Below are 115343 nucleotides of genomic sequence, written 5' to 3'. Positions count from 1 at the left end.
CGAATTTACAGAAAGGGGAAATATGAGATCTTCCCGATTTTGGAAGAGCTCATATTTCAGGCGGAAAACTTTTGGTGGGTTTACAAAAGCTTGGAGCCGTTCCCACAGCAGTTTCCCAGTTCCCACCACAAATTTAGCCGGAACCACAAAAAAATTTAGCAAACAAATAAGACCTCCGACTGATTTGACAGCTCACTACTAGATGTTACTATGTACCAGTACTAAGTAACAAAAAGTAGCTGAAAGAAGGTAAGCTAGTGACGATCACAACGGAGTTATTAAAAGGCGTGCTCGAAGGCATCGTCCTGCAACGCATCAGCGTGGGTGAAACGTATGGCTACGAAATCACCCGTGATTTAAATCGGATCGGCTTCGCAGATTTGGTGGAAGGAACCGTCTACACCATTCTCGTTCGTTTGGAAAAGCAACAATTAGTCACCGTCACAAAACGAAAATCAACTTTGGGGCCGATGCGAAAATTTTATCAGTTAAATGCGGCGGGTCAATTACGATTAAGAGATTTTTGGCAGCAGTGGACCTTTTTGGAGACGTTAATGGCTAAAATTGGGGAGGATCGACATGAATAATTGGATGAAAAAATTAATCGGCGATAAGCAAGAATGGCGGGCGTATCGGGCGCGAGTGGCGAAACTACCGCCAGATTTTCAGCAGAAAATGAATGCCTTACAAACTTATCTGTATTCGTGGGCGGCGGGTGATGGCATGACGCACGTGATTTATCAGGTGCTCGAAATGTTTGAAGAGGCGGCGCTTGAAGGTCAGCCAGTCGAGTCGGTGATTGGGGATGACATCGTTGCGTTTGCGGACGGTATACTGCAGGAATATCCCGAAGAAACGTGGATCAACAAACAACGCCGTAAACTGCGACAAGATGCTGGGGAGGATCACGAATGAGTTCGATTATCAAAGTGACACAGGTCAAGAAAAATTTTGGAAAACAAACGGTCTTGAAAAATGTTTCGTTGACCGTTGAACCGGGCACCATTTATGGGCTGTTGGGTGCCAATGGTGCTGGGAAAAGTACCTTGCTCAAAATTATCACTGGGTTATTAAAGGCAGATGCGGGACAGGTCAACTTCGGTGAAATGATAATGCCTAAAGCTCAAATTGAAATTCAACGCCGCTTTTCATTTAGTGGGCAGCAGTCTTCGGTCGATGATGTTTTGACTGGCTTTGAAAACTTGACCTTGATTGCGAAACTTCGGCATTTAGCCCACCCACAAAAAATTGCGCAAGATTTGTTGACGCGGTTCGATTTGACCGATGCAGCTAATAAGGCCGCGGGTTCATATTCGGGTGGAATGGTGCGTCGATTGGATTTAGCAATGAGTTTAGTGGGTGATCCGGAAATTATTTTTCTCAATGAGCCGACGACGGGCTTAGATCCGGCCAGCCGTAACGATTTGTGGAAAATGATTCGCGAACTCAAGGCAAAAGGTAAAACAATATTTTTGACGACCCAGTACTTAGAAGAGGCTGATCAACTTACCGATCAAATTGGATTTTTGCGAGATGGCGAAATCGTGGCAACGGGGACGCCGACGGAAATGAAACGATTAGCTGGCTCAGCCAAACTACAATTAACGTTTGCAGATGAGGCCACGGCAACACAGGCAGCGGCAACTTTAGCAACTTATCGCGTGACGGCAATTGATCCAGAGGCACTGGCGGTCGACTTGCCCGATGGAAACATGTCATCTCTGACTATCCTCAAACAGTTGGACGATGCCGGAATGACGGTGGTTAATTTCGGCTTAGTGGCGCCAACGCTGGATGATGTGTTCATGAAATTAACGAAAGGGGTCGATTGAGATGAAAAATTATTTAAGCGATACGATGACGCTGGCTAATCGATTGATCAAGCATAATCTGCGCTCGATGGACACGATTATTACCGTTGTGGCGATGCCGGTGGCAATGTTGCTGATGTTTATTTATATTCTCGGTGGCTCCATGCAGCTTCCTGGCGTGAGTCATGGCGAGTACGTGAATTATATTTTACCCGCGATTTTATTCATGACGCTAGCAACTGGTTCTGCCTATACGGCATTGCGCGTCTTCATGGATAAATCGAGTGGCATGTTCGACCGCTTTAAATCGATGCCGATCGCCAAAAGTGCCGTGTTAAACGGACAAGTGGTTTCTTCAGTGTTGTTTCTGATGTTTTCGACCGTTATCGTGCTGTTGATCAGCTTCCTGACCGGATTTCGTGCGCAAGCAAATTTAGGTCAGTGGCTCTTAACCTTTATTTTGGTGATCGGTTTTGCAATTATGGTGACTTGGTTGTCTGTGCCATTTGGCCTAGCCGCAAAATCGATCGACAGTGCGAGTGCGTTTTCGTATTTATTATTGTTGTTACTGTTCGTCAGCTCTGGCTTTTCTTCGGTTGAAGGCATGCCGACACCCGTTCGAGTTTTTGCGGAGCATCAACCCATGACCACGATGATCACAGCCGTTCGTCAATTACTAGCCGGTCAAAATCCGACCGCTGATTTTTGGCAGTCGATTGTCTGGATCATTGGGATCACACTAGTGTCATTCTTTTTCAGCAAACGTTTGTATCATCAAATTTAATTTACCAGGAATATAAAACAGCCACCAATTCAGTTAGAGTTGGTGGCTATTTTTGAAAATAAAAAAGCATCCAGAAAAATTCTAGATGCAACAACCCATTTATGGACCTGGTCGGACTTGAACCGATGACCTCCTACATGCGAAGCAGGCGCTCTCCCAACTGAGCTACAGGCCCGTGAATAATACTAGTTTAGCGCAAAAGAGCGTGCTTGACTAGTACCAAATTAAAATATTCATTCTGAATTCGGGATAAGTGTTTAATCTTGCTCATCATCCTCGATCAATTCAGAAATTTCTGGTGTGACAATCTTAGTGACGCTAAACCAGTTCATGAAACCATGCTCAATTTCAGTCAGGGTGAATTTAAATCCGCCTAATTCCAATGACTGCCCGACTTTTAGCGTGGGATGATTTTCCATGAAGTAACCGCCGATCGTAATAATGTCTGAGTCTTGAAATTCAGGTACCTTGAAGCGGAAGAAGCGTTCGAAATCATATAACGTCGTTTTACCACTGACTTTAACAGAATCGTCGGGTTGCTTAATAATATATTCGTCGGAAACGTCGTCGATTTCATCGTGCACAGAACCGAACAGTTCCTCGTAGATATCTTTGTCGGTGACGATCCCGCTTGTGCCACCGTATTCATCGACAACGACGACCACGGGTGTTTGCTTACTGATCATCAAGCTTAAAATTTCATGAATCGACATGCTTTCGGGAACGTTGATCAACGCGCGTAAAATATGACTGATTGCTAATTTTCCGTTACCTTGTTGAGCTTGCTGAACAATATCATACGAATAAATATAACCAACTAAATTATCCTTATTATTATTTTTCGTGACCGGAATGCGGCTGTAGCCTTCGTTCAAATAAACGCCGAGCGCTTCGTCGACTGACTGCGAGACGTCGATGACGGTTAGCTGCGTGCGATCGGTCATAATATCCTTCGCGTCACGATCGTTTAAATCAAAGGCGCGTTCCATGTACATCAAGTCGTTTTTATCGAGGCTACCACCAGAGACGGCAATTTTCGACAAGCGCAGAATTTCCGACTGTGAGAAAACTTCATTCTCTTCATCCGCGACGGGCATGCCCATCAAACGAACGATGAGTGAAGCCGAACTGTTCAGTAACCAGACGAATGGATAAAAAATTGTGTGGAACCAGTAAAGCGGCGTTACGACGCTCATCAAAACCTTGAGTGGGAAATCAATACTGATATTTTTCGGCACGATTTCTGTGAGTACAACTTCCAAATACGTTAAAATAAAGACACCAAGCACTGCACCAAGTACATTCAGGGTATTCCCGGTGGCAAAATGAGTCCAGCCGAAAAAGTCGACGAGCAGTTGTTCGATCGTTGTTTCACCGATCCAACCTAAAATGATCCCAGTCAAACTCGTCCCCACTTGAGTCGTGGATAAATATTCGTTGAGGTTCTGCACCATTTTGAGTGCGCGGGTTAATTTAGCTCGATTACCATCGCCTTGTTCGAGTTTATCTTCGATTTGGCTAGTACGTGTTTGAACAAGCGCAAATTCGGCAGCCACGAAGAAGTAGGCGACGATAAAGGTAATCAAAATGATCAATAAATTTGTTATTAAATCGTTGTTAGTCACTAAGAAGTCTCCAATTGTTTTCTAATACTCCCATTCTAGCATTCTTCGGGTTAAATGAGTGAGAATAATTAGAAATATCTGGAGAAGTCGCAAATGTTTGTTGCACGACGTTATAACGGTGCTTATAATATAAAGTGAACCGTTATGGGCTTGGGAATTATGTGTGAAAAAACCGTCGGTGCTGATAACTGAATTGTGTTCGTAAGCACTGTCTTTTCCGCTTAACTTGCTACACACTAGAATCCAAAAGCAGGATTCTGGTGTGTAGCAGGTTAATGCTCAAAGCCAACCCGTGCTTACTCACAACATAAACGTGTTCGTAGCCATTGAAATTTCCGCTTAACTTGAGGAAACACTAAATCTAAAACCAGATTTAATGTTTCCTCAGAGTTAATGCTCAATTTCAACCCGTGATGGCTCACAACTTACAAAATAGGAGTGTTTTTATGGATACAGATACGCAATATACGCCTTCACAATTGGCTGAGAAGTTACATATTAGTGTGCCTACTTTACGGAAATATTCGCTTTTGATTGAAGAGGCTGCTAATGATCCGCATTATTTTCCACGCAATCATCAAAATGTTCGCGCCTATAGTGAGCAAAATTTGACGGATATTCAGAATTTAGTTGAGTACAGTAAAGAACATAATTTAACTTTGCAAAAAGCGGCTGTGAAAATCTTTAGTGATCATAAACCTTCCAGCACAACGAATCTGGATCCGCAAACTGATCAGGTTCCTGTTCCCGAGTTAGTTGATCAGATGAATCAATTGCAGGGTGTTTTGAGCAAGGTGCAGGCACAAATTGGTCAATTATTTGCCCGTATCGATCAGTTAGAACAGGGTGAAAATACTGAGGCCGCGTCAGTTGATCCTGAATTAATTCCAGTTGAAGAACGAGATGATTCAGAAGCCGACCAGCAGACTAAGCCTGAGGTGATTTCTGATGAAGCTGCCGAAGACGCGGAGATTGAAGATTCGGATGAAGTTGATCAAGCGGATGAAATCGAAGGGGATACTTTTGACAGTGAATCTGAGCAGGACTCAGAGGAAGTGGATTCAGAAAAAGTAGACGAAATCGAATCTGATGCCCCAGAAACCGGTGATGATGAAATCGTAGAAAATTCAGAAGCAGCAGAAACTGAATCTGAAACTCCGGTTGACTCTGAAAACACCACAAGTGCAGAAAAAGCTGACGCAGACAACGACGCCGAAGAGCCGGTCGCAAGTGAATCAGAGCCCGTAGAATCCGAATCGGCTTTGAAATTTACAGAGCCAACTGTCGGAAATGATTCGGCTTCAACGGCAGAAGAAACGCATCACTTGGTTTTCGAAGATGAAAAAGTTGCGGATTCAGATGAAAAAGAATCAGAAACAGTTACGGTTGATTCAGAAGAGACCGATTCAGAAAAGCCCGATGATAAGAAAAGGTCTTGGTGGAAAAAGATGCTGAGCAAGTAGTTAGAAAGCGGGTGAAGGTCGATGTTTAAACTTACAACTGAACCCGCATGGCTGGGCGTTTCGATCACAGCAATCAATTTGCATGAGTTGACAGAGCAAATCGTGGCAATTCAACAACTAACTTTGCGACATCCGCTTCTGATCGAGTGGCGCCTAGATTATTGGCAGGATTGGCGGCAATTAACTTTAAAACAAGCAAATCAACGGTTACGACGTGCTTTTCCGCAGCAACCTTTGCTGCTCACGCTACGAACGAGTGCTGAAGGTGGTCACATGTCGTTGAATCGGGTAAACTATTGGCAGCACCTCTTGCAAATCGGCGCAGAATTAGAGGGTGATTTGTTGGATATCATGCCAGCACAACTGCCTGAAAATATAGCGGTCGCGCAGATCCATCGGTATTTTCAATCGCGACTCATCTTTAGTCGACACGTGTTAGGCCCACAAGATTATGCGACCGATTTGGCAGACTTACTTCACTTGGGAGCGGGTGCGGCACCAGCTGATTTGCTTAAACTCGCGATTTTACCGAATAGTCCTGACGAGGTTCTGGATTTATTGCAAGCCACTTGGCAAGTGAGCCAACGTGTCGAGCAACCCATTATTTCGATGAGCATGGGAGATGTGGGGCGAGTTTCTCGCGTGATCGGACCGTTGTTTGGTTCAGTCTTGAGTTTTGGCTCAGTCGGGGCAACTTCAGCACCAGGGCAATTTGCACTCAAACAATTGGATGATTTATTAGTGGATCACGCAATAGGGGGACCTGATCATGAAACACAGAATTAGTTTTGCTGTCGGTATTTTTATGGCACTTTTATTATTGGTCGGCTGTGGTGAGCAAAGTGATGCGACGAAGCAGTCATCGAAATCGAGCCAGGCTGAGTCTAGTGCGAAAAGCTCAAGCCAGGCGAAAAAAACCGATATTTCGACGCTTCCGTTGATCGGTAAATGGAAAAGTACGAATGGCATGACTTTTACTTTCGGCAATGATGGTAAATGGACTTATCAAGCAACGAGTGGCTCGACTGCAAACGGGACTTTCCAATTGGCAGGTGCTTATCAACAACAACTTTTGCTAAAGCTCCATGGATTGGATCAGGAAATTGGCGGCATCGGGAATTATTTGGGTATGAAATTGACTCAAAAAAATAAGAAATTATATATTGTCGGCTTTGGTCAGTTTGAATTAGAGGGTGTCGCAAAAAATATGACGCAATCTGCGCAAACAGAAATGACGGGTATTTTCAATTCACAGCCTAAAACAACTGCACGATTGTTGGTGGGTACCTGGATGGATACGGATGAAAATTCGGTAACACAATTAACAACGAATTTCGATCCGGACGGAAGTTATCAACGTTATAACGGACAAACGCGGACTGTTGAAACCGGGAAATTTACGGTTAGCAAATCTAACGATGATGCGAATCAGCTAGTCGTGAAATTAACGAGTGCAAGTGGCACCACCACCACGGAAAATTATCAGGTCAACTCGGCGTATACGCAGTTGACGCGTTCCGAAAACAAGATCAATACGGTTTACGTTAAAAATCAAATGCCCGATAATATTAATTAATGGGTCATTATAGATCGACTTGAAGTTAAAAATACCGCTATCCGATGTTGATCAAAGGATAGCGGTATTTTTTACACTTAATTTTGGTTGGGCAATTCCGGCATGCTGGCCAGTTTATCGATTGCATTTTGATATTCATGGTTGATTTCTGGTTGGTCGCTGGCTTCTTTACTTTTTGCAGTAATCAGAAAGTCTAGCAGGTCTTTATTTTTCAAATCGGATAATTCAACCACTGCCCACGCGGCGGTTGCGCGAATGATCGGGCGAGGATCATGATCGATGACTTCGAGTAGCTTGGGAATTGCTGATCGATCTTTGAGATTGACTAGCGCAATGATGGCATTGCGTTGTAGTGGCTTTTTGCCACGCCAAGAACCAGACATCGGCCCAAATTTTAACTTGAATTCTTTATTCGTCATCGTTAACATCGGCACCAATTCCGGCATCACGGCTTCGGGATCGGGTTCCATATCCGCATGAAAATGGAAATTTTTACCTTTATTAAATGGGCAAACGATCTGGCAAATATCGCAGCCGTAAATCACATTGCGGATCATGGGTCGAAATTCGGGATCCATCAAGCCCTTCGTCTGAGTTTGATAAGATAAACAACGTTGCCCATTTAATCGGCCATCGCCTAAAAGGGCATCGGGTGGACAAGCGGCAATACAACGTCTGCAAGTGCCACATTGATTGGCAATCGGTTCGTCAGGCGTAAATTCAAGGTTAGTGATAATTTCGCCCAGATAAACGTAGGAGCCGAATTCTTGGGTGATCAGCAACCCGTTAAGTCCGATGAAACCAAGGCCCGCACGTTGCGCCACGACCACATCGATCAGCTCTCCAGTATCGACCATCGGTTTAAAATCAATGGTTTGATCGGCACCGGCGAGTTTTCGAATCGCCACGATCAATGCGTCCATTTTTTCGTCGAGAATATGGTGGTAGTCAACTCCCCAAGAGGCGCGTGCAAATTGTCCACGTTTAAATTCAGTCCGTTGTGGACGTTCAGAAATTTTCGTCGGATAAGCCAACGCAATGGCGATAATTGATCGAGGTTGGTCGAAAATTTGGTCAGGATTCAGTCGCTCGTCTAAATTTTGATGTTCGAATCCAGTTGTGTGACCAGCGGCTTTCTGCTTCACTAGACTGGGCCGCATATACTCGAAATTAGCGGCGGTGGTAAAACCGATTTTGTCGATCCCGATTTCTTTACTGGCCGCAATAATTTGTTGCTTGAGTTGTTCGTTCTTCATCATCAAGACCTCCGCTTGGCAATTTCCGGCACTTTTTTGAATAAGATTGGAAGTAAATAACGTTGAAATAGCCAGTAGAAAATTCCCGTCGCAACACAGAGTGACAGGTCAAAATAAACGCCTTGCAAATAATACACTAGAAAATTAGGAAGATGATAAAAGGCGACGTTCATGATGGCATTCCAGAATCCAAAACTGAATCCTAGAGCTGCTGCGATTAAAACTTGGATCCAAGTTTTCTGGCTGATTTTTGTCATGCGGAATAATTGCCACAATAACAAAATGAGGAGGTAGCTCCAAATTTGAAATAAAGTCCAGGGTCCAAGCCCGCCAGTGCGAAAATTTGAGATCAGGATCGTAATGATCATCACGGAGCCGCCGTATTTGTAACCCGCAAAGGTGGTGATCAATAAGAAAAACGCCAGCACCATTGAAAAATTAGGTAGAAAAATTGTTAGCAGGCTGCCTAAACTTGCTAGTGCTGCCATGAGTGCAATAAAGGTGAGTCGTTTTGCGGTTGAATTTGCCAAGATAAACCTCACTTGAATTCTAGTAAAACGTTTTATTAGGGCAATAATATCATATTTTCGAGCCTAAATTAAATGATTTATGTAAATGGACCGGAAACTCTCCCGCAAGACCAGTATTTTTTGTACAGGGTTAATAAAAAGCTGGTGGATAAAATTAAATTCATAAAAAAGTCACTGAAAATTCATGAATTCTTCACATTTACGTGAATTTAAAAATGACTTTGGCAAACGTACATATTTTCTGATCAGTTCATTAAACTAGATACAAAAAGTTGGAAATTAAAGATAGTAATGTCGGCATCATGGATTGCTTGACGCCGCCGCAGAACTACCACACAAATACATAAGCAAGCCGAACTGCTGGCGGGGATAACCTTGGTCTAGAAAAAAAGAGCACAAAAATAGCGGCTCCATACAGCCGCTACCTTGTGTTCAGCATGAACGTGTTCTTTTCCAAATCTTGGGGGGATGATGAAAAAGAATTGTGCTTCAAAATTATTGGAGAAGTCACTCACATGACTCTTTAAACATCATAACAGATTAACGTGAAAAAAATGTGACTAAAAATAAATAATTAAAAGAATCTCGCGAGGAATTACGCCGTCAAACAAATCTTCTTCAAATCGTTTAAGTCAGATGTGCCCAAATTAAGAACTTCATGAAGATAATTATCCACTGTCCCAGTCATTAATTTAATATCGGCGATGGCTTGGCCTAAATAAGCTTCATCAACGGACATTAGTGCGGTGACATTATCGATCAATGTTTGGTCGGTGGTGTGCAGATCCGCAATATTACCCTGAATTGCCGTCTGTGTGACTTCATTCGTTAATAAATAATCTTGTTTTGCGGTTGCCGAATCCACGCCTAGTGCCCGCAAGAATAAGTAGGCGCCAATTCCGGTTCGATCTTTTCCAGCAGTGCAGTGAAACAGAACCGATTGATTGTCTTGCGTATTTGTTAAGAGTCGTTCAAAAAATTGTTGGTAGGCTTTTTGTGGGTGCGTGTCCGTGATAAGATTGTGGTAGGCACTAATCATTCGTTGCCGGCCGAGATCTGGTCCTTGAGACATTTCTTGATTTTGCTCTTCTTCGGAACGCGTACTTTCAGTTTCGTCCACACGAAAAACAGGATCGAAAATATAAGTCATGCCTTTTGCAAGACGATCGGGTTCAGCTTTTGCTTCTTTTGGCGAACGAAAATCAATGCTTGAAATTACGCCATAGTCTGCCAAGTAATCGAGATCTTGTGGCGTGAGATCGGCTAATTTGCCTGAACGAATAATTTTGTGAAACTTGATGTGTTGCCCGGTTTCAGTTTGGTAGCCACCGAGTTCGCGGAAATTGTGCCCACTCTGAATTTGTAAGAGTCTCGCATTCATTGTTTGATAATTCCTTTCTAATACTAGATACTTTAATCATAACAGAAAAATATAAAACGTAGGTGTCATTATGAAAATACTTTTAGCAAGTCAGGATCTCTCTGCAGATCTTTCAGCTCAAGCTGGACGCGAATTAATGCAACAGGGGTTAGTCGAAAAAACGGGAACTGAATTTATTTCGTTGCCATTTGATGGTCAACAAGAAGATTTAATTAGTGCTCTGCAACAATGGAATGACGGTAAGCTGGTCAATTTCACTTACTACGGTCCTAATTGGGAGAGCACGCAAATCACTTATTTATTAACGCAACTCGATGGTAAGTTGACGGCAATTATTGATACGTCAACTTTTGCTAACCGTAAATCTGTTAGTTCATACGACGAACACGACTTGTTTCACGCTTCAAGTTATGGACTGGGCCAGCTGATTTTGGATGCAGTGACTAATGAAGCGCAAGACGTCGTACTTTTGATCGACGATACTTGTTTGATCGATGGTGGATTGGGCATGTTGCAGGCCTTGGGAACGCTGGTCGCTGACGAAAGTGGCGATCCAATTCCGGTCGGTGAGAATCCGTTGATCAATTTCGGTCAAATCGATTTTTCCAAACCGGACGAATTACTCAAGGGTGTGACCTTGACGGTGCTTGCGCGGGAAACGACTACTTATACTGGCGTAGATAGTCAGCTGGTTTCCGTTGGTAAAGACATTGGCATTTTACCGGCGCATCTTGTCCGCCTAGATTTACGGAGTGCGGCCTTTAACCGCCTAATGAAAAAAGAACGAGAAATCGATCTGACTACGATTGTTGGTTCAGGCGCTGGTGGCGGTGTTGCCGGTGCATTGGCTTGTTTAGGCGCGACGATTTCTAACGGAACTTACGCGTGGCTATTTGAAAAGCTGCATTTTGCAGATCTTTTAGCGGATGTGGATGCTACTTTTTTGGCAACGGACCAAGTTAATCAAACTCGTTTTCCAACTTCGTTTGTTGGCGAGCTGGCACGTTTTTGTGATCAACAGAAGATTCGGACAATCTTGTTCACGTTGATTCGGATCACGCCGGCCGAACAGTGGAATTTACCATTTGTTAGCACATTGGTCATTCCTAAAATCATGGGTATCAAATTGCCAGTTGCCAACGAAATGGTCACAACGGCTAAACGTGAATTGGAACAAAGCTTGATTGCGACGACTCACGAAGTTGCCAAGCTGATTTAATTTCAACCCGTGGCTACTCTCACAACCAATTGTGTTCGAGGCCATTGAAATTTCCGCTTAACTTGAGTCATCCTGAAATCTAAAAAACGGATTTTAGGATGGCTCAGAGTTAATGCTCGATTTCAACCCATGGCCTCTCACAACTTGAAAAATAAATCCTGCCAAACTACCTTAATTCTTGAATTACGTGAATTTAAAAGTTATGATTTGTATAGAGAGAAGAAAGTAGGTGTTAACTGTGTCAGAACAAGAATATAAACGGATCTTGGTCCCAGTTGATGGTTCACCGGAAGCCGAGTTAGCCTTTACCAAAGCTAAGCGAGTTGCCAAAACCAACAATGCCCATCTCGATATGCTCACAATTTTGGATACGAAACAATTTGTCGGTAATTACGGTGGCGGATTGACTGGCGATGCGATTTATCAAATTTCCGAGGATGCGCAAAGCTACTTGGAAAATTTGAAGGCTGCCACAATACAGAACGAGGGCTTTAAAGACGACGACATCGATATTCACGTTCGTTTCGGTAATCCGAAGCTGGTCATTTCTCGTGATTTCCCCGAGGATCATCACAACGACTTGATTATGATCGGTGCCACTGGACTGAATGCGATCGAACGTGTGCTTGTGGGTTCTGTAACTGAATATGTGAATCGCCACGCGCCATGCGACGTCTTGATCGTACGCACAGATTTAGAGAACGAATATCATAAAGAAAAATAATTATTTCTCCATCAAAAGCAGAGGCTGAACTGGTCTCTCTTTTTTATTCTGATGAATTTAAACTATTAAGAAAAAAATACGACGGTTTTCGGGTATTTAATAATTGGGAGTGCAAATATTGTGCTTAAATTTTCGCGTAAATCGTTAGTTTTGCTAAAATAGCATTATTGAAACTGGGGGATCATCATGGCCGATTGTAGTTGGGGTCAAGCAACACCAGAGTTAAAAGAATATCACGATCACGAGTGGGGAAAGCCGCAGCATGACCCGCAGAAATTATTCGAATTATTATGTTTGGAAACTTATCAAGCGGGCTTAAGTTGGCAGACGGTGCTGAAAAAACGCGCTGCTTTCCGCGAAGATTTTTTACAGTTCGATCCTGAACTAGTTGCCCAAATGACTGAGCCAGATTTACAAAAGCTGATGCAAGATCCGCGGATCATTCGCAATCGACTCAAGCTGACGGACACCGTGATCAATGCGCGGGCGTTTCTGACAATTGAGCAGACGGAAGGTTTCGATCATTATCTTTGGCAGTTTGTCGAGGGGCAACCAATTATTAATCGGCCGATAGTTGAGTCGGAAATTCCGGCGCAGTCACCATTGTCGCAGCTGATTTCAAAGGATCTGAAAAAACGTGGCTTCAAGTTTGTCGGGCCAACAATTATTTATTCCTATTTGCAAGGCGCTGGCCTGATCGATGATCACTTGGTTGGCTGTTCTGCTAAATCAGCGATCAATAACTAGAAGTATCGACGAAAAGGTGATCAGATGTTTTTATTTAGACGTTGGTTCAAGAAGAAAATTAAAAATCAATCGGTGATTCAACAACGTACGAGTTATGGAATCGTCGCTGGCTTAGTTGGTTTAATTTCCAACCTGGCCCTTTTTGTGATCAAAGTGATCGTTGGGCTTATTTCTGGTAGTATCTCAATTATTACCGACGCCATCAACAACTTGTCGGATACTTTTTCGTCTGCGCTTACGGTGATCGGCTTCAAGATGGCAGGTAAAAAGCCTGACCACGATCATCCTTATGGTCACGAACGTTCTGAATCGATCTCAGGATTATTGATTTCAATTGTGATCACTTTTGTCGGCTTGCAATTCGTGAAGTCTTCGTTTGATAAAATTGTCGATCCCAATGTTGTCCACATGAGCTGGCAGATTTATTTGGTCTTGCTGATTTCGATTGTGCTAAAACTAGCTCAGGTTTATTTTTATAAACAAATTGCAGGAGACATTGATTCCGAAACGTTGCTGGCGACGGCCAAAGATAGTTTGAACGATGTTTATACGACGGTTGCAGTGCTGATTTCTGCGGTGATCCAGGCACAAACCGGTTGGGCGCTGGATGGCTGGGTCGGTCTCGGCGTTGCGATTTATATTTTGATCAGCGCGGTTGGCTTGATCCGTACATTTATCAGCGAGCTGTTAGGTCATCAACCGTCAGAACAACTGGTTGAGAAAATGACTGAACGTCTGGCAAGTTACGGTGATATTCTTGGCTTTCATGATTTATTGATCCATCAATATGGACCCAATACGATTTTTGCATCGGTTCATATTGAAATCGATAGTCGGTGGGAACTCGATCAAGCACATCAAGTGACGGATCAGATCGAGCATGATTTCTGGCATCAGCTGAGAATTCATTTGGTTTGTCATTTGGACCCGATCGATATCGATAATCAGAAGTATGCTAAAATTTATGAGGCGGTTCAAGCGGTCGTGAAGCATTATAACTTAGGATTGACTACTCATGATTTTCACGTGGAAGAATTAGTTAACGAGGATGAATTAATTCAGTTTGATGTGGTCGTGCCCGAAGAAATTAAGACCAGTGACGATGAGTTGCTAGTGTCGATCAACCATGATCTACGCAAGATCCTAGGCGATGTGACCGCGGAAGTGACGTTTGATCACAATTATATTGGCGATGATCACAGCTTGATTTAAGTGGGCAAAATGTTCTTTTTTAGGAAAGACCTTGTTTAGCAATCGCCGGACTTGTAAAATAAAAGAGAAACAACGAGGAGGATACTCATGGAACGCGATGTAATTAAACAATATGCGGATTGGCTGGAACAAAACGGCGGCGATATTATCGCGCGGCGAGTTGCATTCGATGCTCAGCAAGTCTTCAACATTGTGCAACAGTTGCAGATTTTCGACCGTCCAGTTGCTGACTATCTGACAATGAGTCAAGATGAATATTATCGAACGATTTCTGATCACAAGTTGACGTTGCAAGGTGAAGATGAACCAATGAGCCAGTTGCAAGATCGAGTTCTGATCAATCATGTCGATGGATCATTGACTGATAATAATTTGAATTTTGCCTACAATCACGAAGATAACTTTACGGGTGGTTATTCTGCACGCAAAGATTTGAATTTGATCACTTATGGACTCGAAGTTGTCGGTGCGGTTGCCGCAATCAGTAACCCAGAATTCGTTAAGGAACATCTTTCTCAAGATGCCGCGGTAAGCTTGATCCTTGCGGCTAATTCGTTGAAAGATTGGCAAGCCAAAAATTAAACACGTTTTAAAGGTGAAGACCAGCAGAAATGCTGGCTTTTTTAGTTGCCGGAATATGATTTTCCCGGTCTGGAAGTCTTTGCACATGCAGAACTAATGCCACCAACTTCATGAGCCGTTGATTCCAGTTACCACAATCACCGTAACAAGCTACAAAAAAAGCCACAAATTCGTGGCTGTTGAATCATTATAAGTCAGTTGAATTGGTGTCTTGATGATTTGTGCTGAGTTCATAAATGGCGCGGACAGCTGGGTCGGCTTGTGCGACGTGAACACCGATCATCAAACTGATCCGTGAAGCCCCTTCGTTGATCATCATTGGGACAATGTTGATGTCGGCTAGACAGGTCATGATTTTAGCGAGCAGGTCGTGTTGCGCATATAAGCCTTCACCGACGACCATCATCACGGCGAAATCATCGAACCATTCGAGCTGATCAGGATGGACTTCGGCTTTGATATCGGTCAAAATACTATCTTTCTTGTGCCCAGTGAGTTGATCTTTGTTGATCACAATTGTGAGATCATCGATTCCAGAGGGTAAATATTCGTAGCTGACAGAATATTTACGGAGAATTTTGAGTAAGCGAAAGGTAAAACCAACTTCGGTATTCATCAGATAGCGATGCAAATACAGCCCAATATAATTTTTGTTGACGGCAATGCCGGTAATGTGGTGATGGTGGTTGACATCTTTGGTTGGCGCAATGAAGGTGCCTCGTGCTGCCGGGTCGTTGGTATTCTTGATGTTGACGCGGATGCCAGCATTGATGACTGGTAAAATCGCCTCATGATTGAACACGGAAAATCCGGAGTAGGCTAGCTCGCGCATTTCTCGATAAGTTAATGTGCGAATGGCGCGTGGATGGGCGACAATATGTGGATCGACGGCGTAAACGGAAGAAACGTCGGTAAAGTTTTCGTAGAGGTCAACGTTGAATCCGCGCGCTAAAATCGAACCCGTAATATCGGAACCGCCGCGTGCAAACGTCGTGATGTTTCCCTTTTGATCATAGGCGAAAAATCCCGGGACGACGATGATTTCCTTTGGATCTAACTGAAAGTCAGCGATATGATCGTAACTTTCTTCTAAAATAGTGGTCGCCTGCGGTTTCCCTTCTACAACCATGCCCAGATCGCGCGGACTAACGAATTGGGCGTTGATTCCTTGATGTTGCATGATTTTTGCAATTAGCTGCGCATTCATGAATTCACCTTGAGCCATGAATGCGGCATATAGATATTCACTATTAATGTAATTACGATGGATGATCAGCTGCAGATGTTTGTGTAAATAACCAATGATGGTGTGATCAAGGCCAAAATATTCAGCAATTTCTAGATAACGACCAATAATTTCTGTGGTTATTTTTTCAGTGTTGAGCCCATCGACGACGGTATCTGCTAATTTTTGCAATAAATCCGTGACTTTAATGTCTGTCGCATTTCGCTTACCCGGCGCGGAGACCACCACGACCCGGCGTTGTGGATCGGCGGTAATAATATCGAGCGCTTGTTTGACCTTAGAGCCAGTTGCTAGGGAAGTGCCCCCGAATTTAATGACTTTCATGACAATACCAACTTTCTTTTTAGAAAAATATGTATGTGATCGTGATCAAAATGGTGCAAAAAATTCCTACTGAAACTTCATCCTAGCTTAAAAATAAGAACATATCAAGAAATAATCTTGATAAAATCGCTATGATTCCGTCAAGATAGGCCTATATTTTCTTCACAATATTTCGTTATAATGACAGACAGAATGTGACTTAAACAATTCAAGACGGATTATTCCACAGAACTAAGTGGCCAGCCCTTAATTTGCGAATTCAGATTGAACAGACTATACTTTTTTTAAACACCAATTTTGGAGGAATCAGCTAGATGACACAAAAATTTCAACCCGAACAGATTATTGAGTACATTGCGAACGCACCGAAGACAACGCCGATGCATGTTGTTTTTGCAGGGGAAATCGATCAATTAACGCCAACACCCGATTCAGTTGAAAGCTTCTTGGAGACTAAAACGGGGCAGTTATTTGGCGACGCCGGCGTTATTCAACCTTGGTTGCAGGAAAACAAATCCGTGATCACTCAGATCCATTGTGAAATTCAAGGACGCAATACTGGCGTGCCATTATTAAATATTCAAAATATTAATGCACGGATCGAGCCGGGCGCAATCATTCGCGAGCACGTGACGATCGACGATAACGCCGTGATCATGATGGGTGCAGTCATCAATATTGGTTCAGTGATCGGCAAAGGAACGATGATCGATATGGGTGCAGTGCTCGGCGGCCGCGCGACTGTTGGTCAACATTGTCATATTGGTGCTGGCGCTGTTTTGGCTGGTGTCGTTGAACCTGCGTCCGCAACACCCGTAATTATTGAAGATGACGTGCTGGTCGGTGCAAATGCGGTTGTTTTGGAAGGCATTCACGTTGGGAAGGGTGCGGTGATTGCTGCCGGTGCCATTGTCATCGAGGATGTGCCTGCGAATGCTGTTGTTGCCGGTGTTCCTGCGAAAATCATCAAGATGAAAGATGAGAAGACTTGGCATAAAACCGAATTAATTGACGCACTACGAAAACTATAAATCGCCAGTTTAATCAAACAAGCAGTCGATTCGTTAGATATGCAAAGACGTTTGATTATTTTGAAAGGAAGTCATTCGATGAGCGACTTGGACAACGAGGAACTGATTAAAATTCGCCGTGACCTTCATCAGATACCTGAATTAGCCTTGCATGAAGTACAAACCCATGATTATTTGTTGAGTTTGATGAAGTTGTGGTCAACAGATTGGTTAGAAATCAAGTCAGTTCCGAGTGTTCCCACCGCAATTCTGGTGCGATTGCAAGGCACTGATCCGCATAAAACGATCGGTTATCGTACCGATATTGACGCCTTACCGGTGACCGAACAGACGGGCTTAGCTTTCAGTTCGACTATTCCTGGTCAGATGCATGCTTGTGGACACGATATTCATATGACAGTTGCGCTCGGTATTTTGCAGCATTTCGCTGAGCATCAACCAAAAGACAATCTGATTTTCTTTTTTCAGCCAGCGGAAGAAGCCGAATATGGCGGTTATCGCGTTTATGAGGCGGGCGCTTTTACCGGCAAGTGGCGTCCCGATGAATTCTTTGCGATTCATGATAATCCAAGTTTACCAGCTGGACAAATTGCTACGCGCTTGGGCACTCTGTTCGCTGGAACGACCGAGATCCATTTAACCTTCACTGGTGAAAGTGGGCACGCAGCTTATCCTCAACGCGCTAAAGATGCGTTGGTAGCTGCGGCCGCATTTGTGATGCAAGTGCAGACGATCGTTTCTCGAAATGTGGATCCAATCCGCGGGGGCGTTGTGACTATCGGTAGTTTTCATGCGGGTCAAGTTATGAACGTGATTGCTGGAGAAGCTAAACTTGAAGGGACGATCCGTGCGTTTCTGCAATCAGATATTTTAATGATGCAACAGCGTGTGCGTGAGATTGCGGATGGCGTGGCTCAAACTTATGGTGTCAAGGCTGATCTTAACCTGATTCAAGGCGGCTATATGCCCGTTGAAAACGCAATTGAACAAACAACCGACTTGATCGAGTTCATGACGGCTGATCCAACTATCGATTTTGCCGAATCGGAGCCAGCAATGACCGGCGAAGATTTTGGCTTCTTAACTCAGAAGTTTCCGGGCACGATGGTTTGGCTCGGCGTCAACGATCCTGAACATTCGCTACATAGCGACCACTTGAATCCTGAAGAGCGCGCAATTAAGCCCGGGGTTGAGGCGTGGATCAAGTTTTTAGAACACCGAATGCAATGAATTAATAATAATCATATTTTGTGAGGAGTAATCACTTGTTAGAAAATAAAAAAATTTTGACCGCCTTGATCACACCGTTCAACGACGACGATCAGATCGATTATCCGGCACTGGACGCGTTGGCTGATCGGTTGATCCATGAACATAGCGACGGCTTCGTGATCGGCGCAACCACTGGTGAATCACCAACCTTAACGCATGATGAAAAAATTGAGCTGTTCAATCACTTTACTCAGCATGTTCAAGATAAAGCGGTCGTTGTTGCGAACGTTGGTAATAATAGCACTGCAGCTTCAGTCGCACTTGCCAAAGAAGCGAGTGCAATTCACGGGATCACGGCTGTTTTGGCCGTAAATCCTTATTACAATAAACCTAGCCAAGCAGGAATGGTGGCTCATTTCAAGGCCATTGCGGATGCGTCTGCAGTGCCAGTGATCCTATACAATATTCCGGGACGTACCGTTGTGAAGCTGGATAACGAGACCGTGGTTGAGTTATCGAAATATCCAAATATCGGTGGCGTTAAACAGTGTACCAGCGTCAGTGATCTTAAATATCTTGTTGAAAATACATCGCCTGATTTTGCCGTTTATACGGGTGAGGATACGCAAACGCTTGGCGCAATCGGCGCCGGCGCACGCGGTGTGATCTCAGTCACTTCTCATTTGTATGGGAATGAAATGCATGATATGATCACCGCTTTTGAGACCGGAAAACTGCAAGCTGCCCAAGAGAAAATGCGCTGGTTGGCACCGAGAATGGATGCCTTATTTGCTTATCCTTCACCAGAACCAGTCAAGATGGTGTTGGCGGCTCGCGGTGAAATTGCGAATAATTTGCGATTACCAATGATTCCCTTAACAACAGAAGAAGCACAAGCAGTCAATGCGGTTTTGGAGGCAAATTAATATGACAACGGTATTTATCGGTGGTGTCGCAGGGAATATGGGCCAACGTGTTGCTAAAACAATTGCAGCGACTGACGGTGTAACGATAGCCGGCGGGCTAGATATTCATGGCCAATCAAATTCAGATTTTCCAGTTTTTACAAGTGTCGACCAAATTAATGTTCAGGCAGATGTTTGGTTAGATTTTACGATTGCTGCGGCTGCTAAGGCTAATGCAAATTGGGCGCTGCAACATGGTTTTGATGTTGTTATTGGCACCAGTGGCCTAGATAATGGCGAGTTTAATGAGTTAGGCCAGCTGGCCACGAAGAATCATCAACATTTATTGATCGTTCCGAATTTTGCGATTTCTGCCGTTTTAATGATGCAATTTGCACAAAAAGCGGCTCAATATTTTCCTGATGCTGAAGTCGTTGAAGCGCATCATGCGGATAAAGTTGACTCACCATCAGGAACGGCAAGAGCGACGGCACAACTTATTAGTGAAGCACGCCAAAATAGCCCAATTGCGCCGAAAGAAACCGACCAACCCGCTCGCGGTGAATGGATCGACGACGTTCCAGTTCATGCCTTGCGTTTGCCAGGCTATGTTGCGCAAGAAGAGGTTCTTTTTGGCGCGGCTGGCGAGAGCTTGAGTATTAAACAAGTTTCATTTGATCGTTCTTCGTTCATGCAAGGAGTTGTCCTAGCTGCGCAAAAAGTTGGAACATTGCCAGAAGGACTGACAGTTGGGTTGGATGCTTTACTGTAAACGTGTTGCACAACACTGAAATCTAGCATCTAAGAGATCAAGCCACGAAAAATAAAATACAATTTTTGTGTCTTGACGTCTTAGCTGTAGATTTCAACCCGTGTTGTTCCGCACTCTAAACGTGTTCCAAGCAACTGAAATTAATGTCTAAGCCGCCAACAACTTGAAATCCAAAAGCGGGATTTTTAAGTTGTTGGCGGCTTAGCCAATAATTTCAACCCGTTGCTTTCCACACTCTATGAATTAGAAGGGGAAATTTCATGCCAGAACTTAAATTAGGTTTGTCAAAATTAGGTAATCGAAATTTAGACACTGTTCCGCCATCCGCAATACGTGAATTTGACAACGAAATTTCGTTGATTCCTGGGATGATCAAGTTGACTTTGGGGGAACCCGATTTTGCGGTGCCTGATCACGTTAAGCAGGCGACAAAAGTGGCGATCGATCAAAACTTTTCTCACTATGCACCGTCGTTTGGATTCATGGAACTGCGAGAATTGATCAGTCAATATCTTGCCGATAAGTTTGATACACATTATGTAGCCACGCAAGAGGTGGTGGTGACGGTTGGAGCAACAGAAGGGATTTATGCTGCCATTAGTGGTCTGTTCAATCCTGGAGACACGATTATCGTGCCAACACCCACATTTCCACTTTACGAAACGGTCGCCAAGGTCAATGGCATTCATGTGATCAATGTTAATACGGCACCGGATTTTGTTTTGACGGCTGCAAAGCTGACCGAAGTTTTAGCCGAGCACCCAGAAGCAACTGGGTTAGTGTTGAATTATCCTAATAATCCGACCGGCGCCACTTATACACATGCTCAATTACATGAATTAGCAGATGTAATCAAACAAACCGACTTGGTCGTTCTGTCGGACGAAATTTATGCCGAGTTGTCTTATCGTGAACCCCATCTCAGCATGGGCAAGCTTTTGCCAGAGCAAACCGTATTGATCAGCGGTTTTTCTAAGTCGCACGCCATGACGGGTTATCGGATCGGCTATCTCGCAGGTCCACATGCGTTGATTGCCCTAATCGGAAAAATGCATCAATTCTTGGTGACGACAGCAGCATCGCCAATGATGAAAGCCGCAGAAGAGGCTTTGAAAAACGGTCAAGATGATGCCCAGCAGATGCGTGACGTTTATCGTGAACGTCAGGGTTTAATTTTACATGATCTTCAACAAGCTGGATTCACGGCGCCGACGCCAGCGGGTGCATTTTATATTTTTGCAAAAATTCCACCAACGTTGATTCAAGACGATGTGAAATTTGCTTACGATCTCGCGAAGAAAGCAAAAGTTGGTGTGACTCCTGGATCAGTCTTTGGTCCTGGTGGAGAAGGACATGTGCGGCTGTCTTATGCAGCATCAACGCAAAACTTGCAAGAAGCTGGACGACGAATTCAAAAATACGTCGCAGCGTTTCGAATCAATGATGAAAAGTAGGCATGTATGATGGTAAAAAAACAATATAAAGTTGCAATTTTAGGTGCGACCGGCGCCGTTGGGACACGGATGATCCAACAGTTAGCCGCATCGACTATTCCAGTCTCAGAAGTTCATTTGTTAGCCTCTGCTCGTTCTGCAGGTAAGACGATGACTTTTAAAGGTGAATCTGTGACTGTTGAGGAAGCTAAGCCTGAATCCTTTGATGGTATTGATTTAGTGTTAGCTTCTGCCGGCGGGTCTGTTTCTGGCCGTTTGTTACCGGAAGCAGTTAAACGTGGCGCAGTCTGTGTGGATAACACGTCATTTTTCCGGATGAACGATCAAGTGCCTCTCGTTGTGCCAGAAGTAAATGAAAAAGATCTCGCTTGGCATCATGGCATCATTGCCAATCCCAATTGTTCGACGATTCAGATGGTCATGGCGCTGGAACCAGTTCGGCAAAAGTATGGACTAAATCGGATCGTGGTTTCAACTTATCAAGCTGCTGGTGGGGCCGGTCAATCTGCAATCGATGAGATGAATGCTGAGGCACAGGCTGATTTGAACGGGGAAGAATTCACGCCACAAATTTTACCTGTGAAAGGTGACCAGAAACATTATCCGCTGGCATTTAATCTGTTACCACAAATCGATGTCTTCGAAGATGAAGGCTATACTCACGAAGAATGGAAAATGATTCATGAGACTAAAAAAATCATGTTAGGTGATAAAAATTCACCGGATATTAAAGTGACTGCAACGTGTGTGCGCGTTCCGGTTCCAGTTGGTCATGGTGAATCCGTTTGGTTTGAAGTCGGTACAGATCAACGACCAACAGTTGCACAATTACATGAAGTGATGGCTGATTTTCCTGGCTTAGTTGTGCAAGATGATCCCAGTCAACAACTTTATCCACAACCCAAGACAGCTGAAGGACGTCGCGAAACTTTTGTCGGCCGTGTTCGGCGCGATTTAGAAACACCTGGCGCTTATAATCTCTGGGTAGTTGCCGATAACTTGCTCAAGGGTGCTGCTTGGAATTCTGTTCAGATTGCAGAGCGATTAGTCGCAGACGATTTAGTACGTGTTCCTGAGCATAATGCAGAGTTATTTCTGTAGCTTGTTAAGTAGCTTGGCAGTATAGGTACAGTCCGCTTTAAATAAACGTCTCATTCGTTTGGATTGCGTTAGTTCAGGGAGATCATAGACCCACTTTATGATTTGATGAGAATGATGAAAATAAGTAAAAAATAAGCACAGATCAACCGACTAGGTTGATTTGTGCTTATTTTTTACTTGAACTAATTTGTTTCGTGGCTATATTTTTCAGCGTCTGCCTGGTACGCGGTGATTTCATCGTCGGCAGCTAGTACGAAATGTCCGGGCACAATTTATTTTAGTGTGCGGGGCTTGCCATCGAATTCGATACTGGAATCGTAGTCTTTTCTGCGGCGTGAACGTTCGTACATTGGATCCGGTAGTGGCACCGCTGAGAGCAGGCTCTTCGTGTAAGGATGCAGGGGATGATTGTAAACTTCGTCGGCCGTTGAGAGTTCCATCAAGCGGCCATTATGCATGACGGCAATGCGATCGCTGATATATTTGACCATCGATAAATCATGGGCAATAAATAAATAGGTCAAATTTTGTTCCTGTTGGATCTCGCGCAACAAGTTGACGACTTGTGCTTGAATGGAAACGTCCAATGCCGAAATCGGTTCGTCGGCGATAATAAATCGCGGTTGGACGGCGAGTGCGCGGGCAATCCCGATCCGTTGACGTTGCCCACCAGAAAATTCATGAGGATAACGGGTGGCGTGATCGTGACTTAATCCAACCAGATTGAGTAATTCATTCACACGTGCGTCGCGTTCTTGATCGTTTTTGACCAGGTGATGGACATCGAGCCCTTCGGCGATAATGTCTTTAACTTTCATTCGTGGATTCAACGAAGCATAGGGATCTTGGAAAATCATTTGCATTTCGCGGCGGAATTCAAGCATGTCACGATGTTTGATCTTGCTGATGTCTTTGCCGTTGAACAAAATTTCACCACTAGTTGGTTTGTACAGCCGAATGATACTGCGGCCGGTTGTACTTTTACCTGAACCAGATTCACCGACTAGTCCGAAAGTTTCACCTTCGTAAATATCGAAACTGATATCGTCGATGGCTTTGACTTCGTTTGGCTTGCCAGGGTTGAAATATTGTTTGAGATGTTTCACTTGTACTAATTTTTTACGTGGTTGCGCATCGATCGTCTCGTTATCTTTAGGCATTTTGATCGACCTCCTTGGCTTTGTGACTGCCAATCTGACCACTTGCTAATAATTCTCGGTATTCTGCTTGGCGCTTCTTAATTGCCAGCGGTGGATCGACCTGAGGCGCGTCTGGATGCAATAGCCAAGTTGCGGCGTAGTGAGTGTCAGTCACTTTGAAAAATGGCGGCATCGCTTCGTGATCGATCTCCATGGTATAAGGATTTCGCGGCGCAAAAGCATCACCTGCAGGAGGGTCTAATAAATTGGGGGGTGTCCCTGGAATCGCATATAGCCGTTTAGAGCTCGTATCGAGCGTTGGCATCGAGTTTAACAGTCCCCAGGTATAAGGATGCTTGGGGTCATAGAAAATCTCGTCAACGGTCCCGTATTCGATTATTTTGCCAGCATACATCACGGCAACTCGATCAGCAATTCCGGCGACGACACCTAAGTCATGGGTGATAAAAATAATCGAGGTTCCGATCTTGTGTTGTAAGTCTTTCATCAAGTCGATGATCTGGGCCTGAATCGTTACGTCTAGTGCTGTCGTTGGTTCATCTGCTAATAAAATTTCAGGATAATTGACGATGGCAATGGCGATGACGATCCGTTGACGTTGCCCACCAGAAAATTGGTGGGGATAATCCTTCATGCGATTTTTTGCATTATCGATCCCAACTAATTTCAATACTTCTTCTGCACGGGCCATGGCGTTAGCGTGGTTCATGCTCCCATGAATCAGAAGTGGTTCGGCGACTTGCTTGCCAATTGGCATCGTTGGATCGAGTGAGGTCATCGGATCTTGGAAGATCATCGAAATATCGTTGCCACGAATTTTTTCGATTTCGCGGGGACTCATTTTAAGAATGTCTTGTCCCTTGAAATCAATCTCACCGCCATCAATATGGGCGTTATTGGCTAATAACGCCATGATACTGCGGACGGTTACGGATTTACCGGAACCAGACTCACCAACAATCGCTAAAGTTTCGCCTTTATTCAGGTGAAAACTCACATCACGAATGGCCTGAACTTGGCCGGCGAAGGTTGAAAAATTGATTTTTAAATTTTTAACGTCTAGAATTTTTTCCACGAGTGCTACCTCCTTTCGTTATTCTGATGCTTTTGGATCAAAGGCATCGCGTAAACCATCGGCCAACAAATTGAAGGCAATCATGATAATACTGATGGCAGCAGCAGGATACCACATTTGATAAGGCAAGAACCGGAAAGTTTTCTGACCATCAGATAGCAGCGTCCCAAGTGAGGCGTTTGGTGCGGGGATACCAATGCCGATGAAGCTTAAGAACGCTTCGAAGAAAATTGCGGTTGGAATCGAGAACATCGTTTGAATAATAATTGTTGAGGAAAGATTAGGGATTAAATGTTTGATGGCAATTTTGAAAGACGATTCACCGAGGGTTCGTGCTGCTAAAACATATTCTTGAGATTTCAAGGTCAATGTTTCGGCGCGAACCAATCTGGCCATGGTGATCCAGCCGGTGATCCCCATGGCGACGACGATCGATCCCAGACCAGGTGTGAACAGCAGTAACATTAAAATCACGACAACTAAATTCGGGATCGAGGAAATGATCTCGATGATTCGCTGCATGATCGTATCCGTGCGACCGCCTTTCCAACCAGAAATAATCCCATATGGAATCCCGATCACGAGATCAAATAAAGTTGCTAACATCCCGATCAGTAATGACAAGGCAACACCCTTCATCAGGCGTGAAAATAAATCGCGGCCCAGATAATCAGTGCCTAAAACATAATAGGTACCCTTGGGAACATTAGCCTGGGCATATTTGTCGACGATTTCGCCACCAACGCTAGCCTTACCGGTGAATCCGGGAATCCCATTGGCAATTTTTGGCGGTAAGTTTGCGTAGGCTACGTGTTGGGCGTTAGGATCACTGGGCGTCCACCAGATCGAAATGATCGAGATCATAATGATGATCACCAATAACCAAAGTGAGATGATGGCGGCTTTATTTTTTTTCAAGCGGCGAATCGCATCTTGCAGGAAGGTTAGGGATGGTGCGGAAATCTTTTCTTGTTCATCAACGTCGTTGGCGCCGACTTTATTGAAACTATTCTTGTTAAGTTTAATCTGATTTGTTTGCTCAGCCATTAGTTCGAACCCTCGCTTCCGCTCAGTCTAATTCGTGGATCGATCAAGCCGTAAAGAATATCGACGATCAAAATCACGACGACTAACATAAATGAGTAGAGCAATGTTAACCCCATAATTGTGGGGTAGTCGTTAGTGGTGATCGATTTGACGAATTGATCGCCGATCCCAGGAATGGAGAAAATATTTTCGACGACCATCGAGCCGACCATTAAATCGACTGCCATTGGGCCAATGATCGTGACTACAGGGATCAATGAATTCCGTAACGCATGTTTAGCAACGGTCTGCCAAGGTGTATTCCCCTTCGCGCGTGCGAGTTCAATGTAGTCGGAGTTTAAAACGTCGACCATTTCCGTGCGCATGAATCGTGCAGTCGTGGCTAAAGGTGCCATGGCAAGCGCAATCGTCGGTAGGATACTGGACGAGAAACCTTCCCATAAGGCAATTGGAAAAATTCGCAGTTTGAATGCCAAGAAGAACTGTAGTAAAACTGCAAAAACGAAGTTAGGAATTGAGCGGCCGATGATCGCAAAGAAAGTTGCGACTGTGTCGACCCAAGTATTTTTGCGGATGGCCGCAATTGCACCTAGCAAAATTCCTAATAAAGTTCCGAGAATAATTGCCTGTACACCGATTTGCATTGAGGGGCCGATGCGGCTAGCAATCAAATAAGAAACGGGCTGATTATTAAATTGAAATGAAGTACCGAAATCACCGTGCAACAGCCCGACAAGATAAATCCAATATTGCTGGTATGCCGGTTTATCTAAACCATATTGATGATTCATGATATTGATTTGTTCCGTCGTCATTTTAGCCTGGTTGGCATAAGGCGAGCCAGGCATTAATTTCATCAAGAAGAAAGTTGCTGTGGCGATGATAAACATTGTCAGTACCATGTACCCAACACGCTTGAGAATATATTTTCCCATTTTTTTTACACTTCCTCGTTTAAATTGGGACGCTGGAAATTATTTGGCAATATAGGTGTGAACGAAATTATACTGATTCGAAGGCGAGTAGGCTAACCCTTTAACCTTGGCGTTAATCAAGTGAGCTTCAGCGCGTTGATAAATCGGGATGACGCCTTGATCATCCGTGAGAATTTCTTGTGCCTGCAATAAATCATTAAATCTTGCTTGTGGGTTCGTGGCGTGCGTCGTCTTGCTGGCTTGAATCAGTTGATCATATTTGGTGTTTGACCAGCCCCCGTTATTTTGGCTATTGTTGCTAGTGAAGAGGTCGAGATAAGTGATCGGGTCTGGAAAATCAGCACCCCATGCACTCATCACGAGATCGAAGTCACCGGCTTGCGAGCGAGTTAAGCGAGTTTTGAAGGGTAAGCTGGTAATCTTTATTTTTAATCCAGGCAGGATCGATTCTAATTGGCTTTGGAAATATTCTGCAGACTTTTTGGCGTTTTCGGAATCGTCCGTCATGAATTCAACGTTTAAGTTGCTGATGCCGACTTCTTTGAGCCCTTGTTGCCAGAGTTGCTTGGCCTCTTTCTTGCTGAAGTTGGTGGCATACTTCGTATCTTTAGCCGCTGCCTCAGAAAAATCTGTGTCATCTGGCATCTTGGCTAGATTCTCGGGAGTCACGTTTCTCGCGGGAATCGAAGAGTTACCTAAAACTTGTTCAACATATTCCTTGCGATTGATGGCTTTTGAAAGTGCTAAGCGAATATTTTTATTTTTAAAGGCTGGAATTTTCTTTTCGTTTAATTCCAAGTAGAAAACGGAAGACTGTGGTCGTGGTGTGAACGAGGGATCATTCTTCATTTGTCGCGCCGCCTCGCCACTAAGTACGGCGTCATCCAGGCCATTACTTTCGAATAAATTCAGGGCGGTGGATGGTTCTTTGATAACTTGAACTTTAATTTTATTTAATCTAACTTCTTGATTGTTCCAGTAGAATTTATTTTTAACTTCTGTCCAACTATTATTTGTGCCCGTCCAGTCGGTCAGCTTGAATGGGCCATTATAGACTAACTTTTTGGCAGTCGTTCCATATTCACTGCCATATTTTTTAACGATTTTTTCGTTCTGGGGGAAGAAAACCGGATTGGTCAACATGGTCGCAAAATACGGAATGGCGTGATCGAGCTCAACTTGCAAAGTGTGCGCGTTGATGGCCTTGACGGCTAATTTAGTTGGTTTCATTTTGCCATTCATAATTGCCGTAGCATTTTTAATACCGGCAAATAAATAAGCATATTGCGATTTTGTCGCTGGATCAACGGCGCGTTGCCAGGCAAAAACAAAATCTTTTGCCGTCACGTCATCACCGTTGCTCCATTTAGCATTTTTGCGCAGCGTATAAGTATAGATTTTACCACCATTGCTTGGATTGGCTATTTTAGTCGCGATAGCGGGCTGCAACTCCGAACCGTTGTAACGATACAAACCGTCCATCGTATCGACGAGAGCCTGCCCAGAAATCGCATCAGTGACCGTTGCAGAATCCATACTGCCGATCACATCGCCCTCCATGCGCGTCAACACCTGATCCTTGCTGCTGTTAGTCGTCGACTGATCGCCGCGACAACCTGCCAAAAAGAACAAGGAAGCAAGAGAAACTAAGCCCGCCTTCCCAAAACTAGAAAACTTCATGTAAAACATCCTCCTAAAAACAAGTTGTGAGCTACCACGGTTGAAATTGAGCATCAAATGTATTAATCACTTTGATTTGGTTTTAAATCAAACTGATTAATCAGTTGAGCGGAAATTTCAGTGGGAGCGAACACAATTCAAAACAAGTTGTGAGCTGCCACAGTTTGAAATCAAGCATCAAATGTCGCGGCCACAATTAAAATCACTCATTTAAAATTTTACCCGTTTGCCCAGAGTTTGTAAAATTGAAGTGATTTTTATTGAAGTCGTTATTTTAAAGAGTATTCATTTATTGCTGAATTAAATTTCACAGCAAATCACACAAGCGCTCGGCTAAAAATATGTATAAATATAGCCTATGTCGTCTTTAAGCGCGCAGAACTAACGCTACCAACCAAATGAGCAGTTGATTCCAGTTCAACGCGATCCCAACTAACAAGCTACAAAAAAACCAACAGACGGGCATCTGTTGGCTTGGAGGAAGAATAAAAATGTGATTCAAATTAAAGCGGGCACTTCAATTTGAATGTTTCAACAATAGCGGGCACTACTGTTGATTTAAGGGGTTCATTTTAAAAGGGAGGAATAAAATGAAGAAAATTAGCAATTATTTTGGATTGGAGCAGTCATACCTAGAAAGCAGTTTTACGAAGCAAGTACGAATGAATCGGGCAAATCCGTTCGTATTTGTTTCCCGCTTTCTATATTGATAACTATACAGCTGGGGTATGAAAGAAGTGTGCGACAAAATTGAGTCTTCCTTGATAAATTTGTGACGAAAATGTGACGATGGCCTTATTTTCCCGATACAAAAACAGATCAGCGTGAAAAACTGCTGTTCTGTTAGCGCGCATCAAATTCAATTAAACTGCGCAAACTGTATAACGTTGCTGTTGATGTTCGGGTCCTTCAATCTCATCGAGCATGGCGATCGCATAATCAGCCATACTGATTTCACTCTTACCATATTTATCGAGCATCAATTGTTCTTGCCCAACTTTATATTTACCAGTCCGTGAACCATTAACTAAAAAGTCGGCAGAAGGACTCAGGTAAGTCCAGCGCACATCTTTAGATTCGCGCAGATAATCCAAGGCCTTACCCATATTGATCGAAGTTGGTTTGAACGCATCCGGAAATGCATCCGTATCATACATATGTGTGGTGAGTTTGTCATCCACATATAAACTACCGGCGCCACCAACAACTAGCAAGCGAACGGAAGTATCCTTCAAAATCTCGATTAAATGTTTCATCGCCTTAACGTGCTGCACTTCTTCGCCTTCAGGAGCGTTGTACGCACTGATCAGAACGTCGAAGTCCTTCACATCTTCGTTGGTTAGAACGAAGATATCTTTATTTAAGAAAGTTAAATTTGATTCTCTGATTGTTTTAGGGACGTGACGGACGATCCCGATAACTTCGTGCCCACGCTTAAGGGCTTCTGCTGTCAAAAATGAGCCAACATGACCAGTTGCACCAATTATTCCAATTTTCATTATTAATTAATCTCCTTTGAGGGTAGGATATGCAAAATGTAATTTAAAACCATGATTGACAGCGGTTTCAAACTAACTTAATCATAGGCGATTTCTCTTTTTTTTACAAGTAATATCTTAGTTTACCGCCATAAATTATTTCTAGGTTTTTGCAAAAAGTTCGTCGATCGAGTTGCAACCGCGAAAAGACAAGCCTATGATTATTTCAAGCAAATAAACCGGAGGCAATTATGGAACATCAACCAGAAACTGCCATGTTTTTGAACATGGTCATGATCGAAAAAGGGGAACAAGTCCTCGTTGAAAATCGGCGCAAGCAAGATTGGCCAGGGATCACATTTCCAGGCGGTCATGTTGAATCGCATGAATCCTTCGTCGATTCTGCGGTGCGAGAAATCCGTGAAGAGACTGGCTTAAAAATTGCCCATTTGAAACTAGCCGGGATGGCCCAATACAACGACATCACTGCCGATAATGTTTATTTCAGGCGGGTGATTTATTTCTATCGGACGAATGACTTCAGTGGTGAATTAAAAGCCAGTCGTGAGGGTGAAGTTTATTGGTTAGATAAAACCAAGTTGGCAGACCAAAAACTTTCAGGATCCATGGCGGACTTTTTACCTGTCATCCAGAATCCAGAGCTGTCGGAAGTTTTCTATCTTGGAGACGGCGACGATTATCAAACCTTTTTCAAATAAATACTTTGGAGATTGACCGAGATCAATTTTCCAATACAAAAAATGTGCTAAAACTTATTCTATTGTCGAATAAGCTTGGGCACATTTTTTTAATGGTCGTCTTCGATCAAAAATCCTTGTTGATGAAGGATCGTTAGGAGTTGCGCGCGTTTTTCTGGCACGTTAAGCAGACTGCGTTTCACTTGATTCGTGAACGTATCGACCCGCCGATTGGCTTCGCGCAGATCATAATAGTCGTGCACTTCAGCGTCGTAAGCCTTTAATTGGGGCACGATGGGTTCAGGCAATTGATAGCCATTCTCGAAATGCATGAATTTTTTCGGCAGACGGGGTTTGTATTGCGGCTCCTGGTCAGGATAGCCGATTGCTAGACCGAGAACTGGAAAAGTTAGCTCCGGCAAATGTAAGAGGTCGATTATTTGTTGCGCGTCATTTAAAATGCTACCCAACACAACGGCGCCTAATCCCATGCTCTCTGCGGCAACCACGGTGTTTTGCACGGCTAAGGTTGCATCCGCCAGAGCGGCGAGAAACTTGTTGGCACCCCCGACTTTATTTTCAGGCTGATTCATTTCGGCACCGATTATGGCGTTGCGGTGTTGATCCGCGATGAAAATAAATAGGTGTCCATTATTAGCAACATAGGGTTGTTTAGAAATCTGGGCAATCGCAGTTTTTAATTGCGGGTCGGTAATACTGATGACGCTGAAAGCTTGTAGGAATTCCGAAGTGGCGGTGTGGCGGGCGACGTCGACTAAAGTGTCGATGGTTGTGGCGGGAATTTCCTGGGTGGTAAAGGCGCGAATGGTGCGGTGGTGTAATTGACGATCGATTTCTGCGTTCATAATATATCGTGACTCCTTTTTGACTGAATACTTCAAGTATACGCCATTGATAAAAAGTAAGTTAGAAAAAGTTTGGAGCGAGTGTATTAGTCTACCTTCGGCAGAAGTTGCTCCAGAAAATAGTGGGAAGTTGCTGTGGAGACGGCTACAGGATTTCCAAAAACCGGAAATTCTTCCGCCTAAAATGTGAGCCCCGGAAAACCGCCGGATCTCACATTTTCTCTTTCTGTAAACTCACAAAAACCGTTCGTTAACAGAAATACCACTGCAATCCCACTATTTTCTTCCGCAACTTCTGCCTAAACTTATTTCGTTTAGGCTAGGATTGGAATAACAGGGTCCTCAAGCTTGATTGACATTGTTGCCTTTACTCAGAATAGTTCTTCAATAAAGTTTGAGTGATAATCCAGTCTGTATTTCGTCTTCTACAAAAAATAGTTGCGGTACAAATCAGTCGCACAGGACTAGACGTTGGCTAGAGCCAGCACAATAAAGCCGCCGAGATGAGTCAGAACGCGGAAGAAAAAGTTGCGACTCGCAGTGAAATTGTTCTTGCGGGACCAAATTATTTATCAAACAGTCTCGGATGAGTTGACCAATAATTCAGTTACCACTTAAACCCAGGTCCCGCTAGAACAAGGGTGATCTTCAAGACTTTTGTGGGCTTCAAAAGGCTTGAAGTCATCCCCACAGCGAGTCGCAACTATTTTCTGGAGCGTTCTGACGGAACCAAACTAAATCCTACCTCCTGCAAACAAAGCCTTCATGAATCGGTCAGTCATTATTCCACCACAAATTCCAAAAGAACCAAACGAAAAAATTTTCGTAGAAAAATAAAAATATTTCAAATATTTTTCAATAATCTACAACTTGTAGATTGACAACTGCAATTGGTAGGTATATTATTTGTAAATGTAAATTAACTAGGGGAGGAAAACATGATGACCCAACGACGCATTTTAGATAAGAACAAGGTTGCGGATGCCGCTCGCGAAATTGTTAAAGAATCGGGCATGCCGGCGTTAACTTTCGGGAATCTTGCCAAAAGGTTAGGCATTAAATCGCAGTCCGTTTATAATTACTTCCATAATTCCGACGAACTCTTAGAATATTTAGGCGCAGATTTGATGCATTGTTTATATGATGAGTTGACTGCGGGGTTGATCGGACTTTCAGGCCGTGAAGCTTTGTTGAAATACGGTGAAATTGCGCATCAATTCTTTCTGAAACAAGGAAAGCTAGTCAGCACCATTCACACCGTGCAAAATTATCCGAAAGATTCTGATTTCGTTCAGGCGATGGAACAAGTTTTACAAATCATTTCGCAGATCATCGATGGTCAAAAGAATATCAAGATCGACCGGATTGCTTTTTTACAAGCGTTCATTAGTCAGGTCCTTGGTTTCACCTTGGTGGAATCGATGGGGTTGTTTGATACTTACGATGTGCCCCACAACACGGAGAGTTTCCGTAAGACATTAGAAATTACGACAGATGCATTCGTTTAAAAAAACTGATTCATTTATTTTTGGGATTAAGGGAGATATCAAGTTATGCAGAAATTTTTTAAGAATCATTACGGTGCACTGATCGGTTGGGTAATCGCCGTGATCGCGGCCGTGGTCATGTTGCCAAATATTACAGATTTAGTTCATGATAAAGGGCAAATCGCATTACCAAGCAATGTTGAGAGTAAGGTTGCCGATCTTTTCCAAGATGATTGGGGACGCGGTCAAGGTAACACGCGGCAAATTGTGGCTATTTTCAATAATGGCGATAAGAAATTAACCGCGACACAAAAAGCACAGATCGAACAAACAATCAGTGATCTGCGCGCGGATAAGAAAAAATATGGCATTAAATCAGTGCTTGCGCCTAACGATAACGCTGAAACGAAAGCACAACTTGTTTCCAAGGATAAGTCGACGCAGCTCGTTCAGTTATTGGTCGATAAAGATCATGACGATGGTTCCGTCACTGAAATTAATGACGAATTGACCAAGGCAGTCAAGACTTCTGGTGTCAAAACTTATGTTACTGGCGCGGATATTTTAAATAACGAATTTGATTTGAAGACACAACGTGGGATTCAAAAGACAGAAGTGATTGCCGCAATATTCATCTTCATTGTCTTGATCATTGTTTTCAAATCACCAGTGGTTCCAGTTATTTCTTTACTCACTGTCGGTGTTTCATTGATTACGTCATTGAGTATTGTCACCAATTTAGTTGATAAGTTTAATTTCCCATTCTCGAACTTCACGCAGGTTTTCATGGTCGTCGTGTTATTCGGTATCGGGACAGATTACAACATTCTACTTTATGATCAGTTCAAAGAAGAGTTGAGCCAGGGACTTTCCAATTGGGAAGCGACCCACCGAGCACAACGTAAGGCTGGAAAAACGATCCTTTATTCTGGCTCGTCGATTTTGATTGGCTTTACCGTTTTGGGATTGGCTAAATTTTCAATCTATCAGTCAGCCGTCGGTGTGGCCATTGGGGTCGTTGTTTTACTCGCGGTTCTCTTAACCTTAAACCCATTCTTCATGAGTCTATTAGGCAAGAAAATGTTTTGGCCATCTAAGAATTTCGACGGTCATTCATCGAGCAAAATGTGGCATGGCCTTTCTGCCCAAAGTGTTTTACATCCATTAATTGCTTTAGGCGTGGTTTTAATTGCCACATTGCCATTTGTCTTCACCTATAGCAATAACTTGAATTATGATAACTTGCAAGAATTAGGCGATGATGTTGCGGCTAAACGTGGATTCGAAGTCGTCGAAGATCATTTTTCAAAAGGGACTGCAGAACCCACTACAATCTACATTCGTAGTGATAAAACGCTCGATAATGAAGCCGACTTGAAAGCTATCGACCAATTAACACAAGCGTTGCAAGATGTTGACGGTGTTAAAACTGTTGCGTCTGTCACCGAACCTGGTGGTACTAAGATCAAGAAACTTTATGTCAAAGATCAAATGAGCACCGTTACGAGCGGCATGAAGGATGCTAGCAAAGGAATCAAAACTATCAATTCTGGTTTGACCGAGGCTAACGATAAACTGGCTGCTAGCAACATGGCTGGTGGCTTGAATGATGTTCAAAGATTGGTTGCTGGAACGAATCAACTCGTTTCAGGTAGCCAAGCGTTGCAAGATGGCACGAGCAAATTATCTGCCGGTGCCAGCACCTTGAATTCTGGCATCAGTCAATATACGAGTGCCGTTGGCCAATTAAACAACGGGACTTCACAACTTGCCGGTAATTCTGGTAAAATCACCTACGGTATTAGTACGTTAGTGAGCCAAAGTCAACAATTGCCACTGGCAGTCGCTGGATTGGATGCTTACAACACAGGTATCAATAACGGCGTGACTCAGATCAACCAGCAGTTAGCTTCTAAATCGGCAGACTTGAAAGATTTGGCTGAAATGGGCGAAAAAGTTCAGGGTCTTTCTAAAGAAACTGCAGCTATGAAAGCACAAATCAAAGAGCTTGCTGGCATGAAGGATCAATTAGCAAGCATGTCACGATTACTAACGCTTGTTTCCCAGAACCGTTCTAAAATGGAAGATCTTTTAGCACAAGCCAAGAGTTTATCAGCGACTAAGAAAGCCTTAGAGACTGCATTAGGAACTGTTGGGACAAACGACGGCAAGACTTTGATAGCCAATGCTGCGATTAAGTCCAATGCTAATACAATCATCAGTGATGCATCATCAGAAAAATCAGTCGCGGCAGCAACGGCAATTTTGAAGTCTGTAGATAAATCTGACGATAATGCCAATGCAAATATTCAAACGTTAGGAAAATTGAAGACGCAAATGTCAGGCTTGACAATTGACACGACTGATTTCGAAACGATCGTTAATTTATTACCTTCTGATGCAAGCATTAAAGAAATTCAAACGCAATTGGGTCAGGTTAATTCAATGATCACGAGTGCCAATTCATTACTTGATCAAGCCGACAGCTTAACGGCCCAAGCTTCTAAGTTAGGTGAATTGTCAACATCCATGACACAATTGACGCAAGGCTTAGCACAATTGCAGTCTGCGTCGAATCAAGCGGCCTCTGTGGCATCGCAATTGAATAGTGGTGTCAATGGTAGTGGCGTTGATACAACCAGCCAGAAGACGATTGAAGCCACAATTGGCAACTCGACAATGTTGAGTCAATTGAATCAATTGTCTGCAGGCATGCAAACTTATATCAACGGTGTGAACCAAGTTGCTGCTGGGACAAGTCAATTGAATGCTAATTCGAGTGCATTAAAGAGTGGGTCGAGTCAATTAGCTAGTGGCACGACACAGCTAAATGGACAGATCCCAACATTGACGAAGGGCTTAGTCCAAGTTCGTGATGGTCAACAAACCATGTACACGACATTGCAAAGTACAGTTGAACAAATGAGTACTTTACAAAGTGGTTTAGGTGACGCGTCTGATGGCTTGACGACAATCAATAACGGTGTTAAATCCGCTAATAGTTATTTAACTGGTTTGCAAAAATCAGCCGCAGGAACCTCTTTCTATATTCCTAAGAATCAGATCCATGGCAAAGAATTTGCGCCAGCGATCAAGAGTTATATGTCTGAAGACAAAAAGATCACGAAATTAACGATCGTTTTGGATCAGAATCCTAGCTCGACCAAAGCAATGAAGAAAGTTCGCCAATTGACTTCACAAACGAAGAATAATATTAAGGGGACTGCCCTGAATGGCGATAAAGTTGCAACCGGTGGTCAAACTTCGCAAATCGCCGATATTCAGCAACTCGCAAGTTCTGACTTTAGCCGGACGGCCGTGATTATGGTCATTGGTATTGGCTTAGCGTTGATGTTTGTAACGCGCTCGATCCTACAACCGTTATTCATTATTGGCACGTTGTTACTTTCTTACTTCACGTCATTGTCGTTGACGCGTTGGATCAGTGCCACATTCTTGGGTCATTCGATGTTGACTTGGAATACACCATTCTTCACGTTCATCATGATCTTTGCCTTAGGCGTTGATTACAGTATCTTCTTGATGATGAAGTATCGTGAACTCGGTGATGAGATTCCGAGCCCGAGTGCAAGAATTGTGGAAGCTTCTGGTGTCATTGGTGCCGTTGTTATCTCTGCGGCGATCATTTTAAGTGGGACTTTCGCCGCTTTGATGCCTTCTGGTGTCTTGACTTTGATTCAGGTTGCTTTAGGTGTCATCATTGGTCTGGTGATTCTGGTGATTATTTTGCCGATCATTTTACCTGCTGCGATTCGTCTGACGTATGATCATGGTCAGTCAACGGACAATCCAGCCCATGCTTCTAAAAAAATCTAATTGATTTGAAAAACTGTTCCGGATAGCTTGCTATCCTGGAGCAGTTTTTTGGTTTGTGGTGGTTGTGGATAAGGGCAGCTTGAATTTGCTGCAGAGAATGAACAGCTCACTTGTGGGGACGGCTGCATGATTTTGGAAGTGCGGAATATTTTATCTGAATTTGAATGGCTTAAAATTATGGTTGTGCGTAATGGCAGTTTGAATTTGCTGCAGAGAATGAACAGCCCACTCGTGGGGACGGCTCCAGGATTTTGGAAGCCCGTCAAAATTCTTCCGCCTAAATTTGGAGCTCTTGCAAAACCGGCAAGATCTCCGAATTTCCCATGGTCTAAGCGACGATGGATCTGTCGCTAAGAGCATTATCACAGTGTGCTGTTCATTCTCTTCCGCAAATTCTGTGGTTCATTCTAGTGAGCAGAGTTGGATTCTGAACCGGGCTTTCTACCTTACGAATCTTTTCTGAGCAACGTAAATATTTAGTGGAAAAATATCCAACGTGATTATATTTCCCACAACAAAGCAATCGACGTGGGATTCAAATCATTTCCACAAACCCAGTTCTTCCGAGTTCACCACTAAACTAATTCCAGTTTAGGTCGCGGCTGTGTGGGGCAAGTGACGACACTGTGAAACTGCTGTTGCGACAGGTCCATCGTCGCTTACAGCAGGGGCGTATTTCGAGCTTTTTCTCAGGAGCCGTACCTGCGACTGAGAAAAAGCTCGAAATCGAGGTGGAAGACTTTTCCCAGAGTGTGGCGCAACATGGGTTGAAATCAACAGCTAAGACGTCAAGACACAAGAATTGATTTTTATTCTTCGTGGCTTGATCTCTTAGATGCTGATTTCAATGTTGCAGAACACGTTTCGGGGAAAGTCTGGAACCGTCCCCACAGTAGTCCGTCACTTGCCCCACACAGCCGCGACCGAAGGTAGAACGCATTTTTACGAGCAAAAAAAATATCCCCAGGATCACATCAGATCCTAGGGATATTTTTTTAAGAACTATTTATTTATCAGGTTGATCAGCCTGGTCGTGATCAGTAGGATCGACTAAATCTTCGGGATGCAAAATAATATCATCCTGTTTGTCCGGTGTGGGTGTGGATTCAGCTTGCAACTTCGGCACATCACGCAAGTTGATCACAGGATAAGTGCGGTTGCTGGACTCATCATAAACTTCAGTTGGGCCCTTATGACTTGCAAAAACCTTCAACTGAAAGCCATAATGATCGAGAAATACGAGTTGCTCTTCATCAAGTCCAATAATTCGTCCAGGCAATTCGCGATGATCGATCATAATGGAAAAATCTGAGCCAATGGTCATATCATGCTTTTGATTGGTCTTGGGATCGATGAACGCCCAATCACCAGAATAGCGAAGTGCTAAATCTGGTTGCCGTTTTTTTTGTTGTTTTCGGTGTCTTGTATGGGTCAAGAATCGACTCATTTGGTTAATGCCATGGATGCCGGCAGCATAAATATCAGAAACTCGCATTTTGATCTCCTTTACTACCTCTCATCATATCATCTGTTATTAATTTTTGGTATTAAAAACAATGAAATCTTGATAGCATTTTTGTTACAATAGGGTGACAAGCAAATTAAAATGGCTATCGTGTTATTTAATTGAGAATCTTTCTAGAAAATCTGCACCAAGAAAACGAGGTAATTCGAAATGACGAATGTGGGAACAATTGGAACGAGTGGGATCACCAAGACTTTTTTACAAGCATGTATTGCCAGTCGCGCATTCAAGATCACACAGGTTTATTCACGCACGAAGGCTAAGGCGCAACAATATATCGATGAGCTGTTTATTCCCGATGCACAGGCTGCCGACAATTTAGAAACGATGCTGTCGTCCGCTAATGTCGATGTGGTTTATGTGGCCTCTCCTAACAGCCTGCATTTTCAACATGTTAAGGCAGCATTAGAACATGGAAAAAGTGTTATTGTCGAGAAGCCGGCTTTTGTGACGCCGAAAGAATATCAAGCAATCGACGCAATTTTGCAACAAAATCCAGATTTACATGTGCTCGAGGGTGCGCGCCACTTATACGATGCTAATTATTTGGCTGCTAAGGCGCAAGTTCGCTCTTATGATCAAATTACGGGCGCGACTTTTGCTTATATGAAGTATTCGAGTCGTTACGACGCTTTTAAGGCCGGTGAGAATCCTAATATTTTTTCGCCCAAATTTGCTGGGGGTGCCTTGTATGATTTAGGGGTCTACTTAGTTTATGCGGCGGTCGATTGGTTTGGTGTGCCTAAACAGGCTAGCTATCACGCGACTAAGGCAGAAAACGGCATTGATTTACACGGCTTAGCACGTTTGCATTATGATGATTTCGATGCGGCGTTGATTTTTGGTAAGGATCAACAATCCTTCTTGCCTAGTGAAGTTTACGCGCATACGCAGACTTTGTGGCTCGACAATATCGGCATGCCTACCAAGGTTCGCGCTTATGATGGGCCGGCTGTTTTCCAAGATTTAAGCAAGCACACGGCGGAAAATCCGTTGGTCGATGAAGTTAACGCGTTTAGCTTGATGTTTACCAATCGCGACGACGCGCAATTCAAACACTATTGGCAGCTGACTGGTCAAGTCAATCAAGTCTTAGATCAATTGCGTGCCAGTGCAGATATTCAATTTGAAAGTGGTCAAAATTAATGGAAGCAACTTATGAAGCACCCGCAGCACCGTTTTTGCCGATCTGGCAGCGGTCTGGATTTACCAAGCCGTCACCAATTCAGCAGCAAGTTTATTGGCCATTGAAAAAAGGCGGCCCCGTTTTAGGCTTAGCGGCAACAGGAACGGGGAAAACTTTAGCGTTTGGCTTGCCATTGCTAGAAACATTACAACCTGGCCAACAATTGCAATTATTGATTCTAGAACCGAGCGCCGAATTGGTGATGCAGGTCCGCAATGTGCTCCGTCAATATGCGCAAGTGATCGATTTGAAAATCCAAGGTATCGTCGGTAAAGCAAATCCGAAGCGACAGCAAGAACAATTGAAAGAACATCCTGAAATTTTAGTGGCAACACCGGGTCGATTATTGGAATTGATCCAACAAAGGCAGATCAAAGTTAACCTCGTGGAAACAATCGTGGTCGATGAAGCCGATTCACAATTGGATCCGGAACATTTGGACGCCACCCGCGAAGTGATTGCCAGTTTACCCGCGGATGTACAAACAGTGCTGATGTCTGCAACTGAACAGCCGATTTTCGAAGAATTATCTAAGTGGTTTGGATATGAATTCGAGCGCTTCGACACCCGCGAATCTGATCGTCTGCAACAAAAAATCAAACATGAATTTTTAGTTGTCGGTAATCATCAGAAGGCAGAAATGCTGAAACGGCTGCAACGTGGGCCGATTTCTGGCAAGAATGCCCTGGTCTTCGTTAAAAATTTAGGCAGCGCACGCACGTTGTACAAGACGCTGAGTTTCTTGAATTTGCGCGTTGGCTTACTATTAGGCGATGAATCGAGTCAGAAACGGCAACAGATCATGCAGCAATTCCGTCAGGGGAAATTGACCTATCTGATCACGACCGAATTAGCGGCACGTGGGTTAGATTTTGCGGAATTGCAGTTCGTTGTGAATTACGATCTGCCGCAAACGCTGATCAGTTACACGCATCGCGCCGGGCGTACGGGACGCATGTTTCGTGAGGGAACGGTTTTAAACCTCGGAAATGAGCATGATCGTCGTAATTTACAGAAAATAGTTTCTGCGCAATTTGAATTAAAGACGGTTTACTTCATCGAACACAAGTTGCAAACCGAACGTCCCAAAGAAATTCATCACGAAGAAGCGTCTGAAGAAGCTACGGTTGAGAAACCGATCGTTGCTGAACCGATCACGCCAGCAAAACGTAAAACGCATAAAAAAAATCGCCTGAGAAATCAGAAGAACAAGGGTAAACACCAAAATAAGTAGTATTTACGCGTGATTCTGATTACGGATCGGCATAAAAATATTTTTAATATAGTCAAAAATAACGTCATCGTTGATTGTGCGATCTGCATAATCAACGATGATTTTTGTTTATTCAAGAGTAAAACCAAATCGCGAGAATAGCGCATTCTATAAACATATCTGTGATTCATTATGATTTGAAATGAGCAAATAGAAATGAAAGAAATGATGTGTTTTTCAGAAAACACTGTTCACGTTTTCATCCGCGTGAAAATAGGTATTTTTTTTGTTGACAATAAGTACGTGTTATATCTATAATTGATTCGTGGTCTAGAGCAATAGCTAAAAAAATGACAAATTATCTTGTTGTGAATTGGTCTTTGTGCTAGACTATATGTATGTGATGAAGCGGTTTCATCACGACTGCTTTTTGCAGTTTTATGCAATTATTCTTTAGTTTCATCATTTCATAAACGGAAGGAGGCTATATTTTGGACGAAGACGAGAACTTACAGGCAATCATGGGATTGATCGTTAATGGCGGCAATGCAAAGAGCAGCTCAATGGAAGCAATCTATGCTGCCAAAAAAGGTGATTTTGCAGGTGCAGAGGCTAAGCTGAAAGAAGCTGACGCGTCATTATCAGAAGCACATAATTCTCAGACTGGCATGTTGACCAAAGAAGCTGGCGGCGAACATGTACAAGTGACATTATTAATGGTGCACTCACAAGATCATTTGATGAACGCGATCACTTTCCGTGATTTGGCTGGCGAAATTGTTGATCTTTACAAGAGATTAGCAGACAAAGCGTAATTCTTTGGAGGAATTACGCGCAGTACTACCATTCTGTTACATGGGTTAGCTTTATATTTGGAGGTTAAATAATATGCAAGGACTTATGAATTGGCTTGGGAAATCTCTTGTGCCAATCGCTAGTAAGATCGGTTCAATTCCTTGGTTAGTTGCATTGCGTGATGGTTTCATCTCGACAATGCCTATCACGATGGCCGGATCTTTAGCAACATTGATTAACGCATTGTTAGTAACATTCCCAACTGAATGGAAATGGATGGGCTTCGTTAATTCCGGTTTTGTTCAAGGCGTTGTTGCTATCGACGGTATCGTTTCAACAGGTTCACTTTCTATCTTCGCTGTCTTCTTTGCAGCTATGTGGGGCTACCATTTAGCTAAGAACTACAACGTTGATGGTTTATCAGGTTCGTTGGTATCATTGGCTGCATTATTAATGAGTACAAACAATACCACGACACTTGCTTTAGCTGATAAATTACCAAAAGCTGCTGTTAAAGCATTTACAAATGCTGGCGCAACTGCTTCAGAAAGCAGCATCACTTTAAACAGTGCATTTTCTGTTGGTAACTTAGGTTCATCTGCATTGTTCTCTGCTATGATTTTCGGCGCTATTGCCGTTGTTGTTTATATCTTTTTAATGAAGAAAGACATCACAATCAAGATGCCTGATACAGTTCCACCTGCAGTATCTAAAGCATTTACTGCCTTGATCCCTGGTATCGCGGCATTATATGTTGTTGCTATCATCAACTGGGCATTTACTAAAGGTACTGGTCAATTCTTCGGTGATTGGTTATCTGAGACAATCCAAGCACCATTACTTCACGCTGGTCAATCAGCAGGTATGGTTCTCTTGGTTGCACTCTTAGTTCAAGTATTCTGGTTCTTCGGTATTCATGGTCCTAACGTTTTAGCCCCTGTCTTGGAATCAATCTGGGGTACATCACAGCTTGCTAACATCACTGCCTTCGAGAAACATGCTGCATTACCATACAAATGGGTTCGTGGTTCATTCGATGCTTACGCATGGTTTGGTGGTTCAGGTGGTACGATTGTTTTACTTCTTGCCATCTTAATCTTCTCAAAACGTGCTGATGAACAAGCAGTTGCGAAGTTAGCCTTTGCACCTGGTATCTTCAACATTAACGAGCCTGTTATGTTTGGTCTTCCAATCGTATTGAATGCGATTTACTTTGCACCATTCATCATCGCTCCAGTTTTGAACACAGCTATTGCTTACTTTGTAACGATGGCTGGCTGGGTTGGACCAGTTAAGGTTGCGGTTCCTTGGATCACACCTCCTGTTCTGAACGCCTTCATGGCTACTCTTGATTGGCGTGCAGCTGTGTTAGCTTTAGTTAACATGGTCATTGCATTCTTTATCTGGGTACCATTCGTTCAAATGTCCAATCGTGTTGCTGCTAAGGAACAAGCTGCTGCTTAATCAGCAATTGTTTCCGCAACATTAAATTTTAAAATAAAGTAGGCCATCGGTTGCTTTTCATGTGACTGGTGGCTTATTCTATATAATGTATGAGTCAATTTTATCTATAAAGGAGTATGTGAATATGATTTTTTTAAACGCACCAATTATGCAAGACAAGATTATTGAGTTCGTCAATGGTTACACTGAAAATGGGTTGACTTTCAAATTGAAGAGTCAAAAAGGAATGAAATTGGTTTTTGAGACGAACGCAGAAGATTTAGAAGCTGCTGCTAAGTTGGTTAAGAATGCCATCCATGCCCAATCTTGGGGCGCCGTTCTTTATTTCCAAGCTGGAGTTGAAAAGTAATGACAACAAACGGTCTTTTTCTCATGGCTGTTGGGTTTTACATTATCATGATGAGTGGTCACAACCAAAAGGCTGGCGTTGGTCTCGATATTCCCTTGTTAACACTTGGTGTGTTTTTTGTCGGTCTCGGATTTTATTTCTTCCGGCGGGGCAAGAAGCGCGACAAGGCTAAGAAGGCGGACTCAGATCAATCAACAGATACGGTTGCGCCTAAACAAGTAAGCACAAAGAAAGGAACCAAAAAGTGAAAATTCAACAAGTTTTGAATATTCCTGCTAGTTTTTTCTATCATAAGGTGATCGATTCTGTCCTGTATGATATCAAGGCACAAACTGGCGAGACACCGACCGAAGAACAGTTGGCGGATTATTCTTACGTCAAGCAGTTTACCAAGACGACTTCGGCTCGGTTAACGATCACTAAACTGGTTCCTAATGAGGCTTATTATTATACGACAAGCACGAATCAGAGCGAGTTTAAGGTTAAGTATGATATTAAGGCGTTAGCAGATAATAAGACTGAGGTCACTTATCAAGAACAGGTTGTTTCGGAAGGTTATATGCGGCAAATGAATGACATGCTCGTTGGTACGATCATGGGCTTCATGCGTCGCAAGAATTTCAAGAAGATGCTGACACAGATCGAACAATCTTATTAATAACCGAATTTTGATCAGGATCTGAATCCGATGTTTTTGCAAATGATCACGTTGTTTACTGTGAGTAGACGCGCTAATTTTGTTTTCTATTTTTTCATAAAAAATAATCAAGAAAAGAAGGTTGAGCATGGAACATAAACAATTAAAAGCTTTCCCAGATAATTTCCTGTGGGGTTCGGCTTCTGCTGCTTATCAGATCGAAGGCGCTTATCGCGAAGATGGCAAGGGTTTATCTGTTTGGGATAACTTTGTCCGCATTCCTGGTAAGACTTATGAAGGCACTAATGGCGATGTTGCAGTCGATCATTATCACCGTTATAAGGAAGACGTCGAGCTGATGGCCAAAGCTGGCTTGAAGGCTTATCGTTTCTCGATCGCTTGGTCACGGATCTTGCCGAATGGTAATGGCGAAGTCAATGCCGAGGGTGTCAAGTTCTATGATGATCTGATCAATGACTTGATCGCTCATAATATCGAACCAGTTGTGACAATTTATCATTGGGATCTTCCTCAGGCTTTGCAGGATCAATATCAAGGCTGGGAATCTCGTAAAATCGTTGCGGATTTCGTTAACTATGCGAAGACTTTATTCGAAGCTTACGGCGACCGAGTTAAGTATTGGGTCACGTTAAACGAACAGAATGTTTTCATGCAACACGGCTATTTAATGGCCAGTCATCCACCAGCAGTCACGGATCCTAAGCGGATGTATGCGGCTAATCATATTGGTAATTTGGCAAATGCGGCGGCAACGAAGTATTTCCACGAACACAATTATCAAGGGATGATCGGTGCTAGTTTTGCGTATAGCCCAATTTATGCAGTCGATGCTGATCCTGAGAACCAATTGGCAGCTGATAACGCCGAACAAATGAACGCTTATTACTGGATGGATGTTTACGCATTCGGACGCTACCCAGATGTTGTCCGTCAATGGCAAATTGAACAAGGCATTGCGCCTGAAATTTTGCCAGAAGATTCGCAACTTTTAGGCGATCCATTGTCACGTCCCGACTTCATGGGCCTGAATTATTATCAATCAAATACCGTTCAAGCTAATCCATTAGCCGATGGTGTGGGTATGGCTGCTGAGAATACGTCTGGTAAAAAAGGGACTTCTCAAGAATCAGGTGTTCCTGGTGTCTACAAGTCTGCTCAAAACGATCATTTACAAAAGACTGACTGGGATTGGAATATCGATCCAATCGGTTTGCGGATCGCTCTTCGTCGGATCAATAGTCGCTATCATTTGCCTGTCTTGATCACCGAAAATGGTTTGGGTGCTTTCGATACACTTGAAGCTGATCACGAGATCCATGATGATTATCGGATCCACTTCCTGCGCGAGCATGTTAAGGCCATTCATGACGCTATTACCGATGGCGTTCAGGTGATCGGTTATACAACTTGGAGCTTCACCGATTTGCTGAGCTGGTTAAACGGCTATCGCAAACGTTACGGCTTCGTCTATGTTAACCGTGATGAGGAAAGCGAAAAAGATTTGGCTCGTTATCCAAAAGATAGTTTCTACTGGTACAAGCAGGTCATTGCCACTAATGGTGAAGATCTGGGAGAGAAATAATGGCGCAAGTCGTTGAGATCGCCCATGACAACGTGGCTTTACTGACAGAATACTTCGAGCTGTGCGTCTATGGATTCGACAAGTCGAATGATGAAGGCAGCCGCGCGAAGTGGTTCAATCTAGCTATGCATAGTCACAACTACGTGTTGATCGGTGACGATCAGCATGTTAAAAGTGGAATCATGGTCACGAATTTGCCAGTTAATTGGCAGGGTCAAGAGTTTCTGATGGGTGCGGTCGGTTACGTGGCCAGTTACCCAGAATTTGGCGGTCACGGTGCGATCACACAATTGATGGCGAAGGCTAGTGAACAAATGGCACAAGATGGGGTTTTGTTTTCCTATTTAGCACCATTTTCATACACCTTTTATCGTCGCTTCGGTTACGAAGAAATCTTCGATCGCGTCAGTTATCAAGTCAAGGCTGAACATTTCCCCAAGATGCCTAAAAACATCGGCGGTTCAGTCGTGCGCGGCAATTATGCGACCAATATGGACAAACTCGAGCAGATTTACGCGCAGCATCCACAGAGTCAGTCTGGGGCAGTTGTGCGCGCGGATTGGTGGCAACAATACCGTTTCAGCAAAAATCCAAAACTCGAAGTTGCTTTTTCATACGATGAGCAGAAAGAACTCGATGGTTACGTGTTGTACGAACGCACGGCTGGTCAAGTTTTCGAAGTGATCGAATTAATGCCGTTGACTATGCAAAGCCGTCAACGCTTATTGAGCTTCGTAGGCAAACATGCGAGTGCCTACCCGCAGTTTACTTATGAGAGCGCCAATCAAACGTTGATGAACGATCTGATGCCCGAAGCTTATCATATTCAAACGACGATCACGCCGTATATGATGGCGCGGGTGAATGATTGGGTGCAATTGATTGCTCAATGGCGTTTTACGGCCGATTTGGAGCAGCCAATCACGATTCACCTACAAGATGATTTCTTGGCTACAAACGACGGCTATTGGCAATTGAGCGTTGTTAATGGGCAAGGCAGGTTGGAGCCAACCGCTGAACAGCAAGCCGTCGATTTAACGATCGACACGCGCCAACTGATCAAAGTATTAACAGGTTATCGCACATTGAATCAACTGATGATCACCGGTCAAATTACCGATGCTTCGGCGGATGCTTTGAGCGCCTTGCAACGAGCACTGAATTACAACAACAAGCCTATGTTGTGGGATTATTTCTAAATAAAAAACAACTGCCACGATTTTTCGCAGCAGTTGCTTCACGGCCCCGTGGCTCAGCTGGATAGAGCAACGGTTTCCTAAACCGTAGGTCATCAGTTCAAATCTGATCGGGGTCATTTGAAAAATTGGTATTTTTTATATTGGATAAACGTAAGATCATCTTGAGAAAACCTTGGGCCTAGATGCCGACTGAGTACGTCTTTAGGTGCCTTGGTGAGCACCATAGAGAATTTGATGCTGGCAATGGTGGCTCCGTCAGCGTACCTGTTGGACAGGAACATATTCATACCTATAGCACTGAACATGTGTCCGACACTTATATTTTAAATGCGCAAGATGCGAAAGGCATTGATGCAGTGGTTGAAAATGATTCCGGTGATCCATTAGCCGGTGTTGATGTCGGCGTGTTCGATTCTGCCGGCAAACAAGTGGGAACGACGCAAAAATCTGACGACAATGGTGCGGTAACTTTCACCAATGTTCCAGTCGGTGATTACACAGTTAAGCAATTATCGACGGTGGATGATTACGACAAGGCCACTGATCAGAAAATTACGTTGACGACAACGACTACCGACAAGGACAACAATGTCACTTTGAACAACACGAAATATCTTGACGCCGCGTTGCCGATCACCGGTTCAACTGGTCGTTTGATTTTAGCAAGCATTGTCTTCCTACTGATCATTATCAGTGGCGTGGCATTTGCATTAAAAACCAAGCGTCAGCAGCAACGTGATTTAGAAGATTTAAAGAATATTGTGAAATAAACAAACGAAGCAGTTCAAGTCGATTCAACTGGCTTGTCTGCTTTATTTTTATGAACTTGAAAATTTGGTCAGAGCAAAGTTCGACTATGGACGACTCAATTCCCTCCAAACACGCATGTTTAGAAATAGGTTCGATAGATATGTTAGACTGAAAGAGAATTGAAGCGGTAACTTCAGATTCTTTTTCTACATAAATTTATTCATTTGGGAGTGGACCTATGCTTTATTTTGTAAACCAAACGATTCCTGAGCGGTTGACGGGGATCGAGAGTGCGCAGTTGAAACGGTTGAGAATGCTGGCAGACCATCACGTCGAGGCGCAGCTGGTGACAGTCGCTTATAGTCCGTTGTATGCGCAGAATATGCCGTTGTATCAATTGCGTCCTGAAAATGTGGTCAATATGTATGATTATCTGTGCGGGATCGACACGCAGACAGGCAAACCGGTGAAGACAGAACAGTTGCGGTTACCCGCAGGTTTGACGGCACGTCCGCAAGGTACCGAGCTGCATTATTACAACGAGCAGGGTCAGTTTATGGTCAAGGTTAAGCTGAACGCGGCTGGCGCAGTGCTTAGCGTGAATTATTATGGCAAAAACAAACAAGCTGTTCGTTCGGAAATTTATGATATCCGCGGCTTTAAATCGAGTGAAATCTGGTATGATCGGCAACTCCGTAGTGTTCAGCGTTTCTTTTTCAATCCCAGTGGTGAGCTGAAAATGATTTTCTTTTATCGGATGGGGCAACTCAGTCAGCAAACGGTGCGTGCGGTGCAATATTATGCGCCGGATGGTCGTTGGCTGCATTTTGCCAGCGAGGGAGAATTGGCTAGTTATTTCCTCGATCAGTTGAATCAGCGCACTGAACGAAATTTATTTGTTTCCGATCGGACGGCGCGGGTGGGTTGGTCGATTGCCCATATGCGTACGCGCGCGTTTAAGCTGTTTCACGTTCACAGCACGCAAGTTAACACGATCACCAACTTGCAGAGCGACGATTTCAATTCGAATTATCGTTATGCCTTTAAAAATTTGGGCCAGTGGAATGGGATGATTGCCAGCACGCATGCCCAAGTGGCCGATCTGCAAAAGAAGTTTCCTGAAACAACAGTTTATCGCGCTTCAGTCAGTATTATTCCAGATCAAATTTTGCAGGCACTGCAAGTCGGCTATGATCAGCGAACGCCGTTTAAAATCATTGCGGTGGCGCGACTAAATCCAGAGAAACGATTGGATCAAATCGTCCGAATTTTTGCATTGATCCATGCGCAGATTCCCCAGGCAACGCTGGATATTTGGGGATTTGTCGCCGATCAGAAAGTCAAGAAGCAATTAATGGACTTGGTCGCCGAATTAAATTTGACCGCTGCGGTGCAGTTGAAAGGCTATGCCGTGGAAATGCACCCTATTTACGATCAGGCGCAGTTCTTGATGGTCACGAGTCGTTATGAGGGAACGGCGCTTGTAATCGCTGAGGCGCTTGCTCACGGCGTCCCAGTGATCTCTTACGACTTCAACTATGGTCCCCGCGAATTCATTGACTCCGGTAAAAATGGGTATATTGTGCCAGTCGATGATCAGGCGGCTGCCGCCAAGGTGGCGATCACTGCTTTGAATGACCCCGATCAATGGCAACGGTTGAGTCAGGCCGCCTATCGATCGAGCAGTCGTTCCAGCGAAGAGGCATCATTTGCGTCGTGGCAAACGATTATTGCGGCCACGGAGGCTTTTTATCGGGAGGATGAGAACTGATGGACTATTTCTTAAACGGTGTGTTGAGTGAATCGAATACACCGATCGAAGTGAAAATGTTGCAACGTTTGACCACTTTTCAAGAATTGGGACGCGCCGCGAAAGTTGTCCTGTGTGGTTATTCCGTGAATTCATATACCTTCATCCAGCAACATCATTTAGAAAAAAACGTGGTCAGTTGTTATGATTGGCTCCAGGAAGTGGCGGAGTTTAAAAAGCCGGCATTGCGCCGCGATGATTTGCCACAATTGGACAATTATCAACGCGAAAATGCCAAGGGTGGCTATGCGTATTTAGCGGCGAATCGTATGGTTGCGCGGAGTTACGTGAATAAACGTGGTCAGATTACCCACGTCAATTATTACGATGAAAGCGAACAGCGACTAGAAACGGATCAATATGATCTGCGCGGATTTTTGTCGCGCAAACAATTTTTCAACGTGCAACAAGAATTAGTGGGTGAGCAGTATTTAAATCCGGTTGGGCAAGTCTGCTTGGATGTGGCCTACGCGCAGAAACAGCCGGTTTACTTCAATTTGATCAGGAAACAACGCGTCTTCACCGAGCAACAAGCCTTCTGGCAATATTGTCTCGCTCATATTCTGGTGGATCCGGAAGTTGTGATCTCCGAGCGAAGAGAATATGATCAGTTACTGAAAAAAATCCCAGGAAAACTGCGAATCGTGCGTTTATATAATGCAAATTTTGATGGCGACGAATCGATCGCGCAGATTTTTCTGATCCGTAAGCAAGCCCAATTTGTAAATACGCACACCGTTCTGCTCGACGAATATACCGTATCTGCAGCCGAATTGAAACAGACTTGGCAACAAATATTGACGACTAACTTATGATCAATAACTAAAGGCACTGACTGCAACCAAAATTTGGTTGCAGTCAGTGCCTTTTTAAAATTAGTTAGTAATCATATTTCCTGAAAATAGCAGAAAAACACAGATGATCGTGATGATCAGTAAGCCAATCGTTGCGCCGAGTAATTGCCAGCGTAAAGGGGTTTGATGACGATTCATAATCGTTAAACTGCCACTGAAACACGTCAAAATAATCAGGCAGCCACTTGCCAGTAATAAGCCAAAATTCATGATCATGCCCAGTTACCGTGACGGAAAACCGGGACGATTTCACCTGCCTTTGTGATGCCATCGATCGACATTTGAGCGGAGCCGACCATGAAATCCACATGCGTGTTGCTGACATTCAAGCCAGCTTTCTGCAATTGCAATGGATTCATGGCCGTTCCGTTTTCAATTGAGAAGGGATAAGCGGCGCCCAACGCTAAGTGGTCAGAGGCGTTCTCGTCGAATAAGGTGTTGTAAAAAATTAAACCAGATTGCGAAATAGGCGAAGCATCGGGAACCAGCGCCACTTCACCCAGTCGCTTCGCTCCGGCGTCTGTTTGTAAGAGTTGATCCAGAATGGCTTGACCTTTTGTGGCGGTCGCAGTCACGACCTGACCGTTTCTGAAAACAAATTTCAGGCCCTCGAGAACGCTGCCCCCGTAGCTGAGTGGCTTTGTGGCGCTGATATAGCCGTCGACGCGTTTCAAATCTGGTGCCGTGAAAACTTCTTCTGTCGGCAGATTAGGAATGAAGAATTCGCCGCGCTCATTCGTCGTTCCCGCAGCTTGCCAAATATGATCGTGGGGCAAACCGATCGTCAAATCCGTACCCGGCGCGACATAATGAAGTCGATCAAATTGATATCGGTTCAACGTTGCTGCGTTGGTTTCGAGTCGTTCGCGTTGCTCACGCCATGCCGCGATTGGATCGCGGGTTTCCAGCCGGGTTGCGCTGAAAATGGCGTCCCACAAATGTTCGGTCGCAGTCGCGGCCTCCTCATTTGGGAAAACTTTCTGCGCCCAGGCCGGGCTGGCTGCGGCGATGATCGTCCAGCTGAGCAGATTATTGCGACTCGCCTGGCGCACCGCGCGACTCCCAGGCGTGCTCGTATTTTGTGCCACCTGGATTTTCGCGGCCTCAATTCCAGCAAGCGCGTCAGGACTGGCTGACTTCACAACCAGTCGTTTCACGCGCTTATCCGCAATGAATTGTTGGCGCACTTCGTCATGCGGCAATGTTTCTTGCAAATCGGCAATGCGCTGATAAGTCAGATCTAGCCGCTGCTCCACGCTGTCTTGCCATTGCATGAGTACCTTTTTCGCACCGGTGCGATAAGCCTGCTCGATCAATAAATGAGCAAATTCGGCTTGATCGATGTCGATGTCGACGGTGACCAAATCGCCGGGCTGCACATTTAGACCGATCGTCACGGCCACTTCGGCGTATTTATTAAGTTTGATCGCAAATTCATTTGCCATAGGTAAACGGCACCTCGTCTTTCCTGTCAGTGTTATTTTACCATGAAGTTTTCCGGGGAACACCATGAAACAACGTCGATTTGACCACATTAGAAAAATAAATTTAAAAAATTTGTTTTTTAATTTTTGTGCATGAATGACTATTGTACCAGTTATTGTTAGTTTAATTAAATAAAAAACCAATCGTTATTATAAAATAAATCTACAAAAACAGTTGCAATTTTTATTTGCTATGATATGATCAATATACCAAAAAGTTATGGTATAGATAAGCAATACAAAGAATCTAAATTTTACCCCCCGAGGAGAGATCATATGGCCCGCAAAAAAACAATCATGAAGCACGATATCTTGAACGCAGCATTCAACTTAGCAATGCGCGATGGTTTTCAGAATTTTACGGCGCGTAATGTTGCCGAAGAACTCAATTGTTCAACGCAACCACTCTATTTAGAATTCAATAGTATGCAAGATCTGAAGCGTCAGTCGATCAAGAAAATCCAGGCTCACTTACTTAAAACTGTTTTTAACCGTCATTATGATGATGACCCAATGATCAATCTGGACTTGGCTTACATCCACTTCGTTTGCGAACAACCGCTGTTATATCGGACGTTGTGGATCGAAGACAAGGAGAGCGTCCAGGAAATGAAACAGTTTGCCCACCGTTTAGGTATGTCTCGTCTGCGTCAAAAGGCCGAAGCTGCCAACTTATCGGATGAAAAGATGGAACGTATTTTGATCGGTAACTTGATCATTGCCAATGGGATCGCCAACTTGTTATCAACTGGTTACGTTAAAATTACCAAGACACAAATGAAAGAAATTTTAAATGCGCAACTGGCTGATTTCATTTATAACGATCGCTTCAATCCCGATAACGAAGCTGCAGACGAAGAACTCTTCAGCTGTGACTATGAAAATGAAGCTATTTAAATTTAGGGATTCGTTTCGAGACGTAAACAGTTGCGTAAAGTGCAAAACTTCCGTAAACTGACTCCATGACTAAGGAGTGAGTAAATGATCGATATTAAGAGCGCGGATTTGTCTGCGCGTGAAGCCTACAAACTGATCAGTGGCAGCATTATTCCCCGACCAATTGCCTGGATCACCACGCTTGATCAAACGCACAATGTGATCAACTTAGCGCCGTTTAGTTTTTTCAGCGGTGTTGCCGGTCAAGCACCATTGATTTCGGTGGCGATCCTGCGCTTCGAAGATGGTCAGCAGAAAGATACCGCCAAAAACTTGTTAACAACGGGCGAGGGTGTAGTGCATCTGGTTTCTGAAGCGTTGGTTGAGGAAATGAATCTCACTTCTGCCAGCTTATCTGCAGATCGATCCGAATTAACTTTGACCAATTTATCGACCGTCGACAGCCAAACCGTCGCCGTTCCTGGACTCAAGGAAGCCAAAATTCGTTTCGAAGTCAAGGTTCATCAATATGTACCGGTCAAAGATGATCAGCAAGCCACGATCAGCGACCTGTTTATTTTAAAAGTCATTGCCATGCATTTTGATGAATCGGTAATTGATATCGACAAGCATTATGTTTTGGCAGAAGCCTTGCGGCCAGTCGCACGTTTAGCCGGCCCAGAATACGCAAATTTAGGCCGTAAGTACCGTTTGAAACGCCCCAAGTAATTTCCTATCACAGCTATCAAAAAAGCTCAGTAATCGTCTCCTATGACCTCAAATCATAGTCGACAATTACTGAGCTTATTTTAATGCAACTGCTGCGCAAACCAATTCTTAGCGCTGTTTAATTCATCCTGATTAATATTGTGAGACTGTTCGTGGTTGAAAACCGTGACTTCGGCCTGTGCGTTTTGCAAATGACCGACCAGCGACTCGAAGTTTGCCTGCGACACGATTGGATCGTTGGTCCCGTGCGAACTCCAAATTTGAACCGCTTTGAGCGCTTGAGCTTTCGCCGGCGTTTTGAGCAGCATCGGGTGAAAAAGAATGCCTTTTTTAAACTGAGGTTGCTTTTCTAGCCAGGCATAAGCTGCCACGTTGGCGCCATTGGAATAGCCGAGAACGATCATTTGCGCGGGATCGAGTTGATATTGTTGCGCATAATGATCAACGGTTGCGAGCAGCCAGTCGGTTTCGTGCTCGAGGCTGTCGAGATCGAAGCCACCAGTAGCTGTGTGCGCAAAATAACGGGTCTGTCCGTTTTCCAACAAGCGTCCGCGAATCCCAAGTTGCGCACTATCCGGAGCGATAAAAGTGGCCAAACCGGATAAATCTTGTTCGTCGCCGCCAGTGCCATGCAACATCAGAATAGGTGGCGCGTCATTTTTACCGGGCTTGTAGAAGACGTGTGCTTCCTGTGTGGCCATAATTATTTAGCTGCCTTTTTTTCAGTATTAAATGGCACTAAGTGAGCTTCAATATCTTCACGTTGTTCCTCTAGAAATGGTGGTAATTCCAAGTGAACGCCGGCTTCATCATAAGTTTCATCGACTAAGAACCCGGGACCATCAGTCGCAATTTCGAAAAGAACACCGCGACCTGGCCGGAAATATTCCGATTTGAAATAGAAACGATCGATGAAACCGGATTGTGCGAGGCGTGCTTCTTTAATACGTTCGATCCACCAACGCAGACTGGCTTCGTTTTCAGTGCGAAAGGCGATGTGATGAACGGTTCCGTAACCTTGATCTTGATTGGGCAGAATGACGCTAGTTTCGGTGATCAATTGCGCGCCGTGACCGCCATCATGCAATTCGTACAAAGTTTTGCCGTCTTCTGTGGCAATTTTAGTGAAGCCCATGACTTCAGTGAGCACCTGATCTAATTTCTAAGGATAATCGACGGTGACAAAAGAAGGTCCTAAGCCACTGATCGCGTATTCTGCAGGCACTGGGCTGTGACGATAAGGTTCGCCAGCCGGCACGCCATGATTATCTTCGTCGGAAACGAGTTGATACTGTTGATCATCGAAGTCATAGAAATAAAGATATTTCGCGCCGAAACGTGTACGAATTTCGCTTTGTTTAACGTCGAACTCATTTAAACGTGCTTGCCACCATTCGAGCGCCTTGTCATTAGGCACGCGGAAACCAATGCGTGTGATACCATTCTTGCCCTGAGCCCCTTTAGGTGTGCCCGGAAAATCGAAGAAGGTCAGGTCGGTGCCAGCGCCACCCATGTCGTCCGTGAAGTATAAATGATAAGTGCGGACGTCATCTTGGTTGACTGTTTTTTTGATCAAGTGTAGTCCAAGGATCTCGGTCATGAACTGGAAAATTTTAGGAGAGCTGGAAGTAATTGCGGTGATGTGGTGGAGTCCGAATAAATTTGTATTCATCATAAGTTGCCCCCTTGGCAGTTGATTGATTGTTTGTTGAGGATAGTATATCAACTTATTAAAAGTAAGTAAATAGATTTGTGCTGATTTATTTAAAACTATTTGAAAAAATTATCTACCTTCGGTCGAAAGTGCTGGGGCAGGCAGGTCTGTGGCTGTGGGACCGCTCTCCGCTTTTCCAGGTTCGGGAAAAGCTCCGAGCTTCGATTCGAGCTTTTGCACAGACCGCAAAATCTCGAATCGATCCACCATGTAAGGCGGGCAAAAACGGCCCGCCAACATGGTTGTCACTGCCACGACTGCCTGCCCCAGCACTTTCGACCTAAACTTAATTTTATTAGCGTAGGATTTGAATAGATGGGTTCCTGAAAGTTTGATTATCAAGGTAGCCTTTGTTTTGAATAGCTCAATAAAAAATGTGATGAATTTCAAATCTGCGCAAAATAACACACGGAAAATTTTAAAATAGGTGCAGATTGGGTTGGAAAAGCTGATATCATAGTGTTTTAGACGAAAGATTGCGTCTATTTTTAAATTGGTCGTGTGTCTAGATTATCAATTCCCATTTTGCGAGTTTGAAAAAAATATTGTTTGAATAGAAATGTAATTTAAATATCCAGCACTAAACCTATCGAGCTCTTCCGAATAGACTAGGTGAAATTTGTGGTGGGAACTGGGACTGCAGTGGCAATTTTGTTAATGAGCGATTTTTGCGAATTTACAAAATGGGGAAATCTTAGATCTTCCCGATTTTGGAAGAGCTCAGATTTTAGGCGGAAAACTTTTGGCGCTCTTCCAAAAGCTTGCAGCCGTCCCCACAGCAGTTTCCCAGTTCCCACCACAAATTTCGCCGCAACCGCACAAACTTATACACGAAAAAGCCCCGAACAAGGTACGTTCGGTGCTATCTCTCCACATCATCTTTTTTTCGACGCGTCCGCCTGCTGCGCAGACGCTGAAACATTTCTCGCTGATCACGACTAAAAATATACCGCGTCGTTACATAATTGAGAATACCGACCAAAATTTGATCGACGATTTTCGCCCAGAGACTGGTCATGCTTAAAATCGAAATACAACCAAACATGATGAAAGAATCGGCCAGCAAACTGATTCCACGGAAAAAAAGAAACGCAATCAACTCGGTGATTAGCGCGTAGCCGGTCGAATATTTCGATTTGAAAACAAAGGATTTATTTGTGAAGAAGCCAAAAATAACCGACACTAACCATGCGATCGTGTTGGCCACCATGTAATGTGCATGAAAGAAATTTTGAACACCCATAAAGGTGAAAATGTTGATCAATGACGCTAAAAATCCAAAAACGGTATAAGTCAGAAAGTCAAAATGATTTCTGATAAAAGCGTGGATTTTAGCCATTGCTATTGACCGTTAGCTTTTTTAACTAATTGGGCAGCAAAAGCGTCCAAATTCTTAATGTCGTCGGCTTCTGCAGCTAAATCGACTTTGACGCTTTCGGCACCCTTGACTGCACCGATATTCTGGAAGACACGATCGAAATCATCGACGGTGGCACAGAAATGTTCGCCATAAAAACGGTCACCAGATCCGCAAACACCGTAAATTTTACCGGTCAAATCTTCTTCTTGTAAATCGTCGTAAAAGTCTTGTGCCTCTTCAGGAATTTCACCTTCGCCATCGGTATAAGTGGCAACAATACAGATATCTGCGTCTTCATAATCACTGGCATCTGCCTGTGAAGCCTCGGTATTGTCAACTTCACAACCTAAATTTTCGAAAGATTCTTCAAGGATCCCGGCAATTTCTTCATTATTACCAGTCATACTAGCATAAACGATTTTTACAGCTGTCACGAGCTTACCTCCAATATTGTTGACTGCATACATTATAACGTTTTACCCCATGTCTAGCCACAATTATAATAAATCGTTAGATTATAGAAAGAAATTATCGAGACGCGCAACTTTATTTTTCAGCGTCATATTTCCCGAACATTGGCTTGTGAATGATCAAGAAGCCTTAGACTCGTGCAACTGTTCATTGTGGAAATGATAGGCTACAATAAGGTTGGTTATTTTTTAAAAAAATAAAAGTAAAATTGAAATTATCGGGTACTTAGTAGATGTGGAGGAGATATCTTGCAAGCAGAAATTATTGCAGTCGGCACCGAGATCCTGCTGGGTGAAATCGTGAATACAAATGCGCAGTATGTTGCTAAGTTGTTGGCGCGTTTCGGCATTCCGTCTTTCTACCAAACAGTGGTTGGTGATAATCCGGCTCGCTTAACGGAAACATTGGCGCTGGAAGAGAAGCGGAGTGACCTGATTTTCTTGATCGGTGGACTTGGACCGACGCCAGATGACCTGACCAAGCAGACTTTAGCGGCACACTTGGGCAGAAAATTGGTGACGGATCAAGCTGCATTAGATAAGCTTGTCGCTTGGCAGAAGCAGATCAATAAAGTAATGCCTGCCAACAATCTGGCGCAAGCTTATTATCTTGAGGGTGGCCAAGTGCTTACCAATGAGATTGGGTTGGCGATAGGATGTTATTTAGTGGATGCGGACCATCACTATTTTATTCTGCCAGGACCTCCTCGTGAAATGTTGCCAATGGTCGATCATCAAGTTGAAGCAAAGTTGGCGGCGTTGACCGGGTCGAAGCAAGTGATCGTTTCTAAAATGTTACGTTTCTTCGGGATCGGTGAATCTTTATTGGCTGATAAATTGGCGGATTTGATTGCGAGTCAGCAGAATCCCACCATCGCCACTTATATTAAGGGCTTCGAAATCGGGGTTCGGATAACGGCACGCGCGGGTAACGTTGACACTGGCAACACGTTGATCGCACCGGTGGCCGCAAAAGTGCAGTCGCGTCTCGCGGGTTTTTATACTGGCGAAGGCGAAGAACGAAATTTGGTGCAAGAAGTGGTTGATCAATTGAAGCAACAGCACTTGACCGTGACGGCTGCGGAAAGCTTGACTGCTGGTGAATTTCAGTCTGAATTAGCAAGCGTCAGTGGTGCTTCTAATATTTTTAAAGGTGGCTTTGTCACCTATTCTGATGCGGTTAAGACGCAATTGTTAAGAATTCCGGCGGAGGTCATTGCGAAACATACGGTTGTCAGTGCGCCGGTTGCCGAATTAATGGCGGAGAAATCACGTGAAATACTGGGTGCTGATTTTGGTTTAGGATTTACCGGAGTTGCTGGGCCAGATGAATTAGAGGGTCAGCCTGTGGGAACCGTTTTTATTGCGTTGGCGCAACGAGATCAGCCCACCAAAGTTCAAGAATTTCACTTGGCAGGTCAGCGTAACGAAATCCGCGGACGCGCGGTTTATAGCGGTTTTAAATTACTCTATGATCGTTTATTAAAGTAATAGAACGTTTGTTCGTTTATTGCTTGCCTTTTTTGCAAAACACCGTTAAAATTAAAACAGAAGCTAAGTTATGATCAACTTAGAAGGAGAAAATAAATGGTTAAAGATGAACGACAAGCAGCACTTGATAATGCACTTAAAAAAATCGAAAAAAATTATGGTAAAGGCGCCATCATGCGGATGGGGGACAAGGTTGATACGCAAATTCAAACTGTCTCTACCGGATCGTTGGCTCTAGACAATGCTTTAGGCGTGGGTGGTTATCCCCGTGGACGAATTATTGAAGTTTACGGACCAGAAAGTTCTGGTAAGACAACTGTAGCTTTGCATGCCGTTGCAGAAGTCCAGAAAAACGGCGGTACCGCGGCTTATATTGATGCCGAAAACGCGATGGATCCTGCATATGCGACTGCTTTAGGTGTTAATATCGATGATTTACTCCTTTCTCAGCCAGATACGGGTGAACAGGGGCTGGAAATTGCCGACGCTTTGGTGACCAGTGGTGCCATTGATATTGTCGTCATTGATTCCGTCGCTGCATTGGTTCCTCGTGCCGAAATTGAAGGCGAAATGGGTGATGCTCATGTCGGCTTGCAAGCACGTTTAATGTCACAAGCATTGCGTAAGTTGTCGGGTTCTATCAACAAAACAAAAACAATTGCCATCTTCATTAATCAGATCCGGGAAAAAGTCGGGATCATGTTTGGTAACCCCGAAATTACACCTGGCGGTCGCGCATTGAAGTTCTATGCAACGATCCGCCTAGAAGTTCGTCGAGCAGAACAGATCAAAGAGGGAACAGACATTATTGGTAACCGTGTGAAAATCAAGGTTACTAAGAATAAGGTCGCACCTCCATTCAAAGTTGCGTTGGTCGATATTATGTATGGACACGGGATTTCCAGAACTGGTGAGTTGGTCGATATGGCCGCCGAGAAAGAAATTGTCAAGAAGAGTGGTTCTTGGTATTCATATAACGATGAACGAATTGGTCAAGGTCGTGAAAATGCCAAGCAGTATTTGGTTGAACATCCAGATGCAGAGGCTGAGATCAGAAAGTCAGTTCGTGATGCCTATGAAATGGATGGTCCTGCAAAGGTAGACGAAAATTCAGAAACAGAGACCAAACAAGATGATAAAAAAGGTGCCAAGAAGACGGATAAAAAGTCTGACGTAGAAGAAACAGATTTACTAGCCGACGAAAAGTAGCGTTATAACGCCGCTATTATTTTAGAAATTCAAAAATAAAGCCTATGTTTGATAGGCTTTATTTTTTTGCTCGGTGTGAATCGTGACTTGGGTACATTGACACTACAGGCGATTAAAGCTAGAATATTCATGTGTAAATAATCTTTAAAAATTTGATATCTTTAAAATTTACTTTAAGTATTTTTTGATGATACGGAGGTGTAGTGTATGAATTTATCACCACTAATAATCCTCGCAATCGTACTCATCGTACTAGTTTTAGGTGCTTTGGCTGGTTATTATTTCCGTAAAAATACGTATGAGAAGCGTATTGCGGAAGCTAAAGGAACCGCTGAAGATATTTTAACTAAAGCTAGTAGAGAGGCTAAAAACGCCAAGAAAGAAGCGTTAGTTGAAGCTCGTGATGAAAGTCATAAGTACAGGACTGAGGTCGAAAACGAGTTAAAAGAACGCCGCAATGAAGTTCAACGTTCAGAAAACCGGGTCTTACAACGAGAAGAAGTGCTTGATCGCAAGGATGATTCTTTGGATAAGAAGGAGAATAATCTGGACGATCGTGAGAATCGGTTAACTGCAAAACAAGCTGAAATCGAGAAGAAAGAGGCTAGTGTTGCCGATATTGTTGACCAACAACAACAAGAATTGGAACGTGTTGCTGGTTTAACGAAAGATCAGGCTCATCAAGAACTTGTGGATCAATTGAGTGATCAATTGACTCATGAGCGGGCAGTGATGATTCGCGAAAGTAATACGACCGCTAAGCAGGAATCTGATAAGCAAGCCAAGAATTTGATCGTGGATGCGATTCAGCGTAGTGCTGCTGACTTAGTGACTGAAAATACGGTCACAGTGGTCACTTTACCTAACGATGAAATGAAGGGTCGAATTATTGGTCGTGAAGGCCGTAATATTCGGACTTTAGAGACACTAACAGGTATTGATCTGATCATCGATGATACACCAGAAACGGTCGTCTTGAGTGGCTTCGATCCAATTCGTCGTGAAATTGCACGGATGGCGTTGGAGAAGTTGATTCAAGATGGGCGGATCCATCCAGCTCGCATTGAAGAGATGGTTGAAAAAGCACGGAAAGAAATGGATGAACGCATTCGTGATTTTGGCGAACAGACAATCTTCGAATTAGGGATTCACTCGATGCATCCTGATTTGATCAAGACTGTTGGTCGTCTGCATTATCGGACTAGTTATGGTCAGAATGTGCTTAACCATTCTCTTGAAGTGGCGAAATTATCTGGGGTTCTAGCAGCTGAACTTGGTGAAGACGTTAATTTAGCGAAACGCGCAGGGTTATTACACGATATTGGTAAGGCAGTCGATCATGAGGTCGAAGGATCTCATGTTGAGATTGGTGTTGAATTAGCAACGAAGTATCATGAATCTGACGTCGTGATCAATGCGATCGCGTCGCATCATGGTGACGTGGAAGCAACATCGCCGATCTCAGTGATCGTCGCTTCTGCAGATGCAATTTCTGCGGCACGTCCTGGTGCTCGTTCTGAATCGTTGGAGAATTATATTCATCGATTAGAGAAGCTTGAGAGTATCGCCGACGAGTACGACGGTGTCGATCATAGTTTCGCAATTCAAGCGGGTCGAGAGGTTCGCGTGGTTGTGAAGCCAGACAAGATTTCCGATGATAAAGCAGTGATTCTCGCTCGCGATATCAAGAATCGAATTGAAAGCGAACTCGAATATCCTGGTCATATTAAAGTGACTGTCATTCGTGAAACCAGAACCATTGAATATGCAAAATAACCGTTAACGCGGTTATTTTTTTACATAAAATTATTGGAACGTGATCAGCAAGATGATGATTTTAGTTTTAAAAAAAGAATCGTGATCTCATTGTGGTGATCAATCGCAGTTGATTATGATATATTAGGGTTGAGTCGTACCACAATATCCCGACGATTTCTTCGAAAGTAAATCAGGTGTAAAATGTTTCCAATCGTTGTTAAAATCATGTTTACCGTTATTCTGTCCGCGCTGATCACGCCGTTTGTTCGCAAACTGGCCATTGTATTGGGGGCGGTGGATCAGCCAAATGCGCGCCGGATCAATCAACATCCTGTCCCAACTTTGGGTGGGCTAGGTATTTTTATTTCGTTTACTATGGTGACGTTTATTTTGTTGCGCAATCAATTTCCAACGCATGAATTAATTGCGCTATTTCTGGCTGAATGTTTGATTGTGTTAGTGGGCATGGTTGATGATATTAAGGAATTATCACCATGGTTGAAGCTAACAGGAATTATCATTGCGGGTTTGGTCGTATATTTCCTGGCTGATATTCGAATGGATAATTTGAGTATTCCCTTGATTGGCAATGTTAATCTGGGGGTCTTTAAATTTCCAATTACCATGTTATGGATCGTCGCGATCACCAATGCGGTAAATTTGATCGATGGTCTAGATGGTTTGGCGACCGGCGTATCTGTGATCGGTTTGTTTACGATGGGTGTGATCGGGTATTTTTTCCTCAGCGTTCAGAACGCTTATCCGAGTATTTTAGTTTTCTGTTTGGTGGCCGCGTTGATCGGTTTTCTGCCACATAATTTTTATCCCGCGAGTATTTTTTTAGGCGATACGGGTTCTTTGTTCATAGGTTTTATGATTGCGGTGTTATCGTTGAAAGGGCTGAAGAATGTTACTTTTGTTTCGTTGGTCATTCCGATCGTGATCTTGGGCGTGCCGATCACCGATACGATTTACGCAATCATCCGCCGGCTTTGGAATCGACAACCGATCACTAAGCCAGATAAACTGCATTTACATCATCGTTTATTGAATCTTGGGTTCAGTCAGCGTCAATCCGTGCTGATCATCTATGGATTAGCCCTGATTTTCTCATTTGTATCGTTGCTGTATCCACTTTCTTCGCGTGCGGGGAATGTGCTGTTGACGCTGGCGATCTTGATCGGAATTGACTTGTTGCTGGAATCCATCGGCATTACCAAACTGCGCCTACTAAAAATCGCCCAGAAATTATCCGGGCGATCAATAGACGACCAACGAAAATAGCATAGCCTTATTTAGGTGATTCAATTGGCACTTCATTGAAACCTGCTTCCTGTTTGGCAAAAGTAACTTGCCCAGCGAGCAGGTTTTTGATTGCGGTCAATTTGGTTTCTTCCGCATCCTCATTGAGCCAAACGGTGAGTGCAACCACGTCGGTGTATTCGGTATTCGCAATCGTGATCGCCTGTTTCGCCAAATAATGAGTTAAAATATCTAGCTGATTGTAATCGATCGTGATCTGATAGCGGCGTTGCGACATTCCGGCAACCAAACCAACCGACTGGATGGCAGTAGAGGTGCCTTGACTATAAGCGCGGATCAAGCCGCCGGCGCCGAGTTTGATGCCACCAAAATAACGGGTCACCACACAAATCAAATTATTCAGATGTTCCTTTGCCAGGACATCGAGAATTGGCGGTCCGGCGGTTCCTGAAGGTTCGCCGTCGTCACTCATACGCTGAATCTCGTCTTGAAAACCGAGTTGATAGGCGAAGCAATGATGATTTGCTTTGGCATGTTTCTGGCGGACCGTGTTCAAAAATTCTTGGGCTTCTGTTTCCGTGGTGACTCGCGCAACCGAGCCGATGAAACGGGATTTTTTGATGATAATTTCTTGCTCGCCATTTTTAGCGATCGTTCGATATTTTTCCAAGGGGAATTCGCTCCATTTTGCGTATTTATAATTGGGTGAGTGGTGATGAGTCGTTCTGAAACAGAAATTCTGAGGTCTTGGGCATGGTTATTGACTGGACGTCAATTATTAATGAGCAGTTTGCCGGAAGAGCTAGTAGCGGATTTGCGTGCGAACGCGGCAATTTTGCAAGAAGTTCAAATATTACCAGCAATCAAGGCTAGCGGTGACAAAATGATTTGTCAGCGTTGTTTGTCTGGCGTTCCTATTCAAAATAAGTTGCCTAGTGGTCAATATTATTGTGCCAATTGTCTAATGATGGGACGAGTGACCAGTCAAGATCAATTGGTGCGTTTGGCTGCACGCGATTATCCGGCTGGCTCGGCGCTGACATGGCAAGGCGAATTGACCGCGGCGCAGCAACAAGTTTCTGACCATATTCTACAACAATATGCCCAACAAAAGCGATCCCAACAATTATTGTGGGCCGTGACCGGCGCCGGGAAAACCGAAATGACGTTTCCGGTGATCGATTTTTTTTTGCAACGGGGTCAGCGCGTGGGCTTCGTTTCGCCACGGGTGGATGTGTGTAATGAGTTATTTCCACGGTTGAAAGAAGCTTTCTCAAACACGTCTGTCGGTCTTTTCCATGGGCAAGTTCATGAGATCTATCAAAATGAGCAGCTGATTATTTCGACGACGCACCAATTATTGCGTTACTATCAGGCATTTGACCTGTTGATTGTGGATGAAGTGGATGCTTTTCCGTATGTGAATGATCTGATGCTGCAACATGCGGTAGAACGCGCGGTCAAACCGTCGGGCATGCGATTATATTTGAGTGCCACGCCACCAACAGTTCTGTTGAAGGCGGCCAAGTCCGATCGATTACCACTACATTATTTAGCGCGAAGATTTCACGGCCGCCAACTGCCAGTGCCCGAAGTTAAGTTAGGGCAGACAACCCATGGCAAACATTTCACTGCAAAATTGCAACAACTATTCAGTATGCTCTTGAAAAACGATCGGCGCTTCTTGATTTTCGTGCCACAAATTGAGAAATTAAGTCGACTGGCCGCGATCTTTCAACAAACTTATCCTCAGGTGGTACTCGAAACGGTTCACGCTGCGGATCCACAAAGAATAGACAAAGTACAACAATTTCGCGAAGGAAAATTGCAAGTTTTATTGACGACAACGATTTTGGAACGTGGTGTCACTTTTGCCGATATCGATGTGATCGTTTTAGCAGCGGATCACCGTAATTATTCGGTCGCTAGCTTAGTTCAAGTCGCAGGCCGCGTGGGTCGCGCCAAGGAGTTTGCCAATGGACGTGTGATTTTTTATTGCCACTATTATACTTGGCGGGTGCGCCAAGCGGGGCGGATGATTCGCCATTTGAATCAGCAAGGAGGTTTTTAAATGGCGGATTGTTTATCCTGTGGTTCGCATCTGGTACAGAATTGTTCGCTAAAAACACTCTTGTTCGCGCGTAACTTTTACGCTGATCAAATTTGCGGAAATTGTGCGCGCAAGTTTGAACGGATCGAACCAACGCATGCTTGTCCAGAATGCTATCGTGCGCAAACTGACGGTCAAGTTTGCCAAGACTGTCAGAGATATCGTGCGTTGGGAGTTGATAAAGCGCACAATGTCAGTTTATTTACGTACAATCAGGCCATGCATGATTATATGCAGCAATATAAACGACATGGTGATTATCGGATTCGTGCCCTGTTTAGTGGCAGTTTGCGGCGGACCTTGCAATTTTATCGGCGTGATTATTTATTGGTGCCGATTCCGACGAGTCAAGCACACTTCGCACAACGGCAATTCGACCCTGTTCTAGGACTTTATGACCAGCTGTGTCCGTTGACACCACTTCTGGTTAAGAACGGCCGTGAGTGGCATCAATCGACCTTAGAACGCAAGGAACGCATCAAGGCGCCACAAACATTTGCATGCCCCACGACAGATTGGTCGGCATACAAGCAAAACAAAATTTTGATTCTCGACGATATTTATACAACCGGTACAACCCTATTGCGAGCGACGGATGCGTTACGTGCAAGTCACTTTCAAGGCGAGATCAAGTCCCTAACATTGGCGCGCTAACAGAATTCTTCGAAAAGACACAAAAGTTTCTCGAAGATTTCATGGAATTTGCAGTGCTTTTAATTGTTTCTTCGTAAGCGCTTCGATATAATAAAGGGGAGCCAAGGAATTTCGGCTAGTATTGTCACTTGGAAGGAGCAATCGACCATGTTATCATTCAATGTTCGTGGAGAAAATATCGAAGTTACAGAGGCTATCCGCAATTATGTAGAGAAGCGGATCAGCAAACTGAATAAATATTTTGAGGAACCACAGGACTCAATTGCCCACGTCAACCTCAAAGTTTACCCAGCAGACAAGACATCGAAGGTTGAGGTAACGATTCCTTTGCCATATTTGGTTTTACGTGCTGAAGAAACTTCACCAGACATGTATGCCAGTGTTGATCTTGTAACTGATAAGTTAGAACGGCAGATCCGTAAGTATAAGACTAAGATCAACCGCAAGAGTCGCGAAAAAGGCATCAAGGACTTTGAATTAACAGGCCCCGCTAATGGTGCGGTCGATGTTCCTGAAAAAGAGGAACAGCCTAAAGATGAAATGGAAGTTGTGCGCACGAAACGTGTTTCACTAAAGCCAATGGATTCTGAGGAAGCTATCTTGCAAATGGATATGCTTGGTCATAATTTCTTTATCTTTGAGGATGCAGAAACGAATGGCACTAGCATTGTTTATCGCCGTCGTGATGGTCGTTATGGTTTGATCGAAACAGACGAATAATGAATTCTTGATGAAACATGAGCTGAGGTGCGCCTCAGCTTTTTTCGTGGAACAAAATCTACCTTCGGTCGAAAGTGCTGGGGCAGGCAGGTCTGTGGCTGTGGGACCGCTCTCCGCTTTTCCGAAACGGGTTCTGCAACATTGAAATCAGCATCTAAGAGATCAAACCACGAAGAATGAAGCCCAATTCTTGTGCCTTGACGTCTTAGCTGTTGATTTCAAACCATGTTGCGCCACACTCTTGGAAAAGCTCCGAGCTTCGATTTGAGCCTCGGAAAAACGCCGAGTCTCGAATCGATCCACCATGTAAGGTGGGCAAAAACGGCCCGCCAACATGGTTGTCACTGCCACGACTGCCTGTCCCAGCACTTTCGACCTAAACTTATTCTGTTTAGTGTAGAAAATGAATAGCTGGGTTCCTGAAAGTTTGATTATCAAGGTAGCCTTTGCTCTGAATAGCTCAATAAAAAAGTGATGAATTTCAAATCTGAGCAAAATAACACACGACAAATTTTTAAATTGGTCGTGCATCTAGATTGCCAATTTTCGTTTTACGCGTTAAAAAAATATTGTTTGGAATAGCAACACAAATTAAACATTTAACGTTAAACATATCGAGCTCTTCCGAATAGAATAGGCGAAATTTGTGGTGGGAACTGGGACTGCAGTGATATTTCTGTTAATGAGCGGTCTTTGCGAATTTACAGAAAGGGGAAATGTGAGATCTTCCCGTTTTTGGAAGAGCTCACATTTCAGGCGGAAGAATTTCCGTACTTTGGAAATCCTGTAGCCGTCCCCACAGCAGTTTCCCAGTTCCCACCACAAATTTAGCCGGAACCACAAAAAATCCACCCAAATCGAAGATTGAATCTTTTTCCTGTTTTCACCAAAATAATCCGCATAATTTAACCGTTTTATTACCTATAACCGCAACTATTTTTCCAGTAATGTGTAAAACTATTTAATTTCATCTGAATAAATGATAAAATAGACTGAATTACTGTCAACAGACACGAATATGAATTGACAGAGAGGAATTTTTGAGCTATGGCAAACATTTTAAAAACTTGGATCGAAAGTGACAAACGCGAAGTAACGCGTATGGGCAAGATTGCGGACAAAGTCGAAGCGCTCGCTGATGATATGGCGAAGCTTTCCGACGAGGAGCTGCAAGCTAAAACCCCGGTGTTGAAGCAACGTATACAAGATGGGCAAACATTGGATCAGGTGCTTCCTGAAGCATTCGCCGTTGTGCGCGAGGGTTCGCGCCGCGTCTTAGGCTTGTATCCTTTTAGAGTGCAGATCATTGGTGGTATCACCTTGCATGAAGGTAATATTGCCGAAATGAAAACTGGCGAAGGTAAAACTTTAACGGCAACCATGCCGGTTTATTTGAATGCTCTTTCTGGTAAAGGCGTGCACGTTGTTACCGTCAATGAATATTTATCCGGTCGTGACGCTGAAGAAATGGGCGAGTTATATAAGTGGCTCGGCTTGACGGTTGGGTTGAACTTGAACGAAAAAAATACCGATCAGAAGCGCGAAGCCTATAACTGTGACATTACTTATTCAACCAACAGTGAGTTAGGGTTCGACTATTTGCGTGATAACATGGTTGTTTACAAGGAACAAATGGTTCAACGTCCCTTGAATTATGCCATCGTCGATGAAGTCGATTCGATTTTGATCGATGAGGCGCGGACACCTTTGATCATTTCTGGTCAGGCAACGCGTTCGACCGCAATGTATGTGCGGACCGATCGTTTCGTTAAAACCCTCAAAGAAGAGACGGATTATAAAATCGATTGGCAAACTAAATCGATTTCTTTAACCGAAGAGGGTATCAAGAATGCCGAAGCTTATTTCGGGACTAAAAACCTTTATGATATTGATAACACGGTCTTGAATCACCATTTGGATCAGGCATTGCGTGCTAATTATGTCATGTTGCTGGATGTTGATTATGTGGTTCAAGATATGAAAGTCATGATCGTCGACCAATTTACTGGGCGGGTCATGGAAGGTCGTCGTTATTCTGACGGGCTTCACCAAGCCATCGAGGCTAAAGAGGGCGTCAAGATCGAAGACGAATCTCAAACGATGGCCAACATTACGTACCAGAACTATTTCCGGATGTACAATAAATTAGCCGGTATGACAGGTACTGCTAAAACCGAAGAAGAAGAATTCCGTGAGATCTACAACATGGATGTGATTTCGATTCCGACCAACATGCCGGTTATTCGGAATGATGAGCCAGATTTACTTTACCCAAGTTTACAAAGTAAGTTCAAGGCCGTTGTGGGTGATATTAAGGCACGCCACGCCAAAGGACAACCAATTTTGGTGGGGACAGTTGCGGTTGAATCATCAGAACTACTGTCACACTTACTTGATCAAGAAGGCATTCCTCACGCAGTTTTGAATGCTAAAAATCATGCTAAAGAAGCCGAGATCATCATGAATGCCGGCCAACGTGGCGCCGTTACGATCGCTACCAATATGGCTGGTCGTGGTACCGATATTAAATTGGGGCCTGGTGTTGTTGACGTTGGTGGTTTGTGCGTGATTGGGACTGAACGTCATGAGTCTCGCCGTATCGATAATCAGTTACGTGGCCGTTCTGGTCGTCAAGGTGATCCTGGTGAGACGCAATTTTACCTGTCATTACAAGATGACTTGATGAAACGCTTCGGTTCTGAGCGGATCAAGGCATTCTTGGATCGCTTAAATGTGGCCGAGGATGATCAAGTGATTCAATCACGGATGATCACTCGCCAAGTTGAATCTGCACAGAAACGGGTCGAAGGTAATAACTACGACACCCGTAAAAATACGTTGCAGTATGATGATGTTATGCGTCAACAACGTGAAGTCATCTATTCACAACGAATGACCGTTATTTCTGCGACCGAGAGCTTGGAACATATCATCAAGCCAATGATGGCGCGCACGATCACCCATCAAGTTGATTTGCATACACAAGGCACTCAGACTGAGTGGAATTTGCAAGCACTTTATGACTACGCATTGGCTAATTTGGTTAACGAAGATGACATCACCCTCGATGATTTGAAGGGCAAGTCTGTAGATGAATTGAAGAAATTCTTCTTAGATATTTCCGATAAAAATTATGAAGACAAGAAGTCACAATTAGTTGATCCTGCACAAATGATCGAATTCGAAAAGGTTGTCGTTTTGCGGGTCGTTGATGACCACTGGACGCAACATATTGATGAAATGGATCAGTTACGCCAGTCGATCGGCTTGCGTGGCTATGGTCAGATGAATCCGTTAGTTGAATATCAAGAAGAAGGTTATCGCAAGTTTGAAGAGATGATCTCCGATATTGATTTCGATGTGACTCGTCTGTTCATGAAAGCAGAAATTCGCCGAGACATTAAGCGTTAAATTAAAATAGTAAGATTAGGGCGCTGTTCAAGGTTGTTTATTGACTGCGCCCTTTTTGAAGGGAAAATAATGGCGGGGGTTCCGGCGGGCGGGGCATGCTGACAGTCTGAACGTGCTGTGGGGGATAGCTTTCCGCTTTTCCAATAAACGTGTTCTGCAACATTGAAATCAGCAACTAAGAGATCAAGCCACGAAGAATAAAAATCAATTCTTGTGCCTTGACGTCCTAGTTGTTGATTTCAACCCATGTTGCGCCACACACTTGGAAAAGCTCCAAGCACGATTTGAGCCTTTTCCGGAAGAACGTCGTAAAAGTCTCAAATACGCCCCTTGCTGTAAATTCGCAAAGTACGCTCATTAACAGCAATTTCACTGCACGTCAGACTGTCAGCATGCCCCGCCGCCTCACGCGATTTATTTTAGCCTGAGTCTGTAATTTAAAATCTAATCTATATTTGAATAGAATAGGCGGAATTAGCGGAGAGAAAATGGTGACTCACAGTGATACTGGTGTTAATGAGCGGGTTTTGCGAATTTACAGCAGGGGGCGCATTTGAGATTTTCCTGTTCTTGGAAAAGCTCAAATCGTGCTCGAAGACAATTTGTTTTTTAATTGGCTGAGAGCTATCCCCCACAGTGAGTCACCATTTTCACGGAGCTAATTCCGCCGAAGGTAGCCCCAATACCAGTGTTAGTAATTTTTGAAAGGAAGTTTTTTCATGGAAATCAGTGAAATCAGGAATCAATTAAACGCGGCCACGGCCAAAATCAAGCAATTCAGGGGGTCTCTTTGACTTAGATGCCTTGGAAGAGTCGATTGCGTCGAACGAACACGAAATGACGGCGCCGGATTTTTGGGATAATGTGAATTCTGCCCAAAAATTGATCGACGAAAATAATCTTTTAAAGGAAAAGTACGACAATTTTAATCAACTTGTTACACAAGCGGACAATATTTCTGTTACCTTAGAGTTATTGCAAGAAGATGACGATGCCGAATTGCAAGAAGAGGTTGCCGGCGACTTGAGTCATCTGCAAGAACAGTTGCGTAATTATGAATTAAATTTATTGCTGTCTGAGCCTTATGACGCTCACAATGCCATTTTGGAAATCCATCCGGGTGCTGGCGGCACGGAATCTCAAGATTGGGGTTCGATGTTGCTGCGGATGTACCAACGTTGGGCGTCAAGTCATAATTTTAGCGTCGAAATGGCGGATTATCAGCCTGGAGATGAAGCTGGCTTGAAGAGCGTCACGCTGCTGATCAAGGGGCATAATGCCTATGGCTTGTTGCGTTCAGAAAACGGCGTTCATCGACTGGTGCGGATTTCGCCATTCGATTCCGCTGGTCGTCGACACACATCATTTGCGTCGGTCGAGATCATGCCGGAACTTGATAAAAGTATTCAGTTAGATATTAATCCCGACGATCTGCGGGTCGATGTTTTTCGCTCGAGTGGTGCTGGTGGTCAGCATATCAACAAGACTTCTTCTGCGGTGCGGATCACGCATTTACCAACTGGTATTGTCGTTAGCTCGCAAGCGCAACGGTCGCAATTACAAAACCGCGAAACCGCGATGAGTATGTTGGAAGCTAAACTTTATCAGTTGAAGCAAGAAGAACAACGGAAAAAAGAAGCGGCAATCAAAGGCGAACAAGCCGATATTGGTTGGGGTTCGCAGATCCGTTCGTACGTTTTTCACCCGTACACGATGGTCAAAGATCACCGGTCCAATTATGAGAGTGGCAATGGTCAAGCCGTGATGGATGGCGACTTAGACGAATTTATTTATCATTATTTGCAATGGCAATTACAACAGAAGAACCCAGATTAATGGGGCTTGTCCTTGAGGTGACAAAATGATCAAACTTTTAAACGTAACGAAACGCTATTCAAACGGCGTGGAAGCTTTAAAAAATATCACACTGACGATTGAACAGGGTGAATTTGTCTATTTAGTTGGCCAAAGTGGTGCCGGTAAATCAACATTAGTTAAATTACTCTACCGCGAATTGGTGCCAACAGAAGGTTTCATTACCATCAACAACTTCGATCTGCGACAAATGCGCGAGCGTCAAGTACCGCAATTACGACGCACACTTGGCGTGGTTTTCCAAGATTTCAAACTCTTACCAAAAATGACCGTTGCTGAAAATATTGGCTATGCCTTACAGGTTATTGGCAAATCTGATTCCGAAATCAACGATGCCGTCTCCCAAGTGTTAGCTGAAGTTGGGCTATCCGATCAAGCCGACCACTTTCCCGATGAATTATCTGGTGGGCAGCAACAGCGTGTGGCAATCGCCCGCGCCATCGTGAATGATCCCAAGACCGTGATTGCCGACGAACCAACGGGTAATCTCGATCCGCAAACATCTAACGATATTATGGCGATCCTGGCGCGAATCAACGCCAAGGGAACGACCGTTATCATGGCGACTCATAATCAACAAATCGTTGATGAACTACCACAGCGCGTCGTTGAAGTGGCACACGGTCAAATTATTCGAGACGAACAAGGAGGGCAATACACACATGAATTGGACAACGATTCGCAACCATCTGCAAGATAGTTTCAAGAGTATTAAACGTAATGGCTGGATGGCGTTCGCCGCAATCAGTGGGGTTGCCGTCACAATTTTGCTCGTCGGGATTTCACTGGCAGTCGTGCTTAATGTGACCAAACTTTCTCGCGACGTCGAAAATGACGTGCGCGTCCAAGTCGCCGTCGAACCGAAGACCACTGCAAAACAGAAAGACAAGCTAGAAGCACAGCTTAAAGATATTCCATCCGTTAAAAAAATTACCTATTCATCCAAGGCGAATGAATTGACAAAAATCGTCAGCCAATATGGGAGCTCGTTTAAAATGTTCGGTGGCGATGATAATCCATTGCCAGACATGTTCATTCTAGAAGCGAGTGATCCACAGAAGACCGTCACCATCGCCAATCGTGCCAAAAAATTGACCCACGTTTCGCGGGCTAGTTATGGTGGTAGCCAAACCAAGAAACTGTTCAGTACCATGAACAGTGTACGTAACTGGGGCTTGGCGTTCTCGATTCTGTTGTTGTTCGTGGCCGTTTTCTTGATTTCAAATACGATTCGGATCACGATTTTATCGCGAAGTACGGAAATCGAAATCATGCGTTTAGTCGGGGCAACGCGCTGGTATATTCGCTGGCCATTCATTCTGGAAGGTGCTTGGACAGGACTGCTCGGCGTCATCGTGCCTTTGATCGCTATCGATTTAGGTTATAGCAGTATTTTCCGTGGCGTCGGTCGTCAGTTAGCGACTTCTGGCTACAGTCTGATTCAGCCACAAGCGCTGATCTGGCCACTGAATATTTCCTTACTGGTGATTGCCATGTTGATCGGTGCATTTGGTGCCGCCATCTCCATGCGTCGTTTCCTGAAAGTTTAATCGAATTGATTCGAAGCTATTCACAAACTGTGAATAGCTTTTTTTCGTCTAATACCGATTCGATTAAGAACGCACGTTATTTTTAAAATAGCAAACAACAAAGTTTGTGCAGTTTATTCAATGTGTTACGCTTAATTAAGACGAAGTGGAGAGGGAGTTTTATAGATGAAAATTGCTTTCGTAACGCCTTTTTTATCCGGGCAGGGTGGTACCGAGACTGTATTACTTAAAGTTTTAAATTACTTAGCGCAAAATATGACGAACCATCAGTATGAATTGGTTCTCACAGAAGGGTCACAGCATAAGCAGTGGTTAAAGCGGTTGGATCGTCGTATCGAAATCACCGAAAACCCGACGCGCAATCCGATCACAGTCCGCTTGTTTGAACGTCATTATTTTTCGACTACGCCGGCCGAGTTGATCATTTCTTTGGGATCGCGGCCGATCTTCGTCGCGTCGCAAGTTCGTGATCATCTGAAACGGCCCTATAAAATCGTGTCTTGGATCCACAGCACGTTGAAAAATGTCCGCTGGTTCGATCCAGACAGTTTGCAACATGCCGATGCGCATTTAGCAATCAGTAGTGGCATCGCCGATCAAATGAAAGACTATGGCATCGCCGCAGATCGAATTTACACGATTTATAATCCGGTAACGCCCTGTGAGGCTTTAATTCCGCGGAGTCAGCCTGGTGAAACAACTCGGTTTATTTTCGTCGGCCGGATTCAATATCGGGGTCAAAAAGATCTCAAGGCGCTACTCGGTGGCCTGCAAAACTTGCGTGGTGATTGGACGATCGATTTCTACGGTGCGGGAAATGGGCTCAATGAGTGTAAGGACTTTATTAAACGCCATCCGCAATTGAAACCGCGAGTGCGTTGGCACGGCTGGATCACCGATCCATGGGCAGAAATTCAAACTGCGGATGCATTGTTATTGAGTTCGAAGTTCGAGGGCTTGCCAATGGTTCTTCTGGAAGCGATGAGCCATGGTATCCCGTGCGTTTCCAGCGATTGCCCCACAGGCCCGGCAGATATCATTCAAGATGGCAAAAATGGGTTCCTTTATCCGCTGGGCAATACCGGTAAGCTGCATCATGCACTCGACCGGGTCGTTCAGGGTTATGAGTTTGATGATGAAGAGACGATCCGCGCCAGTATTGATAAGTTCTATGATCAAAATTATTTCACGCGGGTGCAAGAAGTGATCGAGCATATTGTTCGGCAATAACGAATGGATGGAAAAGCTGACTGCGGTTTTGGGTCAGCTTTTTTTGGTTGATAACAAGATGCAAGATACGGTCTACCTGCGGTCGAAAGTGCTGGGGCAGGCAGGTCTGTGGCTGTGGGACCGCTCTCCGCTTTTCCAAGGGCGGGAAAAGCTCCGAGCTTCGATTCGAGCCTCGGAAAAACGCCGAGTCTCGAATCGATCCACCATGTAAGGCGGGCAAAATCGGCCCGCCAACATGGTTGTCACTGCCACGACTGCCTGCCCCAGCACTTTCGACCTAAACTTATTCTATTTAGTGTAGGAATTGAATAGCTGGGTTCCTGGAAGGTGATTCTCAAGGCAGCCTTTACTCTAAATGGCTCGATAAAAAATGTGATGAATTTCAAATCTGCGCAAAATAACACACGACAAATTTTAAAATAGGTGCAGAATGGCCTGAAAAGCCGATATCATAGTATTTCAGACGAAAGATTGCGTCTATTTTTAAATTTGTCGTGTACCTAGGTTACCAATTTTCGTTTTGCGCGTTTAAAAGATATTGGTCTGAATAGAAACGTAAATTAAATATCCAACGTTAAACCTATCGAGCTCGTCTGAATAGACTAGGCGAAATTTGTGGTGGGAACTGGGACTGCAGTGGCATTTCTGTTAATGAGCGGTCTTTGCGAATTTACAAAATGGGGAAATGTGAGATCTTCCCGATTTTGGAAGAGCTCACATTTCAGGCGGAAAACTTTTGGCGTACTTCCAAAAGCTTGGAGCCGTCCCCACAGCAGTTTCCCAGTTCCCACCATAAATTTAGCCGGAACCGCAAAAAATCCACCAATCGAAGATTGATTTTTCATTGTAACCTCCTCAACATTCAAGACCCCACGACCGCGCAAATGACCGCCCAGCATGCTATACTAATTATTAACAGGGAAACAATGGAGCAGACAATGGCAAGAATTTTAGTAGTGGATGACGAGCCGACAATTCGGCAATTGATAACTTATAATTTGCAGCAGGCACATTACGCGGTGACCGAGGCCGCAGACGGCGCGCAGGCGTTGGAGCTCGCGCTAAATCAAGACTTTAATTGCATCGTCTTAGATTTAATGTTGCCTAAAATCGACGGGATCGAAGTGACGAAGCGATTGCGCAGCGCTGACGTGCAAACGCCGATCATTATGTTGACCGCCAAGCAAGAAGAGGCTGATAAAATTATCGGCTTAGAATTAGGTGCCGATGATTATATGACCAAGCCGTTTAGTCCGCGAGAATTGTTGGCGCGGATCAAAGTGATCGGCCGTCGCGGCAAACTCAAAACCGCAACCGCCGATTTTCCACAGACGGTTCATTTCGGTCCGGTGAGTTGGCAACTCGATCAACATCATCTGGTGAATGGAGAGGCCACGTTGAGCTTGACTAAGAAGGAATATGAGCTACTGAAATATTTAGTCGAGAATGTGGGCAAAATCGTCTCCCGCGAACAAATTATGGCGAGTGTTTGGCAGACGCAAGAGTCAGTTATGAGCCGAATGGTTGATATTCAGATCAGCCATTTACGCGATAAAATTGAACCGGATCCAAAGGAAGCCCAGTTTTTACAAACGGTCAGGGGCTTTGGATATCGGTTGGAGGTTAGTGAAAATGAAAAGTAAATTAAGATTACGGCGGTTTTGGATCGGATTTTTGGCGGTGTGTTTTTATCTGCTGATGTTTTTCTTGGTGAATCAGTTTTTAGCGACGAGTCAACGCGAACAGCTGCAGCATTTCGGCAATGAATATCAACAAGAAGTCGATACAGCCGATCACAGTCAGACCTTTGCCCGCTGGCGGAAAAACTTCCAGATTCATTCGATCGATCTGCCAGTCGAAGGGTCTACTGAGTTGGCGCGCGTTGCCAAGAATGTGGTGAATCATAACCTTATTAATTCCAACGACCCGTTTACGCGGGTTCAATATCAGGGCCGCTCGAATTGGCTCTATCTCGTCACCGACGCCAATAATAATCGACAGGCGATCCTGGTTCAGCCGGTCAGCACGATCCAACACGATTATTTGCGGACTTGGATGGTATTTACGATTATTTATTTATTGATCGTCAGTCTGTTGAGCTTGCTATTATTCCGTTCCAGCCAGAAAAGACAGCAGAAAATCAAACAATTAACTGCCAATTTAAAAACGATCGAAGAAAATCAAGAACAGGAACCGGTCATTTTGACGCCAGACGATCCGCTATTCGATTTGGCGAGTCAAGTCAATCGGCTAGGACAATCGATGAGCGACCAATTTGCCGACGCTAAGTTACAAAAGCAGAGTCTGCGTTCATTGATCGAAAATCTGCCCTTGGGCGTGATGTTGCTCGATGAAAGTGGTCAAGTTGAAATGGCCAATCATGCGTTAGGCGAAATTTTGGATACGCACGTTTGGCCCGATCACTTGGCCAACTATATGGATTATGTTAAAACTTATGCGCTCAGCCGCATGATCGAGCACGCTTTGCGCAATCCAACTAAGCACACCCATCGTCGTCGTGATATTCAATTAGTCGGAGACGAAGGCCGGTTCGTGGCTGCCGACGTAATTTCATTAGTCAGTCAAGTGGGCACTGAGCAGAAGCAAAAAGTATTGGTCATGCTTTATGATTTGACCGAAATTAAACAAAACGAACGGATGCAATTGGATTTCGTCACCAATGCGAGCCACGAATTACGCACGCCGGTAACTTCGATCGCCGGTTTTGCCGAAACATTGCTGGATGGTGCCAAAGATGATCCTGAAAAATCAACTGAATTTTTAAAAATTATTCGCGATCAAGCGCAACATTTGGAAGCCTTGATCCATGATATTCTGTTGTTATCGAAGGCCGATCAAGATCGACCACTGAAATGGGAGCCTGTTGATGTTGGGCAGGTCGTGAACGAAGAGGTTCAAGTCTTGCATCAACCGATCAAGGACCACCAGTTGCACGTGTCGGTCGTGACTGATCAATATCAACAACCAACGCTGACTGATCAAGTTAAAATTCGCCAGATCATTCGCAATTTGCTAACGAATGCCGTTTCTTATAATCATCCTGATGGCAAAATTATTGTGCAATTGCAGACGACGGCCGATTCGCTGGTCATGAACGTGCAAGATACGGGTGATGGCTTGACTACTGAAGATCAGGCGCGTGTTTTCGAGCGCTTTTACCGGACGGATCATTCTCACCAACACGATCAAGGCGGCACCGGTCTCGGATTGGCGATCGTCGCCAATCTGGTCGATCAACTGGGTGGCAAGGTCAGCGTGAAGAGCCAGCTAGGTGTCGGCAGTATTTTCACAGTGGAATTACCGCTGAATGTGGAAAAATAAATTCCGATAGAAATTGATTTAGTTGCGGTCGTGGCCTTGGCCCAGTCCGAATTGGCTGTGGGGACGGTTCCAGGATTTCCGTATTTTGGAAATCCTGGAACCGTCCCCACAGTCAGATTTGCCTGGGTCCGAGATTGCGACCGGAGGTAGATGAGGGCTACGGTTCTGTTGCTGACGAGCTAAAACGTGCTCGAAGTGACTGAAATCTAGCGTCTAAGAAACTAAAACAAAAAATTTAAGTGCGAATTTTACGTTTTAGTTATCTTAGTCGTAGATTTCAACCCGTCACTTCTCGCACTCTAAAATTTACAATACTTTTACATTAATTGTGCTTTTTTGTTACATGATACCCATATACTTGTAGTTAGTTATCATGGAGGAATGAAACTTGAAGAAGAGATTGATCGCGCTATTGGGATTAACTTCACTGCTTGTTATCTTGTCGGGTTGTCAGTTGAAGCAGACTGGCGAGTCGATTACGGCCGTTGGGTCTTCGGCGTTGCAGCCGTTGGTCGAGGCGGCGGGGGATCGTTTCACGGAGGATAATCCTGGCCAATTCATTAATGTTCAAGGTGGTGGGTCTGGGACGGGCTTGTCGCAAATTCAGGCTGCTTCTGTGGAAATCGGGAATTCTGATCTTTACGCGGAACAGAAATCTGGGATCGATCCGAAAGATTTGGTCGATCATAAGGTTGCTGTTGTCGGCGTGACGCCGGTCGTGAATCCGGAGATCTCGGTCAAAAACTTGAGCACGGATCAGTTGGCGAAGATTTTTTCTGGTGATATTACCAATTGGAATAAGCTTGGTGGTCCGAATCAGAAAATCGTTGTGATCAACCGTGCGCAGGGTAGCGGGACGCGCGATACCTTCGAGCGTTGGGTGATGAAGGGTCGCAGCACGATGCAGGCGCAGGAACAGGATTCTACGGGGATGGTGCGGCAGATCGTGGCTTCGACACCAGGCGCCATCAGTTACATGGCCTTTCCGTATGTCGATAAAACCGTGAAGACGGTCAATGTTGACAACGTGACGCCTACTGACAAAAATGTGCAGATCAATAAATGGAAAATTTGGTCGTATGAACATATGTATACGAATGGAAAACCGACGGGCTTGACCGCCAAGTTCATGACGTATATTTTATCCGACACGATCCAAGACGAGATCGTTGGTGAAATGGGTTATATTCCCATCAAGGATATGAAAGTGAGTCGGACTTTAGCGGGAAAGGTGGCAACGATCAATGAATAATGATGAAATTCGGGCCAGCCTTTTAAAACGTTCGCGGGCTAGTAAAAACGAAATATTTGGAAAAGTTATTTCTGGTATTTGTATCACAATTATTATTGGTGTGGTTGTTTCGATCTTTTATTTCGTCGCATCGAAAGGGTTGGCAACTTTTTTCACGGATAAAGTTAATCTGTGGAAGTTTTTGACGGGAACGGTTTGGAATCCTAGCACGAATGATGCGCAGGGCGATCCACAAGTTGGCGCGTTGCCAATGATCGTCGGTTCGTTCTCTGTCACGTTCTTAGCGGCAATTGTGGCGACACCATTTGCCATTGGTGCAGCAGTCTTCATGACCGAAATATCGCCAAAATTGGGCAAGCGGGTTTTGCAGCCTGTTATCGAATTATTAGTGGGGATTCCTTCGGTTGTTTATGGCTTTATTGGCTTATCAGTTGTGGTCCCATTTGTTCGTCGTACTTTTGGTGGTAGTGGTTTCGGGATTTTATCAGGAACGTTTGTCTTGTTCGTCATGATTTTACCAACGGTCACTTCAATGACTGTCGACGCGCTCAACAGTGTGCCGCGGAATTATCGCGAGGCTTCATTGGCATTGGGCGCGACGCGTTGGCAAACGATTTATAAAGTGGTCTTACGTGCTTCTGTTTCGGGTATCATCACCGCAGTTGTCTTCGGAATGTCGCGGGCATTTGGTGAAGCCTTGGCCGTTCAAATGGTCATTGGGAATGCGATGCTATTACCAGGCAACCTCATTTCGCCAGCGTCGACGTTGACCAGTGTCCTGACCATGGGCATGGGGAACTCTGTCATGGGTTCACTGAGCAATAACGCGCTATGGTCACTGGCCTTATTGTTATTGATCATGCCATTGGTCTTCAATATTCTGATTCGCTGGATCGGTAAGAGGGGAGCGATGCATTAATGACAGCACGTAAATGGGATAAAGTTGCGACAACCGTTTTGTATTTGATTTCGATTTTCATTATTTTCGTCCTGGCATTCTTGTTGCTCTATATCTTGATTTCAGGATTGCCTCATGTCAGTTGGCATTTCATTACCGGCCGTTCTAGTTCGTTTGAAGCCGGCGGTGGGATCGGTGTTCAGTTATTCAACTCAATTTATTTATTAGTCTTAGCAATGATTATTTCCGTGCCATTATCATTAGGCGCTGGGATTTATTTATCAGAGTACGCGCCGAAAAATTGGGTGACCAGTTTGATCCGTAACGCGATCGAAGTTTTGAGCTCTTTGCCTTCAGTTGTCGTCGGATTATTCGGTTTCTTGGTCTTTTCGATCAACTTTAAGTTTGGGTTCTCAATTTTATCGGGTGCCTTGGCGCTAACGGTCTTTAATCTGCCCTTATTAACGCGCAAGGTGGAAGATTCGTTGCAGGCGATTCATTATACCCAGCGAGAAGCCGGCTACGCTCTGGGCCTCTCACGGTGGGAAACAGTGATCCATGTCGTGGTACCCGCTGCACTGCCCGGAATTATTACCGGGATGATCTTAGGCATGGGCCGAATCTTCGGTGAAGCGGCTGCTTTGATTTATACCGCCGGCCAAAGTTCACCGCCATTAGATTTCAGCAATTGGAATCCAATGTACATTGCCAGCCCCTTGAATCCAATGCGCTCGGCCGAAACGTTAGCCGTTCATATTTGGAAAATTAATTCAGAAGGTATTATTCCAGATGCCACTCAAGTTTCGGCGGCATCTTCTGCGGTTTTAGTTTTATTCGTGTTATTATTAAATCTCGCCGCTCGTTATGTGGGCAACCGCTTGTACGGCCGCTTAACTGGTGTAAAGGAGCGCAAATAAATCATGCAGAATTATGACAGTTCAGATCGCTATTTGAAAAATCTCGACGATGGTAACCGCGAAATTGCGCTCACGACGGACGATCTTCACGTTGCTTATGGAACTCACGAAGCAATTCATGGGGTCTCACTGGGATTCGAGCGTTTCAAAATTACCGCCTTGATCGGCGCGTCTGGTTCGGGCAAGTCTACTTATCTGCGCTCGCTGAATCGGATGAACGATAATATTGCCGGCACCAAGGTTACGGGAAAGATTATGTATCGTGGGTTGGATATCAACGGTGATAATATTGATGTTTATGAAATGCGTAAACATATTGGCATGGTTTTCCAACAGCCGAATCCATTTGCTAAGTCGATCTATGAGAACATCACCTTCGCGTTGAAGCGCCATGGTGAAAAGCGCAAAGATGTGCTGGACGAAGCCGTTGAACGGACGTTGAAACAGGCCGGCTTGTGGAAACAGGTCAAGGACGATCTGCATCAAAGCGCACTCGCCTTATCTGGTGGGCAGCAACAACGTTTGTGCATCGCCCGTGCTATCGCGATGAAGCCAGATATTCTCTTGCTGGATGAACCGGCGAGTGTGCTCGATCCGGTTTCTACGGCGACGGTTGAAGATACGCTGATGGAATTGAAAAAAGATTATACGATTATTATCGTGACCCACAACATGCAACAAGCCGGGCGAATCAGCGACTACACCGCGTTTTTCCACTTGGGTGATGCGTTGGAGTATGATGAAACGCGGAAAATCTTCACGCGACCTAAGATCAAAGCGACGGAAGATTATGTGTCTGGGCATTTTGGGTAAGATACTTATTGATTGAAATAGCAGAAGCTCATGATCTACCTCCGGTCGAATTTGTTCCGTGGAATAGTGGACAGCACCGTGGGGGATAGCTCTCAGCCAATTAAAAAGCAAATTGTCTTCGAGCACGATTTGAGCCTTTTCCGAAAACCACGAAAAAGTCTCAAATGCGCCCCCTGCTGTACTGGCTCCCACGGCGCTAACGATGTCATTATCCGTAACTCACAAAGTTCGAACGGCTAAAGCAAAATTCGCAAAACCGGCTCATTAACACCAGTTTCACGGTGTGTCCACTATTCCACTCCACAAATTTGACCTATTCTATTCAGATTAGCTATCAAACATTAATTGTTTTATTCAGCTTTTTATTATTAATTGTCAACAATCCTGATTTGTTCAACTATACTTTGTTATTAAGTTATGAGCCTAAATCAGCTTAAGTTTAGGCCGTGATCTTGAGACAAGGCAGACTGGCAGTGAAAAAATTCTTAGCAGGTGGGGTTGTACCTGCCTAGAATTTGGGTCGTATTTGAGACCTTCCCGTTTTTGGAAGGGCTCAAATCGAAGGTGGAAAACTTTTGGTGGTTTTCCAAAAGCTTGGAACCGTCCCCACAGCCAGTGCTGCATTGACTCAAGATCACGGCCGAAGTAATTCCATTTTCCACCACTACTCAAACGAGGAGTAAAAATATATGTCTGAAGATAACGACCTGATCACCGTTCAAGACCTTCACTTGTATTATGGTCAAGTAGAGGCGCTAAAAGGGGTCTCGATCAATTTTAAAAAGAATGAAATCACGGCCGTCATTGGCCCGTCTGGTTGTGGGAAATCCACGCTATTGAAGACGATCAACCGCCTGAACGACTTAGTGCCCAACGTTACGGTGACGGGCACGGTCGAGGTGGATGGTCAGAATATTTACGCGCCGGGCATGGATGCGGTCGAATTGCGCAAACAAGTCGGCATGCTGTTCCAGCAGCCGAATCCGTTTCCGTTTTCGATCTATGAGAATGTGACTTACGGCTTGCGTATTTCCGGTGAAAAAAATAAAGCCGTGCTCGACGAAGCCGTCGAAAAAAGTCTTTCTGCCGCTGCAATCTGGGATGAAGTCAAGGATCGATTGCACGACAACGCGCTGAGTTTATCCGGTGGTCAGCAACAGCGAATCTGTATCGCGCGCGTTCTAGCGACGAAGCCGAAAGTAATTCTGATGGATGAACCAACGAGTGCCCTGGATCCGATTTCCAGCGATAAAATCGAACGCACGATGTTGAAATTAAAAGAAGATTATTCGATCGTGATCGTGACCAGAAACATGCAACAGGCATCACGGCTGTCAGATCGAACGGCCTTTTTCCTAGCTGGTCAACTGATCGAGTTCGGCGAAACTAGAGACATCTTCATGCAACCAAAGCGCAAAGAAACCGAAGACTATATATCAGGTCGGTTCGGGTAGAAGTGCGGCGGAAAAACTCGTCAGTGCTCGCAACATAATCGTGCTCGTCACCACTGAAATTTCCGCTTAACTGGCTAATGATGAAATTCCAAAAGCAGAATTTGATCATTAGTCGAGTTAATGCTCGATTTCACCCGTGGCGACTCGCAACATAACTATGCTTGAACTGACTGTCTGCTATAGCTAAGTTATCAAGAACTGAATTCAAAAAGCGAATTAAGTTCTTGATAGACTTAGCTTACGCAGCCAACCCGTCAGTGCTCGCAACATAATCGTGCTCGAGGCCATTGAAATTTCCGCTTAACTAACTCATGATGAAATCCAAAACACGGATTTTATCATGAGTTGAGTTAATGCTCGATTTCAACCCATGGTCTCTCGCAACATACCTGTGCTCGGTGGCACTGAAATTAAGTGTCTAAGTACCAATAACTTGAATCCAAAAGCAGGATTTAAGTTATTGGCAACTTAGTCATTAATTTCACCCGTGCCACCTCGCAACATACCAAAAAGGGAGGAATATAAGATGTTTAGACAAAATTTTGAGGATGAGCTAAATGATTTGCACGTTCGCTTTTCTGAGATGGGAATGATGGTCAATGAGGCTATCTACAAATCTGTGAATGCGTTCATCAATCACGATAAGGCGCTGGCTAAAGAAGTTATCGCTGCCGACAAACACATTAATGAGCGTGAAACCGACTTGGAAAAAAGATCTTTCGAGATGATTGCTTTGCAACAGCCGGTCACTTCTGACTTGCGGATGATCGTGACGGTCATGAAGGCAAGTTCTGATCTGGAACGCATGGGCGATCACGCAGTCAGTATTGCTAAATCAACGATTCGCGTGAAGGGCAATGTGCGCGTGCCTGAAATCGAACAGGTGCTCGCTGAAATGGCCACGAAGGTTAAGCAAATGGTCGAGGAAGTTTTGGACGCGTATGTTAAGGCAGACATCAAGCGCGCGACCGATATCGCCGCCGAGGATAAAAATGTCGATGCTTTTTCGAACAAAATTTATCAAATGTGTGTGGCGCAAATGCAGGCCGATTCCGAAACAATCGTCGGCGCGATGGACTACATGCTGGTCGATAATTTTCTCGAGCGTATCGGCGATTATGTGACCAACATTTGCGAGTGGATCGTCTATCTCGACACCGGTAAGCTGGTCGAGTTGAATTCAAACGCTAAAGAAGACAATGTACTATAAAAAATGAACCAAATTGAAACAGGATCAAAAGTATGCTGGTTTAAGCATACTTTTGATCCTGTTTTTGAATAGATAAAGTGTCGTCTATTAGTGATTAATGTTTCTGGTCAATTTTATATTCGGCAATGGCTTCGGTAAGTGTTTGCGAGAAGTTCAGATTTAATTCATGACCAAGTTTATCCGCCCAGGTTGGAATCGTCAGTGTTTTTTTGATGGGGTGATCATTATTGAGGTAGTCAGATAAATCAACCGTCACCATCGAGATGAAAGACTTTGCTGGATCATAAGTTAATGTGAAATCTGGATCGTTTTTGAACGGGTTATTATCCGCCAAAGACAAGCGATTAATATTGGACTGTTGAGGTGTTTCTTCGCCATTTTCAATCAAGTCGGCGAGATTGATGCCCAGCCAATCCGAAGCCATATACATTGCGTCGGTAATATTGTCACCTTGTGTTGCAGAATTCTTGAAATCAGGAAAAGTCACAAAGTACTTCACGGATTCACGATCATCATAATAAAATAGTGCTGGATAACTAAGCCGCATAATTAACTCCCTCCTTTGATGAAATTAAGACAATGATGATAAACCTGCTTCTTTCTTAATCCCACGCTCTGTGTATTTGTTTAGTTCGCCATGAGGAATAGTGATTGGCCGTTTACCAGCCATTTCCATTTTAATGTGAGAACCTTTTCCACCAGCAGTTTGTATCCAACCATTGGTTTTTAATAATTTGACCATTTGTTTTTGCGTCATGGGCATAGAAAACATACCTCCACATAAAAATGATTTTACACGTATTGCACGTATAAATCAAATCTCAAGATTATGATTTGAAAATGATACTTAGATCAGAAATATAGCTGTTATTGCTTTTACAAACCTATGTTCGTATAATGGGGCTGTAAGCAAAAGTACCTCAAAATCTGGAGGAGACAACTATGGATCTAAAAGAATTTATCAAATATTTCGAAAGCCTGACCACGGCCAAACAAGAATTTTGTAATAAGGCAACTGATCATCAACAACAAATAAACGCCGATCGCGCACCAGTCCGGCGTTGGAATGACGCCGTCGTTGCCGTGCAAGTTGAGAAAATATGGCAAGAAGTTGTTGAGCAATTATATAACAACATAAAAAACACGATCACGAACGACCAGGACGCCAACGAATGGCACCAGCGAATGGAAGCTGAGGACTTCATGGATGAGGTCGACGATTCGATTCGGGGAATTCAGCTGGATGGGGAAGAAGACTAATGAGCTGTTATTTACAATAACTTGATAAGCTATAACAAATAATGCGCTTTCATGTTACAATCAAAGAAGCAAGAAAGTTGAGACGGTTGGCCAATCCAACGAAAGTGAGATGATCGCCTATGCGCGTAATTCAAAATCTGAAGTGGGGAGGTGTCTTGTTGTCCATAGCTGAAACGTTATCGCTGATGCTGGCATTTGGGATGTTTATTGCCACAATGCTGAATTTGGTCATCACGATCGTGAAGCTGTTTTTCGACAATAAAAAATAGCCGTCCATAACTTTTGACGGAGTTAGACGACTAGTTTTTAATGTTCTAATGAAGTCAACCGTCTTAAACGGTTTTGCTGGAGGCCTGTTACGCAAATAGCAGGTCTCTTTTTATATACTCAGTATAACTGATAAGTGTGGGAACTTCAACAGATTGGTTGTAGGTATTGAGTTTTGTCCTCGTTGTAGTTCAGATATGGTTTGCGAGAATAGAAGTATATAATAAAAGTCTAAGATAACTTACGGATAGCAAAGAAGCGTCGTACAGAAAATTATTCGTGAAACGACGTATTTTTTAAATAATGGCGAATTTAAATCTGAGATAATCTAACATACTGAATAGCCAGCAACTTAAATAAATGCAGCTGTATGTATTGATGACTCAACAATCTGAGCTTTGGCTTCTTGATTATTTTTAAATTTTATGTGATCCTATAGATATATTTATAGATAAGAAGGGTGTTCATGAGTAAACAATTTCATGTAGTTGGTGCAGTTCTAATAAAAGATGGTCGGATTTTATGCTGTCAGCGTGGACCGGGGAGAACATTAGAGAATTTCTGGGAATTTCCAGGTGGTAAAATTGAAGTTGGTGAAACACCGCGTCAGGCCTTACAACGTGAGCTTGAAGAAGAATTGAAGATTGAAGTCAACGTTGCAGAAAATGAGTTTGTTTCTGCATCATATGATTATGAGTTTGGTACAGTTAATATGAAAACTTTTATTTGTCAATTAATCTCTGGTGAGCCAATACTAACTGAGCATATTGCGATTAAATGGCTGAAGCCTTCTGAATTAGCAAAATTAACTTTTGCACCGGTTGATGTATCAACTGCAAAAGAAATCATACAACTTGGAGATTACCATGAATTCTTCTAAGCTACTTGCGCAATCGCTGAAGCATGGTTTTATTGACAAAGATATTGCAGGATCTCAACTTGATCCTAAATTAATTGTCAATCAACCTGAAAAACAAGACTTTCTTTTAAATACTTTACAAGAAGAAGTTGAGAGTTGTCGAAGCTTCTTTTTTTCAGTGGCTTTTATTACCCAAGATGGATTAAATAGCATTAAAACACAATTAGCCGATTTGGCGCAACGGGGTATCTCTGGCAGATTATTAACTTCAACTTACCTTGGTTTCAATGATCCGTTCGTATTTGAATCATTGCTCAGAATCCCCAATTTGGATGTGCGAATCTCTAGCAAAAACGGCTTTCACTCAAAAGGGTACCTATTTGAAAGATCAGATTATTATACATTCATTATTGGTAGCTCTAATTTAACAATGAGTGCCCTGAAGCTTAATTATGAGTGGAATATTCGTTTGAGTTCACTTGATTATGGTGAAGTGATACTCCAGGCAAAAAATCATCTAGAAGATGAATGGTCACAGTCGAAGCCGCTAGACTCTGAATGGATACAGAAATATGCAGAGACATACCAGCAGCCAAAGACAGTTGTTCAACCAGACATGATTGAGGATGAACCGGTTCTTGGAGAATATATTGTTCCAAACAAAATGCAGAAGATGGCATTAAAAAACTTACAAGAGCTGCGTGAAACCGGAGCGAAAAAAGGATTGGTTATTTCAGCGACAGGTACAGGTAAAACCTATTTAGCTGCATTTGATGTGGCACAGTTTGCACCCAGGCGATTTCTTTTTATTGTCCATCGTGAACAAATTCTAAAAAAAGCAAAAGAATCGTTTAAAAAAATACTCGGTGGCAATGATAGCGATTATGGAATCTTGTCAGGTAATTCTAAAGAAACTGAAGCAAAATATCTTTTCGCGACAATTCAGACGATCTCCAAAGATAACTACTTGGAGCAATTTCCACAAGATTATTTCGATTATGTGCTCGTGGACGAAGTACATAAGGCAGGTGCAGGTTCCTACCAGAAAGTGATCAATTATTTGGATCCAAAATTTCTTCTCGGCATGACAGCAACACCTGAGCGAACAGATGGTTTCAATATTTTTGAACTATTCGATTATAATATTGCTTATGAAATTCGTCTTCAGGAAGCGCTGGAAGAGGATCTTTTATGCCCGTTTAATTATTTTGGTGTAACAGATTATGAAAAAAATGGACAAATAATAGAGACAACAAGTGATTTAGCTGAGTTAGTTGAAGAAGAACGTGTTAGATATTTAATTGAAAAGATCAATTATTATGGCTGTTATCAGAATGATGCGAAGGGACTAGTTTTTTGCAGTCGTAAAGATGAAGCCAAGAAGTTGGCTGATTTGTTCAGTTCAAAAGGAATTCGCTCTGTATATTTATCTGGCGAAGATGATATTGATGAACGTGAAAAGCAAATAGAGCGACTTGAAGATGGCATAATTAGTTATATTTTTACGGTCGATATCTTTAATGAGGGTGTCGATATCCCCAAAATAAATCAAATTATCTTGTTGAGGAATACGCAGTCGAGTATTATTTTTATTCAGCAACTCGGTCGTGGACTGAGAAAAGATCCTTCTAAAAAATTTGTAACTGTAATTGATTTTATCGGTAATTATAGGAATAATTATATGATACCAATGGCATTGTCTGGGGATGTTTCTGGTAACAAGAATAACATGCGTAAGGATACATTTGACACATCTTATATTTCTGGACTCTCTGCAGTCAATTTTGAAGCTGTTGCTAAAGAAAAAATATATTCTGCTATTGATAGTGCGAAGCTCGACTCAGTGAGTGCACTTAAAAAAGCATTTTTTCAATTGAAAATGAGACTGAACAGAGTTCCATATTTACTAGATTTCAAGGAATCTAATGTATTGGATCCTCAGTTGGTTGCTACTAAAGAATCTTCCTACTATGGATTTCTGGTAAAGATACATGAAAATGAAGGTACGATCTCAGAAGCTGATAATCAATTGATGAAGTTTTTTTCCAAAGAATTACTATCTGGAATGCGCAAACAGGAATTAGTGGTTATTAGAGCATTGGTGGGCGAAATCAATCAATTATCTACTGCTGATTTACAGTCACTATTTATTAAAAATGGATTAACAGCTACCGATGAAGTAGTGAATTCAGTTATAAACGTGTTGACAATTGATTTTTATGCCGGAGGTCAAGCAAAATCTTATCATGGAGCAGCATTTATTCAGATTGAAAATGGTCAAGTGATAAGTTCAGCTCAATTGAAGACGGCACTTAATAATGAGTATTTTAAGTTTTTATTGATGGACGCATTAAAGACGGCTGAAAAGAATAGTGAGAAGTATGATATACAGAACAAATATACGCTATATCAGAAATATAAACGACGAGACGTTTTGCGGCTAGGTTGTTGGAAACAACAGATGGTTGATCAAAATATAGGTGGCTATACCTACAAAGACGGAAAGTTTGCTATTTTCATGACTATAGAAAAGGGCGAAGATTTTAAAGGTGCTCAAATTGCATATGAAGACACTATTTTGGACCAGAATAAAGTATTATATTACACGAAGGCACCCCGACACATTGATTCACCAGAAGTAAAAATTTTGAGAAGACCTGAAAACTGGGTAATCTATCTGTTTGCGAAAAAGTCTGACGATGAAGGAAAAGATTTTTATTTTCTTGGACAAGTTACGCCGGAAATAAATACAATCAAAGAAGTAGTCAAGGAAACCAAAGATGGCGATAGAAAGAGCGTTGTAGAGCTTATTTTTTCACTCAAAGATCAGCTACCAAGCACATTCTTTAAGTACCTGACAACCCATTAAATAAAACATTGAAATAGTATCTAAGTAGCCGAGACTTTTTTCAAACATGTAACCTAGAGCAAAAATTATATTTTGAAGGATAATCATGACCAAGACAAATAACGTTTCTTCACCAGTCATTAAAGAAGTTTCCTACAATAAAAATTCGATAGATGAATTGCTTAGCTCGCTTGGTACAAATAATAAGAAAAGTGAGCTTCTTTTGGATTATCCTACGGTTTACATCATTCACGATGAGGAGCAATCGCAAAAATACACTGTTTATGTGGGTGAAACGACTGATATCCGTCGTCGTACGAATCAACATTTGTTGGAAGATCCTAATACGCGTGAAGATTGGAATCAACTTTCGCATGCTAAGGATGCCAGGATGTTTGTGATTGGTCATCCACATTTTAATAAGTCGTTGACGCTAGATGTTGAGAATCAATTGATGATGTATTTGTTGAGCGTTGATTCGATTACACAAATTAATAATCGGCGTACGAATCCACAGAATCAGTATTATACGGCTGATGAAATGAAGCCGATTTTCTCAAAAATTTGGCGAAAACTGCATGGCTATGATGCAAATTTATTTCCGCTAGAAAGTATTATCCGCGATTCTGCGTTATTCAAAGCTTCGCCATTTCATCAATTGACTAATGAGCAGGTTCTGGCCAAGCAGCTGATTACAGATAAAATTGAGTTAGCGATGTCTCGACCAGAAGTTGGACAGCTGATCATGGTTGAAGGTGATGCTGGCGCAGGTAAAACTGTGCTTTTGAGCAACTTGTTCTATGATTTAAATGAAGATTTATTAAGTCAAAATAATTTTTCAGAGGCAAGTCCCCATGCATACCTCTTGATTAACCATGAACAGCAATTGAAAGTCTATGAGCAAATTGCTCAGAAATTAGGGCTGACACGTTTAGATGAGAAAATTGTGACTAAACCGACCAATTTTATCAATAATCATACTTCTGAAAATCCTGTAGACATTATTTTAATAGATGAAGCACATTTGCTTTGGACGCAAGGTAAACAAAGTTATCGGGGCAAGAATCAATTGCAAGATTTATTGAAGTTGGCTAAGGTTGTGATCGTGGTCTTTGATCAACACCAGGTTTTGAAGACGGTTGAATATTTAGAGGCTGACCAGATCAATGAGTTAGAACGACAATCAAAAGATAACGGCAATTTGATCCAACTCAAAAATCAAATGCGAATGGATGCCAATTTAAATACAATCGACTGGATCACGGATTTTGTTTTCAACCAAGCAATTAAAACAATTCCTCATGATGCTAAGTATGAGCTTAAAATCGCGACGAATCCGCAGAGTCTTCAAAATGAAATTCAGAAAAAAGCAAAAGACACTGAAAGTAATAAACATGGTTTATCGCGTGTTTTGGCCACATTTGACTGGAAGTATGTCAACCAGAAAAAACCGGAAGATGGCAGTGACTACTGGTATGTATCCGACGGCGATTGGTCGATGCCATGGAATTTGCAGTTGCCTAGAACACGTAAGCAGAATCAGGCTGAACGTGGCTTATCGTGGGCAGAACAACCGGAAACAATCAATGAAGTTGGTTCTACTTATACGATTCAAGGCTTCGATCTGAATTTTGCTGGGGTAATTATCGGGGAATCTGTAAAATATCGAAATGGTCATATCATTTTTGATCCTGCAGGGAGCAAAGATAAGACCGCGACGCAGAAACGGACGCTTAGTGATGGCACCAAAGCAAGAGTGGCTGAAGACTTATTGCGCAATCAATTAAACGTGTTGCTAACACGTGGCGTGCACGGCCTTTATCTGTATGCTGTCGATAAAGAATTACAACAGGCACTTTTGAATGCTGCGAATGCTCAACATCGATTGGAATGAATCCAAATATAGAAAGTAGCGTGATTTATAATGGCAGAAAATAATTATCCAGAAATTATGAGTGAACTTATTAAGTTCCGCGATAAACATGGCTGGGAAAAGTTTCATAATCTTAAAGATTTAGCACTGTCGTTGAATTTGGAAGCCAGTGAAGTCCTAGAAATTTTCCAGTGGAAACCAGCTGACGAAGAACTTAGCCCTTCAGAAACGGCCCATCTGCATGAAGAAATTGCAGATACCTTAATTTATTGTCTGTATATGTGTGACAAGTTGGGTGTGAATCCTCTCGATTTGGTTGCGAAAAAAATAGATTTTAATCAGGATCGGCATTGGGACAAGATTGATAATTAAAAAATATAGCGAGTTGACGAGCTGATGCCCAACACCCAGGACGTTATTTTAATTGAGTACAACCGCAAATATCTGGCAGATATTGTGGCGTTGTTTAATCACACGATTCAAAAGGTCAACCGACAGGACTATAGTCAGGCTGAAATTAATGAGTGGATTCAACCAAATCCTGATCTTGATTCCTGGCATGATAACTTGTCTAAGAGTTATTGCGTGTTAGCCTTTAAAGCTGATTGTTTAGTCGGATTTGGTAATATCACTGCTGATGGTTATCTTGATTTATTGTTTGTTGCGCATTCTGTGATCCGTTCAGGAATTGGTCGGTTGATTTTCAATCGGCTCGAACAGTATGCAAGGTTGAAAAAGTAGGGGATATTCATACAAACGCCTCGATTACAGCCGTGCCTTTCTTTACCAAGATGGGATTAGAAGTGATTTCGGAGCGCGACAATGTTCGAAATGACGCACATTTAATCAACTATCGAATGGGGAAAAAGCTGCTTATTCCGTGAGTTTAGTGCAGCAAGAATTCAGAATTTTGATATATTTTATCAAATGACCTTTCTGACCTGCTAAACGCCGTTGAATCAGCGTTCGTTCATTTGCCATCACCATGATCACGCACATTTTCACCTCAATCAACTCATTTTAACCAAACATTTACCCCAAAATCGGTCACATCTGACCGATTTTTTTACTGCCGATTTTCAACAGTCATTTCCAATGCTCCGGACTTCTGCTAAAATGGTTCTATCAACACGCATGTTTCAATTAAGGATGGTCAGTAGATGAAATTTTGGACGGTACAGCCTGCGCAGGTGCTCAATGAAATCGTGAATGATGGGGTTTATTATCCGGATTTCCGCCGCAGCACTTATTTGAGCGCGATTCCCGCGCTCGCGGATATTTATGAATTGTTTCTGAATTCATTTAACTTGATCAATAATATTTCACCCGATGAGAAAATGGGGCAGGGACTCATTTTTGCTTTTTCGCAGACAGCTTTCGATAATCGAATTGGAAAACTGGTGCAGATCAACGATATTAATGATTTCCATGAGGTGATCGTGTCCAAGAAGGCTGCGATTCAAAGCTTGTGGGGTGAATTGGGTCAGAATTTGGATCAGAAATTGATCCTTGAAGTTGAGCTTGACCAGGAGTTCCTCAATCCACTTTTGATCGATATCAACGATTTCCAATTTCTGATGCCACCCATTTCATTTCCTGCACCATATCAAGAAGCCGACGTGAATCGCATTACGACTGCGATCCGCACGGGAGATTTTCCACGACCAATTTTCCCCAGCGGCTTGATGCAGGCGCACTTGCCCTACTTGAAGAAGGCCGATGTGGTGAACGCTTATCACATGTTCGCGCTGGAATAACTGGTTGTTTTGGTGACTTCGAGCGGATATTTTTGGCAATTTGTGACTAATTCTGCGGTTACGAAATAGCTGTGAGCATGTTGATCAAGTGATTATTTGACAGAATAGAGGAAAGTATGATGGCCAAATACGAATCGATCACCAAATATATACCGTTGATCGAAAATGGAAATTTTGGCGACTGGGCACCATTGAAGGTTGATTCTGATGACGTAACCCAATTGCCTTATGTCGATTATTCTGATCTAATCATGGATTTTCTGCGAGATTTCTATGCGTATATGATGGCGAGTGCACCATTTTTGCGCGACTATCAGGTAATTCTAGCTAAGTATCTTGGCGCTGGTTGGAATATTGATCGGTTGCCAAACGTCGATGTCACTTCTGCGAACGAAGAATTAACGCTCGCACTGATTATGACGGTCCTACGCGCTGATCGATTCGCCGAAGGAACCTTGCTTCATTTCTTAAAGAACGGCCGCATACTAGCTTGGCTCAAGCACCTGCAAGAATTAGATGTACAAAAATAAATCAGCGCAACAAAAAAAGCAGTGATGTCTAAGCATCACTGCTTTTAATATGGAATCATTCAGAATAGAAGGGGTCAAACGATCTCGTCCTATCCAGAAGGGAGTCTTCAGTCAGCCAGGGCTAATGCCACAAACCGAATGAGACGACCATAGAATCCATAAAACCAAACCAGAAACAAGCAACTACAGTTTTTGGTTATAGAATTCAACGACAAGTGATTCGTCGATTTCTGGTTCGAGTTCTTCACGTTCTGGTAAGCGAACAAGGCTACCAGACATTTTAGAATCATCGAAAGTAACGAATGAAGGACGACCAACGGTGTTCTCCAAGGCGCTCTTAACGATAACTAAATTGCGTGAACGTTCGCGTAATGAAATTTCTTGGCCAACTTCAACTTCGTATGAAGGGATGTCAAGGCGTTTGCCATCGACCGTGATATGGCCATGGGCAACTAATTGACGAGCCTGTGCACGAGTTGTTGCGAAGCCGAGACGATAAACGACGTTATCAAGACGACGTTCGAGTAAGATCATGAAGTTAACACCGTGCTTACCTTCTCTGATTTTACCAGCGCGAACGAATAAGTTTCTAAATTGACGTTCGTTCAAACCGTACATCTTGCGTAGCTTTTGCTTTTCACGCATTTGGATGCCGTATTCTGACAACTTACGACGGCCACTGTTAGGACCGTGATCGCCAGGTGCGTAAGGGCGACGAGCTAATTCTTTACCAGTACCAGAAAGTGAAAGGCCAAGACGGCGAGAAACTTTCCATGTAGGACCTGTATAACGAGACATTGAAAATCCTCCAAATATTTTTTTGGAGTAAAATATACGATCAGGGTTTAACATTCGTGCATTTACCATTGCAATCTTCGCCACGTGCAGCCGCGGGTTACGCAATTGAACTAGAGAGTGCAACAATCGGCGTTCAGACTTTGAGCATTAGCCTAGGTCAACAAATAATCTGTTGGGCGTAGCTAAGCGGAAAAGTCTGCCGATCGTTGCACGTTTCAGCAAACGCCGAAACTAGTGAAGCCGTTGGTAAATGTTGACGAGCTTGCCACCATGTGCTGCATATTTTACACAAAGGCAATTGTATCAAATATTTGCTGACATTACAAATTAAACTAAGTAAATGTGTATTAGAATAAAGTCTGAGAGCGAGTTATACACATAGACCTCTTTACTTTCTAAGTGCCATGATTTGTTGATTGATTTTTTGAATGGCGTTCAGATCGGCGTCTGGATCTTGAATCAGTTGATCCTTTTGAAATTCTAATAATCGCAAGTGAGCCTGAAGATCATCTTCACTGGGAGCCATCTTTGTTGTCATCAGACCTTGTTTGATTGTCCAAGTTTGAGTTGTACAACGCGCAATCAGCGTTTGATCGTGACTCACGAGGACAAAAGTACCAGGATAATCTTTAAGAAAAGTTTCTAAGGCCGCTAGAGCAGCAATGTCTAAAAAATTGGTGGGTTCATCTAATAAGAGTAACTGATGATCGCCTAATAAAACCTTAGCTAAGGTCAATCGAACTTTTTCACCGCCACTAGCACCAATTTCTCGCGTTTGCTGCGGTAGGTAGCCAATGCTTGCATGTTTAATGATGGCCGGGTTGCTGGATAAAATTAGTTTTAGTAAAGTTGTTTTTCCGCTCCCATTGACGGCAACAAATCCGATTTTATTTCCTTTGCTGACTTGTGAATTTTCAACATGAAATAATTGCCGACCGTCAACTTCAACAGACAAATTTTTAAGAGCTAATTCCATCGATTAATCCTCCTAACTTTATCGGATCAATACAATACCACTAAAAAAGGTGTCTTCGGTGATTGGTGTTTTAATATAAGCTCATTATATCACAGCAGGTCTATATCCCTAGGTATTCAGGCAAATTGTTTGCTTTTCGATAACGGATTTTATTAATTATCCTTAAACAACGAAGACTTTTTCCTGAAAACTCGCTAGAATAAGTTTATCGACGAAAAGTAGGTGAAGTGATGATTATTTGGTTGAACGGCGCTTATGGTGTCGGCAAGAAACAAGTTGCCTATGAATTGCAACGACGTTTGAATGGCGCGACGCTGTATGATCTGACCAAAGTGGGCACGCTATTAAACGAGCAATTGCCTCAAGAATTGCGGCTCGCCAATGATGAGGATTATCCTGAGTGGCGGCAGTGGAACTTGCATCTGTTGCAAGCAATCAGCCTGAATACGCAGGGACCGATCATTGTACCGCAGACGCTGACCAATGAAACTTATTTGCATGAGATCATCGGTGGATTGCGCGCGGCGGACATTACGGTGCACCACTTCAATCTCACCGCAACGCCCGAGAATATTGGCAAGCGACTGAAACAACAGGGCAATTTGAATAACGCGTTTACGTTATCTCATTTGAAAAGTGATCAAAAAACGATCGCACCAGAAAATTTCGATCAGGAAATTGATACTAACGAAATAACGGTCACGGAAACGGCAAATCTAATTGCGCAAGCTTGCTCACTCAGGATTAAACCGCCGATCAAAAATCCACTTTTACAATCGGCGATCCAGTGGGGCACGGCGATCACGCAGCAATTTCATCATTAAATTTGGAGGAACTTAAATTGGTAAAAACACTCGCAGAATACGAAGCGGATATTCCCGCAACCAGACAATTATTGACGGATCGATCAGAAATGGTCGCTTTTTTCGACGCGCTGACTCCAGGTTATCAGCGCGAATGGGCTAAGTTTATTTTCGGCAGTAAAGCCGCAGCCACGAAGGAAAAACACATCGCAGAGATGAAAGGAGTTTTGGCCGCCGGTTATAAATCCAAGCGTGGGTATGCATCGGCGATGAAATTGAAAAAAGAGCAGGGGTAAGAGTTGCGGTTCATTTCCCACTGGTCTATATTGAAAGTGAACGGAGGTTTTACAAATGAAAATTGCAATTGCAGGCGCGGGCGCAATGGGTTCGCGTTTTGGTACGATGTTGAAGCGTGCCGGAAATGACGTGATTCTGATCGATCCTTGGGCAGAACACGTCGATAAAATTAATCATGATGGTTTACAGATCGACACCGATAATGGGAGTGAGCAGTTTCAGATTCCCGCTTTTTTGCCACAGGATGTTGATTTCCAGCCTGAATTAGTCGTCTTGTTTACGAAGTCGATGGGTTTGGTCACGATGTTGAAGGCAATCGAGCCAATTTTGACACCGGAAACGAAAATCGTTTGTTTGTTGAATGGTCTCGGACACACCGAAGTCATTGAGAAATATATTCCTAAAGCCAACATTTTTATGGGCGTGACGCTCTGGACAGCAGCGCTTTTAGGCGCCGGTCATGTGAAATTAGTCGGCGATGGCAGCATCGAGATCCAGAATATTGATCCCGCCGAAGCTGACGCTGCTAAAAAGATTTGCGCGGTTTTCGACGATGCGGGGTTAAAGGCAACATACAGCAGCAATGTCATGTTCTCGATTTGGCGCAAAGCCTGCGTTAATGGGACTTTGAATACACTTTGCACCTTGCTCGACTGCAATATCGCCGAATTTGGCGGTTTACCACAATCTAACGACCTAGTGCGCACAATTGTGGCCGAGTTTGGTAAAGTCGCTGCCAACGAAGGCGTTTTGCTCAACGTGGATGAGGTTGCCCAGCACATCGCCAAGTTATACGATCCCAGCCAAGCCGGGGAACATTATCCGAGCATGTATCAGGATCTGATTCTGCATCACCGCCTGACCGAAATCGATTATTTAAACGGTTATGTCGCTGCACAAGCGGCTAAGTTAAACTTGCAGACGCCGGTTTGCCAAGTGTTGACCGAAATGGTTCATGCCAAGGAGCAATTACTGGTCAAATAAGCCTCAGTATCGATTTACCAAAACCGATTTAGCAAAGTGAATTTAGCAAAACAGATTTGACGAAATCGATTAGCTTAACCATGATCTTCAAAAAAGAGACGCGTAAAATGCCAGCTGACATTTGCGTGTCTCTTTTTTGATCCTAAAACGTAAAAAAATCTCCTAAAATCGAGGCTCGATTTAGGAGATATAATTTAATTCAAATCAGTTATGATCACCGTTATAGATGGTATTTGGAACAACGACATAGTCAACGTCTTTTAAGGCGTTTAAATCGCGTCCTCCGGCATAAGAAATCGCCGACTGTAAATCCTCTTGCATATCACCTAACTCTTCGTAGAGGTCGCCTTTGATCGGAATTAAGACACGTTTACCTTCAATGTGATGGTGCGCTTGTTTTTGTAACTCGGAAGCCGAGCCGAAATATTCTTTGAAAGTTTTGCCGGCGGTCGTGACTTCTTCACCCGGCGATTGTTCGAAGCCGGCCAACATCGAACCGATCATCACCATTGTGGCGCCGAAACGAATCGACTTGGCGATGTCGCCGTGCGTGCGAATGCCGCCATCCGCGATAATCGGCTTGCGAGCGACGGAACTGCACCATTCTAGCGCAGATAATTGCCAACCACCGGTGCCGAAACCGGTTTTGATCTTGGTGATGCAAGCACGGCCAGGACCGATCCCGACCTTGGTTGCGTCCGCGCCGGCTTGTTCCAGATCACGAACGCCGTCAGGAGTGCCAACATTGCCAGCGATGACAAAAGCGTGCGGCAACACGCGCTTTATATGGCGAATCATGTCGATCACGCTATCTGAATGACCATGGGCAATATCGATGGTCACAAATTCCGGACGAATTTTGTGCGCGACTAATTGATCAATAAACGAATATTCATCTTTTTTGACACCGACCGAAATCGACGCATATAAATTTTTCTGATGCATTTCAATAATGAATTGTTCGCGTTTAGCGGGTTCAAAACGGTGCATCACGTAAAAATAACCGTGACTAGCGAGCCAAATGGCAATCTCTTCATTGATCACAGTTTGCATATTTGCAGGAACAACTGGAATTTTAAAGTGGTATTGGCCAAGTTGAACAGAAGTATCGGCCTCATTGCGGCTTTCAATCACACAACGCCGCGGAATTAATTGAATATCATCGTAATCAAAAGTTTTCATGTAATCACCTATTGTTTGTTTTTAAAAACCGAACAATGTCATCATAACAGGTTTTGATTAGGATATCAAATAATACGCGTACATTAAACAAACGATGATGAATTATAATTCGTTAATTAAAGACATTTCATTTTGACAAACATTCAAAATCACTGCAAATCTAAATGTCCCCAAATCCTATCGCGGTGGCAGAGAAAGCGCATGATTTTTCACTGAGCGCATGTTAAACTTAAGGGATAAAATGATGAGGTAGCAAAATGACGCAAAAAATCGATCTGGACATGACCGTTTACGAATTAGTGCAAGCCGTCCCAGAAATAGTGCCAATTATGGTCGACATGGGTTTGGATGGAGTCACCAATCCAGCCATGTTGAAAACCGCCGGGCGTTTCATGACGCTACGTAAAGGCGCGCAAATGAAAAAAATTCCGTTAGACAAATTAACTGCAAGCATTGAAGCTGCAGGTTTTGAGGTGGAGAAGCATGAGTGATAATCAATTAGAACACAACGCCGTTTACCGACAGAAAAAAATCGTCGAGATCCTCAAAATGTTGCATGAAGGTGGTTCCTTCGATGAGGCCAAGGCGATTTTCGACGAGACTTTTTCCAGTGTGGATGTTTCGGAGATCACCTCTGCAGAACGGGCGCTGATCGCCACCGGCTTGAATCCGATGGAAATTCAGCATCTTTGTAACGTGCACGCGGCGGTTTTTAAAGGTAAAATTTCCGATGATCAGACGACGGATGCTGTCCAAGAACAGCCAGGACATCCGGTTCAAGCGATGAAGTTGGAAAATTTGATCATCACGTCCTTGTTGAAAGACGAATTATTGCCCTGCTTGAAGAAGTGGCAACAGTCTGGAACCGATGATCAGTATTTAGTGCGGATCAAACGCGCACTCAAAGATTTAGCGACGATCGATCATCACTACGCGCGCAAAGAAAATACGATTTTTCCATTGATGGATAAATATGGAATTACGGCGCCACCGAAAGTGATGTGGGGCGTTGATGATAAAATTCGCGGCTTGATCGCAACCGCCAATAAGTTGGTCAATCAGGAGCCTTTGCCCGATAAATACGAGATCGAAGCGGCAATCGAAGCAGTCAACCAAGAAGTCGTCGAAATGATTTTCAAGGAAGAACAGATCATGTTGCCAATGATCAACGAAGTTTTCACGGCCTCAGATTGGGGCTTGATCGCCTCAGAGAGCGACGATATTGGCTACACTTTGATCGCTCAACCGTTGCCATGGCGGCCGAGTGCAGCAGAAATCGCCCAAGACGCAGCTCAGCCGAAAAAAGTGCCGGCGATTGCCGCCGAGTTGAACGAAGCGGCCCAGGCTTTGGCAGCACAAGAAGATTTAGCCCGACTTGCTAAAAAGCCAGCCGCAAAAAAAGTAGCGTCCAAAACAACAGTGACTCCAGAAACACTTGCCAAACCAACGATCGATCCGAAAATCAAAGCTGACAAAATCGCAGCCTTTAAAGCTGGATTGTCACCAGAAGAGGCCGCAGCAGGCAGACCCGAGTGGACAAAAATGGCGCCTGCACAGACGCCAAATATGGAATATGAACGCACCAAATTACAAATTGATGCCAGTGGTTTGGCCGAAATAAGTTTCAATAATGGCACGTTGAGTCTGGCCGAGTTGACCGGAATTTTCAAGATTTTGCCACTAGACTTAACTTTTGTGGATGCCAATGACAACGTCGCTTGGTTTTCTGACGATGGCCACCGAATTTTCCCACGCACGAAGGCCGTCGTCGGCCGCGCAGTCGTCAACTGCCATCCGCCCAAGAGTTACGACAAGGTGAAAAAAATTCTCGACGATTTTCATGACGGTGTCCGCGACCAAGCCGAATTCTGGATCAACTTCCGCGGAATCATGGCCTACATTCGCTACTTTGCCGTCCACGATGAAGATGGTAATTATGCCGGTTGCCTAGAAGTCAGCCAGGATATTACGAAGATTCAGCAACTCGAAGGTGAACACCGACTTGATTCGGATGACTGATCAGTGATATTTCTGGTTGAGCCGAATCTTCAAAAGCTGATCGAGCTTGATACCCAAATACATGCCACTCGCTGCAAATAGCAGGAATGAACCCACTTTTACGAGGAACGCATGCTGAAAAAAGAGACCGTAAAGGCTACCAAGCACCAGAATAAAACTGATCAGGGTCAGGATAGACTCCCGACGCTTAAATGCGGTTTTGTAAGCTGGCTCTGGTAGCCGTTTGTTTTTTCGATCGAGGGCATCGACCGGAATCTGGATATAACTGATTATGCCAATTGCCAGCAGTGTCAGAGTTCTAAGCAGATTTAAATCGACGGCTGTTTTGAGATTCAGAAAAGACGCAGCAAGCAATAAATAGAGGATAAAACTGGTAATTTTCAACATTTTGCGAGTAAAATCGATGCGTTGAATGTCCTTATCACGTTTTGCCAAATCGTTTTGCAATTGTTCGTCTGATTTGACCAGCGTGTCTAAGTCAACTGAATAAAGATCACTTAGCCTGATCAAGTCGGTAATATTGGGGTAGCTACGTTCATTTTCCCAATTTGAAATGGTTTGCCGAGTCACAAATAGTTTTGCCGCCACATCATCTTGAGTCAAAGTCTGAACTTGCCGCGCATTTTTTAATTGTGTGCCGATACTCATCTGATCGCCTCCAGCTAGTTACCTTCATGATAAGGGAAGCTTGAGAAAAAACAAGCAAATTTTCTTGGCTGCTGATTGCGTGGCTATTTGTGGCGCATATTTACAATTTGAAGTACGATACTACCAGCAAAAATACTACCAGCGATCCCGGTGATAAAGTAATTATTAATTGTGAATCCCCAAGCCAGCAGGCCAACAATTATGCAAGCAGTAATGAGTTTAAAGATAAATGCAGTTCGTCTGCTCATCGATTTTGCCGGCGTCTTTTTGACCTCGTTATAACGCCGTTGCACGAAGAAAATTGTGGCGACATTTAAGAACATTAAAATCACCACGATCAGACCAGTGCCGTGCCCCATTTGAAACGCCTTGATTCCGCGGTGACTCAGCAGGAATAGAAGCAGCAGCGCAATATTGATCAGTTCGCTAACGACAAAAATATACCGGTAATTTCGGGCTTCTTTTTCTTTTTCTTTCATATCTGCGACCATGCTTTGGTCCCCCTTAATTAATTGATCTAGGGAAAGATGATAGAAGTCGCTGAGGTCGATCAAGCTCTGAATGTCGGGATAACTGCGCTCATTTTCCCAGCTAGAAATGGTTTGACGCGCAACGTTTAACTGGGTGGCCACCTGTTCCTGCGTTAAACTCATTTCCTGTCGTGCATGTTGCAATTGAGAACCTAGACTCATTCTGATCACCTTTCCTGATACCAACATAATCGCTTATCTTCGATTATACCAGCCGAGAATTGTGGCACGCGTTTTTTTCGTGCTGAGATTCTTGGCATGTTGATAAAAAGGGATTTCAAGGCCTCAAATTGTCATGAAAGGAAGTTTTTTCAGCATGCAATTTCAAATCAACAACTTGCAAATTGAACTAGAACAAGGTGACCTGACCAAAAAACAGGTGGATGCCATCGTCAATGCCGCCAATCCACAGATGATTCCAGGCGGTGGGGTGGATGGCGCGATCAATTTTGCGGCCGGCCGCGGTTAGGCGCCTTGCAAAGAAGTCTGGGGCCAATCGAAGTGGGTCAAGCAGTGATCACGCCGGGATTTGATCTACCGGCGAAATATGTGATCCACACAGCCGGGCCAATTTGGCAAGGTGGTAAGCAGCATGAATTCGAGTTACTAGCGAATTGTTATCGCCATGCGTTGCAACTTGCCGTGCAGCACCAACTCCGCAGTATTGCCTTTCCCGCGATCAGCACGGGCGTGTATGGGTTCCCGATTGAATTGGCCGCAGAGATCGTTTGTCAGGTTGTATTAGAATTTGCTAAAAGTGAGACAAGCGTGGTGCAGATCTCATTCGTTAATTTTGATGCCAAAACCGAAGCTATTTATGAAGCAGTATTTGCGGAGGAGATATTGGGTTGATTATCTACCTGCGGTCGAAAGTGCTGGGGCAGGCAGTACGTTGGCTGTGGGACCGCTCTCCACTTTTCCAAGTGAGCGAAAAGTTCCGAGCTTCGATTTGAGCTTTTGCAAAACCGGCAAAATCTCGAATCGATCCACCATGTAAGGCGGGCAAAAACGGCCCGCCAACATGGTTGTCACTGCCACGACTGCCTGCCCCAGCACTTTCGACCTAAACTTATTTAGTTTAGCGTAGTAAATGAATAACAGGGTTCCTGGAAGTTGATCATCAATGTTGCCTTTACGCTGAATAACAAAGAATATCATGCAATAAATATTATCGAGCTCTTCTGAATAGAATAGGCTAAATTTGTGGTGGGAACTGGGACTGCAGTGATATTTCTGTTAACGAACGGTCTTTATGAGTATACAGAAAGGGGAAATGTGAGATCCTGCGGTTTTCCGGAGCTCACATTTCAGGCGGAAGAATTTCCGTACTTTTGAAAATCCTGCAGCCGTCCCCACAGCAGTTTCCCAGTTCCCACCACAAATTTCGCCAGAACCACACAAAAAAAGACGCCAATACTCAAAAGTATCGCCGCCTTCAATATACGTCAAGCCCCAACAACAACCGTCGTGCCTTGCGGAATGTTATCAAACAACCATTTTGCATCTGGCACCGATAAGCGAATGCAGCCGTGTGAAGCAGGCTGCCCAAGCTTTTCGCCCTCTTTGACCTCATAGTTTCCACTGGCATCCGTCGGAATGGAGTGGAACAAATAAACACCATGATACAGCCAAGAGACCCAATAATTGGCGCCTTCATTTAATTCACCGTTGAAGAAACTATCGCCGCGTTCCTGAACGGCATATGTACCTTTCGGCGTCGTATTATCTTTACCGCTGGAACAAACCATCGTATATAAACGTTTGTTGGTGGTTTCATCATCCAAATACACACGCTGTTTATCCAAAGAGACCGTTAATTTGAGGGTGTTACCAGATTTTAATTTTGGATAGGCACCGCCAGTTGGATTTTTCCAAAGATTTAAGGCTGCCTTTTTATCGGCGGCTTTTTTGGCGTTGGCTAATTTTGTGGCACGTTGTTGACTCGATTTATTTGCAGATTCTTGCTTTTTTTGCAGTGCGAGTGCCGTTTTCTGATCTTGTTGCTGCTGATGCCCAGAGACCAGTTGCCACGCAAATATTGAAATAACGAGCACTAATGCGGCGGTAATAATACCAATGAGTAGTCGATCTTGTTTTCGCAATGGGGACCTCCACTTGAATCTAGATAATTGTTACTTAATTCTTCCCGAGAATATTTTTATGATTTTAAGCGACATTGGACGACTTGCAAATTAATCGTGATCTGCTGAAAGGGTGCTGCCTGCAATGCAGACAAGCGTTCTGGATCTGCTTGCCATTCCAACGGTGACATTTGCAAAAGGTCGGCAAACGCGGCCGGATCCGTCAATTGGAATTGATAATTAATTTCCTGTTGATGGATGATCGTGGCAACTTCTGCAAGATGATTCATGACCGGCTCGTTTGAATAATTGGCTTTATTTTCACCCGCGAAGAGGCCGTGACGCAATTCCTGCAAGTAGTGAGCCGCTGGGATCACCTTGATAAAAGTGCCATCTTCCGTCAAGACGCGCTGAAATTCGCCGTAATGTGAAGGCGAAAAAACATTCAAGATCGTTGTGGCGCTGTGATCGGCGAAAGGTAAATTGGTCAAATCGGCGACGCACCAGAAAGTATCGTCGGCAGGTTGCTGCGTGGCTAAGTAAATGCCATCTTTAGCAATATCGAAGCCGATTTTTGCACCAGTCAATCCCTGCTCAGCAAGGTAAGAAAGCATCCCACCTTCACCGCAGCCAACATCGATCGTCAGCTGGTTATCGGTGGGCAGCCACTGACCGACCAAATCTAGCAGCGGGTTAAAAATTCCACGTTGGATCATTCGCCCGCGCGCCGCTAACATCTCAGTCGTGTACTCGGTTTTAATTTGATGCTGCAAGAAATAAAGGGTTCCTTTTTTCGAGAGGTCGAATTGATGACCTTGATTACACTGCAAGCCCGTATCCGTCGCGACCATTTCCTGATGACAAAGTGGACAACGGAAAGCATTAAAATGAGTGGTGATAAAGTTTTGCCCGCGCGTAAATTTTTTAATTGCCATAGTGAGTTCCTCTCCACTGATGAATCTATTCTAACATGAAACAAATCTTGGTGGAAATCACGCCGGCTCGTGCAAGCAAAATTTAAATAACTCATTAAAAAAATCGGTCAGGTGATCCGACCGATTCGTGTTTGCATGTCCAACATTTTTTGCCGATCAGTCGCCAGAAGTCATTGGCGCCATCCAGTGGGGTTCTAAAATATTGCCGTCAAGATCGACCACTTCAAAGCTGACCATTTGTTCGGCAGGAATATCTGGCATTGCTTGATAAGCCGTGCCGCCGTTAGCCTTCGCCAAGTCCGCAAAGTTGTTGACCGCTTCAGGAGAGGGTAGCGTGAACGCAATCAACGCGCCACTCATTGTGTGCGGATCGATTATTTCGCGCTCGCCAATGAACTTCTTGTAGAAATCGCGCGTCAATAACATGACGACAAAGCCCTCGTCCCAAACCATCGCGCTCGCATGCTCATCGCTGAAATCAGTGTTCTGTTGAAATCCCAGCATCGTGTAGAAATCAGTCGCTTTCGCCAAGTCCTTCACGGGAAAATTTGCAAAAACCATCGTTGCCATTTTGCTCGCCTCCTTCTTTCGTAAGATATAATCAGTATCGCATGAAAACGCGACCAAATCATTAAATTGAACTTGCATAGTCTGGCCAGACTTGAAGGCTTTGTTTGCGTGAGGTGGTATTTAGTTTGGTTCCGTCAGAACGCTCCAGAAAAATGTTGCGCCTCGCTGTGGGGATGACTTCAAGCCTTTTGAAACCCACAAAAGTCTTGAAGATCACCCTTGTTCTAGCGGGACTTGGGTTTTAGTGCAGAACTGCATTGTTAGTCAACCAATCTGAGAATATTTAATAAATAAGTTGGTCCCGCAAGAACAATTTCACTGCGAGTCGCAACTTTTTCTTCCGCGTTCTGACTCATCTCGGCGGCTTTATTGTGCTGGCTCTAGCCAACGTCTAGTCCTGTGCGACTAGTTTGTACCGCAACCCTGTTTTGTAGAGGACGAAAGGCGGATATGATTATCGTTCCGACTTTTTAGTTCAACTATTTAAAGTAAAGGCAACAATGTTAATCAAGCTTGAGGAACCCTGTTATTCAGATTCCAGTCTAAACGAAATAAGTTTAGGCAGAACAGTATTTTTAAAATAATCGTATTACAGGTATTTTCACCAAGCAAAAAAATTGATTGCGCTTTTACCAAGCTGTTATAATTAAGTTATCATAAAAGAAGGAGTGATCTTATGGATAATAACGGAAAGTTTGACGCTAAGAAAGATCAATTAGTTGGTAAGGGCAAAGAAGCAGCTGGCCGCGTTACCGGCGATGAACGCACGGAATTAGAAGGTAAAACCCAAGAAGGCAAGGGCGACCTCAAAGACAAATTCGAGGACGCAAAAGATAAAGTTGCCGAAAAAGCAAACGATGTGATCGATAATCTTAAAGGCAAAAAAGATGAGATGGATCACAAAAAAGATCGTCGTGACGATCGCGTTTAGCAATGGGTTTACCTGCTTAATTTGAAAACGACCCAACACGTTGACCTCCCCCTCAATGTGTTGGGTTGTTTTTGTTTGTCCCAGATTTTTGATATAATTAAGCGTATTTCTAATCGAGAAATTTGGTGGAGGCTAAGATGGTTGATCTGAAATTGATTCAAGAATTTGTGAAGTCGCGGATGGGCGCCGATCATTCTGGGCATGATGTGGCGCATATTCAACGCGTTGCCAACTTATGCGCTCATTTGTTAGCGGCTCATCCAGAAGCTGACCACATTATTGTGCTGGCTGCGGCTTGGACGCATGATATTTTGGACGACAAGTTGGTCGATGATATTGAACCTGTGCGTCAACGATTACTGGTGACCTACACAGCGGCCGGCTTGACCGAGGAACAAGTTGGGACGATCACCGAAATTATTACCCACATGTCATTTTCGAAAAATTTAAAACATCACTATCAATTGTCGATCGAGGGTCAAATCGTGCAGGATGCCGATCGACTCGATGCGCTGGGCGCAATTGGCATTGGGCGCGCGTTCTATTATGGGGCGCACACGGGCGCACCGATGTTTGATCCGCAAATCGAACCACGCACCGATTTAACAAAAAAAGATTACCGACAAAAGTCGCCGGTAATCAATCATTTCTACGAAAAACTATTTAAACTGGGCGACTTAATGAATACGCCAGAGGCCAAACAATTGGCCGAACAGCGCATTCAAGTCATGCAAAATTTTGTCACCGAATTTAAGGCTGAATGGGAATTTAAATCATAATTCAAAGTCGACGAGTTTGCTCGTAGTGTAACGAAATTATTTTGGGTTCTTAATAGGTGTGATAGTCTGAAAAAATATTTTGAGTGTAAATATTTTTCCACAATATGTTGCCAATTGTTATTGTAAATTTGCTACATATTGTGTATTATGAAGACTGTTCTTAAAAACGAATGTTATTGATTAAATCGAGTTTGCATGTCACAATGCAATTGTTAAAACTTTATATGATCGCCCAGTAATTCAGAATAGTAAGATAGACGGTCAAGTCTAAAAAGAATGGAAAGAACGTGATGACAGTTTTAGTACTTAGTGGTGCAATTGGCGCTGGAAAATCTTCATTAACCGGAATGATCGCGAAAGAATTAGGAACCAAAGCTTTTTACGAGAGCGTGGATGATAATCCCGTTTTACCTTTATTTTATGCAGATCCTAGCAAATACGCTTTTCTATTACAGATTTACTTTTTGAATACGCGTTTTCACAGCATCAAGGCTGCATTGGCCGATGATAATAACGTGCTCGACCGCTCGATTTACGAAGATGCGCTATTCTTCCAGATGAACGCGGACATGGGACGTGCCAACCAAACCGAAGTTGCGATTTACAAAGATTTGTTGGCCAACATGATGCAAGAAATTAAGGGAATGCCTAAAAAGAACCCCGATCTACTCGTGCACATCGATGTTTCTTACGACACGATGATCAAGCGGATCACCAAGCGTGGCCGTTCATACGAGCAGATCAAGACGGATCCAACCTTGGTTGAGTATTATAAAAATCTATTGAAATATTATGGCCCTTGGTATGATCACTACAATTATTCGCCCAAGATCCGAATCGACGGCGATAAATATGATTTCGTGGAAAACCCCGCAGATCGTAAAATTGTCATCGATCAAATCGAAGATAAACTTCATGAAATGGGTAAACTCTAGCGAAGAGATGAGGTCGGTGCAGTTATTGCATCGATTTTTTATTCGGTTCATTATTGTTGTGCATTTTCTGAAATGTTGGGTTTCATGCGCTAAGCGTGTTGCTGGCTTTCATATTTAAGCGATTAGGGTATAATTGAATTTGAACGGAGGCAATAAATTGATTACATTAAAATCCCCACGAGAAATTGAAGGCATGCGTAAATCTGGCGCGCTTTTAGCCGCAGTCCATGTTGGCTTGCGCGACATTATCAAGCCTGGCATTTCCTCATTTGAAATTGAAACGTTCGCCGATAATTACATCACGAGTCACGGTGGCGTTCCTTCAGAAAAAGGTTTCGAAGGTTACAAATATGCTACCTGTGTCGCCGTGAACGACGAAGTTGCCCACGCAACGCCTCGCAAGAGTTTAATTTTGCAAAAAGGCGACGTGGTCAAAGTTGATATGACGGTTAGCTTGGATGGCTATCAAAGTGATTCTTGCTGGAGTTATGCGGTCGGCGAAGTCAGTCCTAAAATTCAAAAGTTGATGGATGTCACAAAAAAAGCCTTGTACTTAGGCATTGACCAGTGTGTGATCGGCAATCGTCTCGGCGATATTGGCTGGGCAATTCAAGATTATACTGAAAACCAAAATGGTTATGGCGACGTGCGTGACTTGATCGGTCATGGCATTCAACCGACGATGCACGAACAACCTAATGTGCCTGCTTATGGCGAACCTGGTAAGGGCTTGCGTCTTAAAGAAGGCATGACGATCACAATCGAACCTATGATCAACGAAGGGACTTGGCAGATCTCGACTAAAGAAGTGAACGATCCCAATGATTCTTGGGAATATTACGTCACGGCTGATGGTGGTTGGTCTTGCCAATACGAGCATACTTTGGCGATCACCAAAGATGGTCCTAAGATTTTGACATCGCAAGATCCAGTTTATGATGCTAAATATTTATAAGAAATTGACGAGAGTGTAAGTGACTCTCGTCTTTTTTATTTGGCTACGAAAAATAAATCTACCTGCGGTCGAAAGTGCTGGGGCAGGCAGGTCTGTGGCTGTGGGACCGCTCCAAGCCTTTCGAAGTTCGCGAAAGTCTTGAAGCTTCGATTTGAGCCTCGGAAAAACGCCGAGTCTCGAATCGATCCACCATGTAAGGCGGGCAAAAACGGCCCGCCTTACATGGTTATCACTGCCACGACTGCCTGCCCCAGCACTTTCGACCTAAACATATTTAGTTTAGTGTAGGAACTGAATAACAGGGTTCCTGGAAGTTGGATTATCAATGTTGCCTTTGCTCTGAATAACTAAAAAGAAAAAGCGATGAATTGCAAATCTATGCAAAATAACACACGATAAATTTTAAAATAGGCGCTGATTAGCCAGTAAATTCGATAATGGCGCTTTTTAGGTGGAAGATTGCGCCTATTTTTAAATTTTTCGTGTATCTAGATTGCCAATTTTTGTTTTACGCGTTTAAAATTTATTGTTGCTCAAATTAGAATGACAAATTAAATCCGCACCCCTAAATACATCGATCTCTTCCGAATAGACTAGGCGAAACTTGTGGTGGGAACTGGGACTGCAGTGGCATTTCTGTTAATGAGCGGTCTTTGTGAGTTTACAGAAAGGGGAAATATGAGATCCGGCGGTTTTCCGGAGCTCACATTTCAGGCGGAAAACTTTTGGTGCTCTTCCAAAAGCTTGGAGCCGTCCCCACAGCAGTTTCCCAGTTCCCACCACAAATTTCGCCAGAACCGCAAAAAAAAAGAACCATCATTTCCAAGCATCCACACTTGTGTGGGTTACTTCAAAAATGATGGTTCTTTTTCACGATTAATTTTTAACTAAGTGGATCTGCGGCCATTCTTCTGGCAACATATTTCCGTAACTCTTCAATCAAGAACAACGGAATTGGAATTGCAATCAGGAACAACCAATCACGCGCATTCAACGGCGCCGTATTGAACAAGTCCTGCAAGAACGGCGTGTAAACCAAAACCGCTAACAAGGCAACTTCAAAAACGATCCCGAACCAAATCAAGTGGTTTGAAAACAGGCCGTTCTTGAAGACCGAGGCTTTTTGCGTCCGGCAATTCATGACGGCGGCAATCTGCGTGAAGACGATGGCAGCTAAGGTCATGGTTGTGGCTTCGCGATAATTGTAACCGCTACTGAACAGGGCAACACTTGGCCAGCCATTTTGCATGTTGGTAAAGAAATATGCGAAGGTTGAAATCACCGAAGCAATCAAGCCATACCAAGCAAATGCCTTCCAAATTACTGTCTTGTTTAATAAATGTGCATCGCGGCGACGAGGAGGTTGGTTCATGATCCCGGGTTCGGCTTGTTCGGAACCTAAACCAATAGCAGGAATTAAATCAGTTCCTAAATCGACGGTTAAAATTTGCATAACTGTTAATGGCAATGGAATCAAACCGCGACTGAATAAGAAGAGAATCGAAGGCGTTGCTTCAGGAACATTTGAAGTTAAAATATAGATCAGGAATTTCTGAATGTTGCTATAAACGGCGCGTCCTTCTTCGATGGCAGACACGATCGATGCAAAGTTGTCATCGGTCAAGATCATATCGGCGGCATCTTTGGCGACATCGGTTCCCATTTTACCCATGGCAACACCAATGTCGGCTTTTTTCAAAGCGGGAGCATCATTGACACCGTCGCCAGTTGAAGCGACGATTTCACCACGGTCTTGCAAGGTTGAAACGATTTTGTATTTCTGCTCAGGCGCAACTCGGGCGAAAATCACTTCGCCCGCGAGTGCGTCACTCAATTCTTGATTGCTCATTTCATCGAGCTCAGTACCCGTAATGACACGTGCTTTGTCGCCGACCAAACCGATCTGGGTGGCGATCGACTTTGCAGTTAGGGTGCTATCGCCAGTAACCATGATGATTTTAATATTTGCCGCGTGACATTTCTTAACGGCATCGAAGACTTCTTCACGAGGCGGATCCGACATTGCCGTCAAGCCGATGAAAATTAATTGTTGTTCTGTTTTGTCAATAGAAAGTTGGTCGATTTGCTCAGCGGTTAAACTGCTATCGAGGTCGCGGTAGGCAATTGCCATTGAGCGCAAGCCCTGAGCAGCATACCCCTTGTTAACATCGCTGATCTTTTGATGATCTTCAGCAGTCAGCGGCCGAACTTGTCCATTGTCTAAAATAAATGAACAAAGTTTGAGCGTGTCACTCAATGAACCCTTCAAGCAGAGTCGAAGTTCTGTGTCATCGATTCGATGAATAGTCGACATCCGTTTACGATCTGAATCAAAGGGGAATTCTTTTAGGCGGGGGAATTTTTGCCGGTTGGCTTTAAGATCGACACCAGCTTTTTGTGACAAAATAATTAACGACGCTTCAGTTGGTGTGCCTAAGATTTTAGCTTTGCCACCGACATTTTGTACCTCGGTATCATTGTCGAGAGCGGCGACGCGAATCAAGAGATCCAAATCGGATTCTTTGTTCAGATCGACGTCTTGGCCTTGGTACTGAATCTTACCGTTATTGTAATAGCCTTTACCAGTGACTTCATAGGCTTTTCTGGCCAACCAAACATGATCGATGGTCATTTGATTTTGCGTCAGCGTCCCAGTTTTATCGGAACAAATGACGGTGGTTTCGCCCAGAGTCTCAATACTATTCAAATCTTTGACGATGGCATGCTTCTTGGCCATCCGCTGAACACCACGCGCTAGCGACAAGGTGACGGTCGGCAAGAGGCCTTCAGGAATAAAGGCGACGATCATCCCCAAGGCAAAAATAAAGGATTGTGCGACTGGATACTTAACGAAGAAAATTGCAGCGAGAAAGAAAGCAACGCCAATTGCGATGGCAATCATTGAAATCTGTTTCGTTAATCGATTGAGTTCAAGTTGCAGTGGACTGGTTGCACGCTTCTGGCTGTGAGTTAGCTTCGCAATTCGACCGAATTCAGTATTCATACCAGTGGCGACGGTGATTGCTGTCGCAGTACCACTACCGACATTGGTACCGGCATAAATAATATTACTCTCGGCAAACTGGCCTTCACCCTTGCTGTACTTGGCAGTTTTAGATTCAGGGACCGATTCGCCCGTCAATGCGGATTCATCGACCTGTAGCGAAGTTGCTTCGATAATGCGGGCATCTGTTGGCACCGAATCGCCAGCTTGTAGGGTAAAGACGTCGCCCGGAACCATTTGTGAGGTTTCAATTTGTTGTGGGTCCCCATCACGAAAGACCCTCGTATAAGAAGGCAGCATCTTCAGTAATGAATCGGTCGCTTTTTGGGCAGCACGTTGCTGATAAAAACTAAAACAACCATTAATGATATTGACGCACCAAATGGCGATCCCTAATTCGGTCGTGCCGGCGACAATCGCCACGAAACCACTGACCCAAAGTAAGATGGCCATCAGGCTAATGAAGTTTTTGATGAAAATTTTGAATTGCGATTCACGTTGTGCTTTTTGAATCGTATTGGTGCCGACTTTTGTAAGCAAGTCTGTGGCTTGTTGCGAAGTTAGTCCCGAAGAGGTTGAATTGAATTCTTTGTAGACTGATTGGATATCTTCGGCAGCAAAATCGCGCCCGGTTTTTTGTTGATCCATTACTATTGCTCCCTTAAAAAATACTAAATAATTGAATAACTCACTATAATATGCATCTTTTTTTATGAATTATAGAATTAATTCTTATCATAATCCTTTCCCAGAAAAAGTAAAATAAATATGGCATTGAATTTGGAAATTGCCCAAATTCATTTACCACAGAGATAAGAATAACACTTTATCGGGGAGGGAGTTCAAAAACGCGGTTGGTGGGAATAGTGTTTGAAGAGCGGAAAAAGGTTAATTTCCGTAAGTTCGGATCTACCTGCGGCAGAAGTTGATCCAGAAAATAGTGGGAGGTTGCTGTGGGGACGGCTCCAAGCTTTTGAAAGTTCGCCAAAAGTTTTACGCCTAAAATGGGAGCTCTTCCAAAACCGGGAAGATCTCCCATTTTCCCATTTTGTGAATTCGCAAAGACCGCTCATTAACAAAATTACCACTGCAATCCCACTATTTTCTTCCGCAACTTCTGCCTAAACTTATTTCGTTTAGGCCAGGATTTAAATAACAGGGTTCCGCAAGCATGATTGACATTGGTGCCTTTACTCTGAATAACACATCAATGGTTGTAAGTTATTACTAAATAGATGAATTTTTCTGGTCTATCAAATTAAACTGATTTATTGATGTCTTTAGAATAGATTAGGCGAAATTTGTGGTGGGAACTGGGACTGCAGTGGTATTTCTGTTAACGAGCGGGTTTGGCGAGTTTACAAAAAGGGAAATATGAGATCCGGCGATTTTCCGGAGCTCATATTTCAGGCGGAAAACTTTTGGCGCTCTTCCAAAAGCTTGGAGCCGTCCCCACAGCAGTTTCCCAGTTCCCACCACAAATTTTGCCGGAACCAAACAAAATCTACAAGCATTTATAATCTACAGTCGGCTCAAAATTTATTTTCAATTTTAACAGCATATTTCTAGAATTGAACCAGACCAATGAGATACGATAAAAGTAGAGAATAGAATTAAGTTATGTACAACTGGAGGCTGAACTAATGGATGATTATGGCAAATCAATACTTAATCTCGGTGTTGGTGATTTTTCCCGAAACTTTACTTGGGGACTTGAGGTTGAACGACACCGAATTAATTCCGATGGCTTTGTCAGCGAAGCGCTATATCCGGCTGCATTAGGTGAACAAAGTGCCAATCCTTATCTTAAAAATGATTTTTTCAATACGCAAAGCGAAATGATCACGCCAGTTGCGGGATCGATCGATTCGGTCTTGCATACCGCGAACGCATTAGACCACACCTTGCGTGCTTCTTTAGCAACAGATGAATTGCTGTGGCCATTTTCGATGCCACCTAAATTAACAGCCGATCATTCGGAGTTGGTCTACGCAAATGAAAGTCCTAAAAAAGTCGCTTATTTTGAAGAAATCGGTCGTCGATTTGGTAAATTGGATGGTGCTCCTTCGGGAATTCATGTGAATTTAGGACCAACGACCGCCTGGACTAATGCGATTGCGCAACGGATGCACCGCAAACAGCGGCAAGTTCGTGATGACCTACTACTCAAGCAAGCGGTTGGATTCATGCATTATCGTTGGTTACTGACTTATTTGAAGGGCGCCAGTCCGATTGCCGAAGTGAATTATTTGAGTGAGGTTCCCGATCAGGCGGTGCGTTCACTACGCAATTCGCGCGAGTTCGGTTATGGTTACGCACAACATTTCAAGGGAGATTATAGCTCAGTTGAAGGCTACGTTACCAGAATTAAAGAGGCGATCGCTTCGGGTGAATTGTTAGCCGAGTCTGCTTATCACGAACCGGTTAGATTGCGCCATATGTCTGGTTTAGATGCAATGGTGGCTGAGGGAGTCAGTCATATCGAATTGCGAATGCTAGATCTCGATCCCATGAGTGCAATCGGAATTGAGCGGGACACTTTATTGTTGATCCAATTGATGTCCCTGTTCTTCATGGTTTCACCGTCGCTGGATCCGAATTCGTTAACTGCCGCGAGTTTTAAAAATGATCAGGTATCATTGGAGCATCCTTATCGGATTTGTTGTGAAAAACCAGAAGCACTCAAGCTGATGAATCGATTGCAGCAACTGATCCGTGATGCGGATTTGCCAGAGGAATATACGAGAATGGTGCGGCGCACGATCGAGCAAATTCGTCGTCCCAATTTAACGACTTCGGGGCAGTTGTTGCCACGAGTTCGTCAGGGCTCATTATGCAATTATGGGTTGCAGTTAGCTGAAGAGTTTCAGTTGCTATCTCAATTGAACCCATCACCCGTTTATCGTGGCTTTGCTAGCAATTCGTGTCCACCTCATGGACAGTTACAGCGAGAGCTTTTCGATCAATACAGCGAGCTCCCACGGGTCAATTTACGCACCTTAGTGGTTAACGACCAGGAAAAACCGGAAGCCCAATCGAAATCAATGTAAGCAAAAAGGATGTTCGGCTCGGCTCCTGTCAAGAGGACAATCAAATAATTAAAGTGTTTATGCACATTCTTGAACGGCA

Annotated in this window: 107 protein-coding genes, 2 tRNA genes and 2 pseudogenes; 77 read left to right on the top strand and 34 right to left on the bottom strand. The window is 43.7% G+C overall.

Annotated elements, in window-relative coordinates; all coding sequences use genetic code 11:
- The first annotated feature begins 257 nt into the window (after window positions 1-257).
- Genes EKM67_RS00560 through EKM67_RS00545 form a run of 4 tightly spaced genes read left to right on the top strand, consistent with a single transcriptional unit; the run spans window position 258 to window position 2595 of the window.
- Entirely contained in the window at window positions 258-587 is a 330-nt protein-coding gene (locus EKM67_RS00560; protein WP_125576202.1) for a PadR family transcriptional regulator, read from the top strand.
- Window positions 580-915 carry a DUF1048 domain-containing protein gene (locus EKM67_RS00555; RefSeq protein ID WP_125576200.1) on the top strand — a complete coding sequence of 112 codons (336 nt, stop codon included), beginning with the start codon at window positions 580-582 and terminating at the stop codon, window positions 913-915. Before EKM67_RS00560 ends, EKM67_RS00555 begins: the two co-directional genes overlap by 8 nt.
- Window positions 912-1832, top strand: coding sequence for an ABC transporter ATP-binding protein (locus EKM67_RS00550; RefSeq protein WP_125576198.1), 921 nt, complete (start codon window positions 912-914; stop codon window positions 1830-1832). Before EKM67_RS00555 ends, EKM67_RS00550 begins: the two co-directional genes overlap by 4 nt.
- A 1-nt stretch (window position 1833) precedes the next feature.
- Window positions 1834-2595: an ABC transporter permease gene (locus EKM67_RS00545; protein ID WP_125576196.1), complete on the top strand. Its 762-nt coding sequence runs from the start codon at window positions 1834-1836 to the stop codon at window positions 2593-2595.
- 102 nt (window positions 2596-2697) lie between these two features.
- On the opposite strand, the gene EKM67_RS00540 is transcribed toward EKM67_RS00545, so the two are convergent.
- Together EKM67_RS00540 and EKM67_RS00535 are read right to left on the bottom strand one after the other, a co-directional pair.
- Window positions 2698-2770, bottom strand: a tRNA-Ala gene (locus tag EKM67_RS00540).
- Between the two features lie 82 nt (window positions 2771-2852).
- Entirely contained in the window at window positions 2853-4220 is a 1368-nt protein-coding gene (locus tag EKM67_RS00535; RefSeq protein ID WP_125576194.1) for a hemolysin family protein, read from the bottom strand.
- A gap of 446 nt (window positions 4221-4666) precedes the next feature.
- On the opposite strand from EKM67_RS00535, the gene EKM67_RS00530 reads away from it, so the two are divergent.
- From EKM67_RS00530 to EKM67_RS00520, 3 genes are read left to right on the top strand one after another with little or no spacing between them, the layout of a single operon-like run.
- A complete protein-coding gene (locus EKM67_RS00530; RefSeq protein WP_125576192.1) occupies window positions 4667-5683 on the top strand; it encodes a MerR family transcriptional regulator in 1017 nt (338 codons plus the stop codon).
- Between the two features lie 21 nt (window positions 5684-5704).
- Window positions 5705-6469: a type I 3-dehydroquinate dehydratase gene (locus tag EKM67_RS00525; protein WP_125576190.1), complete on the top strand. Its 765-nt coding sequence runs from the start codon at window positions 5705-5707 to the stop codon at window positions 6467-6469.
- Window positions 6453-7259 (top strand): hypothetical protein, encoded by an 807-nt coding sequence (locus EKM67_RS00520; protein WP_125576188.1) that lies wholly within the window; start codon window positions 6453-6455, stop codon window positions 7257-7259. Before EKM67_RS00525 ends, EKM67_RS00520 begins: the two co-directional genes overlap by 17 nt.
- Before the next feature lie 77 nt (window positions 7260-7336).
- On the opposite strand, the gene queG is transcribed toward EKM67_RS00520, so the two are convergent.
- From queG to EKM67_RS00505, 3 genes are all read right to left on the bottom strand, one after another.
- The gene (gene queG, locus EKM67_RS00515) at window positions 7337-8515 is read right to left on the bottom strand and encodes a tRNA epoxyqueuosine(34) reductase QueG (RefSeq protein WP_125576248.1); all 1179 of its coding nucleotides are present in this window, start codon (window positions 8513-8515) and stop codon (window positions 7337-7339) included.
- Window positions 8516-8517: 2 nt separating this feature from the next.
- Window positions 8518-9045 (bottom strand): hypothetical protein, encoded by a 528-nt coding sequence (locus EKM67_RS00510; protein ID WP_125576186.1) that lies wholly within the window; start codon window positions 9043-9045, stop codon window positions 8518-8520.
- A gap of 595 nt (window positions 9046-9640) precedes the next feature.
- Entirely contained in the window at window positions 9641-10426 is a 786-nt protein-coding gene (locus tag EKM67_RS00505; protein WP_125576184.1) for a tyrosine-protein phosphatase, read from the bottom strand.
- A 70-nt stretch (window positions 10427-10496) separates the two neighbouring features.
- On the opposite strand from EKM67_RS00505, the gene EKM67_RS00500 reads away from it, so the two are divergent.
- The 5 genes from EKM67_RS00500 (at window position 10497) to EKM67_RS00480 (ending at window position 14910) form a co-directional block, all read left to right on the top strand.
- Complete coding sequence (locus EKM67_RS00500; RefSeq protein WP_125576183.1) at window positions 10497-11645, top strand: glycerate kinase; 1149 nt, start codon at window positions 10497-10499, stop codon at window positions 11643-11645.
- Between the two features lie 238 nt (window positions 11646-11883).
- Window positions 11884-12369 carry a universal stress protein gene (locus EKM67_RS00495; RefSeq protein WP_164506514.1) on the top strand — a complete coding sequence of 162 codons (486 nt, stop codon included), beginning with the start codon at window positions 11884-11886 and terminating at the stop codon, window positions 12367-12369.
- Window positions 12370-12555: 186 nt separating this feature from the next.
- On the top strand, window positions 12556-13116 hold the full coding sequence (locus EKM67_RS00490; protein ID WP_125576179.1) for a DNA-3-methyladenine glycosylase I: 561 nt from the start codon (window positions 12556-12558) through the stop codon (window positions 13114-13116).
- Window positions 13117-13140: 24 nt separating this feature from the next.
- Window positions 13141-14328, top strand: a complete 1188-nt coding sequence (locus EKM67_RS00485; protein ID WP_125576177.1) for a cation diffusion facilitator family transporter — start codon at window positions 13141-13143, stop codon at window positions 14326-14328.
- 87 nt (window positions 14329-14415) lie between these two features.
- Window positions 14416-14910, top strand: a complete 495-nt coding sequence (locus EKM67_RS00480) for a hypothetical protein (protein ID WP_125576175.1) — start codon at window positions 14416-14418, stop codon at window positions 14908-14910.
- A gap of 187 nt (window positions 14911-15097) precedes the next feature.
- Here the strand turns inward: EKM67_RS00480 and EKM67_RS00475 are convergent, their stop codons facing one another.
- Window positions 15098-16480 (bottom strand): aspartate kinase, encoded by a 1383-nt coding sequence (locus EKM67_RS00475; protein ID WP_125576173.1) that lies wholly within the window; start codon window positions 16478-16480, stop codon window positions 15098-15100.
- A 314-nt stretch (window positions 16481-16794) separates the two neighbouring features.
- Here EKM67_RS00475 and dapD point away from each other — a divergent pair, with 314 nt between their 5' ends.
- The 6 genes from dapD to EKM67_RS00445 all read left to right on the top strand — a co-directional run bounded on the left by dapD (window position 16795) and on the right by EKM67_RS00445 (window position 22955).
- The gene (gene dapD / locus EKM67_RS00470) at window positions 16795-17511 is read left to right on the top strand and encodes a 2,3,4,5-tetrahydropyridine-2,6-dicarboxylate N-acetyltransferase (protein WP_125576171.1); all 717 of its coding nucleotides are present in this window, start codon (window positions 16795-16797) and stop codon (window positions 17509-17511) included.
- Between the two features lie 78 nt (window positions 17512-17589).
- Window positions 17590-18741, top strand: a complete 1152-nt coding sequence (locus tag EKM67_RS00465; protein ID WP_125576169.1) for an N-acetyldiaminopimelate deacetylase — start codon at window positions 17590-17592, stop codon at window positions 18739-18741.
- Window positions 18742-18776: 35 nt separating this feature from the next.
- Window positions 18777-19649, top strand: a complete 873-nt coding sequence (gene dapA / locus EKM67_RS00460) for a 4-hydroxy-tetrahydrodipicolinate synthase (protein ID WP_125576167.1) — start codon at window positions 18777-18779, stop codon at window positions 19647-19649.
- 1 nt (window position 19650) lies between these two features.
- On the top strand, window positions 19651-20400 hold the full coding sequence (dapB, locus tag EKM67_RS00455) for a 4-hydroxy-tetrahydrodipicolinate reductase (RefSeq protein ID WP_125576165.1): 750 nt from the start codon (window positions 19651-19653) through the stop codon (window positions 20398-20400).
- Window positions 20401-20660: 260 nt separating this feature from the next.
- Window positions 20661-21854 carry an aminotransferase class I/II-fold pyridoxal phosphate-dependent enzyme gene (locus tag EKM67_RS00450; protein WP_125576163.1) on the top strand — a complete coding sequence of 398 codons (1194 nt, stop codon included), beginning with the start codon at window positions 20661-20663 and terminating at the stop codon, window positions 21852-21854.
- A 9-nt stretch (window positions 21855-21863) separates the two neighbouring features.
- Window positions 21864-22955: an aspartate-semialdehyde dehydrogenase gene (locus EKM67_RS00445; protein WP_125576246.1), complete on the top strand. Its 1092-nt coding sequence runs from the start codon at window positions 21864-21866 to the stop codon at window positions 22953-22955.
- Window positions 22956-23137: 182 nt separating this feature from the next.
- On the opposite strand, the pseudogene EKM67_RS00440 reads toward EKM67_RS00445, so the two are convergent.
- The 6 genes and pseudogenes from EKM67_RS00440 to EKM67_RS00415 all read right to left on the bottom strand — a co-directional run bounded on the left by EKM67_RS00440 (window position 23138) and on the right by EKM67_RS00415 (window position 30351).
- Window positions 23138-24115, bottom strand: a pseudogene (locus EKM67_RS00440) (ABC transporter ATP-binding protein).
- Entirely contained in the window at window positions 24108-25190 is a 1083-nt protein-coding gene (locus EKM67_RS00435) for an ABC transporter ATP-binding protein (RefSeq protein ID WP_125576159.1), read from the bottom strand. The pseudogene EKM67_RS00440 and the gene EKM67_RS00435 overlap by 8 nt, the downstream one beginning before the upstream one ends.
- Window positions 25191-25208: 18 nt before the next feature.
- Window positions 25209-26237, bottom strand: a complete 1029-nt coding sequence (locus EKM67_RS00430) for an ABC transporter permease (RefSeq protein ID WP_125576157.1) — start codon at window positions 26235-26237, stop codon at window positions 25209-25211.
- Window positions 26237-27172 (bottom strand): oligopeptide ABC transporter permease, encoded by a 936-nt coding sequence (opp3b, locus tag EKM67_RS00425; RefSeq protein ID WP_125576155.1) that lies wholly within the window; start codon window positions 27170-27172, stop codon window positions 26237-26239. The genes EKM67_RS00430 and opp3b overlap by 1 nt, the downstream gene beginning before the upstream one ends.
- A gap of 39 nt (window positions 27173-27211) precedes the next feature.
- A complete protein-coding gene (locus EKM67_RS00420) occupies window positions 27212-28852 on the bottom strand; it encodes a peptide ABC transporter substrate-binding protein (protein ID WP_125576153.1) in 1641 nt (546 codons plus the stop codon).
- Window positions 28853-29715: 863 nt separating this feature from the next.
- The gene (locus tag EKM67_RS00415; protein ID WP_125576151.1) at window positions 29716-30351 is read right to left on the bottom strand and encodes an NAD(P)-dependent oxidoreductase; all 636 of its coding nucleotides are present in this window, start codon (window positions 30349-30351) and stop codon (window positions 29716-29718) included.
- 230 nt (window positions 30352-30581) lie between these two features.
- Between EKM67_RS00415 and EKM67_RS00410 the strand changes: the two genes are divergently transcribed.
- Window positions 30582-31049, top strand: a complete 468-nt coding sequence (locus tag EKM67_RS00410) for an 8-oxo-dGTP diphosphatase (RefSeq protein WP_225417254.1) — start codon at window positions 30582-30584, stop codon at window positions 31047-31049.
- Between the two features lie 89 nt (window positions 31050-31138).
- On the opposite strand, the gene EKM67_RS00405 is transcribed toward EKM67_RS00410, so the two are convergent.
- The gene (locus tag EKM67_RS00405; RefSeq protein ID WP_125576149.1) at window positions 31139-31894 is read right to left on the bottom strand and encodes a nitroreductase family protein; all 756 of its coding nucleotides are present in this window, start codon (window positions 31892-31894) and stop codon (window positions 31139-31141) included.
- A gap of 938 nt (window positions 31895-32832) precedes the next feature.
- Here EKM67_RS00405 and EKM67_RS00400 point away from each other — a divergent pair.
- Window positions 32833-33402 (top strand): TetR/AcrR family transcriptional regulator, encoded by a 570-nt coding sequence (locus EKM67_RS00400; RefSeq protein WP_125576147.1) that lies wholly within the window; start codon window positions 32833-32835, stop codon window positions 33400-33402.
- 45 nt (window positions 33403-33447) lie between these two features.
- On the top strand, window positions 33448-37218 hold the full coding sequence (locus EKM67_RS00395) for an MMPL family transporter (protein ID WP_125576145.1): 3771 nt from the start codon (window positions 33448-33450) through the stop codon (window positions 37216-37218).
- Between the two features lie 1006 nt (window positions 37219-38224).
- Here EKM67_RS00395 and EKM67_RS00390 read toward each other — a convergent pair.
- On the bottom strand, window positions 38225-38713 hold the full coding sequence (locus EKM67_RS00390) for a DUF4828 domain-containing protein (RefSeq protein ID WP_125576143.1): 489 nt from the start codon (window positions 38711-38713) through the stop codon (window positions 38225-38227).
- Between the two features lie 180 nt (window positions 38714-38893).
- On the opposite strand from EKM67_RS00390, the gene EKM67_RS00385 reads away from it, so the two are divergent.
- From EKM67_RS00385 to EKM67_RS00325, 13 genes are all read left to right on the top strand, one after another.
- A complete protein-coding gene (locus tag EKM67_RS00385) occupies window positions 38894-39889 on the top strand; it encodes a Gfo/Idh/MocA family protein (RefSeq protein ID WP_125576141.1) in 996 nt (331 codons plus the stop codon).
- Entirely contained in the window at window positions 39889-41163 is a 1275-nt protein-coding gene (locus tag EKM67_RS00380) for a DEAD/DEAH box helicase (RefSeq protein ID WP_125576140.1), read from the top strand. The genes EKM67_RS00385 and EKM67_RS00380 overlap by 1 nt, the downstream gene beginning before the upstream one ends.
- A gap of 500 nt (window positions 41164-41663) precedes the next feature.
- The gene (locus EKM67_RS00375; RefSeq protein WP_379894512.1) at window positions 41664-41957 is read left to right on the top strand and encodes a PTS lactose/cellobiose transporter subunit IIA; all 294 of its coding nucleotides are present in this window, start codon (window positions 41664-41666) and stop codon (window positions 41955-41957) included.
- A 73-nt stretch (window positions 41958-42030) separates the two neighbouring features.
- A complete protein-coding gene (locus tag EKM67_RS00370) occupies window positions 42031-43401 on the top strand; it encodes a PTS sugar transporter subunit IIC (RefSeq protein ID WP_125576136.1) in 1371 nt (456 codons plus the stop codon).
- 124 nt (window positions 43402-43525) lie between these two features.
- Window positions 43526-43750, top strand: coding sequence for a hypothetical protein (locus tag EKM67_RS00365; protein WP_125576134.1), 225 nt, complete (start codon window positions 43526-43528; stop codon window positions 43748-43750).
- Window positions 43750-43998 carry a DUF3188 domain-containing protein gene (locus tag EKM67_RS00360; RefSeq protein WP_125576132.1) on the top strand — a complete coding sequence of 83 codons (249 nt, stop codon included), beginning with the start codon at window positions 43750-43752 and terminating at the stop codon, window positions 43996-43998. Before EKM67_RS00365 ends, EKM67_RS00360 begins: the two co-directional genes overlap by 1 nt.
- Complete coding sequence (locus EKM67_RS00355; RefSeq protein WP_125576130.1) at window positions 43995-44408, top strand: DUF3284 domain-containing protein; 414 nt, start codon at window positions 43995-43997, stop codon at window positions 44406-44408. The genes EKM67_RS00360 and EKM67_RS00355 overlap by 4 nt, the downstream gene beginning before the upstream one ends.
- A gap of 127 nt (window positions 44409-44535) precedes the next feature.
- A complete protein-coding gene (locus EKM67_RS00350) occupies window positions 44536-45990 on the top strand; it encodes a glycoside hydrolase family 1 protein (RefSeq protein ID WP_125576128.1) in 1455 nt (484 codons plus the stop codon).
- Window positions 45990-47189, top strand: a complete 1200-nt coding sequence (locus tag EKM67_RS00345; RefSeq protein ID WP_125576126.1) for a GNAT family N-acetyltransferase — start codon at window positions 45990-45992, stop codon at window positions 47187-47189. Before EKM67_RS00350 ends, EKM67_RS00345 begins: the two co-directional genes overlap by 1 nt.
- A gap of 42 nt (window positions 47190-47231) precedes the next feature.
- Window positions 47232-47305, top strand: a tRNA-Arg gene (locus tag EKM67_RS00340).
- 66 nt (window positions 47306-47371) lie between these two features.
- Complete coding sequence (locus EKM67_RS00335) at window positions 47372-47959, top strand: prealbumin-like fold domain-containing protein (protein WP_125576124.1); 588 nt, start codon at window positions 47372-47374, stop codon at window positions 47957-47959.
- Between the two features lie 218 nt (window positions 47960-48177).
- Window positions 48178-49710, top strand: a complete 1533-nt coding sequence (asp1, locus tag EKM67_RS00330; RefSeq protein ID WP_125576122.1) for an accessory Sec system glycosyltransferase Asp1 — start codon at window positions 48178-48180, stop codon at window positions 49708-49710.
- On the top strand, window positions 49710-50564 hold the full coding sequence (locus EKM67_RS00325; protein ID WP_125576120.1) for a hypothetical protein: 855 nt from the start codon (window positions 49710-49712) through the stop codon (window positions 50562-50564). The genes asp1 and EKM67_RS00325 overlap by 1 nt, the downstream gene beginning before the upstream one ends.
- Before the next feature lie 60 nt (window positions 50565-50624).
- On the opposite strand, the gene EKM67_RS00320 is transcribed toward EKM67_RS00325, so the two are convergent.
- Both EKM67_RS00320 and EKM67_RS00315 read right to left on the bottom strand, forming a co-directional pair.
- Window positions 50625-50813, bottom strand: coding sequence for a hypothetical protein (locus EKM67_RS00320; RefSeq protein WP_125576118.1), 189 nt, complete (start codon window positions 50811-50813; stop codon window positions 50625-50627).
- Between the two features lie 2 nt (window positions 50814-50815).
- Window positions 50816-52048, bottom strand: coding sequence for an aminopeptidase (locus EKM67_RS00315; protein WP_125576116.1), 1233 nt, complete (start codon window positions 52046-52048; stop codon window positions 50816-50818).
- A 315-nt stretch (window positions 52049-52363) separates the two neighbouring features.
- On the opposite strand from EKM67_RS00315, the gene EKM67_RS00310 reads away from it, so the two are divergent.
- Both EKM67_RS00310 and EKM67_RS00305 read left to right on the top strand, forming a co-directional pair.
- Window positions 52364-52984: a TetR/AcrR family transcriptional regulator gene (locus tag EKM67_RS00310; protein WP_164506512.1), complete on the top strand. Its 621-nt coding sequence runs from the start codon at window positions 52364-52366 to the stop codon at window positions 52982-52984.
- 84 nt (window positions 52985-53068) lie between these two features.
- Entirely contained in the window at window positions 53069-53692 is a 624-nt protein-coding gene (locus EKM67_RS00305) for a flavin reductase family protein (protein WP_125576112.1), read from the top strand.
- A gap of 80 nt (window positions 53693-53772) precedes the next feature.
- On the opposite strand, the gene EKM67_RS00300 is transcribed toward EKM67_RS00305, so the two are convergent.
- The 4 genes and pseudogenes from EKM67_RS00300 to EKM67_RS00280 all read right to left on the bottom strand — a co-directional run bounded on the left by EKM67_RS00300 (window position 53773) and on the right by EKM67_RS00280 (window position 57233).
- The gene (locus EKM67_RS00300) at window positions 53773-54393 is read right to left on the bottom strand and encodes an alpha/beta hydrolase (protein WP_125576110.1); all 621 of its coding nucleotides are present in this window, start codon (window positions 54391-54393) and stop codon (window positions 53773-53775) included.
- 2 nt (window positions 54394-54395) lie between these two features.
- Window positions 54396-55364, bottom strand: a pseudogene (locus EKM67_RS00295) (ring-cleaving dioxygenase).
- 904 nt (window positions 55365-56268) lie between these two features.
- Entirely contained in the window at window positions 56269-56745 is a 477-nt protein-coding gene (locus EKM67_RS00285; protein ID WP_125576106.1) for a GtrA family protein, read from the bottom strand.
- A gap of 2 nt (window positions 56746-56747) precedes the next feature.
- Window positions 56748-57233 (bottom strand): flavodoxin, encoded by a 486-nt coding sequence (locus EKM67_RS00280; RefSeq protein WP_379894477.1) that lies wholly within the window; start codon window positions 57231-57233, stop codon window positions 56748-56750.
- A 252-nt stretch (window positions 57234-57485) separates the two neighbouring features.
- Between EKM67_RS00280 and EKM67_RS00275 the strand changes: the two genes are divergently transcribed.
- The 4 genes from EKM67_RS00275 (at window position 57486) to EKM67_RS00260 (ending at window position 62978) form a co-directional block, all read left to right on the top strand.
- Entirely contained in the window at window positions 57486-58727 is a 1242-nt protein-coding gene (locus tag EKM67_RS00275) for a competence/damage-inducible protein A (protein WP_125576103.1), read from the top strand.
- A 96-nt stretch (window positions 58728-58823) separates the two neighbouring features.
- A complete protein-coding gene (gene recA / locus EKM67_RS00270; protein WP_125576101.1) occupies window positions 58824-59936 on the top strand; it encodes a recombinase RecA in 1113 nt (370 codons plus the stop codon).
- A 207-nt stretch (window positions 59937-60143) separates the two neighbouring features.
- Complete coding sequence (rny, locus tag EKM67_RS00265) at window positions 60144-61712, top strand: ribonuclease Y (RefSeq protein WP_125576099.1); 1569 nt, start codon at window positions 60144-60146, stop codon at window positions 61710-61712.
- Between the two features lie 183 nt (window positions 61713-61895).
- Window positions 61896-62978 carry a glycosyltransferase family 4 protein gene (locus tag EKM67_RS00260; protein ID WP_125576097.1) on the top strand — a complete coding sequence of 361 codons (1083 nt, stop codon included), beginning with the start codon at window positions 61896-61898 and terminating at the stop codon, window positions 62976-62978.
- Between the two features lie 7 nt (window positions 62979-62985).
- Here the strand turns inward: EKM67_RS00260 and EKM67_RS00255 are convergent, their stop codons facing one another.
- Window positions 62986-63627 carry a YigZ family protein gene (locus tag EKM67_RS00255; protein ID WP_125576095.1) on the bottom strand — a complete coding sequence of 214 codons (642 nt, stop codon included), beginning with the start codon at window positions 63625-63627 and terminating at the stop codon, window positions 62986-62988.
- Between the two features lie 45 nt (window positions 63628-63672).
- On the opposite strand from EKM67_RS00255, the gene EKM67_RS00250 reads away from it, so the two are divergent.
- From EKM67_RS00250 to hpf, 3 genes are all read left to right on the top strand, one after another.
- On the top strand, window positions 63673-65028 hold the full coding sequence (locus EKM67_RS00250) for a DEAD/DEAH box helicase (RefSeq protein WP_125576093.1): 1356 nt from the start codon (window positions 63673-63675) through the stop codon (window positions 65026-65028).
- Complete coding sequence (locus tag EKM67_RS00245) at window positions 65029-65721, top strand: ComF family protein (protein ID WP_125576091.1); 693 nt, start codon at window positions 65029-65031, stop codon at window positions 65719-65721.
- Between the two features lie 147 nt (window positions 65722-65868).
- Window positions 65869-66441, top strand: coding sequence for a ribosome hibernation-promoting factor, HPF/YfiA family (gene hpf / locus EKM67_RS00240; protein WP_125576089.1), 573 nt, complete (start codon window positions 65869-65871; stop codon window positions 66439-66441).
- 162 nt (window positions 66442-66603) lie between these two features.
- Here hpf and EKM67_RS00235 read toward each other — a convergent pair whose 3' ends face one another.
- The gene (locus tag EKM67_RS00235) at window positions 66604-66792 is read right to left on the bottom strand and encodes a hypothetical protein (RefSeq protein WP_125576087.1); all 189 of its coding nucleotides are present in this window, start codon (window positions 66790-66792) and stop codon (window positions 66604-66606) included.
- A 696-nt stretch (window positions 66793-67488) separates the two neighbouring features.
- Between EKM67_RS00235 and secA the strand changes: the two genes are divergently transcribed.
- The 5 genes from secA to EKM67_RS00210 all read left to right on the top strand — a co-directional run bounded on the left by secA (window position 67489) and on the right by EKM67_RS00210 (window position 74507).
- On the top strand, window positions 67489-69852 hold the full coding sequence (gene secA, locus EKM67_RS00230) for a preprotein translocase subunit SecA (protein WP_125576085.1): 2364 nt from the start codon (window positions 67489-67491) through the stop codon (window positions 69850-69852).
- A gap of 719 nt (window positions 69853-70571) precedes the next feature.
- A protein-coding gene (prfB, locus tag EKM67_RS00225; protein WP_164506510.1) for a peptide chain release factor 2 occupies window positions 70572-71688 on the top strand; the annotation gives its coding sequence in 2 pieces (ribosomal slippage) (window positions 70572-70643 and window positions 70645-71688; 1116 coding nt in all).
- Window positions 71689-71713: 25 nt separating this feature from the next.
- Window positions 71714-72427: a cell division ATP-binding protein FtsE gene (ftsE, locus tag EKM67_RS00220; protein ID WP_125576081.1), complete on the top strand. Its 714-nt coding sequence runs from the start codon at window positions 71714-71716 to the stop codon at window positions 72425-72427.
- The gene (ftsX, locus tag EKM67_RS00215) at window positions 72390-73277 is read left to right on the top strand and encodes a permease-like cell division protein FtsX (protein WP_125576080.1); all 888 of its coding nucleotides are present in this window, start codon (window positions 72390-72392) and stop codon (window positions 73275-73277) included. The genes ftsE and ftsX overlap by 38 nt, the downstream gene beginning before the upstream one ends.
- A gap of 165 nt (window positions 73278-73442) precedes the next feature.
- Window positions 73443-74507, top strand: a complete 1065-nt coding sequence (locus tag EKM67_RS00210; RefSeq protein ID WP_125576077.1) for a glycosyltransferase — start codon at window positions 73443-73445, stop codon at window positions 74505-74507.
- 602 nt (window positions 74508-75109) lie between these two features.
- On the opposite strand, the gene EKM67_RS00205 is transcribed toward EKM67_RS00210, so the two are convergent.
- Window positions 75110-75352, bottom strand: coding sequence for a hypothetical protein (locus EKM67_RS00205; RefSeq protein ID WP_125576075.1), 243 nt, complete (start codon window positions 75350-75352; stop codon window positions 75110-75112).
- Between the two features lie 93 nt (window positions 75353-75445).
- Here EKM67_RS00205 and EKM67_RS00200 point away from each other — a divergent pair, with 93 nt between their 5' ends.
- The 8 genes from EKM67_RS00200 (at window position 75446) to phoU (ending at window position 84393) form a co-directional block, all read left to right on the top strand.
- Entirely contained in the window at window positions 75446-76150 is a 705-nt protein-coding gene (locus EKM67_RS00200) for a response regulator transcription factor (RefSeq protein WP_125576073.1), read from the top strand.
- Complete coding sequence (locus EKM67_RS00195) at window positions 76140-77849, top strand: sensor histidine kinase (protein WP_125576071.1); 1710 nt, start codon at window positions 76140-76142, stop codon at window positions 77847-77849. Before EKM67_RS00200 ends, EKM67_RS00195 begins: the two co-directional genes overlap by 11 nt.
- A gap of 388 nt (window positions 77850-78237) precedes the next feature.
- Window positions 78238-79101, top strand: coding sequence for a phosphate ABC transporter substrate-binding protein PstS family protein (locus EKM67_RS00190; protein ID WP_125576070.1), 864 nt, complete (start codon window positions 78238-78240; stop codon window positions 79099-79101).
- Entirely contained in the window at window positions 79094-80020 is a 927-nt protein-coding gene (pstC, locus tag EKM67_RS00185; RefSeq protein WP_125576068.1) for a phosphate ABC transporter permease subunit PstC, read from the top strand. The genes EKM67_RS00190 and pstC overlap by 8 nt, the downstream gene beginning before the upstream one ends.
- Complete coding sequence (gene pstA / locus EKM67_RS00180) at window positions 80020-80916, top strand: phosphate ABC transporter permease PstA (protein WP_125576066.1); 897 nt, start codon at window positions 80020-80022, stop codon at window positions 80914-80916. The genes pstC and pstA overlap by 1 nt, the downstream gene beginning before the upstream one ends.
- Window positions 80917-80919: 3 nt before the next feature.
- Window positions 80920-81729, top strand: coding sequence for a phosphate ABC transporter ATP-binding protein PstB (pstB, locus tag EKM67_RS00175; RefSeq protein ID WP_125576064.1), 810 nt, complete (start codon window positions 80920-80922; stop codon window positions 81727-81729).
- A 689-nt stretch (window positions 81730-82418) separates the two neighbouring features.
- Window positions 82419-83183 (top strand): phosphate ABC transporter ATP-binding protein PstB, encoded by a 765-nt coding sequence (pstB, locus tag EKM67_RS00170; protein ID WP_125576062.1) that lies wholly within the window; start codon window positions 82419-82421, stop codon window positions 83181-83183.
- Between the two features lie 526 nt (window positions 83184-83709).
- Window positions 83710-84393, top strand: a complete 684-nt coding sequence (phoU, locus tag EKM67_RS00165; RefSeq protein WP_125576060.1) for a phosphate signaling complex protein PhoU — start codon at window positions 83710-83712, stop codon at window positions 84391-84393.
- 94 nt (window positions 84394-84487) lie between these two features.
- On the opposite strand, the gene EKM67_RS00160 is transcribed toward phoU, so the two are convergent.
- Together EKM67_RS00160 and EKM67_RS00155 are read right to left on the bottom strand one after the other, a co-directional pair.
- The gene (locus EKM67_RS00160) at window positions 84488-84940 is read right to left on the bottom strand and encodes a type II toxin-antitoxin system HicB family antitoxin (protein ID WP_125576059.1); all 453 of its coding nucleotides are present in this window, start codon (window positions 84938-84940) and stop codon (window positions 84488-84490) included.
- Between the two features lie 24 nt (window positions 84941-84964).
- Window positions 84965-85156 carry a type II toxin-antitoxin system HicA family toxin gene (locus EKM67_RS00155; protein ID WP_125576057.1) on the bottom strand — a complete coding sequence of 64 codons (192 nt, stop codon included), beginning with the start codon at window positions 85154-85156 and terminating at the stop codon, window positions 84965-84967.
- 179 nt (window positions 85157-85335) lie between these two features.
- On the opposite strand from EKM67_RS00155, the gene EKM67_RS00150 reads away from it, so the two are divergent.
- The 9 genes from EKM67_RS00150 (at window position 85336) to EKM67_RS00110 (ending at window position 93787) form a co-directional block, all read left to right on the top strand.
- The gene (locus EKM67_RS00150; RefSeq protein WP_125576055.1) at window positions 85336-85653 is read left to right on the top strand and encodes a hypothetical protein; all 318 of its coding nucleotides are present in this window, start codon (window positions 85336-85338) and stop codon (window positions 85651-85653) included.
- 158 nt (window positions 85654-85811) lie between these two features.
- Window positions 85812-85922 carry a putative holin-like toxin gene (locus EKM67_RS00145; protein WP_225417253.1) on the top strand — a complete coding sequence of 37 codons (111 nt, stop codon included), beginning with the start codon at window positions 85812-85814 and terminating at the stop codon, window positions 85920-85922.
- A 464-nt stretch (window positions 85923-86386) separates the two neighbouring features.
- Entirely contained in the window at window positions 86387-86800 is a 414-nt protein-coding gene (locus tag EKM67_RS00140; RefSeq protein ID WP_125576051.1) for a (deoxy)nucleoside triphosphate pyrophosphohydrolase, read from the top strand.
- On the top strand, window positions 86787-89648 hold the full coding sequence (locus EKM67_RS00135) for a DEAD/DEAH box helicase (protein WP_125576049.1): 2862 nt from the start codon (window positions 86787-86789) through the stop codon (window positions 89646-89648). Before EKM67_RS00140 ends, EKM67_RS00135 begins: the two co-directional genes overlap by 14 nt.
- Before the next feature lie 85 nt (window positions 89649-89733).
- Complete coding sequence (locus EKM67_RS00130; RefSeq protein ID WP_125576047.1) at window positions 89734-91521, top strand: DUF2075 domain-containing protein; 1788 nt, start codon at window positions 89734-89736, stop codon at window positions 91519-91521.
- A 30-nt stretch (window positions 91522-91551) separates the two neighbouring features.
- A complete protein-coding gene (locus EKM67_RS00125; RefSeq protein ID WP_125576045.1) occupies window positions 91552-91872 on the top strand; it encodes a nucleotide pyrophosphohydrolase in 321 nt (106 codons plus the stop codon).
- Between the two features lie 24 nt (window positions 91873-91896).
- Window positions 91897-92241: a GNAT family N-acetyltransferase gene (locus tag EKM67_RS00120; RefSeq protein WP_125576043.1), complete on the top strand. Its 345-nt coding sequence runs from the start codon at window positions 91897-91899 to the stop codon at window positions 92239-92241.
- A 419-nt stretch (window positions 92242-92660) separates the two neighbouring features.
- Entirely contained in the window at window positions 92661-93257 is a 597-nt protein-coding gene (locus EKM67_RS00115; protein ID WP_125576041.1) for a hypothetical protein, read from the top strand.
- Window positions 93258-93376: 119 nt separating this feature from the next.
- A complete protein-coding gene (locus EKM67_RS00110; protein WP_125576039.1) occupies window positions 93377-93787 on the top strand; it encodes a DUF6508 domain-containing protein in 411 nt (136 codons plus the stop codon).
- Between the two features lie 183 nt (window positions 93788-93970).
- On the opposite strand, the gene rpsD is transcribed toward EKM67_RS00110, so the two are convergent.
- Both rpsD and EKM67_RS00100 read right to left on the bottom strand, forming a co-directional pair.
- The gene (gene rpsD / locus EKM67_RS00105; protein WP_125576038.1) at window positions 93971-94585 is read right to left on the bottom strand and encodes a 30S ribosomal protein S4; all 615 of its coding nucleotides are present in this window, start codon (window positions 94583-94585) and stop codon (window positions 93971-93973) included.
- A gap of 388 nt (window positions 94586-94973) precedes the next feature.
- Window positions 94974-95561: an ATP-binding cassette domain-containing protein gene (locus EKM67_RS00100; RefSeq protein WP_125576036.1), complete on the bottom strand. Its 588-nt coding sequence runs from the start codon at window positions 95559-95561 to the stop codon at window positions 94974-94976.
- 230 nt (window positions 95562-95791) lie between these two features.
- Here EKM67_RS00100 and EKM67_RS00095 point away from each other — a divergent pair, with 230 nt between their 5' ends.
- Genes EKM67_RS00095 through EKM67_RS00085 form a run of 3 tightly spaced genes read left to right on the top strand, consistent with a single transcriptional unit; the run spans window position 95792 to window position 97645 of the window.
- Window positions 95792-96385: a DEAD/DEAH box helicase family protein gene (locus EKM67_RS00095; RefSeq protein WP_125576034.1), complete on the top strand. Its 594-nt coding sequence runs from the start codon at window positions 95792-95794 to the stop codon at window positions 96383-96385.
- A 17-nt stretch (window positions 96386-96402) separates the two neighbouring features.
- Window positions 96403-96660 carry a YdeI/OmpD-associated family protein gene (locus EKM67_RS00090; RefSeq protein ID WP_225417252.1) on the top strand — a complete coding sequence of 86 codons (258 nt, stop codon included), beginning with the start codon at window positions 96403-96405 and terminating at the stop codon, window positions 96658-96660.
- 55 nt (window positions 96661-96715) lie between these two features.
- A complete protein-coding gene (locus EKM67_RS00085) occupies window positions 96716-97645 on the top strand; it encodes a 2-dehydropantoate 2-reductase (protein ID WP_125576030.1) in 930 nt (309 codons plus the stop codon).
- 204 nt (window positions 97646-97849) lie between these two features.
- On the opposite strand, the gene EKM67_RS00080 is transcribed toward EKM67_RS00085, so the two are convergent.
- Window positions 97850-98827, bottom strand: coding sequence for a GMP reductase (locus EKM67_RS00080; protein ID WP_125576028.1), 978 nt, complete (start codon window positions 98825-98827; stop codon window positions 97850-97852).
- Between the two features lie 257 nt (window positions 98828-99084).
- Here EKM67_RS00080 and EKM67_RS00075 point away from each other — a divergent pair, with 257 nt between their 5' ends.
- Together EKM67_RS00075 and EKM67_RS00070 are read left to right on the top strand one after the other, a co-directional pair.
- Window positions 99085-99318, top strand: a complete 234-nt coding sequence (locus EKM67_RS00075; protein WP_125576026.1) for a DUF1858 domain-containing protein — start codon at window positions 99085-99087, stop codon at window positions 99316-99318.
- Entirely contained in the window at window positions 99311-100846 is a 1536-nt protein-coding gene (locus tag EKM67_RS00070; RefSeq protein ID WP_125576024.1) for a DUF438 domain-containing protein, read from the top strand. The genes EKM67_RS00075 and EKM67_RS00070 overlap by 8 nt, the downstream gene beginning before the upstream one ends.
- On the opposite strand, the gene EKM67_RS10965 is transcribed toward EKM67_RS00070, so the two are convergent.
- Both EKM67_RS10965 and EKM67_RS00060 read right to left on the bottom strand, forming a co-directional pair.
- Window positions 100847-101494 (bottom strand): helix-turn-helix domain-containing protein, encoded by a 648-nt coding sequence (locus EKM67_RS10965; protein WP_125576022.1) that lies wholly within the window; start codon window positions 101492-101494, stop codon window positions 100847-100849.
- An 83-nt stretch (window positions 101495-101577) separates the two neighbouring features.
- Window positions 101578-102186 carry a helix-turn-helix domain-containing protein gene (locus EKM67_RS00060; protein ID WP_164506508.1) on the bottom strand — a complete coding sequence of 203 codons (609 nt, stop codon included), beginning with the start codon at window positions 102184-102186 and terminating at the stop codon, window positions 101578-101580.
- Window positions 102187-102340: 154 nt separating this feature from the next.
- On the opposite strand from EKM67_RS00060, the gene EKM67_RS10955 reads away from it, so the two are divergent.
- Both EKM67_RS10955 and EKM67_RS00055 read left to right on the top strand, forming a co-directional pair.
- Window positions 102341-102493 (top strand): macro domain-containing protein, encoded by a 153-nt coding sequence (locus tag EKM67_RS10955; RefSeq protein ID WP_379894454.1) that lies wholly within the window; start codon window positions 102341-102343, stop codon window positions 102491-102493.
- 32 nt (window positions 102494-102525) lie between these two features.
- Window positions 102526-102876, top strand: coding sequence for a macro domain-containing protein (locus EKM67_RS00055; protein ID WP_379894452.1), 351 nt, complete (start codon window positions 102526-102528; stop codon window positions 102874-102876).
- 593 nt (window positions 102877-103469) lie between these two features.
- On the opposite strand, the gene EKM67_RS00045 is transcribed toward EKM67_RS00055, so the two are convergent.
- From EKM67_RS00045 to EKM67_RS00035, 3 genes are all read right to left on the bottom strand, one after another.
- A complete protein-coding gene (locus EKM67_RS00045) occupies window positions 103470-104126 on the bottom strand; it encodes a L,D-transpeptidase (RefSeq protein WP_125576016.1) in 657 nt (218 codons plus the stop codon).
- Window positions 104127-104182: 56 nt separating this feature from the next.
- Complete coding sequence (locus EKM67_RS00040; RefSeq protein ID WP_125576015.1) at window positions 104183-105040, bottom strand: putative RNA methyltransferase; 858 nt, start codon at window positions 105038-105040, stop codon at window positions 104183-104185.
- Between the two features lie 156 nt (window positions 105041-105196).
- Complete coding sequence (locus EKM67_RS00035; protein ID WP_125576013.1) at window positions 105197-105610, bottom strand: VOC family protein; 414 nt, start codon at window positions 105608-105610, stop codon at window positions 105197-105199.
- A 676-nt stretch (window positions 105611-106286) separates the two neighbouring features.
- On the opposite strand from EKM67_RS00035, the gene EKM67_RS00030 reads away from it, so the two are divergent.
- The 4 genes from EKM67_RS00030 (at window position 106287) to map (ending at window position 109210) form a co-directional block, all read left to right on the top strand.
- Window positions 106287-106541, top strand: coding sequence for a CsbD family protein (locus EKM67_RS00030; protein WP_125576011.1), 255 nt, complete (start codon window positions 106287-106289; stop codon window positions 106539-106541).
- A gap of 137 nt (window positions 106542-106678) precedes the next feature.
- Window positions 106679-107320 carry an HD domain-containing protein gene (locus tag EKM67_RS00025; protein ID WP_125576009.1) on the top strand — a complete coding sequence of 214 codons (642 nt, stop codon included), beginning with the start codon at window positions 106679-106681 and terminating at the stop codon, window positions 107318-107320.
- 290 nt (window positions 107321-107610) lie between these two features.
- The gene (locus EKM67_RS00020) at window positions 107611-108255 is read left to right on the top strand and encodes a deoxynucleoside kinase (protein ID WP_125576007.1); all 645 of its coding nucleotides are present in this window, start codon (window positions 107611-107613) and stop codon (window positions 108253-108255) included.
- Window positions 108256-108412: 157 nt separating this feature from the next.
- A complete protein-coding gene (map, locus tag EKM67_RS00015) occupies window positions 108413-109210 on the top strand; it encodes a type I methionyl aminopeptidase (RefSeq protein ID WP_125576005.1) in 798 nt (265 codons plus the stop codon).
- 883 nt (window positions 109211-110093) lie between these two features.
- On the opposite strand, the gene EKM67_RS00010 is transcribed toward map, so the two are convergent.
- On the bottom strand, window positions 110094-112862 hold the full coding sequence (locus tag EKM67_RS00010) for a cation-translocating P-type ATPase (protein ID WP_125576003.1): 2769 nt from the start codon (window positions 112860-112862) through the stop codon (window positions 110094-110096).
- 995 nt (window positions 112863-113857) lie between these two features.
- Here EKM67_RS00010 and EKM67_RS00005 point away from each other — a divergent pair.
- Window positions 113858-115264 (top strand): glutathione synthase, encoded by a 1407-nt coding sequence (locus EKM67_RS00005; protein WP_125576002.1) that lies wholly within the window; start codon window positions 113858-113860, stop codon window positions 115262-115264.
- Window positions 115265-115343 lie beyond the last annotated feature (79 nt).

It is taken from the genome of Lapidilactobacillus mulanensis (assembly GCF_003946215.1).
GTDB classification, from domain to species: domain Bacteria; phylum Bacillota; class Bacilli; order Lactobacillales; family Lactobacillaceae; genus Lapidilactobacillus; species Lapidilactobacillus mulanensis.
Note: the sequence above shows the minus strand (reverse complement) of the source record. Positions and strands in the feature narration are given on the sequence as shown.

What these genes read in the sequence shown, in the direction of transcription:
- EKM67_RS00555 (WP_125576200.1), top strand. Translation starts at nt 580, where the DNA reads ATGAATAATTGGATGAAAAAATTAATCGGCGATAAGCAAGAATGGCGG.
- EKM67_RS00550 (WP_125576198.1), top strand. Translation starts at nt 912, where the DNA reads ATGAGTTCGATTATCAAAGTGACACAGGTCAAGAAAAATTTTGGAAAA.
- EKM67_RS00545 (WP_125576196.1), top strand. Translation starts at nt 1,834, where the DNA reads ATGAAAAATTATTTAAGCGATACGATGACGCTGGCTAATCGATTGATC.
- EKM67_RS00530 (WP_125576192.1), top strand. Translation starts at nt 4,667, where the DNA reads ATGGATACAGATACGCAATATACGCCTTCACAATTGGCTGAGAAGTTA.
- EKM67_RS00525 (WP_125576190.1), top strand. Translation starts at nt 5,705, where the DNA reads ATGTTTAAACTTACAACTGAACCCGCATGGCTGGGCGTTTCGATCACA.
- EKM67_RS00520 (WP_125576188.1), top strand. Translation starts at nt 6,453, where the DNA reads ATGAAACACAGAATTAGTTTTGCTGTCGGTATTTTTATGGCACTTTTA.
- queG (WP_125576248.1), bottom strand. Translation starts at nt 8,515, where the DNA reads ATGAAGAACGAACAACTCAAGCAACAAATTATTGCGGCCAGTAAAGAA.
- EKM67_RS00505 (WP_125576184.1), bottom strand. Translation starts at nt 10,426, where the DNA reads ATGAATGCGAGACTCTTACAAATTCAGAGTGGGCACAATTTCCGCGAA.
- EKM67_RS00500 (WP_125576183.1), top strand. Translation starts at nt 10,497, where the DNA reads ATGAAAATACTTTTAGCAAGTCAGGATCTCTCTGCAGATCTTTCAGCT.
- EKM67_RS00490 (WP_125576179.1), top strand. Translation starts at nt 12,556, where the DNA reads ATGGCCGATTGTAGTTGGGGTCAAGCAACACCAGAGTTAAAAGAATAT.
- EKM67_RS00485 (WP_125576177.1), top strand. Translation starts at nt 13,141, where the DNA reads ATGTTTTTATTTAGACGTTGGTTCAAGAAGAAAATTAAAAATCAATCG.
- EKM67_RS00480 (WP_125576175.1), top strand. Translation starts at nt 14,416, where the DNA reads ATGGAACGCGATGTAATTAAACAATATGCGGATTGGCTGGAACAAAAC.
- EKM67_RS00475 (WP_125576173.1), bottom strand. Translation starts at nt 16,480, where the DNA reads ATGAAAGTCATTAAATTCGGGGGCACTTCCCTAGCAACTGGCTCTAAG.
- dapD (WP_125576171.1), top strand. Translation starts at nt 16,795, where the DNA reads ATGACACAAAAATTTCAACCCGAACAGATTATTGAGTACATTGCGAAC.
- EKM67_RS00465 (WP_125576169.1), top strand. Translation starts at nt 17,590, where the DNA reads ATGAGCGACTTGGACAACGAGGAACTGATTAAAATTCGCCGTGACCTT.
- dapB (WP_125576165.1), top strand. Translation starts at nt 19,651, where the DNA reads ATGACAACGGTATTTATCGGTGGTGTCGCAGGGAATATGGGCCAACGT.
- EKM67_RS00450 (WP_125576163.1), top strand. Translation starts at nt 20,661, where the DNA reads ATGCCAGAACTTAAATTAGGTTTGTCAAAATTAGGTAATCGAAATTTA.
- EKM67_RS00445 (WP_125576246.1), top strand. Translation starts at nt 21,864, where the DNA reads ATGGTAAAAAAACAATATAAAGTTGCAATTTTAGGTGCGACCGGCGCC.
- EKM67_RS00430 (WP_125576157.1), bottom strand. Translation starts at nt 26,237, where the DNA reads ATGGCTGAGCAAACAAATCAGATTAAACTTAACAAGAATAGTTTCAAT.
- opp3b (WP_125576155.1), bottom strand. Translation starts at nt 27,172, where the DNA reads ATGGGAAAATATATTCTCAAGCGTGTTGGGTACATGGTACTGACAATG.
- EKM67_RS00420 (WP_125576153.1), bottom strand. Translation starts at nt 28,852, where the DNA reads ATGAAGTTTTCTAGTTTTGGGAAGGCGGGCTTAGTTTCTCTTGCTTCC.
- EKM67_RS00415 (WP_125576151.1), bottom strand. Translation starts at nt 30,351, where the DNA reads ATGAAAATTGGAATAATTGGTGCAACTGGTCATGTTGGCTCATTTTTG.
- EKM67_RS00410 (WP_225417254.1), top strand. Translation starts at nt 30,582, where the DNA reads ATGGAACATCAACCAGAAACTGCCATGTTTTTGAACATGGTCATGATC.
- EKM67_RS00405 (WP_125576149.1), bottom strand. Translation starts at nt 31,894, where the DNA reads ATGAACGCAGAAATCGATCGTCAATTACACCACCGCACCATTCGCGCC.
- EKM67_RS00400 (WP_125576147.1), top strand. Translation starts at nt 32,833, where the DNA reads ATGATGACCCAACGACGCATTTTAGATAAGAACAAGGTTGCGGATGCC.
- EKM67_RS00395 (WP_125576145.1), top strand. Translation starts at nt 33,448, where the DNA reads ATGCAGAAATTTTTTAAGAATCATTACGGTGCACTGATCGGTTGGGTA.
- EKM67_RS00390 (WP_125576143.1), bottom strand. Translation starts at nt 38,713, where the DNA reads ATGCGAGTTTCTGATATTTATGCTGCCGGCATCCATGGCATTAACCAA.
- EKM67_RS00385 (WP_125576141.1), top strand. Translation starts at nt 38,894, where the DNA reads ATGACGAATGTGGGAACAATTGGAACGAGTGGGATCACCAAGACTTTT.
- EKM67_RS00380 (WP_125576140.1), top strand. Translation starts at nt 39,889, where the DNA reads ATGGAAGCAACTTATGAAGCACCCGCAGCACCGTTTTTGCCGATCTGG.
- EKM67_RS00375 (WP_379894512.1), top strand. Translation starts at nt 41,664, where the DNA reads ATGGGATTGATCGTTAATGGCGGCAATGCAAAGAGCAGCTCAATGGAA.
- EKM67_RS00370 (WP_125576136.1), top strand. Translation starts at nt 42,031, where the DNA reads ATGCAAGGACTTATGAATTGGCTTGGGAAATCTCTTGTGCCAATCGCT.
- EKM67_RS00365 (WP_125576134.1), top strand. Translation starts at nt 43,526, where the DNA reads ATGATTTTTTTAAACGCACCAATTATGCAAGACAAGATTATTGAGTTC.
- EKM67_RS00360 (WP_125576132.1), top strand. Translation starts at nt 43,750, where the DNA reads ATGACAACAAACGGTCTTTTTCTCATGGCTGTTGGGTTTTACATTATC.
- EKM67_RS00350 (WP_125576128.1), top strand. Translation starts at nt 44,536, where the DNA reads ATGGAACATAAACAATTAAAAGCTTTCCCAGATAATTTCCTGTGGGGT.
- EKM67_RS00345 (WP_125576126.1), top strand. Translation starts at nt 45,990, where the DNA reads ATGGCGCAAGTCGTTGAGATCGCCCATGACAACGTGGCTTTACTGACA.
- EKM67_RS00335 (WP_125576124.1), top strand. Translation starts at nt 47,372, where the DNA reads ATGCCGACTGAGTACGTCTTTAGGTGCCTTGGTGAGCACCATAGAGAA.
- asp1 (WP_125576122.1), top strand. Translation starts at nt 48,178, where the DNA reads ATGCTTTATTTTGTAAACCAAACGATTCCTGAGCGGTTGACGGGGATC.
- EKM67_RS00325 (WP_125576120.1), top strand. Translation starts at nt 49,710, where the DNA reads ATGGACTATTTCTTAAACGGTGTGTTGAGTGAATCGAATACACCGATC.
- EKM67_RS00320 (WP_125576118.1), bottom strand. Translation starts at nt 50,813, where the DNA reads ATGAATTTTGGCTTATTACTGGCAAGTGGCTGCCTGATTATTTTGACG.
- EKM67_RS00315 (WP_125576116.1), bottom strand. Translation starts at nt 52,048, where the DNA reads ATGGCAAATGAATTTGCGATCAAACTTAATAAATACGCCGAAGTGGCC.
- EKM67_RS00310 (WP_164506512.1), top strand. Translation starts at nt 52,364, where the DNA reads ATGGCCCGCAAAAAAACAATCATGAAGCACGATATCTTGAACGCAGCA.
- EKM67_RS00305 (WP_125576112.1), top strand. Translation starts at nt 53,069, where the DNA reads ATGATCGATATTAAGAGCGCGGATTTGTCTGCGCGTGAAGCCTACAAA.
- EKM67_RS00300 (WP_125576110.1), bottom strand. Translation starts at nt 54,393, where the DNA reads ATGGCCACACAGGAAGCACACGTCTTCTACAAGCCCGGTAAAAATGAC.
- EKM67_RS00285 (WP_125576106.1), bottom strand. Translation starts at nt 56,745, where the DNA reads ATGGCTAAAATCCACGCTTTTATCAGAAATCATTTTGACTTTCTGACT.
- EKM67_RS00280 (WP_379894477.1), bottom strand. Translation starts at nt 57,233, where the DNA reads ATGTATGCAGTCAACAATATTGGAGGTAAGCTCGTGACAGCTGTAAAA.
- recA (WP_125576101.1), top strand. Translation starts at nt 58,824, where the DNA reads ATGGTTAAAGATGAACGACAAGCAGCACTTGATAATGCACTTAAAAAA.
- rny (WP_125576099.1), top strand. Translation starts at nt 60,144, where the DNA reads ATGAATTTATCACCACTAATAATCCTCGCAATCGTACTCATCGTACTA.
- EKM67_RS00260 (WP_125576097.1), top strand. Translation starts at nt 61,896, where the DNA reads ATGTTTCCAATCGTTGTTAAAATCATGTTTACCGTTATTCTGTCCGCG.
- EKM67_RS00250 (WP_125576093.1), top strand. Translation starts at nt 63,673, where the DNA reads ATGAGTCGTTCTGAAACAGAAATTCTGAGGTCTTGGGCATGGTTATTG.
- EKM67_RS00245 (WP_125576091.1), top strand. Translation starts at nt 65,029, where the DNA reads ATGGCGGATTGTTTATCCTGTGGTTCGCATCTGGTACAGAATTGTTCG.
- hpf (WP_125576089.1), top strand. Translation starts at nt 65,869, where the DNA reads ATGTTATCATTCAATGTTCGTGGAGAAAATATCGAAGTTACAGAGGCT.
- secA (WP_125576085.1), top strand. Translation starts at nt 67,489, where the DNA reads ATGGCAAACATTTTAAAAACTTGGATCGAAAGTGACAAACGCGAAGTA.
- ftsE (WP_125576081.1), top strand. Translation starts at nt 71,714, where the DNA reads ATGATCAAACTTTTAAACGTAACGAAACGCTATTCAAACGGCGTGGAA.
- ftsX (WP_125576080.1), top strand. Translation starts at nt 72,390, where the DNA reads ATGAATTGGACAACGATTCGCAACCATCTGCAAGATAGTTTCAAGAGT.
- EKM67_RS00210 (WP_125576077.1), top strand. Translation starts at nt 73,443, where the DNA reads ATGAAAATTGCTTTCGTAACGCCTTTTTTATCCGGGCAGGGTGGTACC.
- EKM67_RS00205 (WP_125576075.1), bottom strand. Translation starts at nt 75,352, where the DNA reads ATGAAAAATCAATCTTCGATTGGTGGATTTTTTGCGGTTCCGGCTAAA.
- EKM67_RS00200 (WP_125576073.1), top strand. Translation starts at nt 75,446, where the DNA reads ATGGCAAGAATTTTAGTAGTGGATGACGAGCCGACAATTCGGCAATTG.
- EKM67_RS00195 (WP_125576071.1), top strand. Translation starts at nt 76,140, where the DNA reads ATGAAAAGTAAATTAAGATTACGGCGGTTTTGGATCGGATTTTTGGCG.
- pstC (WP_125576068.1), top strand. Translation starts at nt 79,094, where the DNA reads ATGAATAATGATGAAATTCGGGCCAGCCTTTTAAAACGTTCGCGGGCT.
- pstA (WP_125576066.1), top strand. Translation starts at nt 80,020, where the DNA reads ATGACAGCACGTAAATGGGATAAAGTTGCGACAACCGTTTTGTATTTG.
- pstB (WP_125576064.1), top strand. Translation starts at nt 80,920, where the DNA reads ATGCAGAATTATGACAGTTCAGATCGCTATTTGAAAAATCTCGACGAT.
- pstB (WP_125576062.1), top strand. Translation starts at nt 82,419, where the DNA reads ATGTCTGAAGATAACGACCTGATCACCGTTCAAGACCTTCACTTGTAT.
- phoU (WP_125576060.1), top strand. Translation starts at nt 83,710, where the DNA reads ATGTTTAGACAAAATTTTGAGGATGAGCTAAATGATTTGCACGTTCGC.
- EKM67_RS00160 (WP_125576059.1), bottom strand. Translation starts at nt 84,940, where the DNA reads ATGCGGCTTAGTTATCCAGCACTATTTTATTATGATGATCGTGAATCC.
- EKM67_RS00155 (WP_125576057.1), bottom strand. Translation starts at nt 85,156, where the DNA reads ATGCCCATGACGCAAAAACAAATGGTCAAATTATTAAAAACCAATGGT.
- EKM67_RS00150 (WP_125576055.1), top strand. Translation starts at nt 85,336, where the DNA reads ATGGATCTAAAAGAATTTATCAAATATTTCGAAAGCCTGACCACGGCC.
- EKM67_RS00140 (WP_125576051.1), top strand. Translation starts at nt 86,387, where the DNA reads ATGAGTAAACAATTTCATGTAGTTGGTGCAGTTCTAATAAAAGATGGT.
- EKM67_RS00135 (WP_125576049.1), top strand. Translation starts at nt 86,787, where the DNA reads ATGAATTCTTCTAAGCTACTTGCGCAATCGCTGAAGCATGGTTTTATT.
- EKM67_RS00130 (WP_125576047.1), top strand. Translation starts at nt 89,734, where the DNA reads ATGACCAAGACAAATAACGTTTCTTCACCAGTCATTAAAGAAGTTTCC.
- EKM67_RS00125 (WP_125576045.1), top strand. Translation starts at nt 91,552, where the DNA reads ATGGCAGAAAATAATTATCCAGAAATTATGAGTGAACTTATTAAGTTC.
- EKM67_RS00120 (WP_125576043.1), top strand. Translation starts at nt 91,897, where the DNA reads ATGCCCAACACCCAGGACGTTATTTTAATTGAGTACAACCGCAAATAT.
- EKM67_RS00115 (WP_125576041.1), top strand. Translation starts at nt 92,661, where the DNA reads ATGAAATTTTGGACGGTACAGCCTGCGCAGGTGCTCAATGAAATCGTG.
- EKM67_RS00110 (WP_125576039.1), top strand. Translation starts at nt 93,377, where the DNA reads ATGGCCAAATACGAATCGATCACCAAATATATACCGTTGATCGAAAAT.
- rpsD (WP_125576038.1), bottom strand. Translation starts at nt 94,585, where the DNA reads ATGTCTCGTTATACAGGTCCTACATGGAAAGTTTCTCGCCGTCTTGGC.
- EKM67_RS00100 (WP_125576036.1), bottom strand. Translation starts at nt 95,561, where the DNA reads ATGGAATTAGCTCTTAAAAATTTGTCTGTTGAAGTTGACGGTCGGCAA.
- EKM67_RS00095 (WP_125576034.1), top strand. Translation starts at nt 95,792, where the DNA reads ATGATTATTTGGTTGAACGGCGCTTATGGTGTCGGCAAGAAACAAGTT.
- EKM67_RS00085 (WP_125576030.1), top strand. Translation starts at nt 96,716, where the DNA reads ATGAAAATTGCAATTGCAGGCGCGGGCGCAATGGGTTCGCGTTTTGGT.
- EKM67_RS00080 (WP_125576028.1), bottom strand. Translation starts at nt 98,827, where the DNA reads ATGAAAACTTTTGATTACGATGATATTCAATTAATTCCGCGGCGTTGT.
- EKM67_RS00075 (WP_125576026.1), top strand. Translation starts at nt 99,085, where the DNA reads ATGACGCAAAAAATCGATCTGGACATGACCGTTTACGAATTAGTGCAA.
- EKM67_RS00070 (WP_125576024.1), top strand. Translation starts at nt 99,311, where the DNA reads ATGAGTGATAATCAATTAGAACACAACGCCGTTTACCGACAGAAAAAA.
- EKM67_RS10965 (WP_125576022.1), bottom strand. Translation starts at nt 101,494, where the DNA reads ATGAGTATCGGCACACAATTAAAAAATGCGCGGCAAGTTCAGACTTTG.
- EKM67_RS00060 (WP_164506508.1), bottom strand. Translation starts at nt 102,186, where the DNA reads ATGAGTCTAGGTTCTCAATTGCAACATGCACGACAGGAAATGAGTTTA.
- EKM67_RS10955 (WP_379894454.1), top strand. Translation starts at nt 102,341, where the DNA reads ATGCAATTTCAAATCAACAACTTGCAAATTGAACTAGAACAAGGTGAC.
- EKM67_RS00040 (WP_125576015.1), bottom strand. Translation starts at nt 105,040, where the DNA reads ATGGCAATTAAAAAATTTACGCGCGGGCAAAACTTTATCACCACTCAT.
- EKM67_RS00035 (WP_125576013.1), bottom strand. Translation starts at nt 105,610, where the DNA reads ATGGCAACGATGGTTTTTGCAAATTTTCCCGTGAAGGACTTGGCGAAA.
- EKM67_RS00030 (WP_125576011.1), top strand. Translation starts at nt 106,287, where the DNA reads ATGGATAATAACGGAAAGTTTGACGCTAAGAAAGATCAATTAGTTGGT.
- EKM67_RS00025 (WP_125576009.1), top strand. Translation starts at nt 106,679, where the DNA reads ATGGTTGATCTGAAATTGATTCAAGAATTTGTGAAGTCGCGGATGGGC.
- EKM67_RS00020 (WP_125576007.1), top strand. Translation starts at nt 107,611, where the DNA reads ATGACAGTTTTAGTACTTAGTGGTGCAATTGGCGCTGGAAAATCTTCA.
- EKM67_RS00010 (WP_125576003.1), bottom strand. Translation starts at nt 112,862, where the DNA reads ATGGATCAACAAAAAACCGGGCGCGATTTTGCTGCCGAAGATATCCAA.
- EKM67_RS00005 (WP_125576002.1), top strand. Translation starts at nt 113,858, where the DNA reads ATGGATGATTATGGCAAATCAATACTTAATCTCGGTGTTGGTGATTTT.